A 107,215-nucleotide genomic window follows, 5' to 3' on the forward strand; every position below is an offset into this window, starting at 1 on the left:
AAATTAGAGGGAGTATTACGATTGCATACATGTATTAGTACTACTTCTGCTTGATTAACATCAGCCAACATTTCCGCAAACCGCCAAGCGCTGATGGTTTGTGGTCTTAAGTCTCCAATTGGTACCAGAATTTTTTTGATTGTTTTGGGACTACTAACTAAACGTGTTACTGCTACCGGACAGTGAGAAGACCAAAAAACGCTATCAATGACATTACCAAATAAGCGCGCCCGTAAGCCTGTAGTGCGAGACCAACCCATGACTATCAAACTAGCATTTTGTTCTCGGCTGGTGCGACTAATTGCTAAAGCTATATCATCATCAATGCGAATTGCCGTTGACACTTGCACATGAAACTCTTGACTGATTTCTCTAGCTAACTTTAATCGTTGCTGACTTTGGTTAAGTGCTATACCTAACTGGGGATCATCCATGTGAACATGGGCTTTACTAACAGCTAAAGGCACAATTTTTCCAGATTGATGATGAGCTATTAAAGCTGCTAATTCTATTAAATAAAGCTGGGTTTGGGGATTATATATTGGTACTACTACAGTAAATGAATTTTGGGTTTTTTCTAGCGGTTGACCTTCATAACTTTCCCACCAAGTTGAAAGATTTTCTGTTTCAAAATCTGTCTGGGGCATTTGTAATAAGACGGCAAATCTGGCTGTGATTAATGGCCCCAAAATAGAAGTCACTAGCATAAGCACAATTACACTATTTAAGACGCCCTCACTAATTAACCTTTCACCAGCCGGATTTAAGGTTTGATAGCCAACCAAGGCCGCTGCTAATGTCGCTGCTACTTGTGGTAGTGATAACGACCACATTGTGAGCATTTCCACATTACTGTAGCGATAAACTAGCTTGGCTAACAATGCTGCTATAAATTTGCTACCAATCAAAGCAGTTACGATGACCACTGTCAGCCAAACTGAACTGAGGGTTTGAATAAATGCCGGAATATTAATTAATAATCCCATGTCTACAAAGAAACAAGGGATAAATAACACACTACCAATAAACTCTATTTTTTCTTTAACTGGGCTGCGTCCGACAACATCGTTGACTGCTAAACCCGCTAAAAAGGCCCCAACAATTTTTTCTACTCCGACTATTTGCGCTCCTACAGATGCCAAAAATAATGCTAGCAATATGAATAAAAATTGGTTACTTTGTTCATCCCCAGAACGACGAAAAAATTCTTTACCTGCCCAGTCAAATCCAAACAGCACCAACACAGAATAAATTGCTAATCCACCTAACAAAGTTATTAAACTTATAGCTGTAAATTCTCCTTGATGAATTCCCACGCAAATTGCTAGGACTAATAAAGCGCCTGTATCAGTAAAAATTGTAGCCCCAACTGTCACTGTTACAGCTTCATTCATCACCACTCCCAGACGACTGACAATGGGGTATGCTAAGAGCGTATGGGATGCTAGCAAAGAGCCAATGAGTACCGAAGCATTCCACCCAAAATTGAAGAACCTGCCTACACAAATGCCTGTAATTAATGGAACTAAAAATGTAAAAGTTCCAAAACCAATAGATTTATTTTTAGTTTTGCGAAACTGTCCCAAGTCAATTTCTAACCCAGCGACAAACATCAGATATACTTTACCGATATCTGAGAGCAGTCTCACAGTGTCAGAGTTAGAGTCTAAAAGCTTTAGACCATTTTGCCCTAGTACTACACCCGCCACTAGTAAACCCACTAATCCAGGTATTCTAAATCGCTCGAATATAGGCGGCACAGTAAAAATTACTGTGAGGAGAATTGTAAATGCAATAATTGGACTGTCGATGAGTACGTTTGATGTCATTTTTATTCGATAGAGCTAAATGAGCAAAATGATTATGTTTAATTTATATAAACATTATTATTTATTGGTTATTAAAAGTTACTGTAATTGGAAAAACAATTTATTACTGTATTTTGCTGCTGTCAAAAATATATTCTAAAAATAGCTGTTTATTTATTTCCTAATATTCCTTTAAATAATTTTTTAACTAGGATAAATACTGCACTTACATTTTATGATTCTATCTCAAAACCCAGGTTCAACAAGCATAATGATCATAAGAAACCTTGAGGTTGCCTCATAAAGGTAAGTGAGATAGCAAAAGTTTAACTAAAATTAACCAAGATTTTCTCAGTAATTAACTGTCAGTACTTTCTGATGTTTAGCGAGTGAAAACTCCAGAATATCATTCCTTAAAGCCATAAAATAGGAGATAATCAAGTGTTATCTATAAGTAACTGCTATGGTGTGAGTAAAAGAGGAATCTCCTAAAGAAAATCTGCAAGAGTATTCTCGGCAGTTGCTATTAATGATAATTTTAAACATTGGGAACCCTTAAAAATCAAACTTTTATGAACGTAGCCGACGATAAAACCATTGTCCGTGAGTATTTTAATTCCACAGGTTTCGACCGTTGGCGGCGAATTTACGGCGATGGTGAAGTCAATAAAGTCCAGCTAGACATTCGCAACGGACACCAGCAAACCGTAGATACTGTTATTGGCTGGCTGAAAGATGATGCTAATTTAGCAGAACTTTCAATTTGTGATGCGGGTTGTGGTGTGGGTAGTCTCAGTATTCCTCTAGCGACAGATGGCGCCAAGGTCTATGCCAGCGATATTTCTGACAAAATGGTGTCAGAAGGTAAAGATAGAGCCTTAGCAGCCTTGGGAAATGCCGAAAATCCAACTTTTACTGTCCAGGATTTGGAATCTTTGAGTGGTCAATACCATACTGTAATTTGTTTGGATGTTCTTATCCACTACCCGCAAGAAAAAGCCGATGAGATGATTTCTCACCTTTGTTCTTTGGCGGAGTCACGGATGATCATCAGTTTTGCGCCCAAGACCTGTGCCTTGAGTATACTCAAGAAAATTGGCAGTTTCTTTCCTGGCCCTAGTAAAACAACTCGTGCTTATCTACACCGCGAGGCTGATGTGGTAAGAATCCTGGAAAGTAACGGTTTTGCCATTCAACGCCAAGCAATGACTAAGACTCGCTTTTATTACTCCCGGATACTGGAAGCTACGCGTAAATGAGGTTAAAATTGCGGCAATGTAATTAAATATACTCTGCCGCAAGTATGAAAATCATTAAAAAAATTTCTGCTGGTTTCATGCTTTCTTTGGGATTTTTATGTTTGCTGGTTAGCTTCAGCACGTTATCTGATTTAACCGCAGAAGATACAACTCCAGAAGAAAAAGCAGAAGCGCAAAGTGCTTTTTGGGGAGGAATAGTCTTTGGTGTACCATTAACAGCAGGCGGAGGATATATATCCTGGGGTTTGCGTCGCCAAGATCAACAAGAGGTAAGCGATCGCCTGGATGCTATTTTTTATCAAATGCTCAAAGCCAATAATGGTAAAATTACTGTTTTACAGTTGGCGATGGAAGCAAAGCTACCAGGAAAACAAGCCCAAGAATATTTAAATCAAAAATCCCAAGAATTTAACGCCACTTTTGAACCCAGTGATCAAGGTGACATTAGTTACTTGTTTCATATTTGAACTTAATTAGCCACAATCACCAGTTTTTAATGGAAGCTTTTGCCAAGTAAGGTTAAAATCACAAGCAAAGTTTAAAATCTGAAGTGAAATTATGAAGACTGCTGAAAAATTGGCTGCGGGTTGGCTTTTAACACTCGGATTTATGTTTTTGACTTTATCAGTCTCGGCAGAAGTTGAGAAAAAATCTATGCTTAAGCCCATTTCTACAGGACACAATGAGGCTTCAGTCAAGGAATTTTTTAATACACCTGCTTTTGATCACCTTGGTCATACTGCGAGAAATGGGATCATTTTTGGTATCCCGACAATGGTGCTGGGCGGTTGGATGAGCTTAGGGTTGTACCGTCAAAGCAAGAATGAAAAAAAGGTACTTCAACAACAATTAAGCGATCGCCTGCAAACTACGTTTTACAATATGCTCCAAGAAAATCAAGGGCGTGTCACTGTTTTAACCTTTGCGATGCATTCTCAACTACCAGCAGCCGATGCTAGAGAATATTTAGATTTGAAAGCTAAAGAATTCAATGCAAATTTTCAAGTTAACGAAGAAGGCGCTGTATCATATCATTTTGATATCTAAGATCAATCTTAGTGAGAAATGGCGCAAATTTTTGTCAGCATAGCTGCTGTTTTGGGCGGTTTATCGGTAGCCGCAGGTGCTTTCGCTTCTCATGCCTTGCGGGAAAAAATCAGTGAGCGATCGCTAGAAATTTTTGACACTGGCGCTCGCTACCAAATGTACCATGCTCTAGCACTTTTGTTAGTAGCTGTGTTAATTAGTCGCACTGAATCTCCTCAACCTACTTTAGTAGCTAGTGGTTGGCTATTTATCATTGGCATGGCGATTTTTTCGGGTAGCTTATATGCCTTGAGTTTAACTGGTGTGAAAATTTTAGGTGCCATTACACCTATAGGTGGTGCTGCTTTTTTGGCTGGTTGGGGTGCTTTAGCTATTGCAGCTGGAAATTTGAAGTTATAAAAAAATAGGGTGGGAACTTCCCACCCACTTCTATTTCTGGTGTTTGATTCATCAAGTATCTAACTTAAACCTTGGCCAATTCTGGTGCAGGGCGCTTACTGTTACGAATGTTGGTAATCGCTTCAGCATAGTCTTTGGCGTTAAATACAGCGGAACCAGCAACAATTGCATTAGCTCCTGCTTCCAAAACCTGCCAAGTATTATTCGCTTTTAAGCCTCCATCAACTTCAATCCAGGGGTCAAGACCGCGTTCGTCACACATTTGACGCAATTTCCGAATTTTAGGTAAGACGCCAGGAATAAAGCTTTGACCACCAAAGCCGGGGTTGACGCTCATGATTAGTACTAAGTCGCACAGTTCGAGAACGTATTCAATTAGCTCTAAAGGAGTACCAGGGTTAAGAACAACCCCAGCTTTTTTGCCTAGTTCTTTAATTTGTCCTAAAGTGCGGTGCAGGTGGGGTGAAGCGTTATGCTCGCAATGTACAGAAATAATATCAGCACCCGCTTTCGCAAAACCTTCTACATACTTTTCTGGTTCCACAATCATCAAGTGGACATCCAGTGGCTTGGTTGTCACTGGGCGAATTGCCTCCACAACCAGAGGACCTATCGTAATGTTAGGTACAAAACGACCATCCATTACATCAACGTGAATCCAATCGGCTCCAGCTGCATCTATGGCACGAATTTCGTCGCCCAGACGACTAAAGTCGGCTGATAGGATAGATGGAGCAATCACAATGGGCTTTTGAGATGAATTTTGGGTCATGGTTAGTGGGTTTTAAAGCGTTCTCGTCTGTAAACATTGTAACAAAACATTGAGCAATTGCTGATCACTTTGATCCCAACTTGTTAAGGATGCAAAGGAAATACTCCCACACAGGGAAGCAGACAAAATTATCTTGATAAACAATTACTAATAACTAATAATTAATTATTAAACAATGAGCAGAAAACTAGGCTGGATAATTTGGGGATTGAGTGCTTCTTGTTTGAGTGTGCCGGTACTTGCTTCAGCTTTGCCAAGTTCTTTAGGTACTAATGGTATTGATGCTCTCAAGCTACATCAAGCTCCTTATAATTTACTTGGTCGCAAAATTGCTATTGGTCAAGTAGAAATTGGGCGGCCGGGAATGTTTGGTTGGGATAAAGCAGTATCGAAAAATCGTGCCATATCTTTAGCAGCTGTTTTTTTACGTAATGAACCAGCTAAATCCAACAGCGGTGTTGATTCCCATGCCTACAATGTAGCTGGTGTGATGGTCAGTCAAGATAAAGCTTTTCCTGGAGTGGCCCCAGAAGCGAGACTATATTCTTCGGCTGTGGGTTCTACAAAAAATATGGGACAGCCAGAAGAGTGTTTATCAGCGCAACATATAGCTTTACAAAATGGTGGTGATGTCCGCGCTATTAACTTTAGCTTTGGTGAACCTCTCAGCCGTGATCCTCGCAAAGATGCGGTTTTGGACGGTAAGGCTTTACTGACTTTGTGTATTGACTGGTCGAGTCGCGTTCATGATGTTTTGTATGCGATCGCAGGCAATCAAGGTAAAGGTGGTATTCCCATCCCTACAGATAATTTTAATGGCATGAATGTGGCTTTTTCATCCCGCCGAGGCAATTTTTATAATAAAGTTGACGTTTCTAATTTGGCGGGGCCTAATTACGGAGCTACAGCTAGGTTAGCGGGGAAAGAGTTTAATATTGATGGTCGTCCTTCTGTCAGTTTGGTAGCACCGGGTAGCAACATTCCCATGCTCAATCCCGATGGTAAGTTGAATAAGGTCACAGGTACAAGCTTTGCGGCGCCTCAAGTGACAGCTACTGTGGCCTTGTTGCAAGAATTTGCTGACCAACAGCTACGAAAAAACCAACCAAATTGGAGTCTTGATGCTCGTCGTCAGCAAGTAATGAAGGCTGTATTGCTAAATTCAGCCGACAAAATCGCCGATAAAGGCGATGGCTTGCATTTGGGAATGACACGGACACTAATTGATAAACAAAATCAAGACTGGCTGGATTCTGATGCTTACCAAGACCCTAAAATTCCCTTAGACCCGCAAATGGGTACAGGTCATTTAAATGCTTATCGTGCTTATCAACAATTTAGCGCGGGTCAATGGAAACCATCTCAGACAGTCCCCGCTCAGGGTTGGGATTACGGCACGGTGAATGTAGGGTCAACGGTTGATTATATGTTAGCCGAACCGTTAAAACAGGGCAGTTTTGTCAGTATTACTCTCAATTGGCATCGCTTGGTAGAGCTAAATGATACCAATAAGAATCAAAAATATGATCTAGAAGAGCAATTTAGCGATCGCGGCTTCAATAATCTCGATCTCTACTTGGTTAGGTCTGATGATGATAACCCATACGTTGGGGCTGTATGCTCTTCAGTCAGTGAAATCGATAATGTTGAACACATATTCTGTCCTGTTCCTGATACTGGTAATTATAAAATCCGTGTCCAGTTTCGTGAACAGGTGAATGAAGCAACTCAAACTTACGGTTTGGCTTGGTGGAGTGTGACTCAATCTGTCTCACCTAAGTAATTTCGCCCTTGTATACATAGGTTTTTACGTTAACGAGCGGTCATAAATATAGGTATTATTTTATACTTTTATGTAATAATGCTTATCAAGAGTTTTAAATAACACAATTGGTGATGAATCATTTGTCACTAGTGTCAGTTAGTAAACTGTCATGAATAAAATGTTTCATTTGATCCTAGAAGAGATACCATTGATATAAGTGCAAGGAGTGTTACCACATCACTCAATGTTTGTTACAAGTTATTCTGGCAATGCTTCTGATTCCAGCGGTGTTGCAAATTCAGAAATGTGGCATCAGACCAGTGATTTGGTAAAATCCAATACGAAAGGGCGCTTAATATGGAACTATATTAAGTGCTTTTTTGTGTATAAAAATAAATAAAGGTTTCTTATTGGGAAGTCCCGTAATTCCCCAGCAATCGAAATAAAAAAAAGCCAGAGAGAATCCGGCTTTTCCAGATGAAGGTGATTAAAATCTCAGAAAATACATAAGTTGAGCGATGGCCTCACCAGGTAATTCCAATCTTTTTTGAAAATCCACTAAATTACGATAAGGCCCGGCTGATAACCGATTTTCCACTACTGCTTGAACAATGGAAATATCCATAAAGGGAATTGTAGCTAACTGTTCTGGTGTGGCTGTGTTGGGGTTAATTAACTGGGTAGGACGCTCTAGAGATTCGTGGTCATAATAAATAAAATTGAGTAGTGGCTTTAATGGTTCTAGTCGCTGGGGTGGTATGGCTAAAGCCGCAGCCACATCTTCAATACAGTAATATTTAACGCCTGAATGGGAAAGTTCCACAAGCGATCGCGCTTGATGAATGGATAACCCCGGTAATCGTAACCAATCATCCACAGTTGCTTGATTTGCATCAATGCGGATACCCAGTTGTGCAGCTAGCTGAATTTCGTCCCCAGATTGTAGTCTATAGTAGGGGTCGTTGAGGAGTTTGGCGCGGAGTTTTTGCAACTTGGAATTTAAAGGTAGCCAGTTCATCATTTTTGCTTGCATCAAGAAATTTGGTCTAGCAGCTGGCGGCGCTTTTGTTCAAATTCATATTCCGAAATTAGTCCATCTTGGCGGAGTGCATCTAATTCCCGCAAAGCCTCAGCAATTCCACTTACTTGATTACCCACAGGCTGGATATTTTTGACTGCTGACTTACCCATATTGAAGTGACGATCAAAAACTTCTTCATCTTGGGCTAAATACCAAACTCCTTCAATGGCACTAGCCACCTTGGGGATAGGTGTCCAGGAAAGCAAGACATATAATATACCCCACAACGGCTGTCCTAAATAAAACTTATGTAACCCGGAAATTGTCAGCGTCCCGGATAAAGCTAAAATTGCAGCCACACTTCGACTTTTGCGTTTAGTCAACATATTCCCAATTAAAATACCACTATCTCATTTCTACGATAAGACAGCGATCGCCGCAAAACATCTACAATGCTGAAAAGTTGCTTCATCTTGAGGGTGAAGCTTGACATATTCCCGTAATTCTGATTCGGTTAATTCTCGATAATTTGAATTACTCATTGTATAATTTCTTCACCGGTTTAAAATACAGTTAGCAAAGATGGGGTTTAGCTTCGAGGAGCTTAATTGATGAATTTATAAGAAATTATTAATTCTATTAACAGTTTACCCACAGAGGACCGGGACTATTTATTTGAGTTTCTGCGTCAAAAAAAGGAGGAATCTAGAGGGGAGAATTTTTGGCAAGGATTACAAAAATTTAGACAGGGAATCCAAAGTGAAGGGATTATTTTTACTAATAAGGATTTTGCTGATTTACGATATCCGAGTTGAAAATTGGTTTGTTAATAGTGGCGAAGGCTGAATTATGGGTGTGTAATGCCCCTTGGTACGAAAAATGAAGATGGACAAGGCAAAATATTAAGTTATTTGTCTCCCATAACAGCGATTTCCGCTTTAACATCCAGCGGATTAACTTTCTCAGCCTTTAAGATATCATAAGCGCGATGGCTGATGAATTTAAGGGGTTTTTGTATCAACTTTACTTGTATTTATTGGGTGGAACTTCTATCCAGAGGTTTCTTGCCTGATCGAGAATTTGGATAATTTTTATTAAGGCGATCGCCTTACCTGTTTCGGCAATTGGGGAGATGCGATCGCCTATCTCAAGGTTAATTCCGGGTACTGTCACCCACCAAGCACAAGGACAATGACCATAAAGTGCTAGAGTTAGGGCTAAAAGTGATTGGGGATCGCTTGTATGTCCATTCATGGCATCATCAGCAGCAGGTAAAAGCGACTGTATTCGCACATCAAATTTGTCTACTGGTAAATAAGCATCAACAAAAATTACTAATTCAGCATTGGCTAAATTTGTCGCCAAATCAGGGGTAAGTTGATGAACTGCTAAGGATTTCACTGTTGATAAACCCCAACCAGCTATTTCATTAGCTATTTTTTGTCCAATGCTGTCATCACTAAGTAAGTCATTGCCATAACCAATTACTAAAACAGTCTGATCCATTTTCCTCGTAGCTTTAGAACCAATAACAATTCGCAAAAAAACTAGTCTCTAGCCCCTATTTCTAATAATCCCTGCTTCCTCACTGGACTTTTCACCGCAGCATCTTGATAAATTTCGGCTTTCAAGGGGTCATAAATTAACTCGTACCAAGCATGTCCGACTTTGGCGTCAAAGCCTTCTGGATGACCGCGCATGAACATATGCAGACATTTAGCAGACTGTCCCGGTAATAATTGCCAGGAGAAACAACTGGGATTACCTTCATAGGGGTGGGCGATCGCTTCGATATGCAAATTCGTCGCCAAACCGTACGCTGCATGAGGAGGGGCTGTGGAACCAACAGCAAACCAATCGGGTACAGGAAATACTTGTTCAATATCCTGGGTTTGTCCCATGTTCATGTGAGCAAAGTAATGTAGTCCAAAGGGTAGATTAACTATTTCTGGAGTATTACCTATCCTGTCTTCTTCAGCTTTGGGTTTACCTTTAACAAATAGTTCTTCAATTAAATAGTCTGCACCAGCGTACAAACTAATTACTCGGTAAAGTTCGCATACCAAATGACGATTTTTACCTGTAACTGGGTCTGCACCCATATAATCAAAGGGTTCTGAAGCAATGGTAATACTCGCTCTCACTGGCCCTTGAGATTGAGAAACTAGCCGATAAGCATGATTGAACAAAGAAACTTGATAATAAGGTAATTTGGGATGAGAAGACCCTGGTAATTGCAGTTCACTTACCTGCATACAACGTTTTTCGGGGTCTTGACCTAACCATTCCCCTTTCGCCGCCAAAAACGGATCGAGTATTTCTTGGTGATCAAGCTGGACACTGGTGGCTGAACCAGAAAACCAGTTGCGACCATTGTCTTCGGGTGCAGGTATTAAATTAAACCAAACAATTAAACGGTTATTAACTAGTCTTACTCCTCGTTCTCGCCCATCTGAACCATAGACTACTTCTACATTCGGCTCACCCACGCTCATGTGCTGGGGCTTTCTCCGGTCTACTCGTAAAAAAGTTGAAACCAAAATATCATCTTCTGAACCTGGAGGTATAGGATTTGACAACTCTAAGACCAAAGTATCACGGGTAGGATCTTCTGGATCAATGCGGTCGATTTGTTGATTTATGGGCGTATGTGCAAGGTCACGCAAATCACTAATTACTAGTTCTTCAGGTGGAATTTGCCACTGTTGAGCAACGGCTTGCCAGGGTATATTAATACAACCAGTTCGCCAATAATTGGCAGAATTAAAAACAGCTAATAAATTAAGGGATGACATAGGTCTACCCTCCTTGGTATTTGTTATGGGACTGAAAATTTTATGATTGTGATTGGCTGAGATGGCTTTGTATTTGAAACTACGAAAAAAATTTGAGGAACTTGTGAGGAAAACGCAAAACGAGAAAAATAAATTTATATTAGTTATGTTTGTGTTGGAGACATTACCAGTTTTATGATGAATTTGTTTGCTGGTTCACTAGAGAATGCTTCTATTCATATGTTGGCGGATAGAAACCTTCTCTACAAACATCAAAAGGTATGGATTGATATATGTCTGAAGTAAATCCACAAAATATTATTAATACAGTAGCTACTCTTGTAGAGAGATACGCTGCGGGTCAACGTGATTTTAGTCGGGTGGAACTAGGTAAAGCAGATTTGTCAGGTGTCAATTTAAAAGGGTGTGATTTAAGCTACGCAGACTTAAGTGAAGCTAATCTTCAGGGTACTAATCTGCGGGGAACTGACTTGAGTTTTGCCGATTTGAGTCAAGCTAATCTCCAAGATGCTGATTTACGGGGAGCATTATTAATGTCGGCTAACCTGAGAAATGCCCATCTGCAAGGAACAAAGCTAGAAAAAGCCGACTGCGATCGCAATACCCATTTTCCCCCAGATTTTGACTTGGCTCAAGCTGGTGTACAGATACAAGAAGGGTAGGGAAGATGAGTCAGACAGATTTTGGGATGAGCCACAAATGTTAATTTTGCTATAGCTTGCTTTTGTCAGGGTTATGATGATGGCGTTAAAAATATACAGCGCGCACCCTGAGTAATTTATGACCGCAGAACATAACAATACTCCGCAGTTTTTGCGCGATTTGCCACCACAGTTTGAGCCACTGCGATCTTTGCAGAGAGGACTAAAGTCCTCACTACAAACTTAAAATAATATGCCAGTTGCGTAAGTCCTACTTTTTTTATTGCGAATTGCGAATTGTTTTTATCTGAATTAAGCTAGAAGACTCCCGTTACAATGCGCCAGCATTTAACGGGAGACGGCAGTTGCTCATGGGGGAAACCCCCAAGACCGCACTGCCTCATGAATAGCGGTTAAAAACGAAACACCCTGTTAGAAGATATTTTGTGACACGAAATGATTCTAGCAGGGTAGTTGAGTTTTTGACAAAACAATGATACTCTAATTAACAGTAACCAGACAAAAGAATGATAGTTTACGAAGCAAAAGCAGAAACAACAAAAGAGCAGTCACTTAAGGTAAATGAAGCCTTAAGGACTGCTCTTTTTGTTAGAAATTCTTCCTTGCGCTACTGGATAAATGGTCATGCAAAAACTGGTTACGACTTGAATAAATACACCAAAGTTCTAGCCGACAACCCTGACTTTCCGTGGGTTAAAAAACTCAACTCAACGGCAAGACAGGCAATGGCAGAAAGAACATGGTCAGCAATATCAAGGTTCTTTGATAATTGTAAAAAGAAGATACCAGGGAAGAAAGGATTCCCCAGGTTTAGACGATTCCAAACTAGGCTATCTGTAGAATATAAGCAAAGTGGTTGGTCACTTTCAGAGTGTCGCCAATACATTACATTCACAGATGGATTTGAAATTGGAAAACTCAAACTCAGGGGAACCCGTGATCTGAGCTACTATCAAATCAAGCAGATAAAAAGAGTAAGAATAGTGCGTCGTGTAGATGGGATATACATCCAATTCTGTATCGACCATGAGCGCAAAGAAGAATTAGTACCAACAGGTAAAACCGTTGGTATTGATTTAGGATTAACCTCTTTCTACACTGATTCTGATGGTAAAAAAATAAATAATCCCAGGTATTTACGCAAATCTGAAAGAGCATTAAAAAAGGCACAACGAAGATTATCTCGTTGTGCCAAGAAATCTAAAAATCGTGCCAAAGCACGAATTAGATTAGGAAGAAAACACCTGAAAGTACAACGTCAGCGTCAAGATTGGTGCGTGAAATTAGCCCAATGCGTAGTGAAGTCGGCAGACATCGTGGCGTATGAGAACTTGCAGGTGAAGAATATGGTGAAAAATCACAAACTAGCGAAATCTATTTCAGATGCGAGTTGGAGTATTTTCACCCAATGGCTAGAATATTTTGGCAAAGTATATGGCAGGAAAATTGTTGCTGTACCTCCACACAATACAACAATTAATTGTTCAAATTGTGGGCATCCAGTACATAAAACATTGAGTACGAGAACTCATATATGTCCTGCTTGTGGATACACGAATTGCCGCGATATTAACGCAGCCATCAACATCCTCAATCGAGGATTAGAATTAGTAAAAAATACCGTTGGGCAGACGGAAATTCCCTACGCCTCTGGAGAGTTTGATCCCTGTTTGGAGAAGGCAACTTCTGCAAATAAATCATCTCGTAGAAAGAGGAAAATCCAGCAGTGATGTTGGAATCTCCCGCTACAATGCTTGCATTTAGCGGGAGAGGATGTCAATGTCTGGTGTTTCCTTCCCGCCATACTTGATTGACAACATGGCCATCAGCGGAAATTAATTGAATATGTAAAGGCATTTGTCCAGCTGCATGAGTCGAACAACTTAAACAGGGATCAAACGCACGTATTCCAGCCTCAACACGATTGAGCATTCCTTCGAGAATTTCTGTACCCTGAATAAAGTGACGGGCAATTTGGGCAACTGTGCGGTTCATGGCCAAATTATTCTGACCTGTGGCAATAATCAAATTCACCTTTTGCATTAAGCCGTTTTCATCAACTTGATAATGATGAAATAATGTACCGCGTGGTGCTTCACTAACACCAACCCCTGCTAATTGATTAACTCCAGCTTCCGCACGCAGTCGTGTTGCAAGTAAATCTGGGTCATCTAATAAAATTTCCACTTGCTCAGTACATGCCAAAATTTCAATCAAGCGGGCGTAATGATAGCAAAATGATGATGTCACTGGATCGTGAAAGCGCTGACGAAATTCTCGTAATTCTTGATCAGCCAACGGTGTACCAATATGACTACAAATATTCAGCCTAGCTAATGGCCCTACCCGATACATTCCACTTTGTAAACGACAATGGTCATTGTGGTCAGGATAACCCAAAGGTCGATAATAGGGAGATTTTAAGTAAGAATCTGATTGTACAGCTTCGCCGATAAATTCTTGATAACGTGTGGGGTCAAGTTGATCGGCAATGATATTACCCGCACTATCAACAAAGCGAATGCGTCCGTCGTAAGTTTCCCACAAACCCTCAGGAGTAACTAACCCCATAAATAAACTAGGAAAGTTACCAAAGGTTTGGGCTTCTTGTTCATAATCTTGGAGTAAGGTTTTAAATTTAGCCAATGCATTCAACACCGTGGTGCGTGCTTCGGGAATGCGGTTGCAAATATGCGTACGATTTTCTCTTGATAAAGCTTCTCGCACTCCCCCAGGAACGGCCCAAGATGGGTGTATTTTCTGTCCTCCCAATAACTCAATAATTTCTTGACCAAACTGACGCAAGCGAATACCACCACGAGCAAATTCTGGATCGGCTGCAATTAACCCAAAGACATTACGCTTTTGGGGGTCACTGTCCATACCCAACAATAAATCTGGGGCGCTGAGGTGAAAGAAACTTAAAGCATGAGACTGGATAATTTGCCCCAAATTCATTAATCGGCGGAGTTTAGCAGCAGCCTGGGGTATAGTTACAGCCAAAATGCGATCGCCTGCTTTCGCCGAAGCCAACAAATGACTCACCGGACAAATACCACAAACCCGCGCCGTAATACCTGGCATTTCCCACAGTGGACGACCCTCACAAAACTTTTCAAATCCGCGAAATTCGGTAACATGAAACCGCGCATCACTTACTTGTCCAGCATCATCGAGGTAAATACTAATTTTGGCGTGACCTTCAATGCGGGTCACAGGGTCGATGATAATTCGTTTAGACATATTTCCCTTATTTACATGTCATAAATTCTGGCTTCTAATGCTTCTGGATACTCGTCGCAGTAATCTTCAAAGGCGGTTATATGAATTTTTTCAGATCGTTGGTGTGCCATTTCTGATTGCAGTTCTTCGATGACATCCCAGGCGGCGGCGCATTCTTCAGAATGAATCCCTTTTTGAGCGCAAACAGCACGGGCTTTTTTGATTTCGTCTTGTAGTTGTTGCTCTAATAATATTGAGTGGGGTTGTTCTAAAAAGTCACTCTGCGCCACAATATCTGTGAGTGAAATTATACCTAGTAACTCACCCTGAATCACTGGCGCTCTGTGTAAATGATGATCAGCAAATAATCTAGCTACGTATTCGACACCAAGGTCAGGATTAATGGCAATACAAGGTTTGGTCATGACTTCATATATACGGACTTTACCAGGATCTTTACCGTAGGCAATGACTTTATATACAATATCGCTCTCACTAATAATGCCGTAAGCATCTTGTGCGTGACGACGATCTACAATGAGCGATCGCCAGTCTCTAGCCCGCATTAATTTCACAGCCTCGGCTACTGTCGCTGAACTACGAATCGTGGCCACATCTTTAGTCATAATGTCAGATGCTTTCAACATAATAATCTCCCAATTTCTTATAAAGCGATTACATCCGATAAATTTGTAAAATCAAGATTGATGACTTTAATTAGTAACTAAAAATGTGAAATTTCTAGATTTTTAGGTGGTTGATTATCCCTAGTTGGCAAGCGCATCCATTGAAAAGCAGCAAGATTTAACAATAGCCCAACCAAGAATAAAACCACCATCAAGGTTATCTGATACCAGAGAAGTGGCTGGACAAATAAGTCTAAAATCACATGTAGTAAGTTCATGATGCTGTAAAACACAGTTAAACCAAAATGAATGATGCGATAACGCTTTGAATCTGTAAAAGCTGTGGCAATAATTGCTAGCATTGGTAACACAAAAAAGCCCAACATCAACCACATAATCCCAGAAATATCATTAATATTTGTAGCTGGTTGAGATTCAATTACAGGTAAACCGTGAAAAAGTGGTATGAGATTTAGTTGTGTATGAAACAGTGTTCCTAGTAGAAATACTGTCCAAAGAGCAATAATTTTTTCCCGATAATTAACTGCCATAATTGCTTCTACAATTATTTTGTGATTGCCACACCTTCAACTTAGATCAAAAATTTGAGTAACTTGTGAAGTTAACCAAACTTGATAAATTCACGTCCTTCGAGCCGTGGTATTTCGCCCTTTAACAGTGGTTCCAATGTAGCTTTAATGCGAGTGGCTGAGGGTGGACAACCGGGTAAATAAATATCAACTGGGACTACGCTATGTACGGGTGTCACGCGGTCTAGTAAGGTGGGCACAATACCTGGTTCTTGGGGAACTTGAGGATGAACATCAACTGCTTCTATGTAACAACGCTGAAGCACAGGTTCGGCACTACCTAAAGGATTACGTAAAGCGGTGACATTACCAGTTACAGCACAATCACCAAAGGAAACCAATATTTGGGAGCGTTCCCGCACAATCTGAATCATATGCAGGTGTTCTTCATTGGCGATCGCACCTTCTACTAAAACCACATCTACACCTTGGGGATATTCTTTAATATCAGCGAAGGGACTATAAACCAAATCCACCTGTGCAGCTAAATCAATTAGCCATTCGTCCAAGTCGAGAAAGGACATATGACAGCCAGAACAGCCACCTAACCATACTGTTGCTAATTTCAAACGAGCCATAATAAGCTAATGAGCATTGAAGTTGCATAAAACCAGGGCTGAAGCCCTTAATACAAGCGAATCAGTCTGGAAATCAGATTCCCCTCATCTCCCTACTCCCCATTCCCCATTACCAATTGCCATTCCTGAACTACAGATTGAGGAACTGAGATGTTGATCAAGTTTTTACCAGGTAAAGGTATACTCAGCAGTAGCGGCTCAGTTGGTAGTTGGGGTAAGATGTCTTTGACGTCATATTGACCAATGGTGGGTGCTGGTGCTTCGTCTAAGAAAACATCGTTAGCAGTTAAGACTTTACCTGTGGAAGTAGTAATTTTTAAGGGTTGGGGATGAATCAGTTCTGCATAACCGGGAAACCCCACTAGTCGCAGATTTACAGTTGTTGCTTGACCTGGGTAAACTTGCTTAAATAAAATAACCTGCCAAACATTACCTGATTGATCGTCTAATTTTGTCTGTGCGCGATAAACTAGTTCTCCGGGTGCTGGTTCTAACTTGTTGACAGCAGCAATAACTGTTTCAGATGTGAGGCTTCCTAAACCGAAGAATATATATGTAGTCAATATTGCCAGCAGTAGTAACCACCAAACTATTTTTTGGATAAATCGAATACGTCGGCGAAACATGGGGTTTATCTCCTGTTAAAAATTCCATTGTTGTTTTTCCCTGGCGGTAACTAGAAAATCGAGTGTGGCGCGATCGCGTTTCATTTCGCCGACACTGGAACCTTTGTCAAAAATTGCCCCTGTTGGACAAGCATTAACGCATTTACCGCAGGAAGTACAAGTTGAGGAAGTTCCCCAAGGCTGATTTAAATCGGTAATCACATGAGAGTTTGTCCCCCTACCCGCCATATCCCAAGTATGAGCGCCTTCGATTTCGTCACAAACCCGGACACAACGTGTACAAAGAACACAACGGTTGTGGTCAATACCAAAGCGATCGTGAGAAATATCAACTTGGCGATGGGGGAAATGGTACTCTAAACGTACATGATCCATGCCCATTTCAATAGCTAAGTCTTGCAGTTCACAATTGCCATTAGCCACACACACCGAGCAAATGTGATTACCTTCAGCAAACAGCATTTCTACAATAGTGCGCCGATACCTTTGCAGGCGATCGCTCGTTGTCTTCACTTCCATACCTTCAGTCACTTTAGTCACACAGGCTGGTTGTAGTTTATTACTACCGGCAATTTCCACCAAACACAACCGACAAGCACCCACATCCCCCACACCCTCTAAATGACACAATGTAGGAATATGAATACCAGCATCCTCCGCCGCTTCCAGTAAAGTTTCCTCTTCACGGGCGCTGATTAATTGACCATCTATTGTCAAAGTTTTTACAGTCATAAATATAGTAATTCGTAATTAAAATCATGTGAGTTCGTCAAAAGCCTATTATTTCGTACCATGTGATGAATTTTTTGTCCCTTACCCTTGTAGAGAAGGAGTTGGGGTTAGGTTTCGTCGAACTGACGTTAAAATAATCTCCAATTCCCAGTCCCTAATCCCTAATCAAAGCCAAATACTCATCTCGGAAATAGCGCAAAGTACTAAATACCGGATTGGGTGCAGACTGTCCTAAACCGCATAAACTGGTGTTTTGTACCATGTCACACAGTTCTTCTAGTAGTTCCAAGTCAGCTACTGATGCTTTACCTTCACGAATCTTGGTTAGTAGTCCATGTAACTGCACAGTGCCAACTCGGCAGGGAATACACTTACCACAGGACTCATCCATGCAAAATTCCATGAAGAACCGGGCGACATCCACCATATTGGTACTTTGATCCATAACGATCATGCCACCGGAACCCATGATAGAACCAAGGTTGCTCAAGGATTCATAATCTACAGGTGTCTCAAAAGCTGATGCGGGAATACATCCCCCAGAAGGGCCTCCTGTTTGTACGGCTTTGGTGATCCCGTCATCTGGGACACCGCCGCCCATTTCTTCGACAATCTGCCGTAAAGAAGTACCCATTGGCACTTCAATTAAACCTGTATTACGGACTTTACCAGCTAGGGCAAAAACTTTTGTACCTTTGCTTTTTTCTGTACCGATACTAGCAAACCAGTCAGCGCCTTTGCGAATAATGGGTGCAATATTGGCGAAGGTTTCCACATTGTTAATTAATGTAGGATGACCCCACAAACCAGACTCAGCCGGATAGGGGGGACGGGGATGAGGAGTACCGCGTTTTCCTTCAATAGAAGCCATGAGGGCAGTTTCTTCACCGCACACATAAGCCCCAGCACCGATGCGGATATCAATTTTAAAATCAAAGGGAGACTCAAAGATTTGACTGCCTAACATACCCAGATGTTGAGCTTGGCGAATGGCAGTTTGCAGACGATTGATCGCAATGGGATATTCTGCCCGAATATAAATATAACCTTGACTGGCACCCACAGCGTAGGCGGCGATCGCCATGCCTTCTAAAACGCGATGAGGGTCACTTTCCATGACACTCCGATCCATAAATGCACCAGGATCGCCTTCATCAGCGTTACAGATCACAAATTTACGCTCACCTTTGGCTTTAGCAACAGTCGCCCACTTCAAACCTGTGGGATAACCAGCACCGCCACGTCCTCTTAAACCACTACGGGTAATTGTATCTACCACTTCACTGGGAGTCATCTCCCGCAGCACGTGGTAAAGAGCTTGATAACCCTCAGCCGCAATATAAGCTTGAATGCGTTCTGGATCAATTTTGCCGCTATTTTCTAACACAATGGGCATCTGTCCTGCAAAAAATGGCTGCGTTAGACTTCCCTGTTGTACAGTTGCGGCTTGTCCATGCAGAGTAGCAATAATTGCAGGTGCATCCTCTGGGGTCACCTTTTCGTACAATTGAGAATCTGTAGAGAGGGATGACGAAACATTCTCTATTTTTTCCCCAGTCCCCACTTCCACCAATGGCCCTTGACAACACAAGCGCATACAACCAACACCGGAAACTTGGACTGTTTCCGCCAATTCTGCTGCTTTAACAGCTGCTTCTAGTTGTTGTTTCACTGCTTGGGAGTTAGCAGATAAGCAACCAGCCGCGATGCAGCAACGAATCTGCACAGGTTTTTGCTGGGAACCTTCTTTTTGGGCTATTTCTAGTAATTCAGTCAGTTCCATCTTTGAGCCATCCTTGGATGCGATCGCTAACTGATTCTGGGGTTTGATATCCTAAGACTGCGCCGTCAAATACTACCGCAGGCGCGCTTCCACAAGCCCCTAAGCACCTTGATGTCAGTAGTGAAAGTTGACCATTTTCCGTGGTTTCACCAGCTTTGATGTGAGTCTCTTGTTCTAGCTGGGACAAGATGGCTGTAGCACCTTTGACATAACAAGCTGTACCTGTACACACCACACAAGTATGAACTCCTGGGGGTGCGAGGGAAAATAAGTGATAGAAGGTAGCTACACCATAAACTCGACTGGGTGGTAATTTTAATTTATGGGCAATTTCCAGTAATAAATCGGTTTCTAAGTAGCCAAAGAGTTCTTGGGCTTGATGGAGAATTTCAATTAAGGCATTTTGCTGATACTGATGACGCTTGATGGTAACGTCTAGGATTTTCCAGCGTTTATCGGTTTTGGCTGGAGCATGATTTGGGGGAAGAGCCGTTTTCATCACAATCTCGCATCTCAGTTGTTTTACTCACCTGAACTGGCTAAAGTAGTAGATTTTGTGACAACTTTTTCTAAATCTTGATGCATAATTGGGCGTTGGACAATATGAACCGAACAAGGTGCGTGATGGACGACATAGCTACTCACACTACCCAGCAAAATTTCCGCTAGCCCAGAGCGACCATGACGACCCATCATAATTAAGTCAGCACTCCAATTAATTGCTAACTTACAAATTGTGCGACCAGGATCACCAAGGGGTTGAGCAAATTCTGTGGTAATTCCTACTGTATTGGCTTGGGCGCTGAAAGATTGCAGCATTTGTAAACTTTCTTGTTTCAAGCTATTCCACTGTTTTTGGTATAACTCGAAATTTTGACTGCTCAGTCGGGGATAGTAGTCTATGTTGTATAACATAGGTAAATAGGAACTACCTCCTTCTTCTGGTGCGAGAACATGTAATAGTAATAAGTGGGCTTGTGTTAATTTAGCTAAAGCTAATGCTTCCTCAAAAACTTGTTGACCCATCTGTGAGCGATCCAATGCAACGAGAATTTTTTTTAGCATATAGACCTCTAGTTTTTACTGATAATTGAGTTTTTAATTTTTAGAAATAGAATTGACACAAATTGCCAAATCTACATCTATCTTTTGGTAATTATCCTCAAAAATTTTAGTAGTTAGCTTGTATGATGTATCAAGCCTCCTCTCCCTACACTTAAGTTATAGAACAACAATTTGAGGAACTTGTGAAGACGGTAACCAATCTATAATGAGTTATTTTTTCTTACATCTATGAGTAATCGGCTGGCTATACATTTTTTGAAAATTGATAAATAATCACATTTTGTTAATTATTGTTAAATAAGTAGACACAATTAAATATAAAATAAATTTTTGTTTGTAGTGAGCGATTTATCGCTCTCTTGCCAGATTTTCCAAGGCTAGAGCCGCTGAATATGAACTTTTATTTTATTAAGCTTTTGTACGTAAATAGAGCCTGGAATATATTTATATGAGAATTTTAGTTGTTGAAGATGACGAGTTAAATTCTTATGTCCTTAGTGCCATTTTGAGCAACCAAAACTATGCAGTAGAAGTTGCTCATGATGGTGACATAGCTTGGGATTTAATTGAAACTTACGACTATGATTTAATTCTTTCAGACATAATGCTACCTAAGCTAGATGGCATTAGTCTTTGTCGTAAAATTCGCTCTAGTGGTCGGCAAATGCCTGTCCTGTTATTAACAGGGTGTAATAGTAGTCACGAAAAAGCCATTGGTCTAGATGCAGGTGCAGATGACTATGTAGTCAAACCCTTTGAACAAGAAGAGTTAGTTGCGAGAGTGCGGGCTTTATTGCGTCGCAGCGGGACGACAGTACAACCAATATTAGAGTGGGGAAATTTACAGCTTGATCCTAGTAGTTGTGAAGTCCATTATGCCGACAACTTATTATCACTAACTCCCAAAGAATATGCACTATTAGAACTATTTTTGCGAAATCATCGCCGGGTATTTAGCTGTGGCATGATTTTGGAACATTTATGGTCGTATGAAGACACACCAGGAGAAGAAGCCGTTCGCACGCATATTAAAGGATTACGGCAAAAACTCAAAGCTGTGGGAGCGCCCAGTGATTTAATTGAAACAGTATATGGAATTGGTTATCGACTCAAACAGCAGGAAGATGAAGCCCAGAAAAGCCAAGAAGTAGAACAGCCAAAAACTAAAAAATCTCAACCTCCCCAAGAACTACCGACGCCAGAACAGACATTAACTGCAATAGCCGGAATTTGGCAGAAATTTCAAGGGCGAGTAGATGAACAGGTGAGGATAATAGAGCAGGCGATCGCTTTAATTCAGACGGGTTTAAAATTGTCTGATATGCATGAAAGAGTGTCGCCAGCAATCAAAGAGGCACATACCTTAGCGGGGTCTTTAGGTACTTTTGGTTTACCTGAAGGCTCCAGGTTAGCACGTCAAATTGAGCAGTTATTGAAATCAAATCAACCCTGGCAACCCGATGACATAGCTGACTTACAAAATTGGATAAAGCTACTACGCCAAGAAATCACCGCTAAGGCAGATTCAACAACAAACTTACCAAAAACCCCAGCAGAACTGCCTGGGGATGGCACTTTAAAAAACAACTTAGCCCAAGCAGAAGCCAAAATCTTAGCTGTAGACGATGATCCGCAAATTCTCGCCTTGTTACAAACTTTACTTCCTCCTTGGGGATTGCAAGTAATTACCCTCAATGACCCACGCCAGTTTTGGGAAACCTTAACCACCGTAGCCCCAGACTTATTGATTTTAGATATAGAAATGCCTCATATCGGTGGTCTAGAACTTTGCCAGGAAGTACGTCATGATCCCAGTTGGAGTGAATTACCAATTTTATTTCTCACCGTTCACAGCGATGCCGAAATCCTCAATCAAGTTTTTAGTGTTGGTGCAGATGACTTTGTTAACAAACCCATCATCGGGCCAGAACTAGTAACTCGTATTATCAATCGCTTAGAACGAGTCAAACTGCTGCGTCGCGTCTCCCAAAAAGTGGGGAGTGAGGGACAAGGGGACAAGAACGACGATGCTTCCCCATCTCCCTCATCAGCAATTAGCCGGGAAATTACTCAGTATCAAGAAATAGAGGCAGAAATCCAGCGGGTAAATCGTACACTTCAGACTTTGAGTAGTTGCAATCAAGCAATTATTCGAGCTACCCAAGAAAATGATTTACTAAAAAAAATTTGCCAAGTTCTTGTGGAAATCGGAGGATATCGGCTGGCTTGGGTTGGTTTTGCAGAAAATGATCCTGAAAAAAATATCCTTTCAGTTGCCCAAGCAGGCTATGAAGATGGATACTTGCAATCTCTTAACCTCACTTGGTCGGATACTGTTAATGGACAAGGCCCCACAGGAACAGCTATTCGTACTAGTGAAATTTCCATTATTCAAAACATTTCGCTTCATCCCAAGTATGAGATTTGGCGCTGTCAAGCTAACCAACGAGGCTATGCAGCATCAATCGCTTTACCTCTCAAAGCTGATGGTAAAGCTTTCGGTGCTTTGAGTATTTACGCTGGCGAACCAAACGCTTTTGATGCCGATGAAGTCAAATTGTTAGACGAACTAGGAGAAAATTTATCATCCGGCATTGTCGCCTTGCGTAATCAGCGCGATTGCGAACTACTACAAAAAAATGGCCAATTAGCTGAAGCCGCACTACAGCAAGCTAATAATGAACTGGAATTAAGAGTAGCAGAGCGCACAGCCGAGTTAGTTAATGTCAATCGCCAGTTGCAATCACAGCTGAATGAACGCCAGCGCATCGAAGAAATATTACGCATATCGCAAGTGCGATTGGCACGAATTTTAGATATTGCTGATGATGCCATTATTTCTATTGATAGCAGCCAATGTATTACCTTGTTTAATCAAGGTGCCGAGAAGATTTTTGGCTACGCTGCCCATGAAATAATTGGGCAGAAGCTTGATGTGCTGTTACCTATGCGTTTTGCCGAGGCACACCGCCACCACGTAGTTGACTTTGGGCAATCACCCAGTCTAGCCCGTCGCATGGGAGAACGGCGAGAAATATTTGGTCGTCGTCAAGATGAAACTGAGTTTCCCGCGGAGGCTTCTATTTCTAAATTTCATCTAGGTGATGATTTTTTTTATACTGTGATTTTGCGAGATATCACAGAGCGCAAGCAAATTGATCGCATGAAAGATGAATTTGTCTCTGTCGTCAGTCATGAACTCCGCACACCTTTAACTTCAATTCACGGCTCTTTAGGAATGTTAGCCAGTGGCTTACTCAAGCCAGACTCACCACAGGGGCAACGCCTACTGCAAATTGCTACCGATAGTACTGAGCGTTTAGTACGTTTAATTAATGACATTCTGGATATTGAGCGCATTGAGTCAGGCAAGGTAAAAATGGCACAAACAACCTGCAATCTGGCCGAACTAATTCATTCAGCTGTCAGTCTCATGCAGCCCCTGTCCCATAAAGCACAAGTAACTTTATCTATCTCTAGCTCACCCCTCCAAATATGGGCAGATCCGGATCGCATTGTCCAAACCTTAACTAATCTACTGAGTAATGCCATTAAATTTTCCTCTGCTGGGTCTAAAGTGTCATTGACGACGCAACAGCAAGGGGATGAGATATTAGTAATCATTCAAGACACCGGACGTGGTATACCAACAGATAAACTTGAAAGTATCTTTGAGCGCTTTCAACAAGTTGATTCTTCAGATTCCCGCAACCATGATGGGACAGGTTTAGGCCTGGCAATTTGCCAAAGTATTGTGCAACAACATGGCGGGCGCATTTGGGCAGAGAGTGTGTTGGGTGAAGGTAGTACATTTTACTTGGCTTTACCTATTCTCAGTGCTGAGACTACAGCCAAATTAAAATAGATGAATGACCAATGACAACAAAGCGAATTTTAGTAGTTGATAACGAGCAATATATTCAAGAAGTGGCCAAGATTTGTCTGGAAACCGTTGCCGGCTGGGACGTGGTGACAGCAAGTTCTGGGAAAGAGGGTATAACTCAAGCTGAGACTTGCCAACCAGATGCGATTTTGCTGGATGTAATGATGCCAGATATGGATGGTATTACTACTTTTGAACGACTACAGGCAAATCCAGCTACCAAAAAAATTCCGGTAATTTTGTTAACTGCGAAAATTCAAAGTGTTGATCGTCAAAGATATGCTCAGATGGGAATAATTACAGCGATCGCTAAACCGTTCAATCCTTTAGAATTAGCTGGTGAGGTGGCTACAGCACTGGGTTGGAACTAAAAAAACTAGCGCTTGGCTAAATGCTAGACAATTTAACCCATGTGATTATTAAAACATGCATCGCGGAAGTGAAATTTCCCCAAACAAGTTAATCTAAGATCCCGTTGTGCTAATTCGTAATTCAGCAGGTCAGAGTTATCTGTAACCTGCGGGCTATATATTAGTACAATTGTATTGTCTTGTGCTGGGAGCCGTATATGTCGTTTGTGCCATTACATATTCACAGTGATTACAGCTTGCTGGATGGGGCGAGTCAGTTACCAGAGTTGGTAGATCAAGCGATCGCTCTGGGAATGAAAGCGATCGCCCTCACTGATCATGGTGTCATGTATGGTGCTGTGGAATTAATTAAAATCTGTCGGAGTAAGAATATTAAGCCAATTATTGGCAATGAAATGTATATTATTAACGGCGATATCGAAAAGCAAGAACGCCGTCCTAAATATCATCAAGTTGTTTTAGCAAAAAATACTCAAGGTTATAAACACTTAGTTAAATTAACTACTATTTCCCACCTCCAAGGTGTACAAGGTAAAGGGATTTTTTCTCGTCCTTGTATTAATAAAGATTTACTCAAACAATATCGTGAAGGTTTAATTGTCACCAGTGCTTGTTTAGGTGGAGAAATTCCCCAAGCAATTCTTAGTGGTAGACCAGATGCCGCGCGTAAAGTTGCCAAATGGTATAAAGATGTTTTTGGTGATGATTATTATTTAGAAATTCAAGACCACGGTTCCCAAGAAGACCGCATTGTTAATGTGGAAATCGTTAAAATTGCGCGAGAATTAGATATTAAAATTATTGCTACTAATGATTCTCATTTTATCTCCTGTTTTGATGTTGAAGCTCACGACGCATTATTATGTATTCAAACAGGCAAGCTAATTGTTGAAGATAATCGAATGCGTTATAGCGGCACAGAATATCTCAAATCAGCCGCCGAAATGCATCTACTATTTCGTGACCATTTAGCTGATGATGTGATTGCTGAAGCTGTAGCCACTACTGAAGAAGTAGCTGATAAAGTCGAGCCTTACAACATCATGGGTGAGCCGCAAATCCCCACACCACCCATTCCTTCGGGTCACACACCAGACACATATGCCGAAGAAGTAGCTTGGCAAGGATTATTAGAAAGATTAAATCGCAAATCTCGCAACGAAGTCGATCCAGTCTACAAAGAAAGATTGGAATATGAATTAAAAATGTTGCAAAAAATGGGGTTTTCTACATACTTTTTAGTAGTGTGGGACTACATCAAATTTGCGAGAGATAATAATATTCCCGTGGGGCCTGGTCGTGGTTCGGCTGCTGGTTCTTTAGTTGCCTATGCCATGCGAATCACCAATATTGACCCAGTACATCATGGGTTACTATTTGAGCGATTCTTGAACCCAGAACGTAAATCAATGCCGGATATTGATACAGATTTCTGCATTGAAAAACGAGATAAAGTTATTGAATATGTAACTGAGAAATACGGCAAAGATCGAGTTGCTCAAATCATTACCTTTAACCGTTTAACTTCCAAAGCTGTTTTAAAAGATGTCGCCAGAGTGTTGAATATCCCTTATGGCGAATCCGATAAAATGGCGAAATTAATTCCCGTAGTGCGGGGTAAACCCACCAAACTTAAAGTGATGGTTTCTGATGCCACCCCAGCACCAGAGTTTAAAGCAAAATATGATAATGAACCCCATGTCCGCCATTGGTTAGATATGGCAATGCGAATTGAAGGTACTAATAAAACCTTTGGTGTTCATGCAGCCGGGGTCGTGATTTCTGCTGACCCCCTCGATGAAATTGTCCCACTCCAAAGAAATAATGACGGCTCAGTGATTACCCAGTATTTCATGGAAGACTTGGAATCAATGGGTCTATTAAAAATGGATTTTCTGGGTTTGCGAAACCTGACATTAATTCAAAGAACAATTGACTTAATTGAACAAACCAGTGGCTATCGCATTGACCCAGATGAAATTACAAGTCAAGAAAGAAAATCACAAAAGATACTAGCTAAAGGTGAACATAGCACCCTACCTAAAGATGTCAAAAAATCCTATGAACTTTTAGAAGCCGGCGACTTAGAAGGAATATTTCAATTAGAATCTTCGGGAATGCGGCAAATAGTCCGAGATTTGAAACCTTCTAACATCGAAGATATTTCTTCAATTTTGGCATTGTATCGACCAGGCCCCTTGGATGCCGGACTAATTCCTAAATTTATTAACCGCAAACACGGCAGAGAAACCATAGACTATCAAAGTCCCATTCTCGAACCCGTCTTAAATGAAACCTATGGAATTATGGTTTATCAAGAGCAGATTATGAAAATTGCTCAAGATATGGCTGGATATTCTTTAGGACAAGCCGACTTGTTGCGTCGTGCAATGGGTAAAAAGAAAGTTGCAGAAATGCAAAAACAGCGAGAAAAATTTGTCGATGGTGCGGCAAAAAATGGAGTTAAAAAACAAGTAGCTGATGAATTATTTGAGCAAATGTTGAAGTTTGCCGAATATTGCTTAAGTTATGACACGGAAATATTAACAGTAGAATATGGTTTGATTCCCATTGGGGAGATTGTCGAAAAAAATATTGAATGTAGTGTGTACAGTGTTGATAGTAATGGGAATGTTTACACTCAACCCATTGCCCAATGGCATCATCGCGGACAACAAGAAGTATTTGAGTATGCTTTAGAAGATGGTTCAATAATTCGGGCGACAAAAGACCATAAATTTATGACTACTGACGGACAAATGTTGCCAATTGATGAAATATTTGCCCAAGGTTTAGATTTAATGCAAGTTCATGGCTTACCAGAGTAACCTGGCGTCAGTTCGACGGAACCTAATTATCCTGTGTTTTAAATATGGTGACAGCGAAATGAAAGAGTCACAATAAGGGGGGATGAGGGAGGGAAAAACCAGTCCCTATTCCCCACAGCCTCTAAACCCCAAACAAGGAGTTATCAGTGGTAATACAAGTACAAACCAGCACTTACGAAGCTAAAACTCAAGAAATTGCTAAACAGCTTCTAGCCGCAACTCAGGAAAATCGTTCGTTTTTAGGTTCCCTCCGCGACCAGATGCGCTGGGATGATAAATTACTCGCTTGGGCGATGAGTAATCCTGGATTGCGAGTGCAACTATTTCGCTTTATAGATACACTACCTGCTTTAGGTAGTAAGCCAGAAATTGCGGCGCATTTACAAGAATATTTAGGAGATGAGTCTGTCGAGTTACCCGCAGCCCTCAAGGGAATGCTGAACTTTGCTAACCCTGATTCTATGCCGGGACAAGTTGCGGCGACTACTGTTTCTACAGCTGTGGAAACTTTAGCGCATAAATATATTTCTGGAGAAAATATTAAACAAGTCATCAAGACAGTTGAACGGCTGCGAAAAGAAAAAATGGCGTTCACTATCGATTTGCTGGGTGAGGCGGTAATTACTGAAGCGGAAGCGCAGTCTTATTTAGAACGCTATTTAGAATTAATGCAACAATTGGTGGAAGCGTCGAAAAATTGGTCTAAAATTCCGGCTATTGATGAGGCTGATGGCGAAGCGCTACCAAAGGTTCAGGTTTCGGTGAAGTTAACGGCGTTTTATTCGCAATTTGACCCGTTAGATGCTAAGGGTAGTGAGGAAAAAGTAAGCGATCGCATTCGCATTTTGTTACGTCGTGCGAAAGAGTTAGGCGCATCTGTGCATTTTGATATGGAACAGTATGCCTACAAGGATTTAACTCTGAATATTCTACAAAAGCTGTTGTTGGAAGATGAGTTTAGGCAACGCACAGATATTGGGATGACTATTCAAGCATATCTGCGTGATAGTTATGAGGATGCTGAAAAGTTGATTGCTTGGTTGCAGCAGCGTGGTTATCCCTTGACTATTCGGTTGGTGAAGGGGGCATATTGGGATCAGGAAACTATTAAGGCTGAACAAAAGCATTGGACGCAGCCTGTTTATAACGATAAGGCGGCTACAGATGCCAATTTTGAAGCTATTACTCAGTTATTGCTAGAAAATCATCAATATGTATATGCTGCCATTGGTAGCCATAATGTGCGATCGCAAGCTGTGGCTATTGCTATTGCCCAAAGTTTGAATGTCCCCCGGCGTAATTTTGAAATGCAGGTGTTGTATGGAATGGGGGATAAGTTAGCTAAGGCTTTGGTGGATAAAGGGTATCGGGTGAGGGTTTATTGTCCTTATGGTGAGTTGTTACCGGGGATGGCTTATCTGATTCGGCGGTTGTTGGAAAATACGGCTAATAGTTCGTTTCTACGGCAAAATTTGGAGAATCGTCCGGTTGAGGAGTTGTTGGCGGCTCCGGATTTATCTCACGCAAAGGCAAGCCAGTGCGTTGGGCGGGTTCCCCGACTTGTAGCAACTGGCGCGCAAAGGCGGAAAGATGAGGAGGGGTTTTTTGGTGCGGCGGATACGGATTATGCGGAGGCGGAGGAAAGAAAGATGGCGGATGAGGCTTTTCAGGCTGTGCGTCAACAATTGGGTAAAACTTATCTTCCTTTGATTGATGGGGAGTATGTTGAAACTTCTGAGTCTGTTGATTCGTTGAATCCTTCTCGTTTTAGTGAGGTGGTGGGTAAGGTTGGTTTGATGAGTGTGGAACAGGCGGAAAGGGCGATGCAGGCGGCTAAGGCGGCTTTTCCTGGTTGGCGGAAGACTCCTGTGCCGCAACGGGCTGGGGTTCTGCGTAAGGCGGCTGATTTGATGGAACAGCGTCGGGCGGAATTGTCGGCTTGGATTGTTTTGGAGGTGGGTAAACCTGTTAAGGAGGCTGATGCTGAGGTTTCTGAGGCGATAGATTTTTGTCGCTATTATGCTGAGGAAATGGAACGGTTGGATGCTGGTGTTGTTTATGACGTGGCGGGGGAAACTAATCGTTATATTTACCAGCCGAGGGGCATTGCTGTGGTGATTTCTCCTTGGAATTTTCCGTTGGCGATCGCCTGTGGAATGACTGTTGCTGCTTTGGTTGCGGGTAATTGTACTTTGCTCAAACCTGCGGAAACTTCTTCTGTGATTACTGCTAAGTTGACGGAAATTTTAATTGAGGCTGGTATTCCTAAGGGTGTATTTCAATACGTGCCTGGTAAGGGTTCCCAAGTCGGTGCTTATTTGGTAAATCATCCTGATACTCACATTATTGCTTTTACTGGTTCTCAGGAAGTTGGTTGTCGGATTTATGCCGAAGCCGCTACTCTCAAACCGGGACAAAAGCACATGAAGCGGGTAATTGCCGAAATGGGTGGGAAGAATGCCATTATCGTGGATGAAAGTGCTGATTTAGACCAAGCTGTTGTGGGGGTAGTGCAATCGGCGTTTGGTTACAGTGGGCAAAAATGTTCTGCTTGTTCGCGGGTGATTGTAGTGCAACCAATTTATGAAGCCTTTGTGCGGCGGTTGGTTGAGGCGACAAAATCCTTAAATATTGGTGAGGCGGAGTTACCAAGTACTCAAGTGGGGCCAGTAATTGATGCCAATGCCCGCGATCGCATTCTGGAATATATTGAAAAAGGTAAGGCAGAAGCACAGTTGGCGTTGGCATTACCAGCACCAGAACACGGTTATTTTATCGGCCCAGTCATCTTTAGTGAAGTAGCACCCAATGCGATTATTGCCCAGCAAGAAATTTTTGGCCCAGTCTTAGCTGTTACTAAGGTGAAAGATTTTACCGAAGCTTTAGCTGTCGCCAACGGTACCAACTATGCTTTAACTGGGGGACTTTACTCAAGAACGCCTTCCCACATTCAACAAGCCCAGGAAGATTTTGAAATTGGTAATCTGTATATTAACCGCAATATTACAGGTGCTATAGTGGCCCGCCAACCCTTTGGAGGATTCAAACTTTCTGGTGTGGGTTCTAAAGCTGGAGGCCCTGATTATCTCTTGCAATTCCTAGAACCACGTACGATCACAGAAAATATCCAACGCCAGGGTTTTGCACCCATTGAAGGGGCGGAGTAATTAGGGAGTGGAAGGGGATAAGGGGACAAGGGGACAAGGGGACAAGGAGAAAAATACTTCCTCTTCTCCCCTGCTCCCTGCCCCCCTGCTTCTTTTACTTCCGGCTACCCAACCACTTGGCTGCTGCAATACCAATAATCCCCGCTACAACAGGATTACTGAGGAATTTCATGATTGCTGGTTGTTCTGCCATGACTTCCCGGAAAACGTCGGGATGGTTATGATAGGCGAAACCTGCTAATTTGCTGACATCATCAGCATTCATGCGGCTAGCATGGTGAGTAGAAAGATTTAATTGCTGTTCTAAGCGCTTTTCGTCTAAACCTCTAGATTTAAATTCTTTAAAAAAGGCTCTGGCGACATCATCCCGTTCATTGGGTTTGATTTGAGCGATCGCCTTTTGTAATTCCGGCTCCATTTGGCTGGCGGGAATCGGCGCTGAAGTTACTGACTTACCAAATAAATGGCGTCTTTGATCTGGTGTTGTCCGTTGAGCAAAGTCATCGAAGTTGTCATAGGAGACATCATCGAGAGATTCAGTATTACCCTGTGACAAATCATTCATGATTTGCCTTCTATATTCTTCGCTGCTTGTCACTTTACTTATCTCCTGAAATCAGGTCAAATTTTTTCGTCACTTGAAGGGTTGATTTTCATCAAATTAGCTATATTGAATTTGATTACTTGCCCTGTCATACTCAGTAGTCAAAATTAATTTTTTGTCGGGCCCGTATACCAAGACTGTTAAGTGTTGATCGGGAAAGTTTCTCTGAAAACCTTGGACTAAAGATTTTGCTAAAGTCCGCACTTCATTAGGACGAACTTGAGGAGAAATAACCACACCTAGCTTATTGTTATCGCGCACATACGCGTCTTTAATCAATCCCTTAGATGTTTGCACCACCCAATCGCCGAAACTTTGTCCGGTTGGTGTATTACCTCGCTGTAACTCTGCATAAGCTACATCACTGCCTATTTGTGGGGCAATTGTGCGGTCAGCTTGGGTAACAGTACCACTACCACACGCTGTAGTTATTGTTAGCACCAAAATCAATATTAGAGTCGTGGCAATTTTACGACTCTGCTGAAGCAGATTCATTTTTTCCCTCCCATCAAAGAATTGTTAAAGGTGATACCAATTTGTAATTCATAATTCAGAAAATTTAATTTCTCTGGTTTTTAAATTTTGTATCTGTCAAATTCTTGGTTGCAAATTGGTATAAATTGTTGAACTCATATAAATAAAATGCATCTTAAATCGGTGCTTATTTGTATTTATCTAAGTTCCTGAAGCAATTACCAACGGCTATCAGCATCTTTCGTCTATATACTGTCTTAAGTAACCCCTAAATCCCTGTTTTCATAGGGATCAAGGGGGTTTAGCCGAGTTAATTTGTTGGCTGGTTATCTTGACAAAATTGCCTTGACTATCATCACATCTTTAGCAATTTCGCCAAGTATCTAACATTTACTTAGTCCAGTTTTTTCTTTACAGAATCTTTTACGTCTTCTACACCGTGACGCACTTCGCTTTCGGCTTGTTTTGCTTTACCTTCAGCCTTATCCTCTGGATCTCCAGTAATGTTTCCTAATGCTTCTTGAGCCTTACCTTCAATATTTTTACCAGTGGCTTTGGCGCGATCTTCTATACTCATATTACGCTCCTGATTTGATATAATATTTGCTTCAAAGTTAATTTACAACTTTGAAATCTTTTGTTGTTACTTTTACAAGGTAGCTTAACGTTTGGATTAAAGCCTTCCGCCATAAGACATATTAGTTCTCTATATAAAAAGAGATAAAGCAAAAGCAAGTTAAATATTTCATTTTTTTTATTTTTTATAGTAAGAAAAATAAATAAAGTCAGGTCAAATACCCATCATCCAAAATGAGATCATTTATTTTCTGATCTCCCTATTTAAAACTTAACTAGAGCTTAAATGTAGTCTTTACTTGTTAAGCCGTATCTTTCTAAAGAATCAAATTTTAGTGAAAGTATTGATTAAAAAACCCAGTTCTGCTAAAGAACCGGGTCAATTTTAAGTTATGGTGATTACTTTTGCTACTAATCTAGAAAACCCATCATGATTTCTGAATCGTCAGTAACGTTTGATGCTACAGGGCGGTTCCCCATTACGGAGTAGCTATCAGAAACTACCAGTGAACTCGAACCAATGGGACGTATCCCAGACATGTTCATACTGTCAACCACTTCAAACGTATTAGCGCCAATGGGACGAATCCCCATGATGTTTACTGTCTCAACTACTTCCAGATTACTAATGCCAATAGGTCGGATTCCGGAAATTGTCACTGTCCCAGCAAATTGCAAATCACTGCTGCCAATGGGACGCGCTCCAGCAACTACTAGTTTACCTTGGTCTTCATGCACTGGCATATCAGTACCTTTTTCGACTTTTTTATCTGTATTCAAGCTATTATTCTTATTGTTTTCTTCCACTGTAGTTTCCCCTTTTAGCTTGGTATCCTTTTGTCGAGGACTGATTTCTTGACCAGTGCTGCTAATACTCATAAACGGACACCTCTGGTTTATTAACTAAATTTTACAATAATTAAGGAAAAATGAATTTTTATCCTCATGTATCAAAGAGTTTAACTCTAAAAAACCTGATGTGTATATAAATATTTTTTAAACTGATACATAAGTAAATATGAATAGTAAATTTTTGTAAAAAAATATTGCTGTTTATAAGTTTGCTGATGCCATCTCAACACAGGCGAGACAGTATCGCTACCATGAAATAGGGTATTTCCAATATAAGTGTATGTCTGGATTTTGTCTTCAAGCTCCTTTTATTCCTACAGGTGATCAACCACAAGCGATCGCACAGTTATCTACAAGTATCCAGTCTGGCAACCGTTACCAAACTTTACTAGGAGCCACGGGAACAGGTAAGACATTTTCCATAGCCGCAGTAATTGAAAAAATCGGTAAGCCGACATTGGTACTAGCCCATAATAAAACTTTGGCGGCCCAATTGTGTAACGAATTGCGAGAGTTCTTTCCTGAGAACGCAGTTGAATATTTTGTTAGCTACTACGACTACTATCAGCCAGAGGCATATATTGCCGTTAGCGATACTTATATTGAAAAAACAGCTTCAATCAATGATGAAATAGATATGTTGCGGCATTCAGCCACGCGATCGCTGTTTGAACGTCGTGATGTAATTGTGGTAGCTTCCATTAGCTGCATCTATGGTTTGGGGATGCCAGCAGAATATCTCAAAGCTGCCATCCCCCTTCAGATAGGTATGGAGGTAAATCAACGCCAAATTTTACGAGATTTAGCATCCGTACAGTACAACCGTAATGATATAGAAATGGGTCGGGGACGTTTTCGCGTCCGGGGTGATGTCTTAGAAATTGGCCCCGCCTACGAAGACCGAATTATTCGGGTAGAATTTTTTGGCGATGAAATCGACGCAATTCGCTATATTGATCCAGTAACAGGGGAAATTATCCGCAGTCTGGAAGCCGTGAATATTTACCCAGCGCGTCACTTTGTCACCCCAGAGGAACGTTTAGAAATAGCTTGTGATGATATTGCTAGGGAATTAAAGCAGCGAAAAGCCGAATTAGAGGAAACCGGGAAATTATTAGAAGCACAACGCATAGACCAGCGGACACGCTATGACTTGGAAATGTTGCGTGAAGTTGGTTACTGTAACGGCGTCGAAAACTATTCCCGTCACTTAGCAGGAAGACAAGCGGGAGAACCACCAGAATGTTTAATTGATTATTTTCCCAAAGATTGGCTACTAGTTATAGACGAATCTCACGTTACCGTACCGCAAATTCGCGGCATGTATAACGGCGACCAAGCCAGAAAAAAAGTGTTAATTGATCATGGATTTCGCCTTCCTAGTGCTGCTGATAACCGTCCTTTACAAGCAACAGAATTTTGGCAAAAAGTGAATCAATGTATTTTTGTTTCCGCCACCCCAGGAACTTGGGAATTAGAAATATCTGAAGGACATATAGCCGAGCAAGTAATTCGACCTACTGGCGTAGTTGATCCAGAAATTTTTGTGCGTCCCACAGACGGACAAGTTGATGATTTATTAGGCGAAATTAGAGACAGAGTTGACCGCCAAGAACGAGTGTTAATTACCACATTAACCAAGCGGATGGCGGAGGATTTAACTGAGTATTTACAAGACCACAGTGTGCGGGTGCGCTATTTACATTCCGAGATTAATTCCATTGAACGCATTGAAATTTTACAAGATTTGCGTGGAGGGAAATTTGATGTTTTGGTGGGAGTAAACTTGCTACGGGAAGGTTTAGATTTACCAGAAGTTTCCCTAGTAGCAATTATGGATGCAGATAAAGAAGGCTTTTTACGCGCCGAACGTTCCTTAATTCAAACCATCGGTAGAGCAGCACGTCACATCAGGGGACAAGCAATTTTGTACGCTGATAATATGACAAATAGCATGATTAAAGCTATTGAGGAAACAGACAGAAGGCGTGGTATTCAGATTGCTCATAACCGGATGCACGGGATTACACCCCAACCCATTGTCAAGAAATCAAGTAATGCCATTTTATCGTTCTTGGATGTTTCCCGGCGATTAAATGCCAGTGATTTGAAAGTGGTCGATGAACATATAGATGAATTGCCACTAGAACACATTCCAGAGTTGATTGGCAAGTTAGAAGAACAGATGAAAGCCGCAGCGAAAAATTTAGAATTTGAGGAAGCCGCAAAATTGCGCGATCGCATTAAGCATCTGCGAGATAAAATGCTGGGACGTTAGCTTGAACCTTATGCTCACCAATATTCGTCTAATTAGCGTTCAAGAATATCATCAAATGGCGGAAACAGGAATTTTTCATCCTGAAGAACGCTTAGAATTAATAGCGGGACAAATCATCAGAATGTCAGCAAAAGGAACTGCTCACGAGTCAGCCATTACCCGCACAGAAAGATTATTACGTCAACGCTTGGGGGACAAAGTTTTATTAAGAATACAGTCACCAGTGCAACTTGACGATTACTCGGAACCAGAACCAGATATTGCAGTCGTGAAGCTCAATCCCTTAGATTATGATGATCACCATCCCGACGCTTCCGAAGTATTTTTACTAATTGAAATCGCTGATTCCAGTCTCAAGTACGATCGAGAAGTCAAAGCGATCGCCTATGCTAAATCAGGTATTATTGATTACTGGATTTTAGATGTCAATGGGCGCAAGTTGTATATGTATCGTCTTCCCACTCTAGACGGCTATCACAGTGAGAGCATACTTGCCGAAGATGTGACCATTTCACCTTTAGCCTTTCCTGATTGTGCCATCACTATTCGGGAATTATTGCGGCAAGTTTAAGAGAAATTAGTGTAGCATTCCATAGGCGATCGCATTAAGCATCTGCGAGATAAAATGCTGGGAAGATAAACAATTTGAACAGGTGCAGAATCATAGATATATGATTTTTGCTCACTCCCTAAAGCTCCGAATAACAGACAGATTATACTGAGGACAGTTCATCACTGTTAAAAATCATGCTCCAGGAACTCGAAGCTATATTTGATGGTACAGCCCTGCAACTGGAATCCCCTTTAAACTTAGCCGCAGGTACAAGGGTAAAGATTATAATTGAAAGTGTGGTAATTAACGAACATAAACAATCCACAACGTTTTTGCAAACGGCTCAATCCTTACAATTACAGGGTGAGCCAGATTGGTCAGAGAAAATTGACCAGTATTTGTATGGAGAAAACACTTCTGTAAATGATTGAAGTCTTTTTAGATACTTCTTTTGCGATCGCCCTTTCTTCCATTACAGATCAAAATCATGTACGATCTGTTGAGTTTGCCCATCAGCTTGAGGCTAATAAAACTCGTTTAGTAACAACTCAGGCAATATTATTAGAAATTGGTAATGCACTTTCTAAACAAAGATAACGGGAGTCCTCTTGCTCCATTAAAATAGAGGAATTACTGACGCACTTACCGCTGACACCCATTTTGATCAGGCAGGGTTTCGAGCATTATTAAAAAATTAATCTACAGTATCTCTTGAAAAATCGATTTGGATACGAAAAGGGCGATCGCATTAAGTATTTGCGAGATAAAATACTGGAAGTTAGTGCTTTCGTTAAGCTAGAAATCAAGAAAACGAGCTTTTTCGCTATTCTAGGACTGTCGCCTCACAATATTTTGAGCATAGGTTATGAAAATCAAGGCTTTGATTTGGCAGGAAGATGGTGTTTGGTGTGGTTCTGTACCTGCTCTACCAGGTTGTCACACTTGGGGAGACAGCTACGAACATCTGTTGGAAATGCTACAAGATGCTGTTCAAGGTTGGTTAGATGTTGCCAGTGAGCGAGAAAGAGGATAGCCATCAAGAGAACCCCTATTTTCGCTATCCTATAAAAGTAAATCATTCCTTAATCGCCCCAATGGTTGCTTTACCCGATCGCCTGTTGATGAGTGCAGAGGAATATCTGAATTGGGAAGCCACCCAAGAACAACGCTATGAGTATTGGGATGGCGAAGTAGTGGCCATGAGCGGTGGTACACGCAACCATAATCGGGTTTCGGGAAATTTCTTTAGGCTCTTAGATGATGCCCTAGCCCATCGCTCCTGTGAAGTCTACATTGTTGATGTGAAGGTGGAGGTGGAACCGGGACAAAAGTATTTTTATCCTGATGTGGTGGTTACTTGCGATCCGCGTGACATTGATCCACAATGGGTGAAATTCCCCTGCTTAATTATCGAAGTGCTATCACCGTCAACAGAAGCAGCCGATAGGGGGAAGAAGTTTGCCAAATATCGCCAATCTCCCACCTTGCAAGAATATGTCTTAGTACAAGTAGCCCAACCAGGTGTAGAAGTGTTTCGGCGTAACGAACAAGGGAAATGGGTGCTGTCGGAGTATAATTTGGGCGATAGATTGCGACTGGAATCGGTGGATGTAGAAATAGCGATCGCTGATTTGTACCGACAAGTGCAGTTTGAAGCCGAAGCCAGCAACGAGGATGCATAGACGCGCAGCAACATATTGTCAGCTGCTGGTGGTGTTGTATGAATGGGTAGGCGATACGCGTAGCGTCAAGTCTTCGGCTTATCGCCACAAAGCCCTAACGCGGAAAACAGTATCTATTTTGATATAGGGCAAGTGCTATTATTTCCACTGCATAGTAAATGAAAAAGCTGTAGGGGCGCACAGTGTTGTGTCTGTACAGAGATAACTGATAGCTATTTATGCCTAGTACTACCTGGAATCGTCATCACGTTCTTTCCCTAGCCGACTTCACAACCGCCGAATATGATACTGTTTTGCAAACTGCTGCTAGTTTTCAGGAAGTGCTATCACGACGGACAAAGAAAGTCCCAAGCTTACAGGGACAGGTGGTGGCGAATTTATTTTTTGAACCATCTACACGCACCAGAAGCAGTTTTGAACTTGCTGCTAAACGACTCAGTGCAGATACCCTCAACTTCGCCGCTGCATCTTCTTCCATGACTAAGGGAGAGACTATTCTCGACACAGCCAAGACTTATTTGGCTATGGGAACAGATATTATGGTGATTCGCCATAAAGAAGCAGGGGTACCCAATGCGATCGCTCAAGAAATGGATCGTCTAGGTGTCCGAGTCAGCGTCCTCAATGCTGGTGATGGACAACACGAACATCCTTCCCAAGCACTACTGGATTTATTTACAATCTGTACTTTGATTGATCCAGCTAATCCGCGACTGGAACTATTAAAAGATAAAAAAATTGCGATCGTTGGCGATATCTTACATTCTCGCGTAGCCAGATCTAATATCTGGAGTTTAACCGCCAGTGGTGCCGAAGTGCATTTAGCCGCACCACCCACCCTTTTACCCAAATTATTTACCGAGTATGTTTTTGATGAGGAGTCAGAAAGCCTAGAACAGAAACATCCTTCCTCATCTCCTATTCTCCCTTCGCCTCATCGCCAACTATCCTTACACTGGGAGCTAGAACCCGCTTTACAAGATGCTGATTTTGTCATGACTTTGCGCCTGCAAAAAGAACGAATGACTGCTCACTTACTGCCAAGTTTGCGAGAATATCATCAAACGTTTGGCATTACACGCACGAAGTTGCAACTGTGCAAACCTCATGTCAAAGTTTTACATCCAGGCCCAGTCAACCGTGGTGTAGAAATTAGCTCAGATTTAATGGATGATCCAGAATTTAGCCTGATTCAGTCACAAGTTACCAGTGGTATCGCCATTCGTATGGCACTTTTGTATTTATTAGGTAGTAGCAAAGTTTAAATCCACGTCAGGAAGCAATCTCATAATCTTGACTGCACACTCAAGTTCTCAAAGTAGACAAGGTTTATTTCTTCTGCTTCCCCTGCTCCCTATGCTCATCAAAGCGTAAAGCCCTAAAGGGCATAGCTGCGCTTACCGCGTAGCGTCCCGCAGGGATTTGATTATTTTTTATTTATCAGTCCCTGATAGGCATAGTTTTTCATAAATATCTTCAAACTCTAACTCAAGTAGTATATTCACATTCTTGATTATTCACCAATTTAAATAGCTAATTCGTCCGATCGCCAGAGGACATAATATCTATAATCTGGCAATATTAAACAATACAAGACATTCAGATCAATACTTTAAAAGGCATTGTAATCCGCAATTCAAGACATATGAAATCTATTTTTCTGACAGCCGCAGCATTATTCAGTACCTTATCTCTAGCTGCTCCTGTTTCTGCTACAACTGAAAAAATAAATCCCGTCCAGCATTTGCTAGAAACTAGAGAATGTTATGGTTGTGATTTAACAAATGCAAATCTTCAAGGCGCTCACTTAATAGGCGTTGACTTGAGAAAAGCTAATTTACAAGGTGCAAATTTGGAAGAAGCCAACTTAGAAGGCGCAGATTTGACTGGTGCTAATTTGATATCTGCTGACCTTACAGGTGCTTTTGCTAATGGTACTACATTTGATAACGCTAATTTGACTAATGCCGACTTAAGCGATACTAACTTATACAATGCTCAAGTCGATGGTGCAGTAATGATTGGTACTGATATCAGCGGGGCTGATGGTTTTGATATCAATCTGGGTATAGGCGGTGAAGAATAAGAGCTAAGAGTTAACAACTAACTCCTAACTCCTAGCCTATCCTATAAGTCTTTTGACTTCACGACGGTACTAGTACTCCAGGGCATAAATGTGGATACCCTTTTAAAAGGTTCAAAAAACCAAGATAAAAGCTTTTTGACTTTTGAATTTTGATTTTTGACTTCCGCGCAGCGGTACTAGTCACCAGTAATTGATAGTTCATCAACCCAGATTTTAGGGCAAACTCCACCAGGAGTAAGTTCTACTTCTTTCTCCACATAAACAATGGACTTTAGGAGTTCCAAAAAATCGCCAGCAACAGTTGCTGATTCAATGCTCGTTTTTTCACCTTTGTTTACCAACCAACCATCAAAAGGTAGAGAAAACGAACCTTGTAAAGATTTCACTCCGGCATGGAGAGCTTGTAAATCATCAATTAAAATTACATTTTCCGCAGTGTCTAGACTTAATTTCTGCTCAGGAAATGTCGCTGCGAAAACATGATAAAAGTTAGGACTGACGCTGACCTTAGCACCAATACTTGCATTACCCGTTGGTTGAGTATTCATGCGTTTAGCGGTTCCAGCGCTGTGGAGAAATCCTTTTAAAACGCCATTTTCAATGAGTGAAATCTGACGAGTCGGAGTTCCTTCCCCATCGAAACTTTCAGCACCAAAGTTAGCTGGGTGCAAAGCATCATCATAAACTGAAAGTAGCGGCGCAGCAATTTGCTTACCTAAATCATCAGGGTTAGAGAGGCTTTGCTTATCCAAAATACTTTGAGCATTAAATAAGTTGGAAAAAGCACCCAACAAACTTAAAAATGCATCAGGAGAGAAAATAACGCGGTATTTACCAGACTTGATTTTTTCATAATTCAAGTGACTGATGGTTTTCTCTGCGGTTTCTTTGATGCATCCATTAATATCTAAATTATTTATACTCCTATTGATTCTAAAAGCGCTACCACTGCGCGGTTTTTTGCCTTCTTCCTCGGTTTTGCTATAAAGATAAATTGATGCCAAAGAATGAGATTCATTTCTAGTAGCGCCATCACTATTCAGGTAGAACCTGTCAATATCCCTTTGCGCTAAACCATTATAAGGCACACCTTTAATAGCTTGATGAGTTGCCAGCAGTTCTTTTTCAGCGACAAGTAGGCTATTTATCAATTCAGCAACAGGTGCTTGGGGTGTTTTGTCTTGAGATGGATGAGAAATAGGAGCAGTAGACTCTGGACTAAAATCAGGGACATTTTCTTTGACACCAAAAAAACTTGCTTCGTAGGCAGTTTTTAAAGCTAATTCTAGCCCTTTGGGATCTACATCTGTGGTGCTAGTAACACCCATTGTATTATCTTCATTCCAAACCCGAACAGTCACCCCAGAGCGATTTGAAGATTTGACTTGTTTTGGCTCACCTTGGTCTACTTGGACGCTAGTTTCATCTATTGTGGCGCCATAAATGTCAAATTTTTTGATACCAAGTTTACTAGCATTTTTCTTGGCATTATTGGCAATTTCTGTGATATTTGGCATAGTCACTTTTGGATTCTAGATTTTGGATTCTGAATTTTAATTAAGTAGAAGGTTTAAATTAAACGTAGCATGGGTTAGCGTAGCGTAACCCATGCTGTCCAAGGGTTTGATGCCTGATTGAGAGAATTACAAATCTGACAAACAATTACTCCTTGCTACTTAATTACATAAGCGAAGTTAAATTTTAGAGTTGAAGATTTGGGGATTTTACTCGAAAATTCTTATCTTCCACCCACAGTAATAGAATCAACTTTAATGTGAGGTTGTCCTACTGTGGTGTAGATACTGCCACTGACTGAACCGCAGAACCCTGGTGCTAGTTCCAAATCTTGAGAACACATGGAAATCTTATTCATGATTTCCTTAGCTTCACCAATGAGAATTGCGCCTTTTAAGGGTTTAGTGATTTTGCCATTTTCAATCAAATAAGCTTCATCTACACCAAAGTTAAATTGACCTGTAGCCCCAACGCTACCGCCACCCATTTTTTTACAGTAAATGCCTTTGTCAACTGAGTTAAATAAATCTTCTGTGGTGTATTCGCCCGGAGCAATATAAGTATTTCGCATCCGGCTAGCTGCGGCAAAAGTGTAATTTTGGCGGCGGCCACTGCCGGTTCTGGGGTGTCCCGTGCGGGAAGACCCGGTTCTGTCTGCTAAGAAGTTTTTGAGAACACCTTTTTCAATTAACAAAGTTCTTTGAGCAGGCATTCCTTCGTCGTCCATGTCAATTGTGCCGAAGGCATTTTCAGAGCGTCCCTCATCCCAAGCTGTGAGGCTTTCGTGGGCAATTTTTTCACCTTTTTTATCGGCAAAGGGAGTAGTTTTGCGTTCAATTTGCGTGGTTTCTAATAGGTGTCCGCAAGCTTCGTGGAAAATTACCCCACCAAAGTGATTGGCCATAATAATGGGGTAAGTGCCTGATTCTACATAATCTGCATACAGCATTTTTCCAGCAGATTCTGCTATGTGTTCCGCCGCTTGTTGATAGTCCCACGTTCTCAGGAAGTTAGGATCACTGGTGTTACCAGCGCGATCGCCAATGGAAGTACGATTGGCACCATCAGCACACAACAAGTTAAATCCTACCGATTGAGTGAGGCGAATGTCACGGGCAAAAGTGCCATCACTGGAGGCAACTAAGACTTCTTGCCAATCCCGGAAATAGGAAGCACGGCGTGATTGTACATGGTTGGCCTTGCGTTGGAGTTGAGCCGTTCCATCTAGGAGGACTTCTCCCATTTCGCGGATGGAACTACACAAAGGTAGCCAGCCATCTTTGCCTCTTTTGGTGGCGTAGTCTCTGAGTAATTCTAGATTGATTTCGGGGATGAAAGCATTATTAACAGGTAGTTCTAGTCCGAGAATAGAAAGCCCTTTTTCTAAGGCTGCTTTCAAGCCAGAAAACGAAAGGTCATTGGTGCTGACATAGCAGTCGGCTTTACCGCGAAATACTCTGACTCCGGCACCTGTAGCTAAACTGGGTGAAATACTGGTAATAGCGTCTTCTTCAGCAAGACAACTAATGTAGTTGCGACGTTCTAAATATAATTCAATGAAGTCAGCGCCCGCGGCGCGGCCTAATCCTAGGAGGGTAGCCAAAGGGGCTTCCCAGGTTTCATCGAATCGCTCTGGTGTGGAGGAGTACTGTAGAGTAGGGATTTGGTTCGAGAGAAGTAGCGTACTTGTAAGCATGGATAGCCTCGTCTGCTGGCGTTATCAGAGATTTGACTGAAAAATCCTGGTTTGTTAACTCTAGCAAAATTCTGGGAGAGGGGAGTGGATAGATGGGGCTACCGTGTACATACAAATCATTTGATCCCCCTAAATCCACGCCACTTGCTACAAGTCGGGAAACCCGCCCAAAGCAGTGGCTCCCCTTGAGAAGCAGGGCTGATTCATTCTACAAAGCAAAGGTGCATCGCCAAAGGGGTTTAGGGAGGATCGAAACACTATTAGGCAACTTGATAAGACTTGTGCGTACAAGGTAGCTGCCCAGAGTGGCTTCCCAACCTACACCTAAAATAAAGGTTTTAGATTTTTCTCTCGCAATAGTGTTCAAGTGGGTTAATGTCCAAATGGACAATCCCCTGGAAGTTATAAGTTAGGTTGACAGTATTTTCATAACTTGTATACCTATTTATATAGGTTAATGATTGATTTATTTATTTGTTATTTAAATTTTGTATAGAACAATTATAGATAAGCCACAAACAACCTGATATCGGATTTATTTAAAAAGTCGAAAATCTAAGAGTTTTGCTATAGAAAAATTAAATATAATTGCTACAAGTATTTACAAAAAATAAATTAATTGTCCAAGGTTGCTGATACAAGTTTGCCAGATATTCTATAATTTAAAAAAAGTAAATTTTGTATTCATTATGGCTTTTGGCATTTGATTTAGCTTTTCTTTTCTATTTTCCACTGTGTTCCCCAGCAAAAAAGTTATGATTAGTCATGTGATAATGAAATAAAAAGGTTGACTTGATCGGCTTTTGTTCCCTCTATATACTTTCAAATAGTTCTCACCAAAACTTGATTATGAATTTCTCGTCAGCACGATTACATTTTTATCAGGAGATTCAGCAGCCTGACGAGCATATCGACTTAGCAAAGGCAGCTTTGTATATTGCACAGGAAGAATATCCTGATCTCGATATTGCGGAATATCTGAATGCTCTGGACACAATGGCAGGTGAGGTTAAAGAATGCTTACCTGACTCACGATATCCTCTGCGCCTAATTCAAACCCTTAATCAATATCTCTACATTGATTTGGGATTTGCTGGTAATCAAACTGACTACTATGACCCATGTAATAGTTTTTTAAATGATGTCATTGACAGACGAATGGGGATTCCTATTACTTTGGCGCTGGTTTATTTGGAGATTGCTCGCAGGATTGACTTTCCTATGGTGGGTGTGGGGATGCCAGGACATTTTTTAATTCGCCCAGATATTCCCGATATGGAAATTTTTGTTGACGCCTTTAATCGTGGTGAGGTGATGTTTGCACAAGATTGTGTAGACCAATTAACTCAAATGTTTCAGCAACCTGTGAGTTTACAACCAGAGTTTTTAGCCCCGGTAACTAATCGGCAATTTTTGAAACGGATGCTGACTAATTTGAAATATATTTACCTGAAACAGCAAAAGTTAGCGAAAACTCTAGCTGCGGTTGAACGCATTGTGGTGCTTTCTCCTGGGGAAATTTTAGAAGTGCGCGATCGCGGGTTGCTATACTATCAGCTTGGCCAATACCCCCAAGCGGCTGAAGACTTGCAACTGTATCTGGAAAAGGTTCCTGATGCTGAGGATGCAGTTGTGATTCGGCGGTTACTTGCTGAGATGGGGGGATAAGTATTGGCGAATCCTAAATCTAAAGTTGTTCAGCAACTCGTTTGAGGCGGCGGAGTTGGGCTTGCATATCTTCTTGAGTCCAAGAGGCGGCAAAATTCTTGAATCCCCAACTGATGAGGGGATTGGGAATATCGAACTCGAAGCGGTTGAGTAAGAGTGTTCCTTGTTCTAATGGCTGACATTCCCAGCGATCGCGCCCTTGGAAAAATCCCTGAAATTCCCAAATAACTAACCCTGGCTGTCTTTCTACGACGGTGCTGTTCAAGGTGGGTTTCAGTAAGGGAATTTGAATCACAAAGCGACTTTGGCTACCAACTTCAGTACTCCAGACTTCACCTACAGGTTCGCAACGTAAGGCGGGGTTAAGCCAGCGGTGCATGAGTGCTAAATCGGTAATGCAGCGTTCTACCACTGTCGCTGTGGCATTAATTTTCATTGATTGTTCAAAAGCTTGTGACATTCCACATTCTTGATGCTGTTGCTGAATTTACAGTAGCGCAAAATCTCAACTGTAGTTTTAAAAAAATGAATGTATATAATAATACTAAAAAATTAGGAAATATTTATTTTTGGTGTAGTTTATTGATAAAACGAGAAAATAATTGACAAAGTAAAAAAAATATCTCCAATATCAACTGCTGATATTTAGTTCACTGCCAATTTACTGGTAAATTGTTAGGAAAAACATGAGTGAACTTACTGGGGTGCCGGATTATTTCATATCCAGGCTCACCATAAGTGTGGCTGTAGTTTTTGGCACACTTATAACCTTAAATACGGAAAACCATGAACACAACTTGGCAAGGTGTAACCCAGTTGATAGACATTGGTTTATCGATGAGGGTACAGCATTTTTTCGCACAATTTCCCATCTCGCCACTAGATCAACAAAGAGTTAATACAGGTGTCGCTGGAGTCCAAGAAATTGTTGCACAATTGATTGCGTTTGTTCCCCGGTTATTGGGAGCAGCAGCATTGTTGTTGATTGGTTGGCTAATTGCCGCGATCGCAGCAGCCATAACACGCAGTATTCTCAATCGTACTGATTTAGATAACCGAATTGCCTCAGGTGTGACGGGTCGTCAAGATGTTCCCAACGTTGAGAAATTCATCTCCGGCTTAGTCTTTTGGGGTATTATCCTCCTGACGGTTGTCGCTGTTTTACAAACTCTGGAACTAGAGGTAGTCTCTCGACCACTAAATAACTTTCTTGACCAAGTTATTGGCTTTTTGCCGAAATTGATTGGTGCAGGCATTCTGTTGGTAGTCGCTTGGTTATTAGCAACGATTGTCAAAATTATTACGGTACGAGGATTACAAGCGTTAAGGCTCGATGAGCGTTTGCATCAAGAAACCCAAGATGATACAACCAACCTCAACCAAGTCTCTTTGAGTGAGACCATTGGTAATGCTCTGTATTGGTTTATTTTCTTACTGTTTCTTGTCCCCGTCTTAGATACTTTGGCCCTCAGACAAGCCTTACTGCCAGTACAAGCCGTAATTACCGAAATTTTGTCAATTCTGCCCAATATTATAGGAGCAGGGTTAATTGCTGCTATCGGCTGGTTTGTTGCTAATGTAGTGCGGCGGATTGTCACCAACTTGCTAGCAAGCACTGGTATCAATCACTTAGGCAGTCGTATGGGACTTTCCTCAGGGGTAGGAACGCAATCTTTATCGAGCATTATCGGCACCATTGTCTATGTTTTGATTTTGATTCCTGTAGCGATCGCCGCACTCAATGCTTTGAGAATTGATGCCATTTCAGTACCAGCGATCGCCATGTTACAGCTGGTTCTCAATACCTTACCTGCCATCTTTACAGCAGTAGCAATTTTACTTGTTTCCTTTTTCGTCGGGAAGTTTATCGCCGATCTAGTTACAAGTATTTTGACTAGTTTAGGCTTTAACAACATTTTCACAGTTCTCGGTTTACCATCACTTACTAGAGCCACAGCGGTTTCTCCCGAAGAACAAGCCGCATCACCCAGATCGGCAGTCCGCACCCCATCAGAATTTGCAGGTGTGATTGTCCTAGTTGGGATCATGCTGTTTGCCACAGTAGCCGCAGTGAATATCCTCAATATTGTGGCCTTGACAGCATTGGTAACTGGTATTTTAGTCATCCTGGGGCGAATTTTGGCAGGATTGATTGTCTTTGCCATTGGTTTGTTCTTCGCAAATTTAGCGTTTCACCTCATTTCCAGTTCCGGCGACCGCCAAGCTAGAATTTTGGGACAGGTAGCGCGGATTGCCATCATCACCTTAGTTTCCGCAATGGCGTTGCAACAGATTGGTGTTGCTAGTGACATTGTAAATTTGGCCTTTGGTCTGTTACTAGGTGCGATCGCTGTTGCTATTGCTCTATCATTTGGTCTTGGTAGCCGCGATATTGCCCGTGAACAAGTTCAAAATTGGCTGGATTCGTTTAAAAGAAGCTCTTAGGTTAGAGGTTAGAGACGCTGAGGCTAGAGACTAGATATTAAAAAGCGTGTTTCCCACCTCATAGAGGCTACACAAATCAAGTCTTGATTAGCAGGCTCAAGTGCAAACGCACTGATTATGTGTCAATGGTAAAGTAGTTGTTTGCTAGAGTCTGACAACTACTTTGCCACAATTTTTACCACTAAGTAAGTGTTCGACAGCATCAGGGATGGACTCTAGACCGAGGAATGGCGTTGAATCAACACAAACTTTCAGCTTACCTGTGTAGAAGAGATTTAACAGGCGATCGCGTGCATCTGGCATATATGCTTGATAATGAGGCATGAGAAAGCCACGTATAGAAGCAGCCTTCCAAAATAATTGATGATAAAGGCGGGGTTGGGTAACTTGTTCTTGATTTTTGGCATATTCTGAGACAAAACCCACCACCACCAAACGTCCGCCCACGGCTAAATTAGCCACACAGGTATCAAAAACTTGTTTACCGACACACTCAAAAACCAAATTAATGCCCTGGGGGTACTCTTGTTTGAGGACTTGATCGAGGTTTTCTGTGCGATAGTTGATGATGCGATCGCAGCCTAATTCCTTTAATAACTGCACCTTCGTCTGGGAACCACAAATACCAATTACATGGTTACCCGCTAGCTTCGCCAACTGCACCGCAATATGTCCAGTTCCCCCAGCTGCTGCTGTCACTAAAACCACTTCATTACTTTTCATTTCTCCCACTTGTTCCAGTGCCACCAAAGCCGATACACCTGTAGGCATGAGAGTAAGAATCTCTGGCGTTGCTTCCCGCACTTTCAAAGCCAGATTTGCATCTATCACCTGATATTCACCATAGCCACCACCACGGACTGTAGTTACTACAGCATCACCTATGTGAAAATTTTGCACATTTTCACCCATAGCGACAACTTCTCCCACAGCTTCCACACCCAAATCAAAGGGAGGAATTAAATTAACATAGGGAACTTTACCTTGACAAAGTAAGGTATCAAATCCACCGTTAATGCCAGCGAATTTGTTTTTAATTAAAACTTGACCACCAGCAGGTTGAGTAAGAGGAATTTCGACAATTTCAGCAGCAGATTTAAAATCTTGATTCAGTTGTTTTGCTATCAGTTTTTTGTAGGTTTTGCTATTCATTTTTTAATATTTTGAAAACATAGCTTTATAAAGCTTTATCCCACTCTAACTGATGAGCTAAACCATACTTAATAAAATCTTCTGTTTGCACTTGATCACTTTTTCCAAAAACACCTAAGCTAAAAGGATTATCTTGCATACGTTGTCTAACTTGCTCTTGTTCAAAAGCTATTACTTCCTCTCTAGACTTATCCGGTTTAAAAAAGTCTACAACTAAAACAGTCCGGTCATAATTAGTGTAGTTGTGTGGACAATGTGGATAGCTATGATCTAAAACCATGAATTGTCCTTCATGCCAATAAAGCTGTTCATGACATATTTTCATAGCCACATCTCCCTCCGGCACAATTAGTCCCAAATAGCCACGATTCATGTGAGGGTTATCATTCACATGTAGCTTAATATCTAAACCTGGATGAAACGTACCAAAATACACATTTCTGATAATATTATCATTGCCCAAGTTAACATCTGCTATTACTTGAGCCAAATTAGCAAAATATTTATTTCTTAAAGCCAATGCTTTCTCTGAAGCCGTATCTGTTCCATAATCAGGATATTGTATTTGATGGCATCGAATATATTCTTCAATAAATAAACCTTGAAATAAAATTCCCCAAGCACTGTACTTAGACTTCCCCTTAGTTTTAATTGTCTTACTTTTAGGCCCTAAAACATTATAAGTAAAACCTAACTCCTCAGTAGATGCCTGATTAATAAAACTTGTAAACTCATCTCTAATCACTTGCCAGTTATCTTGAAATTTGTTAAGAAAAGTAAACTGCATCGGATTCAGATGATAGTCATTAAATATTGCCATTATGGTTTTCCTCAAGATGATTAAATAAATATTTTTAATGTATTAGCGTAGATATTGCTATCTAAAATTGTAAAATAATCAAATTGTTTTTCAAGTATTAAAAATTTGTGTTTTCTCGTCACAAATTTACCGTTTAACCTCTTGACTCTGTGGTTTAAAACTAAGTTAAGTAGAACGACTTGAAAAAAACAACCTATGTAAAGTAATGTAAATTTACCTAAAATCAGTTCGTAGTCAGGACTTTAGTCCTGATTTGAGAACTAAAGTTCTCACCCTACGGGTGATGCCGACCGATGCCGCAGGCTGTACGTTAGTCGCTCATGGGGGAAACCCCCCGCCGTTCGCCTTTGGCGTCTCCCCTTGGGAGAAGGATGCCCGTTCGCGTAGCGTCTCCTTTAGGAGAAGGGCTGTAGACCGCGCTAACTCACTACAAACCTTTAATTATTTACCCTGTTCTACTTCTGTACTCATTTTAGTGTGAGGTCTACCATGTCCGAAGCCCCCTTTTTAGATAAAATCATCAAAAACGTCAGAGTAGTTCGTCCCCATCAAGATACAGCCGAACTACTTGACTTGGGAATACAAGATGGAAAATTTGCCCAAATTGTGTCTCATATTAGCCCAGACCAAGGCAAAGAAATAATTGATGCCAAAAACCTCTTAGGTTTTCCAGGTGTCGTAGATGCCCATATGCACATAGGTATTTATCAACCCCTCGACCAAGATGCAATTACCGAAAGCAAAGCAGCCGCAATGGGGGGAGTTACGACTAGCCTCAACTACATTCGTACAGGACAGTATTATTTAAACAAAGGCGGTTCCTACAGAGATTTTTTCCCAGAAGTATTAGCATTATCCGCAGGTAATTTTTTTGTTGACTACGGCTATCACGTTGCACCCATAGCCAGCCAACATCTTGATGAAATCCCGCTACTATTTACAGAACATGGAGTATCTTCTTTTAAAATCTTCATGTTTTATGGTGGTTATGGTTTGCATGGTTTATCAGACCAGCAAAACCTGTTTTTGATGATTAATAAAGAGGACCGATACGACTTTGCTCACTTTGAATTTATCATGCGCCGTCTTACTGCCTTAATGGCAGAACATCCAGAAGCGCGAGATACTATTAGCTTAAGTTTGCACTGTGAAATTGCCGAAATTCTCAACGCCTACACCAAAATAGTTGAAAATGATTCTAGCTTGAGTGGACTCCACGCTTATAGTGCAGCACGTCCCCCTCATTCCGAAGGACTAGCTATTTGTATTGCTTCTTATTTGGCACATGAAACCAACTGTGCAAACATCAACTTATTACATCTAAGTTCCCGTAAAGCAATGGAAGCAGCTTTGACAATGCAAACTGCTTTTCCTCACATTAACTTTCGGCGAGAGGTAACCGTGGGACATTTGCTATTAGATGTCGATACACCCACGTCTACTTGGGCAAAAGTCAACCCCCCTATTCGTCCCCGTGCCGATGTAGAATACTTATGGCAAGCAGTACTCAATCATCAAGTAGATTGGATAGTTAGTGACCATGCTTGCTGTTCTGCTGAACAAAAAAGAAATGCTAAACACCCAAATAATATTTGGTTAGCCAAGTCTGGTTTTGGTGGTACAGAATATTTACTCTCTGGTGTATTTAGTGAAGGTAGCAAGAGGGGAATGTCTTACAACCACATGGCTAAGTTGCTATCTTGGAACCCATCACGAAGGTTTGGTGTACTCACAAAAGGCGATATAGCTATTGGCTTCGATGCTGATTTAGTATTATTAGATCCTAATGAGACTTTTGTGGTACATGCTGCTGAGTCGCAATCACAACAAGGGTACACACCATTTGAAGGAATGGAGTTAACTGGACGGGTGAAAAGTACCTTTTTGCGGGGAAATTTGATTTATAACAACGGACAAGTTTTAGGTTCGCCTAGTGGACATTATTTAAAAAGAAGTTAAATTAATCGTCATTCTCATAAGACAACACTGTAGCAATTTTTGATAAATCTCTATCAACTCGAACAAAGAATAAACACCCATCATGGGTTATATGTCTAGGAAGAGTATTAAAGCTAGGACAATAACAAAAATGGTGTTGTAAAAAGCGGTAATTTCCTATGTCGCAATATCCCGCTAGACAAAACCCCTCCTCATTATATGCTTGTATCATTTGATGTCCACCGTCATAATGTGGCAAGATTGCCAGTAGCCAAACGCCACCACCGTTAGCATCTTTTCGTAAATACTTCTTTTTTGCTACTTCAAATTGAACTGTGTCTGTTTTGCCCCAAGGTATTAATTTACTATCCAAAACTGGTATAAATTCATTTAACCTAGCATCTGGATGATTATTTTCTAGATTATTGTAATGTGCATCACCATTTTCCATCCACAGGATTTCTACATCTTCATCACCTAGTACTTGCCAATTTCCTACTTTCACTCCTGCGGGAATAAAAGAATAGCAATGCTTACTAAGTTTCCATTCACCTATTTGAATCACACCTTTTAACACAAAAAGTTCTAAATCAGCAGTAAATATACCTGATGGCGCTGCAAAATTGAATGGTAGCATAACTCTGGATGTAGAAGCACCGCAATCATGCCAAGTTAGTAATCTACGACTTCCAGATTTTACATAATCTGGCATCCCTTTGATGCGCCAACCTTGTTCATTTGGTACATTATTTGTATCAAAAAACTGGTATTTACGAGGTACATATTCTGGAGAAATGGCAGTACGCCTTCCTGATAAATTCATACGTCCTTTACCATCTCCACCCCAGTCTTCTTTGACAGATGCTATATTCAGAAAATCACCATTTTCTTCATTAGGGTGAGAATTGTCATTTTTCATATATAGTATTTTTTCGTCTCAATATTGAGGACAAATCCAAGTGTATAATAATCAATCAGAACCACCAAGGACTAAACTTCTTTTAGGTACAAAGAGAGGATTAGATGAACTTAAAACTCTTTTAGCAGCATCTGAACCAACAAATTCTCCATTCATCAGAAAAATTGTAATTTCTGTACCTGAAGGTCTACCAGAATTGTATTATCTTTCACAAGCTAGTTTGACAGCAATCGCAGAATTTTTTCTAATTGCTGATGTTAAATCGTTAAACCTTCCTAACTGTAATCCCAATAATGAGCCAATTCTAGAAAGCCCCGAAGGACAGAAAGCAATGTTACCCAATGGTGGAACAGTTAGGTTAAAAACTCGTAAAATTATAGAAAATGGTAATCAGAAATCGATTGGAGAGCTACATATAAAAGACCATGAAATTTCAGATTACCAACAAACACAACAAATAGATTTTGTGACGGAATAGCAAAGATTCAATTTATTATTTCAACTACCATTAATAGTTATTCTTTTTTTAATTTCTTCCGCCAATTTTTCTAGTGATACCTCTACTTGTTCACCTGATTGCAAATCCTTCAAAGAAGACTTTTGTGCTGCTGCTTCTTCTGAACCAATAATGACACAGAATTGAATGCCTTGTTTATCAGCTAATTGGAATTGTTTACCCAAGCCTTTTTTATCAAAGTTAGTTACAACATTAAGTCCAGCTTTACGCAGTTGTTGAGAAACTTGTAAATAAATGGGCATTAAATCTTCTTGCATATTGACTACCATAACCTGGGCTGGCGTAGCAGGTAAGGTACTAAGAATACCAGCTTTAAGTAAGCGACTAATTAAACGAGTCAAGCCAATAGAAATGCCCACACCAGGCATTTTCTCGCCTAAGAACATCCCCACCAATTCCTCATATCTGCCCCCAGAACAGATACTTCCTAAAGCCTCATGTCCTAATAAGGTTGTTTCGTAAACTGTGCCAGTATAATAGTTCAAACCACGGGCAATTGATAAATCAATACAGAAACGTTTTTCGGAAACTCCTAAATTCCTGACACCTGTAATTACTGTTTCTAATTCATTTACTCCCAATATAAACTGCTCTGCTTCTGGAAAATTTTCAGCTAAGTGATTTAGTTTATCTAAGACTTCATCTACGGTGCCATCAATTTTAATAAAATCAATTATTTTTTGAGTTTGCTCGGTAGAAATACCCTCTTTTTCTAATTGCTGTTTAACTTTAGCCTCACCAACTTTTTCTAGGTTATCAATAATACCAATACAAGTTTTAATTTGGTCTTCTGCAACTCCTACTGATGTAAAAAATCCCGTGAGAATTTTGCGATTATTGATGCGAATGAGAAAATCGCCAATATTTACTGCTTCAAATATTTCAGTGATAATTGCTGGCATTTGAGCATCATAAAGTAAGCTGAGTTCTCGCCGCGCCACGACATCTATATCACACTGGCGGAACTGGCGAAAACGCCCATCTTTGGCTCGTTCACCCCGAAAGACGACATCCATTTGGTAACGCGCAAAGGGAAAGGTTAACTCGTTCAGGTGACGGGCAATATAAGCGGCTAATGGTACTGTTTGGTCAAACTTTAAAGCTCTTGCTTCTGAACCAGTTTCCCCGGCTTTTTCTTTTTCGGCTTGGCGATTTGGTGGCAATATGGGGTCAATGCCATAAATGATATTATCGCCTTGGTTACCTTTAGCTTGCAGTACTTCTAAACGTTCCACTGCGGGAGTTTCTATAGGTGTAAATCCATAGCTTTCAAATACTCTACGGATGATATCTAGTAAATATACTTCTAGTCTTTTTTCGCTGGGAAGAAATTCGGGAAAACCGCTAGGAGTGGAAAAGTTGAGTTTGTCGCTTTTTGCCATGCTTGTATCTGAAATATATTAATTGCTTGTAGTGAGTGCTTTAGCGCTCATTTTATAAATTTGCTGGGCTGAAAACCCAACCACAAACTTACTACTTAATTCTTTCTTCTTGAATCAATGTGCGTTGATAAATTTGATGATTTTTGAACCAGTGCCAAGTCCGGGAACGATGGTTATTATCGGGACTAATTTGGATCATTTCATATAAATGCATTGCGGGTACTGTCTTATAAGAAAACCATAAAATAATTGTAGAATCATCAACTTCCCAGGCTTTTCCTTGAATACGTTCAGTGTCAAACCAGAGGATTTTATCCCGATATGTTCCGGGAAATGTATGTTCTTCTTTTTTCCCATTAGACCATGTATAACGATTAATTTGGTAATAGGAATATTGGTCATTTTCAGGAAACTGGCAAGTTAAATGAGATTGATGTTGATCAAGAATATTGCCTGTGATGTCTACCAGTGTATATGTTCCTACCCAATCTCCTGCGTGACGGGCAAGCACGGGCATTTCTTCTCTGATGTTAGACATTACACAATTCCTCTATCTAAGCTGTTAGGCTTCAGTTTTCGGTCTTTCAAATAGTACCTGAATATTACTGATTATCAAACCACCAGGGGTCGCTATTAAAGTCAGTTTTAATCAAAAATGCTTTTTTTCGCAGGAATCGTTTGATTGATGCTGGCCCCATGCGTGAACCACCCAAACCGGAGAATTTGAAGGCATTTTTCTCTCCTTCATGCATCATAGCAGTCAGTCCAGCATCGTTAATACTAATGGCTCCCGCATCAATGTACTGAGCTACGGCTAAGGCTTCGGCTTCTGACTCGGCAAATACTGCGGCGCTGAGTCCATAGACAGAATCATTTGCTAAATATACTGCTTCTTCAACTGAGGGAAATGGCATCACTGGCATAATAGGGCCAAAAGTCTCCTCGGTCATCACTTTCATGGAATGATTGACTTGGGTGATAACTGTGGGGCGACACCACCAACCTCCGCCTAATTCTTCTACCTTACCGCCACAATGAATTAATGCGCCTTTTTCCACTGCATCTAGTAAATGGTCGTTAATAATTGCGGCTTGTCTTTCGGAAATAATGGGGCCAATTTCTCCACTATCAATTTTGGGATAAGCTAACTCTAGGCTATGGGCCTTGACTATGAGTTGATGGTAAAACTCATCAAAGATGGATTCAGCAACGTAAATGCGCTCAATGGAAAGACAAGACTGTCCGGCGTTGACGACTGAACCCCATAAAATTGCTGAGGTTGCTAATTCTATATTGGCTGATTCTAAAACGATCGCCGGGTCTTTTCCGCCTAATTCTAAAAAAGCGGGAATAAATCTTTGGGCTGCGACTGCTGCAACTTGTCTTCCTGTGGCTACACTACCTGTAAAGCAGATTAAGTCTACACATTCAATCAAAGTAGCACCAATTTCACCTGCTCCCTCGACAAAACATAAGACATCATGTAAATCTGGCGCAGCATGAAGGGCTGCTATTAATGGTGCCACGAAGCGGGGTGCAATTTCACTGGGTTTGACAACGACAGCACAACCGGCTAATAATGCCGGAATTGTATCAATTGTTGATAGTAATAAGGGAAAATTCCACGGGCTAATTACCCCTACTAATGGGTAAGGGACTGATGTTTGTTGTAAGGCAATAAATGGGATAGTTGTATTTTTGGCTGTGTCTTGCAGTATTTCTGGTGCTAACCCACACCAACGGTCAATGCTGGTTAAAAAGGAATCTATTTCTAGGACAGAAGTTGATAATCTTCCTGTATCGTTTACCAATGCTTCTGTTAATTGTTCTCTTCTGGAGATGATGGCTTGTTTCCATTGCTGTAAGGCGGAAATTCTACCTTCTAGACCTATTTTCTGCCAGCGAATTTGTGCCCGACGAGCGCGGTTACATTGGTTTACCAACAACCTGGGGGGTGGTGGGAGAATTACATAGTCAAATTTGCCAGTCCGGGGGTTGCGGACTTCTATGGTTTTAGTCATTGGTCGTTGGTCGTTGGTCATTGGTCATTGGTAAGAGCCTAATAATTAAGTATTTTTTTACATTTATCTCTCCGTAATCTCGGCGTTTCTGTGGTTAGCAGAAATCCTTAAACGTTAAATTATTCCCAATTTGGCTAGGCGTTCGATGGTGGCTTGCTGCGTTTGTGTGAAGTGTTTGCGGTCTACTTCTCCCTCCAGCATAGTATTTGCCGGGTAAAAATTTGACTGACTGTAACTCTGGGCGTATAGTTCAAAACGCTGGCGCGAAAGTAAATTATTTAACCCTGGACGACGGCGATCGCGGCGTAAGGCAGCCAAGTCAATTTCTGCAAATGCCGCCATACTCTCGCCTGTATTTGTTTGTGCTATTACCATTCCCCGATAATCAATAATTTTGGAACCACCATCAGCAGAGGCAACGGGGATGGGATTATTAACTATGCCTGCTGTATTAGCAGAGACTACGTAAGTCATATTTTCTACAGCCCGGGTAATTTTTGCTGCATCTTTAGGTGATGAGTTCTGACCATGACCATACACTTCTGATGTGGAGTGTAAAAAAATTTCTGCCCCGCGCATTGCTAAACAACGGGCGACTTCTGGATATAAAATTTCTTCTGATGCCAATGCTGCTAAATTACCAATGGCTGTCTGAGCCACCGGAAACACTCCTGCCAAACCATAACAATCAAGATATTTATCCCAGACATCGTGGGGAGTAGGGGCAAACATGGAATTGAGCCGTCGATACCGCAAGACCACTGAACCAGAAGAATCAATTACAAAGCAGGTTTGGAAGTATAAATCTGGAAAATTTGGGTCAAGTTCGTAGGCGTTACCCGCTAAAAATATTTGATGTTTTTGGGCAATTTTACCCAGTGCTTCATACTCAGCACCCGCCATTTCCCAACAAGCTTTTTCTCTCCAGAGAGCGAAAGACTCGCCTAGAGGGAACCCTGTGAGGAAGTATTCTGGGAGGACAATTAAGCGGCAATCTGGGCCAATAAAAGCAATACTAGCAGCAATTTGTTGCCCCAAGCGCTTGATAGAGTTTTGCATCAACAATCGGGCTTCTTGGCGATCGCCTGCCTGATTGACAGCGTGACAAGTCACTTGTAGTGCTAAGGCCCGAAAGGAATCTATTTTATGAGTTTTATCTATCATGCTGGATAGGAATTTTAGTGTTAAAGATATTTAATTACCCAAGCGATCGCACTACTTAGGGACTTCCAAGTAAAAAAGTATGACAAAATTCTTTGTAGAGCAGGCATCTTGCCTGGCTTATATTAAGGGCGAGCAGGATGCCCACCCTACAAGATGGGATCATTTAATTTTGGGATTTCCCTTAACTAAACCGCAGTGACAGCAGCATCTTGGCGCAGTTGTTCGACTAATTGATGCAAATTACCTGTGTTGAGACGATAACTTAAGGGATGAGCAATCAACCGTGCCGTACTTTCATATAAGGTAGTAATTTCGACTAAACCATTTTCGCGCAAAGTCCGTCCTGTGGAAACTAAATCTACGATCGCTTCCGACATGCCGGTGATGGGGCCTAATTCTACAGAACCATACAAAGGCACAATTTCTACAGGTAAATCCAGACTATGGAAATATTCACGGGCGCAATTCACATACTTAGAAGCAACCCGACCGTGAGGTGGTAAATCTAAAGGTGATTTATAAGAACTAGATGCTTTTACTGCCACTGACATCCGACAATGACCAAATTGCAAATCTACCAAATGTGCAACTTGCGGCTTTTTCTCCCGCAACACATCGTAACCAATTATTCCCAACTGTGCTTGACCGTATTCAACATATACAGGCACATCTTGACCACGCACCAATAGTCCTTTTGCTTGCCCACTAGCATCAGGAATTTGCAGTTGGCGAGTTCCAGAATCTAAAAAAGCACTGAAATCTAATCCTACAGATTTCAGCAAGCGGATACTATTTTTGAGGAGTTCCCCTTTCGGCAATGCAACAGTTAACATTTTCTTTTTGGCGGTTCATTTATATTATTGAGAATATCTCTATATGCTTACCACAAGCAGCATGAGAATTTTATTAGTTGATGATGAAGTTGAATTGACTGACCCTTTGAGTCGTGTATTAACACGCGAAGGTTACAGTGTAGACATGGCTTATGATGGTACCACTGGTAGCGAATTTGCTACTGGGGGTAGTTATGATTTACTAATTTTAGATTGGATGCTTCCAGGCAAAACAGGTTTGGAAATTTGTCAGGAGTTGCGCCGTCAAGGAAAGTCTACACCTGTATTATTTCTTACTGCTAAAGATACTTTAGATGACCGCGTGGAAGGTTTAGATGCTGGTGCGGATGATTATTTAGTGAAGCCGTTTGAATTACGGGAGTTATTGGCAAGAGTTAGGGCGTTGTTACGTCGTTCGAGTTCTCCCAGTTATGAAACTACTACAGGACGGCTGACTGTAGCTGATTTAGAACTCGATTACGAAAATCAAGTAGCTTATCGTCAAGGAAGAATTATTGAGTTATCCCAAAAGGAAAGTCAGCTGTTGCAATATTTTATGGAAAATACAGGGCAGTTGTTAACTCACGCCCAAATTCTCCAAAATTTATGGCAGCAAGATCAAGAACAACCAAACAGTAATGTGATAGCAGCGTTAATTCGTCTGTTACGGCGAAAAATTGAGGTAGGGAAAGAAACTCCTTTGATTCACACTGTGTATGGTAAGGGTTATCGTTTTGGGACTCCGGCTGTAGAGTCTTGAGCAGGGGCTACCGTGTACACACAAGCAACCCACCCTGCCTTAAGATTTACCACAAAAAATCCCCCACCTTACGGCAGGGGATTTTATTACTCATCTACAAAACTAGTAGCCGAATTAACCGAACTTACCAGCAGTGGAGGCAATCAAGAACGCCGCATAGGTGAGGACATAGCCAACGGTGAAGTGAGCTAGACCAACCAAACGACCTTGAACGATGGACATAGCAACGGGCTTATCTTTCCAGCGAACTAAGTTAGCTAGAGGAGTCCGCTCGTGTGCCCAAACAAGGGTTTCAATCAACTCTTGCCAGTATCCTCTCCAAGAGATGAGGAACATGAAACCAGTTGCCCAAACTAGGTGTCCAAATAGGAACATCCAAGCCCAAACAGACAGGTTATTAACACCGTAAGGGTTGTAACCGTTAATTAACTGAGCAGAGTTAGCCCAGAGGTAATCACGGAACCAGCCCATGAGGTAAGTAGAGTTTTCGTTGAACTGAGCAACGTTACCTTGCCAAATACCTAGATGTTTCCAGTGCCAGTAGAAGGTGACCCAACCAATGGTGTTTAACATCCAGAACATAGCTAGGTAGAATGCGTCCCAAGCGGAGATGTCGCAAGTACCGCCACGGCCTGGACCGTCGCAAGGGAAGGCATAGCCGAAGTCCTTTTTATCGGGCATCAGCTTAGAACCACGAGCATCCAAAGCACCTTTAACAAGTACTAAGGTGGTGGTGTGAATAGCCAAAGCGAATGCGTGGTGTACCAGGAAGTCGCCAGGGCCAATTGTTAAGAACAGGGAGTTGGTGCCAGAGTTGATGGCATCTAACCAGCCACCTAACCAAACGTTGCCGTAGTTAGGATAAGCTGTGTAGGCAATGCTGTCGGGGTTAGACAACAAGGTATCTAAGCCGTACAGTACTTTACCGTGAGCAGCTTGAATGAATTGTGCGAACACAGGTTCAATCAAGATTTGCTTTTCAGGAGTACCGAAAGCAACTACTACGTCGTTGTGTACATACAAACCGAGGGTGTGGAAGCCCAAGAATAGCGATACCCAACTGAGGTGAGAGATAATCGCTTCTTTGTGCTGTAGCACACGGTCAAGTACGTTGCCTTTGTTTTGTTCGGGGTCGTAGTCACGTACCCAGAAGATGGCGGCGTGGGCAAAAGCACCAACCATCAAGAAGCCAGCAATATACTGGTGGTGGGTGTACAGCGCTGCCTGAGTTGTGTAGTCCTTAGCAATGAATGCGTAAGGAGGCAGGGAGTACATGTGCTGCGCTACCAACGATGTGATAGTTCCCAGTGCCGCTAAAGCTAGAGACAATTGGAAGTGCAGCGAGTTGTTAATGGTGTCGTAAAGACCTTGGTGAGGCAGGTTGAATTGACCTTCACTCTTGCTACCAGGTACTAAACCGGATTTGGAGTTCAGCATTTCTTTAATGCTGTGACCAATGCCGAAGTTAGTCCGGTACATGTGACCAGCAACAATGAATAGTACTGCGATCGCCAAGTGGTGGTGAGCCATGTCGGTCAGCCACAAAGATTCTGTCTGAGGATGGAATCCACCTAAGAATGTCAGAATCGCTGTACCTGAACCTTGGGATGTACCAAAAAGATGGCTGGCAGTGTCAGGGTTCTGAGCGTAAACGCCCCAGTTACCTGTGAAGAAGGGTGTCAAACCTGCTGGGTGGGGCAATGTGGTTAAGAAGTTATCCCAACCAACGTGCTGTCCGCGAGATTCGGGGATAGCAACGTGAATCAAGTGTCCAGCCCAAGCCAAGGAACTGACACCGAACAAACCTGCCAAGTGGTGGTTCAGGCGGGGTTCAGCACTCTTAAACCAAGAGAGGCTAGGACGGAACTTGGGTTGCAAGTGCAACCAACCAGCAAATAAGAATAATGCTGCCAACAACAGGAGGAACACAGAACCGGTGTACAGTTCACTGTTCGTCCGCATCCCGATGGTATACCACCAGTGATAAACACCAGAGTAAGCAATGTTTACCGGATTGCTAGCACCCGCTTGGGTAAATGCTTCGATAGCAGGTTTACCAAAGTGGGGGTCCCAAATCGCATGGGCGATTGGGCGGACATGAAGGGGATCTTTAATCCACTGTTCAAAGTTACCTTGCCAGGCCACGTGGAACAGGAGGCTGGACGCCCACAAGAAAATGATTGCCAAGTGACCGAAGTGAGTGGCGAAAATCTTTTGGTAAAGATTTTCTTCCGTCATGCCATCGTGGCTTTCAAAGTCGTTGCCTGTGGCGATCGCATACCATATCCGACGAGTAGTCGGGTCCTGTGCGAGATCCTGGCTAAATTTTGGAAATTTTGTTGCCATAGGTTTGATAAATCCTCTGACCTTTAGCCATCAGGTGTCAGCTTTGCGGGGAGTTAGGAGTTAAAAGTTTTGTCTGTCAGATTTCTTTGTAAATCAACATTCATCACTCTTAACCCTTAACTCAAAAAACTGAATTGCTACCCTACTGAAAGGATGTGTGCATGGAAGAATGCCCAGGTTGTAGCAATTCCTCCTAGGAGGTAGTGAGCTACACCTACAGCTCGTCCCTGAATGATGCTCAGAGCGCGAGGCTGAATTGCTGGAGCTACTTTCAGTTTATTATGTGCCCAAACAATGGACTCAATTAGTTCTTGCCAGTAGCCGCGACCACTGAACAGGAACATTAAACTGAATGCCCAGACAAAGTGAGCGCCTAAGAATAGTAGACCATAGGCAGATAATGCACTGCCGTAGGAGTTGATTACTTGTGAAGCTTGCGCCCACAAGAAGTCACGCAACCAGCCGTTAATGGTGATGGCACTTTGGGCAAAGTTACCACCAGTAATGTGAGACACATTACCCGCTGCATCTACTGTTCCCCAGACATCTGATTGCATCTTCCAACTAAAGTGGAAAATCACAATCGATATGGAGTTGTACATCCAGAATAATCCGAGGAACACGTGGTCCCAACCAGATACTTGACATGTACCGCCACGACCTGGCCCGTCGCAAGGGAAGCGGAAGCCTAAGTTCGCTTTGTCTGGAATCAGACGAGAACTACGGGCAAACAACACACCCTTGAGCAGAATCAAGACTGTAACGTGAATGGTGAAGGCGTGGATATGGTGGATTAAGAAATCTGCTGTACCCAAAGCAATGGGCATCATTGCCACTTTGCCGCCTACAGCCAAGATACCGCCGCCAAAAGCATAACTAACTGGTTCTAAGGCATTAGGAGCAGTACCACCAGGTGCCAAAGTATGGATATTTTGTACCCACTGAGCAAATACTGGCTGCAACTGAATTGCCGTGTCGGAGAACATGTCTTGGGGTCTTCCCAAGGCACGCATTGTGTCGTTGTGGATGTACAGTCCAAAGCTGTGGAAGCCTAGGAAAATACACACCCAGTTCAGGTGAGAGATGATAGCATCCCGGTGACGAATCACCCGATCCAGTACGTTGTTTTGGTTAACCACGGGATCGTAATCACGCACCATGAAAATGGCAGCGTGAGCAGCACCACCGACAATCAAGAAGCCACCGATCCACATGTGGTGGGTGAATATACACAATTGCGTTGCGTAGTCCGTTGCCAAGTACGGATACGGGGGCATTGCGTACATGTGGTGAGCAATGATGATGGTTAGTGAACCCAAGAAAGCAAGGTTAGTTGCCAACTGAGCGTGCCACGATGTGGTCATGTTTTCGTACAGACCTTTGTGACCTTCACCAGTGAAAGGACCCTTATGGTTTTCCAGGATCTCTTTAATGCTGTGACCGATACCCCAGTTGGTACGGTACATGTGACCAGCAACGATGAACAGGACTGCGATCGCCAAGTGGTGATGAGCAATATCACCCATCCACAAGCCGCCTGTTACTGGGTTTAAACCGCCCTTGAAGGTCAGGAAGTCAGCGTACTGACCCCAATTCAAGGTGAAGAATGGTGTTAACCCATTAGCAAAGCTGGGATACAGCTCGATCAACAAGTCTTTGTTCAGGATGAACTCATGGGGCAAGGGTATGTCTTTAGCAGCAATACCTGCATCCAAAAGCTTATTTGTTGGTGCCGACACGTGAATTAAGTGTCCAGCCCATCCCAAGGAACCACAACCTAGCAATACAGCCAAGTGGTGATTCAGCATGGACTCCACATTCTGGAACCATTCCAGTTTGGGAGCGCGCTTGTGGTAATGGAACCAACCAGCAAACAAGAACAAGCCTGCTAATACCAAGCCGCCAATGGCCGTTACGTAAAGCTGGAATGAGCTGGTAATACCCCAGCCACGCCATACTTGGAACAAGCCTGAGGTGATTTGAATACCGTGGAATCCTCCACCGACATCACCATTTAAAATGTCTTGTCCAACGATGGGCCAAACGACTTGAGCACTAGGACTCACATTTAAGGGGTCGTTTAACCAGGCTTCGTAATTCGAGAACTTAGCGCCGTGGAAGATCATTCCGCTTAACCAAATCGTCACTACGGCAAGGTGCCCAAAGTGCGCGGCAAAGATTTTGCGGGAAATGTCTTCTAAATCGCTTGTATGTGTATCAAAATCATGGGCGAGTGCATGAAGGTTCCAAATCCATGTGGTGGTTTTGGGCCCTCTGGCTAAGGTTCTGTCGAAGTGTCCTGGCTTTGCCCATCTTTCAAATGAGGTAGGAACCGGGTCTTTATCGACTATTACTCTTGCCTTTTTCTCCTCTCGCTCCGGAGGACTAATCGTCATTCGACCTCCTCTCTTGATAAGGAATGAGGAATCATGAATACCACAAAGTTAACCTTGGTCGCAAACTACAGAAATTTCCTGAAGCAGTGATGAGACTCTATGTGGAAGTTTGTTTCTGTTGAATTATAGGGTCAAGACCAGTACATTGTTAGACACATTTTAACAATAATTCAAATTCGCTGAAATAATTGCCTTATATGCTTTTTAACTTCAAACATCTTGGCCAAAAGTCAAGAGTTTCTTCATTTAATTTACAAAGGATAACAATTCGTAAAAATTATAGATTGAACTAAATTCATCTATCGCTCTTATTTTTGCTACCCTGTGTTCCAGCAAATTTTTTCTATGTTTTCTTTGCTACTGAAAAAGTTATCAAAAATATTACTTATTTTGAAGTGACCAGAGAAAGTAAAAAAATGTTGTGAGGTGTGAATATCGATTTCACCTTTTAGGCTATGGTGTGCGATGCACACTTTAAGCCAAAATAATCTGTCAGTTGCTGACGACTATTACTAGGGTGAAAGGCATGAACTCATGGCAGAAAGCAGTTTTATACAAGCTCCTCTCTAGGAGATTTACTATTTTTAAATGGCTCATCACCTTTGTACTGGTCTTGAGTTTAACCAGTTGCGTCGAAAAAGCTGGTAGTCAGGAAGCGTCTGTTAGCTATGGAGAAAAACCTCCCCAAACTTCTCAAATTTCTCAGCAATTTTCCGAAGTTTCTCCACCAGCAGTTATTCAAGATTTACGCCAAACCTTGGAAGTTTATCGGCCACAGGTCACAATAGTTACCCCCCAACCTGATGAAGTTCTCCCAGAGAACACAGTTTCAGTCAAGTTTCAGGTAAAAGATCTACCTATATTTAAAAATGCCCAATGGGATTTGGGGCCTCATCTCCACGTAATTCTAGATAACCAACCTTACATAGCGGTTTATGACCTGAATCAGCCTCTAGTTTTACCAGACTTATCTCCAGGTACCCATACTCTGCGCGTTTTTGCTTCTCGTCCGTGGCACGAAAGCTTCAAAAATGAAGGTGCTTACGCCCAGACAACATTTCACGTTTTTACGAAGACTGACGATAACAACCCCGATGCTGCACTCCCAGTGCTAACCTACAGCCGTCCTAAAGGCGACTATGGGGCAGAACCAATTCTATTAGATTTTTACTTAACTAATGCCCCTCTGCACCTGGCATCTGAGTCAGACCCCAATAATCCTATTAATGATTGGCGCATTCGTTGCACAATTAATGGTGAAAGCTTCATTTTGGATCGCTGGCAAGCAGTTTACCTCAAGGGCTTCCAACCTGGGCAAAACTGGGTAAAGCTAGAATTTCTGGATAATCAGGGAAATCCTGTAAAAAATGCCTTCAACACTACAGCCAGACTAATTAATTACCAGCCCAAGGGTAAAGATACACTTTCCAGAATTGTCAGAGGGGATGTGAAAGCTGACGAGGTGCGTAGCATTGTAGATCCAAATTACACTGCAAAGAAATCAATTACTGAACCGACGCCCACCCCTACTAAAATTCCTACTGTTGAAACAATACCCAAACCAATACCTTTACCACTTCCGGAAACTACTGAGATTCCAGAGATACCCCCAACTGAGTTAAAACAACCAGAAGTAAAACCCACACCTAGCGTCTCGCCGACATTACCTGAAATAATTGAGTCGCCAACACCAGAACCACAACCAGAAACTACACCCCAAGCTACCGAAGAACCAGAAACAGTAGTACCTGAGATAAAAAAAACCAGATTTGGTAAATTTTTCCAGCGTCGTTCACGTCCGACAGTTGAACCAACACCTAGCGTCTCGCCAACAGTACCTGAAATAATTGAGTCGCCAACACCAGAACCACAACCAGAAATTACACCTGCGCCTCAAGTAGAAATATCTCCAGAACCACAGCCAGAAATACCTGAAAAGGAGGTTACTGAATCACCAACATCGAGATTCAGTAAATACTTCCAGCGTCGTCCGAGTCCAACTTCTACGCCTGCGCCTAATGTATCTCCAACACCAGAGATACCAGAAAATCCCATAGTGGAACCTCAGGAGGAATAGAAACACTTCCAGAAAACCCTTATCTACAAGTAAAAAGCCCACCTTGTGTGGGCTAAAATTTTTGTTTTAATTACCTGTAAATATTGTTGCAGATTATTTTTTAGGCATAGAAATAATGTCATCGTTAAATAAATGCATCCATTCTTGGTTACAGACATTTTCTGTTTGCGGTTTTGGTTGAGTGGGATCACCTTTAATCCAATGTTTGACTACGATGATGTTCATAATTGAAAATCAAAAATTACGACCATACACATAACGCATTTCAAATCTGCTTTCTTCCCAAAGAGGTAGTAAAGCTTGTTTTGTAGCATTTAATTGTGATTGAGAAAAACGAATTTTTCCATGTTCGATAATCCAGATAAATATCCGCGTCATTAAATCTGCTTTCCAACTATTCTCATGTGTGGAATTATTGATTCTAGCTACTTGTCGAGATAAAGAATGCATAGCCTCTTTGAAAGTTAGATGTTCCCCATCTATTAAATCACTAGCAATATCATCTTTATTATTGACCCATTCTATTTTCCGCAAATTACCTGTAATATAATCTATACCTATGATTGCTGAATCAGTGTTAAGTACCAAGTCTGTAAATGATTGATAATATTTTTGCAATATTACAGCAGGAATATTTTCAACATAAATATTTAGCCAAGACTGAATATCTCGTAGATAAGGAATTAATTCTTTAATCTCATTAATTTTGGATATTGAAGTAATATGAACTGGGTCATTACCTATATTTTTACTTAATTCAAATTCCCATAATTGACATTTTTGTGAATAATAATCAATAACGTAAGGAATATATTTTTCTAATAACCACTGTTGAGTATATTTAGCTGTCCAAGTCCCTTGGGGCCCAATGTCTTGCTGCCATGAAGTTATTTTACCTCTTTCTAAAGATTGTAAATGCACTTCATTAATTTCATACACAATATTAATTTTTTCTACTTTTGAGCAATGATTGTCAATCTTTGGCAATATAAACGCATGGTCACGAATACCTCGACTGATTCTAATTGATGTTGCTTCTTGATGAAAAATATGCCATTCAGATTTACCTTGAGCATAATTAAATTCTTGAGCAAATTTTCGCATTAATTCCCAGATTTTTGTATCTACAGAGAAAAGCTGAAACCCTCGAATACCTGCAATATCTATTAATGGAAACTCCCAGGTTTCTAAAATGTTTTCCAATCCGATAACTAATTTTTTATAATCTTGGCAAATGGCATCAATACATAAACATAAATCTGCTGTTTCTATGGCAGATAAAATCACTGTTGTTTGTCCTAAGTACACCTCAAAAGTATGATTATCTAATTGGTGTAAAAAACGACGACAGCCCCAACGTGCTTGAGTATGTAATCCTGTCATTAATTGGCTTAAAATATCTTGATGATTTAAATTAATTTTTAGACCTCTTAAAGTTAAATTGCTAAACTGTATTTGACAATTACCTTCAGAAAAAGCTTTTGGTAAATTACATTCAACTAAAACTTTAGGTCTGACAATAATCAGGCGATCGCCTTCTCGAATCTTGGTAGGCTCAAAGTCAGATTTTGATATAATTTCTTGTAAATTTGAATGCTGTTCTAGAGATTTTTCAATGGCAAAATATTTAATATATGAAAAATTTTGATTTTTATCAATGCTTTTAATATACTCAAAATGTAGTTGGTTATAAAACTTAGAGGCTAAATTAATGTTAATCAATAAATCTGTATTAATATCAAAAATAATTTCTTCTTGGCGGTAATTCAGACATTTAAATACATTAATCTCATATCCATTGGTAACTATAAAAAACAACAACTTGAGATGATTACTATAAAATTTACCTTGGGCAATAGCATCTGCAAAGTTAGTAATATTTGGCTCTAAGCAGATAACAATAAACAAGGAGGTTTCTGCATTTTGATGAACCATATCATCAGTAGAAAAATAAATATGAAATGGCTTGAGATTTTTTGCTTGATGTTCATAGTTATGGGTTTTTAGAGGATATTTACTTTGTCTAAATATTTCTGAATAGCCGAGATATTGAAACATCGGTAAAACTAATTTTCTTTCTACATCGGTTTCGTTTTGCAAAGTCCGACTATCAAAGGTTTGTATCCATTGAATAAACTGCTTAATTGTATTAGGAATAAACATTAGGCAATCTACCTGCTTGTATTAATGAAATTTTTAAACCGCCAAGGCGCGAAGTACGCCCAGGAAATGAAAAATTTTGAAGTATTCAATTTTGACAAAAATGCTTAAATAATTCTATTCGCAGCTATACAAAAAATTAAAGGGCACAGCATTGCTGTACCCCTACTTTGTTGACTATGAAAGGCGCGGGCGTAAAACTCTACGCTAACGCGGCTATTTCCTCTAGTAAGCCCTGAAATATCCTCAACCCATCACTACATCCCAATGAGGCATCTGATGCCCTTTCTGGGTGAGGCATCATGCCTAAAACGTTGCCTTGACGATTGCAAATGCCGGCAATGTTATTTAGTGAACCGTTGGGATTTTCTCCTGCATAACGGAAAACTACTTGCCCATTATCTTCAATCGCTGATAAGGTTGCTTGATCGGCATAAAATCGCCCTTCACCGTGGGCAATAGGTAGGGTGATAATTTCCCCAGTGGTGTAGGTTTGCGTCCAATTGGTATTAGTTCGCTCAATTTTCAGGGGAACGCGATCGCAGATAAAATGCAAATCTTGATTCCTCGTTAATACTCCAGGTAACAGCCCCGCTTCAGTTAATACCTGAAAACCGTTGCAAATACCGAGAACGAATTTACCTTGTTGGGCATGGGTAATCACCTGCTGCATCACAGGCGAGAACCGGGCGATCGCACCACAGCGCAAATAGTCACCGTAACTAAAGCCACCAGGAACGATGACGACATCCAAGTCACTAATATCGGTTTCTTGATGCCAAACCATGCGAGTTGGTTGTCCCAGCAAGTCTCTGGTGACATAAGCCACATCACGATCGCAATTAGAACCCGGAAAAACCAAAACCCCAAATTTCATCTGTTTAATTGTTTAGTCAATAGGGACTGGGGCTGGGGACTGGTGACTAGGGATTGGGGACTGGTGACTGGAAAAATTTTTCCCAATACCCAATACCCAATCCCCCATACTCAATCCCCAATACCCGTTAAATGACTCCCGTCTGTGTTTCCACCTCTATCAAATCAAAGCGATAATTTTCAATCACTGGATTTGCTAGCATTTGGTCACAGATATTTTCCATATCTTGACGCGCTTTTTTCTCTTCGGTCGAAGTGATGGTTAGTTCAATGTACTTACCAATCCGCACCTGTTCCACGTTGTCGTAGCCCAGTTGCTGAAGACCGGATTGTACAGCCACACCAGCAGGGTCTAAGACTGAAGGACGAAGCGTCACGAAAATTTTAGCTAGATACTTCCTTTGCACAGGCTTTTTGCTGAATGCTGCGATCGCTATACTATAACTTTCTGCCCCAACTGAGTGAAAATAAGATTACGGAGCAGTTACAGTTAATTAATTAGTTAGCCAGTATAACAGCTTCTATTACAGTGGCGAATTTCCATAATTGTCTATGAGAGCCATCCGCACCCGCAGTCAAGAACGTATTTTGAACCTCCTAAAAACTATCAAACAAGGTATTTCTGCCCAGGATATTTACGTAGAATTACGTAATCGTAATCAAAGCATGGGTTTAGCAACCGTTTACCGTTCCTTGGAATCTTTAAAACTAGAAGGTATGGTGCAGGTACGGACTTTGGCTAACGGCGAAGCCCTCTATAACCTGGCCCAACAAGATAAACACCACCTTACTTGTTTGCAATGTGGTGTCTCAATTCCTATTCATCAATGCCCCGTCCATAACCTAGAAGACGAACTAGAGTCCAGCCACAAGTTTAAAATTTTTTACCACACCCTGGAATTTTTTGGTTTGTGTAGTCAATGCCAGATGAGTCAAGCTACTGGCATTGCTACTGATTAATAAATCTGATGATTCAAAAGGGTTTTATTCAGAAATTCTCACTTCTAATTCCTGATTTCTCAGTTGGGACGATTATTGTTTACACCTGGCATTTCACTGGCAAATAAGGGGTTAGCAGAGGCGTCGGCAACAATGGAACGCATCCCCTCTAAAGTGGCAGGAATACTGCGGGGGTCCATAAACATTACCTTGCTGCTGTCGCTGCTACCAATCTTCATACCCATTTCTAAATAATTTTGGGCAAGTAAAAACTGTAATGCTTCTTGTGCCTTGGGTTCTGTATTCAGGGTTTTGGTGATAATTTGCAGTGCTTCTGCTGTTGCTTGGGCCTTGAGAACTTGCTGTTGGCGTTCAGCTTGGGCTTGCAAGACAATGGATTTTTGTTGAGCTTCTGCGTGGAGAATTGTGGATTTTTGCCGAGCTTCCGCATCCAAAACTTGCGCTTCTGCTTTACCTCTAGCAGTATTCACAGCAGATTCGCGTTCACCTTCAGAAGTGAGAATGGCTGCCCTTCTGCGCCGTTCTGCCGACATTTGTAATTCCATTGATTCCCTGACGGTTTGAGATGGGCTAATATCACGCAGTTCTACCCGCGTAACTTTCACCCCCCAAGGATCAGTAGCTTCATCTAAATCACGCAGTAAAGTTTCACTAATTTGAGCGCGGGCGGTAAAGGTTTTATCTAACTCCAACTTACCCATTTCCCCACGAATTTGAGTTAGCACCAAGTTAGTCATGGCCGCTTGGAGATTTTCCACCTTGTACCAGGCTTTTTCCATATCCAAGATGCGCCAGTAAACCACTGCGTCTACTTCAATACCCACGTTATCCCCAGTAATACATTTTTGGGGAGGAATATCTAAGACTTTTTCCCGGATGGTTTGTTGGTAGACGATTTTATCCAAAAAGGGAATGACAAAATTTAGCCCTGGTTCCAGTTTTTTGTTGTAGCTACCCAATCTTTCTACCAAAGCTTCATTACCTTGATTGACGACTCTGACAGATCCTGCAACCGCAGAACCACCAAGGGCCAAAAAGACTAGCAAAAAGAAATTTTCTAGCATTATTTATTCTCCTAATTTCTGAGTCGTCAGCATCTACTGTCAGGTTTTTGCTTAGTACTCAGCACATTTATCGCAATAGGTATTCTGGCATCACAATCAAGGTGTTGCCTTCTCTGCGGACTACATACACTTTTTGATGGGGTGCTAAGGTGAGCTTTTCGTCTTCACATTGTGCCCGCCAAGAATTTCCCTCGTATAGCACCCGTCCTAATTGTCCGGCGGGGATTTCTGTTAAAGTTTCGGCTAAAACCGCATTCTGAATTTTTGATTGGCGTCGTCGCGGTTGCAAATACCGTCGGGAAAGCACAATCAGGGCTGTGGAAAGCAGTAACCAAACCACAACTTGCAGCCATAAACTCGTCAAACCCACAAAAGATAGTAGCGCCACTATTAAGGCACTAATCCCCATCATGAATTCCACAAAAGCCGATGGTAAGAACAATTCCATTAAACATAGAACTGCTCCACCTAGAAGCCAGATTAATGTATAACTTGGCATATAACTTGGCATAGCGCCATCCTAGACACTACATTTACGTAGATGCATTTCTCAGATAAATACACCCTGATACAAACTGTTTACAGAAATCCAGGTTTGGTATTTGTACCATTAATCAATGTTTAATTAATTTCAGTAACAACTTGTAGTCAGGCGTACACAAATCCAGTCTATTCTAGCGTTCAAGTCTTTGACACTTAAATTTAACCGAAATTCACGAGTTAATTTATTCTTGAAATTTATACTTACATGATTTCTACTTCCCAGATAATTTATTGTATAAATCCAGACTGTAGTGATCCCATTAATTTTGTGAGCGATCACTTTTGTGCAAATTGCCAAACACCCTTAGTTCATCGCTATCTCTGGGCTATTGGCTCATGGACAGCAGAAGTATCACCAGGAACTAAAGTAAAAAACAGATATGAGGTAATTACGCAACAAATTTGGTTGGATACTCAACCTGGACTACCGCCAGAGGTTCCTGAAGAGTTACCAAAAATAGTGATTCCTTACCTCAAGTTATGTCAAGAACGCTTACACCTACCCGCACCCTATGGATTTGTTGATTCCCCAACCAAAGATGCTGAAAATATCCTATTGCTGGAAAATGTGCCCGTAGATGAAACAGGACAAATTTACCCAAGCATTGCTGAAGCCTGGGAGCAAGTAACGTCCGTCAGACAAGTTTACTGGCTATGGCAAATTCTCCAACTGTGGACTCACTTATTAGAATTAGGAGTTGCCCAAAGTTTGCTGATACCAGAAAATTTGCGTGTCCAAGGTTGGTGTGTCCGATTGTTGGAACTGCACCAAACAGCACCCGACCAAAAATTGAGTTTACAGGACTTAGCTCAAACTTGGCAGCCTTGGATAGCATCTGTAAATACCCCAGTAGCCCTAGAGTTAGAACGTATCATTCAACAAATGTGTAGCACTGAGGTAGAGTTAGAAATTATTACGACTCAACTCAATACTTTATTGCTAGCATCAGCGGCAGAATTGCCCTTAAGTCTGAAGGTGGTAGGAGCAACGGATATTGGCCCGGAACTGAGACAAAATGAAGATAATTGCTATCCTATTGCTTCTACTGATCCAGATGAGCCAATACTTCCCCGTTTATCGATTGTTTGTGATGGTATTGGTGGACATCAAGGCGGTGAGGTGGCCAGCCAATTGGCTGTACAGTCCTTGAAATTACAAGTTCGTGCCTTGTTAACTGAGGTAGCAGAACAAAATGAACCCGTATCACCAAAGTTATTACAAGAACAAATAGAAGCCAGCTTACGGGTAGTGAATAATGTGATTTGCTCCCGCAATGATGAACAGAAACGCCAAGGCCGAGAACGCATGGCCACAACCCTCGTGATGGCGGTGCAAGTGCCACAACGAGTGAAAACAATTTCTGGATGGCATTCAGACAATGCTCATGAACTGTATTTAGCAAATATCGGTGATAGTCGTGCCTATTGGATAACTCACAACTACTGCCAGTTATTAACAGTAGATGATGTTGTCGCCACAAGAGAAGTTCGCTTTGCTCGCAGTTTGTATCATCCAGCCCTTGAGAGAATGGATGCAACTGCCCTTACCCAAGCCTTAGGCACAAAAGACGCCGAATCTCTACATTTTGTATTGAAGCGTTTCATTTTAGAAGAAGATGGCATATTACTGCTGTGTTCTGATGGCTTAAGTGACAATAATTGGGTAGAAAACTCCTGGCGAGATTATGCAGTTCCCGTTTTAACAGGACAGCTAGCCGTTGAAGATGCTATCAGCAATTGGATTAATCTAGCCAACGAGAAAAATGGTCATGATAATACTTCTGTGGTGATGACTGTTTGTCGAGTATCACGACAATATCTAGTCCCAGTTAGTCAATCGCAGTCGTCAGGAGAAATTATCAAAGTCCCAGAACCAGAAGCACCAGAAAAAACAGAACAATTAGTCAGACTAGAGCAAGAATCACCACCAATAGAAGCAGCCTTTTCTCTAGCAGACAGTTCTCAAGCATTACTAGATTTAGATTTGACACCAGAACCAATCCCCGCAACTCCAGTAACCCCAGTCAAACCAACAAAAAAACGTCAGCCTCTGCTACTGGTTGGGGGATTATTAGCTTTATTGGTAGGGGGTACAAGTTTAGGATTATTAGCTTGGTGGCAACTTAATCCTCTAGAATTTCAACAAATGTGCAGACAACTTCCCCAAGGAGTGCAAACACTTTGTCCCAAACCTAGAGAATGAGGGAGGTGGGAACTGGTTATTCGCTTTAGTAAGCAGGGGGAAAATAAATCTGATATTCGTATTGGATACAGGAATGGACGATTTCTATCGTCATCTCGGTGGTAAAATGATTTTTAGCGGTAAAGCGCATAATAAGGTGTTTCTTTGCCAGTGAAAGCTGGATTTCTTCACTCAAGATAGCTGGTTAATTCCCTCTGAGACGTACCGACGGACAAAGCCTACCCAGTTAAGTAAGAAAAGATAATTTTTTCGGTTGTAGAACACCAGATGACGGAAAACCCATCCACCGTACTGGCTAAATGATCTACATTGCGGTCTGGCAGTCCGTGAATGCTTGTGGAGGGCTAGACTACGACCTAGAAGTCGGAAAACTCAAGTCCCCTGTGAAGCAAGAATCCCCCGGCTTTTTGTCAAAATGAGCCTAGCGAAGTTTTTGCAGCCGTGGGAGTGTCAAGGATGACAATTTAAGCCTGCGTGGGCAGGCTTTGTTTGTGTAGCAGTTACAGAGGTGTGAAACACAGCTTTTGCCTGAATGGGAGGTTACAAATTACTGTTATCAACAGTCTATTTTTTAAGAAAGCAGTTCAGTAAGGAATGCCTGTAGAGATGCTTGTGGAACAGCAAAAGCTAGGTGTAAATGTTGTTATGAAAGTTGGCGATCGCGTCCGTGTTAAAGAGTCGGTAGTAGTCTATCATCATCCTGAGCATCGAGGCCAGGCTTGTGACATCAAAGGTACAGAAGGTGAAGTCATCGGGATAGCTACTGAATGGCAAGGTAGGCCTGTCAGTGCTAACCTGCCGATTTTAGTCAAGTTTAGTAAAAAATTTAAAGCTCATTTACGTGAAAATGAATTAGAAATCATCTAACTCACTCACGAGCGGCGAAACCACTGCAAAATATTCAGTTCGCCGCGCATTTTTTTCAAGTCTTGTCGGTGCTGTTCAGCAGTTGCGTAATACCATTGACGATGACGCTGCAACTCTGAGCGTGTATGCACTTCCTGGTAGAACTGGTAGGTTATTTGGTAATTAGTAAAGCCTTCCTGTACTTCAGATTGAGGGGCTGGAATAATATAAGGTAAATTTTTAGACATAAGTATAGGGCTAGTACCGCTGCGCGGAAGTCAAAATTCAAAATTCAAAAAGCTTTTATTTTTAACCTTGAGAAAAGGTATCCATAATTTACGCCTTTCTTTACTAGAGTCCAGAAAATACATATATTTTCCAATATAGCAATCTTATTAGAGCCAACCGCGCAAGCGATAGACAAAATTCCCAATGTATTCTTTAAGGGCGCTAGTAAATTGGTGAAGATTATTGGTATCAGGTAACAAATTGAGGATAGCCGCTTTGGGTGTGCTAGTAATTTCTTGCATTTCACCTTGACTGACTAGAAAATCAGTAGGTGCAGCAATAGCATTAATACCTTGGCGTTGGAAAATTTTCAGCGATCGCGGCATATGCATTGCCGATGTGACTAATAATACTTGGCTAATGTTACGATCCTCTAAAATTTTCTTGACATTTGTAGCGTTTTGATATGTATTCAGAGATTCTGGTTCTTGGATAATAACGTCAGACGGAATACCAATAGAAGTGAGAACATCAGCCATATCCGCCGATTCTGGGGAACCACCGCCACGCCAATCAATGCGTCCCCCACTCAAAATAATCAGAGGCGCTTTGTTTTGGCGATATAGTTGAGCCGCATAAATCACGCGATCGCCTGCTTCACTTAAATCAACTGTTGGTCTAGGAGGATAAGCTGATTTAGTCGCCCCACCCAACACTACAATGGCTTCAGCAGTAGGCATAGGGTCAGGTGGAAGATGTTGCCATTCGAGCGATCGCACCAAAGATTTAGATACCCAAGCATTACCACACAAGAATAATAAACCCAAAGCCAGAGAGATAGCGATCGCCGCTACACGTGGTCTTTTCCATAAAGTAATTAATGCCACTATCAAACTCACACTAGCTAATCCTAGTGGATAAAAAAATAGTGGCAGCAGCTTAGAAAGGTATAAAAACATATTCAAGAAGTTCCCCAGTCCCCAATCCCTTACCTTTCCCAAAACCTAAAATTGACACTACCAGAGGGACGACGATAACGCCGAGTAGTTCTTCTTTTCTGCTGTCTGGTGATTCTATCTCTGGAGTTTTCATCTGTGACTACTTCTAAAGTTTCAACTGGTAACTGAGTTCTCGCTACCTCATTGCTTCCCCACCAAGCGGTAATCCAGCCACCGCCAATAGCCGCTATTCCTCCCAGCAAGATACTCATAGGTGGAGAATATCCCAAAAATACAAAGCCTAAGAGAAAAAATAACCAGTATTTAAGTCCAGCATCAATGCCATCAGAAGAAGCTACAGTTGTCGGCTGGGGACTATGTTTACTGGCATTGGTAAACCAACCTAAGATGAACCCAGCAATAATTCCCAGGAAGATGCTCAGGGCTAATGTAAACCCTGCCATCGATAGGATGAAGATGAGGAATCCACCAAAAATCAGTTGAGACAGGAATGCAGGTGATATGGGGGGTAAACCGTTATTTTTTTGTGCCATAAGATAAAAACACTATTGGCGAATTACTTGATCTAATTGTGCTGGTTGTGGTTTAGTTGTATCCCAAATTTGCACGTAGGGTTTTTCAGATGGGGTGAATGGTTCGGCTTGCTGGAGTTGTGATGTTAATAAATCTACTGTGGCATCAGCAATATCACCACTACGATTGACAAGACGTTCTTGTACCACTTCTAAAGGTGCTGTGCAGTAAATAATTTGTAGAGGGATTCGGTGGGTTTTGGCTTGAGCGATCGCTTCTTGTCGCAATTGTTCTTTGTCATATTTGGCATCCAAAATTACATTAAAACCTTGATTAGCCAGTATAATTCCCAAATTCAGCAACCGCGCATAAGTTTTTTGGGTCATCTCAGGTGTATATAAATTATCCCCACCGCGTTCCCGCAGAGAAACTCCTCCCAAATGTTTCCGCACTGCATCTGAGCGAATCTGAATTGCACCCAATTGACGGGCTAAATATTTTGCTGTTGTGGACTTACCAGAACCCGACAAACCAGACATCAAGAAAAGTTTTCCTTGTTGGGGTTTAGTGTACTCCCAAGACTGCTTGTAATAGTCGGCTGCTGTTTTTGTCGCTTCTTCTTTGGCCGCTGCTGGTACGTTGGGGTCATCTAACAAAAATGAAGTCACCTTAGCGCGGACATAGGCTTGGCGGCTTAAATACAAAGGTAGTACCTGTAAGCCTTCCCAATCCCCAGTTTCCTCGACATAGGCATTTAAAAACGCATTACCTAAGTCTTGGCGTTGTCGTGCTTCTAAATCCATGACTGTAAACGCCACGTCATACATGACATCGACAAAGCGAAACGGCTCGTTAAATTCAATACAGTCAAACAGGGTAATCTTATCTTGCCACAGGGCAATATTTCTTAAATGTAAATCACCGTGACATTCACGAATATAGTTATTTTGAATTCTGCTGGTAAATAATTCTGGACGTTCTATAAAAAACTTATCTGTATATTGCTTTGTTTCCTTAAACTGTGGTTTTGTTTGGGGGCCACCTATGTATTTTTCAGTTTGCTGGTAGTTCTCATCAAATGCCGCCCGCACTTGCAGGATTTCTCCAAAACTTCGAATATAATCATTAATTGCAGCCTGGGCATGGTATTGAGCCACTACACGACCCAATTCTTCCATGTGGTCTTCAGTTAATTTACCTTGCTCAAATAATGTGGTAAACAAAAATTCTTGGGGAAATTGACGCATTTTTAAGGCATATTCCACCGCCTTTCCTGTTCCGCCCAGATGATATTGCTCATCATTTACTGTCACAGGTAGCACTTCTAAATAAAGTTCAGCTGCACTGCGTTGATTTAAACGCAACTCTTCGTGACAAAAGTGCTGGCGTTTTTCTAAAGTGGAAAAATCCAGAAAGCCAAAATTTACGGGTTTTTTCAGCTTATAAGCATAATCTCCCGTCAGTAGCACATAAGAAACATGAGTTTGAATAAGTTGAATTGGTTCTGTTACTGGATGGGGGTAAAATCCAGGTTGCAACATCTGCTGAATTAAAGCTGGAAGATTGACTTCTGTCATAAAAATTTGGGGATCAGGCTTTTTTCGATGTTTCTTAATTACGAATTAGTATCATCCCATGCTTTCAAGCTGTATGACTAGCAGGCTGATAGCTTAACAAAAAACCAGGGTTTAACCCCTGGTTTAATCAGCAATTATTACAAACTTTGAAGTAGTAATAAAGACACAATATATTTCTGCGTTAGCCTTCAGCGGAGGCAAAAAAGCTGATATGGTATGTTGTCCCCTTGGCTGGATGACTTTGGACTTCTCGCAGTACTGTTGTACCACTCCATTCAAGCTCAGGAATATTCAGTTCAATTTTTGTTTTGTTAACAGTAGCTTGTTTGAGCAAGCGCTCAACGGTTTTCGCTTCCACTACCAAAGAAATTGATTCGGTACCTTTGTGACCGTACAAATTTGCAGGGATCAGGCCAGAACGGCGTAAAGCATTTGGTTTGCTACCTTCTGGGCGCTTTTGAGATTCGACTGTAATAGCCATACAAGTTGTTAGTTATCAGTTATGAGTTGTGGTTTGTCAGTTGTCGTTTAATGACCAACTAAGCACTTAGTAGAGAGGCGGGTGTCCCGTCAGGGTGCAATAAAGCACGTTTTGGCCCGTGAATTGGGTCTTCTACGATGATAGTTTGATCGCGGCTAGCTCCTAAAGATACGATCGCAATGGGAACTTCCATTAATTCTGCTAAGAATTTCAGGTAGTCTAGTGCTTGCGGTGGTAAGTCTTCTAGGGTACGACACTCACTTGTTGACACCTGCCATCCTGGTAAGGTTTTGTAGATGGGGCGACATTGAGCAAAGGTTCGTGAACTAGTGGGGAAGTGTTCGCAGCGATCGCCATCTATTTCGTAAGCAACACAAACTTTGATTTCCTCTAATGTGTCAAGGACATCTAGTTTAGTAATTGCCATACAATCCATACCGTTTATTCGTACAGCATAACGTCCGATGACAGCATCAAACCAGCCGCAGCGCCGTTTGCGTCCTGTAGTTGTGCCAAATTCCGCGCCGCGATCGCACAGTAGTTCTCCTACTTCTCCATCCAATTCGGTGGGAAAAGGCCCTTCCCCCACTCGCGTAGTATACGCTTTTGACACTCCAATTACCCGATCAATCATCGTCGGGCCTACCCCTGTACCAACGCAAGCCCCACCAGCTACGGGGTTAGAAGAGGTAACATAAGGATAAGTACCATGATCTAGGTCGAGGAGCGTACCTTGTGCCCCTTCAAACAAAATATTGCGCCGTCGCTGAATTGAATCATATATTTTTAATGATGTATCAACCACGTAAGGCCGCAAGCGATCGGCGTACCCTATATACTCTTGAATTACCTCTTGAGGATCTAGGGGCGGTAAATTGTAAATTTTTTCTAAAATAACGTTTTTATAATTAATCGTCCATTCCAACTGTTCGCGCAGTGCTTCCAGGTTCATCAAGTCTAAAACCCTGATGCCTGTACGCTCTGACTTATCAGCATAAGTCGGGCCGATACCCCGTCCGGTGGTGCCGATTTTATAATTTCCTCGTCGCTCCTCTGATGCCTGGTCAATCAATCGATGATAGGGCATCGTTACATGGGCTGTCTCAGATATCAACAGCTTGGCAGTAGAAATTTTTAATTCTTCTAGTTGATCGAGTTCTTTAATCAAGACCTGCGGATCAATGACTGTTCCACAACCGATAATACACTCGGTATTCGGATACAAAATACCGGAGGGAATCAAGTGTAGTTTAAAGGTTTGACCCTTTACTACAATAGTGTGTCCAGCATTGACACCACCTTGATAACGGACAACGACATCTGCGGAGCGGCTAAGTAAATCTGTTATTTTACCTTTTCCTTCATCGCCCCACTGGGCACCTATGACAATAACGTTAGCCAAGAGTTTATATTATGAGGTAAAGTTTCCACAAATTACAATTATCAACACGTTTCGAGAATTTTGTCAAGCAATTTGGTAATAATTGATATCTATAAGGGATGATGGCAAATTATAGGGATGCGATGGGCGTACAGCCTGCGGCATCCGGAGGCTCTAGCCATGCCCTACGGGTTTATCGCCTCTGCTCTGGAATTGCGCTCCGCCTACAATTGTTGATTCCTCAGACAAAATAGCTGATCAATATTTAGGAAAATCAGGCAATATTCAATTATAAGTCAAATGCATTGCTGACATTCTATCTATAGGAGTTCAGGAGTTAATAATCATTATGATAGCTGTTAAAAATCGAGCAGATAGAGTTGTACTTTACAACATTAGCTGGCAACAATTTGAAAATCTTTTGCAAGATTTGGGAGAAAGTCGTGCAGCCAGAATAGCTTATGATTACGGAACTTTGGAAATCATAACACCTTTACCAGAACACGAATATTATAAAAAAACTATCAGCATTGCTATAGAAGACATAGCTTTAGAATTAGATTTAAAATATGAAAGTTATGGTTCAACTACCTGGAAGAGAGAAAGCCGCATGGCTGGTTTAGAACCAGATGATTGTTTTTATTTCCAAAATGAAGCAGTGATTAGGGGTAGACTAGATTTAGATTTGCGCCAAGACCCGCCTCCAGACTTAGCATTAGAAATTGATGTTACTAGTAAATCTTTAAATCGGTTTCCTATTTATGCGCGGTTGGGTGTTCCTGAACTGTGGTGTTATGACTCTGGAGAATTAAAGATTTATCTGTTGCAAAATGGTGAATACATGGAGTCTGAAACAAGTTTAGTTTTTCCTAGTTTACCAATTGGGGAATTACCAATTTTAATTGAGAAAAATAGAACTGAGGGGAGGAGAGCTATTAGAAAAGCGGTGAAAGAATGGGTGAAGAGTGCTTGAGAAAGTTTTAATAATCAAGTGATTTCTACATAAAGTTCTGATATTTTCATACTTCTATATTTAATAATTTCTTGTTTCCATTTCGTTAGACTTTTCATTAGTATTACTAAATTGATTATCTAAAAAGTCTATAAAAACTAGAGATTTTTGATACATTTGATATATTTCTTCTGCCGTTTTCTCAAGTGGATAATTGGCAAAATTAAGATGAACTAGCTTGTTTCGTGTTTCACCTAATTCCAGAAAGGCTTTAACAGATGTTTTTAAAGCATCATTATCATCTATTTGTCCTTGTAATTTAATTTTAAATTCTTCACCAAAGAGTGAGAAAAACTGATTTGCATTATTACCATTCCATTGAAAATATGTATGGTATTGCCTTTCAATAGCTTTTTTTTTGACAAGAGAAACTATATATTTATCATTTTGAGTTGTTCGTTTAACAAATTCCTGAAGCATATTACAAATTTTTTCCTCAAAATAACTAGCTGCTGATAATAAAAGAGTTTTTTTAAAAATTATATCTAATCGAGCTTTTAGAGATATCTCCTTGCTTTTATCAAGAAAATCTAGTATTTCTTGATTATCTTGATAAATTTTATCAACAATAGTAATAGGTTGTTCTATCATATTATTTATTCTGTTTCTTCAGCCAATATGGACATAGCTCTATATAGCCTTGCTTTTACGTTTGCGGTACTAGCAGTTTGGTTCTGTGTAGCAGTTATGAATTCTGTATCACTTTTTAACCTTTCAATTTGTGTATATTCTAATTTTTTTGTTACAAAACCTTTTTGCTTAAAAGCTGTTGTACAATGAGCAACAAATATGGCTTCAAATATAGATAGATTAAATTTATTTGTAGTTTTTCCATAAAAAGTTTTATCAGGTAATTTTGAACAACTAGACAAAAAAGAAGAGAATAATTTTTCTAGATATTGTATTTGTTCATCTTCCATTTTTTTACAATCGCTTGAGAATTCATTAAGAAACTTCGCCATAGATGATTTATATTGTGGGCCTTTCACCAGCATGGCAAATCCTCTAAGAAGTATCTCTATGTCTTTCATATGTAAATCTGGTTCAACGCCTACTATTTTACGCCACTCAGGAAGTGAATTGAGTCGATATAGCATAGTATAAAAATTGGAATGATAAAGACTTGCTCTAATTTCTTGTGGTTTTAAATTCATTCCGCCAGAATTTAGTCTACTGAATATTTCATATATACATGAATTATCATTTTGAGGAAAATTTTGTTTGATTATTATGTTTCTAATAGTTCTTAGATCGAATGTGATTTTATACTCATCTAACGTAGAATAATTAAGGTTATGCAATTTATTTTGTTGATTTGGCAGCCTTGCTGGTAGTTGCAGGCTAAATTTTGTAAAATACTTATCGTTGTGAATTATATCATCCGGTATTTTACCGTGTTCATCAAATATATGTCGTAGTTCAATTCTTTTTTCATATCTAGGAAACTGTTGTTTTATAAAGTAGTATATAGACATAAGACGCTGCTGCCCATCTATGACGAGAAATCTATTTCTTCCTTCTTCATAAAGAAATATTTGTGGTACGGGAAGTCCAATGATTATTGATTCAATTAACTTGGATGCTCTCTTTATATCCCAAACATAATTTCGCTGAAAACCTGGAATTTTAACTGCCCCTGATTCAATAAAGTCAAACATGGTCTTAATATTGAAATCATTAGGTGATGTAGTTATATCATATTCCTTAATATTAAATAAATCTTCATCTTGACAGTCTTCCTCAAACCAGATTTCACCATTTACTATATTTTTCATTTTATTATCTGTTTGCTAATTTGAAAACATATGATTAATTTAGTATTTATTGTGTAAATTCACAATAAATATAAAAATCAAGATTAGACACGGTAAATTTAACAATTCTCAACTATTGTTAAAATACAGTTACTGAGCATAAATTGTAATACACATGAATCTAATGGCTGTTGCTGCTTATAGACAGGTGAATGACACAATTTTCCTAAGATTCCTTTCTCTATATTCATCTCAGTTTTTTCGTCGGTGATAATCAAATGTATTATGCCCATATCCCATATCAGGGATAACATTGCTGTCCCTTTTTGTAGATCTAAATTTTTTATTTAAAAGTTTTGTTACAATTAATGAAATTTATATTTACAAAATACCATTATGGCATTATATGCTGAGTTACATAGACATCTGGGGGGTTCCGTTGTTCCTCGTGTGTTGTGGCGATACTTTGAGCGCCATGCTACGGATTTAATTACTCGTTTTGCTGAATATTCAGAATTTGAGGACTTTTATACCCGTCCCCGCAATACTTTAGATGAGTATTTAGAATTACACACCTTAGTAGAAAGCGTCCAAACTGTAGAAACCTTACCCTACTTTATTTATCGCTTGTTGAGGGGAGCATATATCTTTGAAAATCTGGCTTACTTGGAACTGCGTTATACGCCTTATTTACGGACACCTGAGCATCTGAGTCAAAGTGAAAGAATTGACAAGATGGCAGAAATTATCGATGTGGTGGGTAAAGCCAGTCACTTGCCAGAATATCCTATTGTTACTAGTCAAATTCTCTGTATGCACTCACGCTTACCTTATGAAGTGAATAAGGCCATTATTGACTTGGCAGCGCAAAATAAACAGTATGTTTGTGGCATAGATGTAGCTGGGGGCGATCGCTACTATGATGAACGATTAGAAGAATGGATCAGCTTGTATGAGTATGGGCGATCGCTTGGCATTAACACAACGGGACACCTTTACGAAACCACAGACGGTTGTTACCCCAAACTGTTACCTTACCTGATGCGGATTGGTCACGGTATTCAAATTCCGCTGTTATCTCCAGAATTACTTCCAGAAGTCGCTAGGCGAGGACAATGCTTGGAAGTTTGTCCCACAACTTACCTAAAAACAGGGACTTTACAAGATATCCGTCAATTGAAATTGGTTTTTGACCGTTGTTTTGAAGCTGGTGTAGATATTGCCATTTGTACTGATAACGCTGGCTTGCATAATATGCGTCTACCGTTTGAGTATGAAAATTTGTTGACTTACGACATTATTAATTTTGCCCAGTTACAAGCTTGTCAAAATGCAGCTTTTCGTCATGCTTTTGCTTGGCCTCACAATCAACCTCCAGCATCTTTATTGAACAAGTTACTTAAACCCGAACTACCTAAGGTTTTGGCAATGACAGATTAGTTTGCAAAAATTAAAGTTTTATTTTGTGGGGTGGGAATGCCTATCCCACAATGGAATTTTAGATATTTTATTATTGATGAAAAAGTTTAGAAAGTGCAACAGATAAACTCACTTTTACCATCACTAAATCAAAAATTATAAGTTGTCACAAGTGATGTTGTTAACGCAAAGTAAGCACGGAATCACGCAGAGGTTGTCAAGAAATCGGAAAATATCACGCAGCTACGCCTTCTATTGCACCACCAACTGTTTTCCACGCTGTCAGTCCACCTTTGATTTCAGTGGCGTTAGTAAAGCCTGCTTCGCGTAACTTTTGGGCGGCGTGGGTTGCTTGTGCATCGTTGTCGCCATAGACATAGATATGGCGTTCGGTATGTAGGGAAAATTTAGCGCGTTGTACGAGTTCATTTAAAGGGATTTGGATTGACCCAGTGATGCGACTGTGATTGTAAGTGTGGCGATCGCGCACATCTATGATTGTAAACGCTGGTTGTCCCCATTCCAGACGAGATTTTAGATCATGAACTTCGGTGACTAGATCATTACTCATAAACTTTTCTCGCTCTTTACCTCACAAGCAATCTATCAAGAATATGCTGATGATCTGGCTTTCTTTACAATTAATCAAAATTTCTGTGGAAGTGTAAATAAAAATGCTTATTCTATTTCAGTGATTGGCTACTGGCCTAAACTTTAATTTATGGCATCTACTATTCAAGCTTTACCAACAGAAGTTGTATATCTCATTACAGCTGGAGAGGTTATTGACTCCTTCGCGTCTGTGGTGCGGGAATTGGTAGAAAATTCCCTAGATGCGGGTGCAACCAGGATTATTGTTTCACTTTGGCCGCAGCAGTGGCGTATTCGCGTTGCAGATAACGGTTGCGGAATGGACGAAGATGATTTGCAACAAGCCGCCACCGCCCACAGCACCAGTAAAATTCGCTCTAGTGATGATTTGTGGAAAATTAACAGTTTGGGGTTTCGTGGTGAGGCGTTACACAGTTTAACAACCCTAGCTGAGTTGGAAATTTTGAGTCGTCCACCGGGAGGGAATGTTGGCTGGCGGGTTGTCTATGGTGATAGTGGCCAAGTTTTACAAGTTGAAGCAACTGCGATCGCACCTGGTACAGTGGTCACAGTCTCAAATCTCTTCGGTAATTGTGAACTGCGTCGTCAGGGTTTACCCACAGCCGCACAGCAAATGAGAGGCGTACAATTAGCAATTCAACAAATCGCTTTATGTCATCCTCATGTAACTTGGCAAGTTTGGCAAAATGACCGCCAATGGTTTACCATCTCCCCCGCGGCGACAACAGGACAACTTCTACCGCAAATTCTCACCCAAGTGCGACAAGGCGACTTACAAGAAGTCAAACTAGAACTTCCAAATCCCACTCCCCACTCCCAAATTAATTTAGTCGTCGGTTTACCTGACCGCTGTCACCGCCGTCGTCCTGATTGGGTAAGGGTTGCAATTAACGGACGCATGGTGAAAGTGCCAGAATTAGAGCAAACAATCTTAGCAGCATTTCACAGAACATTACCACGCGATCGCTACCCTGTTTGTTTATTGCATCTTGCCATTTCCCCTGACCAAATCAACTGGAATCGTCATCCCGCCAAAAGCGAAATTTATCTAAATGAAATTGGTTATTGGCAAGAACAAATTACCACAGCTATTGACCAAGCACTTCGTATTAATTCCGTCAATTTTAAAGAATCTGTCCACACAACGCGAGTGAGTAAATTACTCAAAGCCGCAGAAGCCAAAGGCGGTTACAACGTTAATCCTAAAAATTCACCTGAAGATAATAACACTCAGCTATCTCTAAAAGCGATCGCTCAACTTAGCAAAACGTATATAGTAGCTGAACATCCCAGTGGTATGTGGTTAGTAGAACAGCACATTGCCCATGAGCGAGTTTTATATGAGCAAATATGTGATAATTGGCAACTGGTGACTATTGAACCGCCGATCATTCTTTATCAGTTATCATCAGCCCAGGTTTCACAATTACAAACAATTGGTTTAGATATAGAACCATTTGGTGAACAACTTTGGGCAATTCGCACAATACCCGCACCTTTAAAGCAGCGAGATGATTGTGCAGACGCAATTTTAGAACTAAGTTGGGGCGGAGATTTACAAGTAGCCCAAGTAGCCGTTGCTTGTCGCAGTGCCATTCGTAATGGTACACCCATGAACCTAGAAGAAATGCAGACACTTTTAGATCAATGGCAACGGACACGTAATCCCCGCACTTGTCCCCACGGTCGCCCAATTTATTTATCTTTAGAAGAGACATCCTTAGCAAGATTTTTCCGCCGTAATTGGGTAATTGGTAAAAGTCACGGAATTTGATAAATAACCAAAAATTCCCTGAAATCTCCGCATTCTTTTGCGTTTAAAAAAGATGCCTAATAGAACTCACAACCTGCATTATTCTTTAACTAAAAACTCAAATAAACCTTTAATCCTTTTCTTGCACGGCTTCATGGGTAATATTCATGAATTTGACGAAGCCATAGAACTACTAACTGACAAATTTTCTTTTCTCACCCTTGACCTCCCCGGACACGGAAAAACTCAAGTTTTGGGAAATGATGAATATTACACAATGGAAAACACTGCTAATGCTGTAATTAACTTATTAGATGAATTAAAAATCACCCAATGCTACTTAATTGGTTATTCAATGGGTGGAAGATTAGCCTTATATCTGACCTTACATTTTCCCGAACGTTTTACTAAAGTTGTTTTAGAATCAGCTTCCCCAGGTTTAGCAACGGAAATAGAAAGATTAGAAAGACTAAAATGTGATACTCAAATAGCAAGAAAGCTGACAAGAAGTACGACGAAAGAAGATTTCGCAGCGTTTTTAATCAACTGGTATCAGCAGCCAATTTTTGGCACAATTAAAAATCATCCTAAATTTGCAATTATGCTAGAAGGCCGCTTGCAAAATCAGCCCCGTGAATTGGCTAAGTCACTACAATTTATGGGTACTGGTAATCAACCTTCTTTATGGACAAAACTCAAGGAAAATAACCGTCCTTTGTTATTATTAGCTGGGGAATACGACGAAAAATTTATAGTTATTAATCAAGAAATAAATAAAATATGTAAGCTAGCCCAACTAAAAGTAATTAATTATGCTGGGCATAATATTCACTTGGAAAAGACTCAAGAATTTGTGCAAGCTGTGAAGGAGTTTTTGATTCATTAAGTAGCCATCATCAACTGCTAAGGAACTGGCGCCGCATATGCAGAACCTGGATGACTAGCTGCTTTTAATTCTTCTGCCAACATTTTTTCATAAACCTTTGGCAAAGAACTACTAATAGTATTAGTTTCTATCCCGTATCCTAGACTTGTCCAAGTAGGAGACAGCCGCCGTAAAACATCATCTATTTTCCCCTTTTGCAACAGTTGAGAAATATCAGTTCCCCAAACTTTAGTATCACTCAACCAACGGTAAACTACTGCATCTTGATATTGTGCTTCAAAACTATAAGCAGCCCAAAACATCATTGACATGGGAGGATTGGGATGATAGCGAGGTGCTATTTCAAACCAAGTATTATTGATGATTTGATATCTACCAGCGGCTGTAGAACAATTACCCTTGTTTGGCCCTGTGACAATTGTGACGCATATTTCAGGATGACGACTGAGGTCATTTACCTGTTGACCACCATACAACAAAGAATATGGACGATTACCATTGGCCTCACTAGCTGAGATGGTTCGCATCAAAGCACGGATATGAGGATCACCCCCTTGCATCACCAAAGGCGGCTGTTGAACTTTAAATACAGGATCATTAGGCGATCGCAGTGAACCATAAATATACCACTGCAATAAACAGATAAAGCCGATCAGTGCAGCTATGGGGCCAATCAGATTTTCTACGCCCTTGAGTCTAAAGCTTTTCAGAATCAAACTCCTTTAAATTCGCTCTTGACTAACAACAATATTTGACGCACTTATTTCGGCAAAGTTCGCAAAAGTCGTATATTCCCACTCCCTCTTTTCAAGCGACGTTAGCAAATAACTCCCCAAAACTTTTAGCCGGCGCTTCTGGTTTAGCAACAATTTCCACAATTTTATTCCTTGCGGCTGGCTCAAACAGTGACTCTACGCAAACCTGGGCAACTTTTTGGCGAGGAATACTACCATCGAATAATGTATCAGCACCCTGCATGACGATAGAATCGGTATTGTTTTCATTCTTTAAACCACCAGGACGCACTATCGTATAAGTTAAACCACTCTTTTGAATGTATTCTTCTGCTTGCTTTTTCCACACCAAAATCAGCCAAAACAAATTCAAAGGATGGAATAACTGGGAAGTACACAAAGAAGACACTAAGACAAAATGCTCAATACCTTTAGCCTTCGATGCTTCCACTAAATTTTTAGTACCTTCAAAATCTACCTTATAGGGGCCAGTTGGGTCGAAGCTAGGTTTTGCACCTGTAGCGCATAAAACGACAGTACTATCACCTAAAGCAATATTAAGACTTTCTGTTTGTAACACATCGCCCATGACTAACTCAGCTTCAGGAGGTAGAATGGCTCTGGCTTTTTCTACATCCCGCACTAATGCACGCACGGGAATATTCCGTGCTACTAGCTCTTGTACTATGCGGCGACCTGTTTCACCTGTTGCTCCTGCTACAAATGCTTTCATGAAAAACGTTATCCTGGGAAACTAATATGTAATTATTCGGTTCTTTAATTTTAGTGATTTTATGAAGTTCGTGACAGATTTGTGAGGTTTCGGCCAAAATGGCAGTTTATTGCGAAACAACTCCGTCAACCTGGGAATTATTAATTTATAGACAAACGCCAATTTATAGGGGAATGTGTTGATGCTTTCAACAAACGGCGAATATCAATCTTTGGATATAAAAGAAACAGTTTTGCCTGTAGCGTCAAATGTCACAGCAGCCGAAGACACACAGATAGAAGTAACTGTAGGGTCACCAAATAGGTTTTACGGTCGATATAGTGACTCAATGGAAATGTATGCTCCAGCAAACTCAGTTGCTGAGTACCTTGACGCTCACACTTCATGGTTTTCGCGTTGTGCTGAACCGATGAAGGTAGAACCGTTAAATGAAAATGGTTATGCTTTAATAATTGGTCGTTTTGGCTCTTTTGGTTATGATGTGGAACCAAAGATTGGTCTAGAACTTTTACCCCCAGATGAAGGGATTTACCGCATTCGGACTATCCCCATTCCTGATTACCATGCGCCTGGTTATGACGTAGATTATCAGGCTTCCCTACAGTTAATCGAAAATGTGGTCAATGAATCTTCCGCCTGTGGGGGTGAGATAACAGTAGTTGAGTGGGAATTGGATTTGAGTGTTGATATTCACTTTCCTAAATTTATTCAGCGATTACCCAAGTCTTTAATTCAATCTACAGGCGATCGCTTACTTAACCAAATCGTTCGTCAAGTCTCTCGTCGCTTAACTCGCAAAGTCCAAGACGATTTTCATCAATCTTTAGGAATATCCTTTCCTGGTAATTCTAAGAGAAAATGGTAAATCAACAGTCATTAGCCATTAACTAGTACAGCTTGGCTAATGACCAATGACTAATAACTAAGCATTAGTGAGTATTCTTTGGACAATTTGCACACCAGTAATAGCTTGCCAAGTAAAAAGCCCTAAAATGACGAAATTTACGAGAATGTGAGTGGCACGCGCCCAATTTGCTCCTTTTTGCATGAAAGGAGATAAAGCAGCAGAAAATGCAATCAAACCAGTCATCCCCAGTCCGGCTAGCAGATGTGGCCCCACAAATAATTTACCGTTATTGATGTAAGTGACAGCCATCCCACCAATTGCACCTGTCACCATCAAAGCTAACAGTACAGATCCAATTTGGTAGTGTTTGACGTTATATCTACCTTTAATCAATTCTTTTTTTTCTTCCCCTTGAGCGCCTCTGGTACGCTGTACTTGTAGCCCCAAATAGGCAGCGTAAAGTGAGAGTGCTAACAGTCCCCACATAGTCAGTGGGTGAAAAAAGTTCAGCCAATATTTAACTTCAGGTGACAGTTCCAAACTCATTGTGTTCTCGCCCAATTCTTAAATCTTCATAAAAGGTAGTATAACTTTAAGTTCTGTGCTTAAAGTTGCCAGAGGTGAAAGAGGTGGGGAAGAATCAAATCTGGTCTTCTTAATTACGAATTAGTTTCCCCTCTTGCCAAAGTGGTTAAACAATTTCAGACTAAATTTTGGGAATAAACGAACAAAACCTGCTGGTGCGGGACTAATTCATGGCTGAAAATAACGATATCTTGCTGCTGAATGCTGCGAAAAACGGGGATATGAAACGGCTTTGTGGGCTACTAGCTGCTGGTGCTGAGGTAGATTTTGGCGATGGCGATGGTACTACAGCTTTAATGTTTGCGGCTAATTTAGGTTATACCGAAATTGTGCGATCGCTCTTGGATGCTGGCGCAAATATTAATCTACCGAGAAAGCGCTATGGTTTGACGGCTTTAATGTTGGCTGCTAGCGCTAACCAACTTGATATTGTGCAGATGTTAGTATCCAGAGGTGCTGATGTGAATGCCATTAATGAAGATGGTAGTACGGCTTTAATGGCTGCGGCACTGAAAGGTTATGTAGAAGTAGTAAAAGTCTTACTGGCTGCTGGCGCTCAAGTAAATATCCAAGATAACGATGATGATACTGCTTTACAGCTGGCTATTCAACAAGGACATGCAGCAATTGTAGAATTATTACTACAAAATAACGCAGATGTCAATGCCCAAGATGACGAAGGTGAGACGCTGTTGATGATTGCGGCTGACTTGGGAAATTTGGATGTTGTACAGGCATTGCTCACAGCTGGGGCTGACGTGAATCGGAAAAATGATGATGGAAGTACTGCGCTTTCGGCAGCTGTTGCAGCTGGACACAGGGCGATCTCATCTGCTTTACTCGATTACGGTGCGGAAATTAATCTTCAAGACAAAGATGGTGAAACTGCCTTACACTTGGCTGTTGTCGAAGGTTACATAGATATTGTGCAATTGTTACTTGAGCGGGGTGCAAATCCGCAAATTAGCAATCATTTAGGTGATACACCAATACTTGTAGCTGCATTACAGGGACATAGCGAAATCGTGGAAGCACTGCTGCGATGTAGTGACAAGATTCATAGGGGAAGCCTGACTATACCTTTGATATTGGCAATATCCCAGGGATGCATCCAGATAGTTAAAGTATTACTAGACTACGGTGTTGATGCCAATAGTTTAGGCGATGATGGTAAAACAGTTTTAATTAAAGCCGTAGAACGCAATTACACAGGGATTATCCGGTTGTTGTTGGAAAAAGGTGCAAATGTGAATTTTCAGGACGTAGCAGGGGCGACAGCGTTAATGTGGGCAGCTTCTGGAGGCTATAACGCGGCTGTACAGATATTGTTGCAAGCTGGAGCAGATGTCAATGCGAAAAATCGGGGTGGTTATACTGCTTTGATGATTGCAGAATTTAATGGATATAAAGACATAGTGCAAAGACTACAAAAAGCTGGGGCCCAGGAATAAATACTTATGGGCATGGGGCATATTAAAAATTTTCTAAAAACACCTTGACAAGCAATTGAATTAAAGGTATTTACTTAAATACAAAGGAGGTATGCAACACCTAGCCCACAATATGAAGAAAACAAAACTCCGTCGCAACTGTTGTTAGCTGGCTGCGCCGGAGCAAGGAGAAATAGAAACACAAAGGTAGAGCCAGCAAAATTTTTTTGCCTCAAGGATACCAAGACAGCAAAATTCAAGAAGTAAATTTAGCTTTTACTTTTTATCTAGTCTCTACCTCAGCGTTTCCTACTGTGCTAGATGGGTTAAATATATAGTTTTTAGTTTTGGGGAACAGTATTCTAAAGAGCAGTTTCCAGGTATCATCGTGAACGGCTAAGGCAAAAGCCTTAACTAAGCTGGAATTACTAGGGTTTATAGGAAATTTTTACGCTATTTACTAAGTAAAAGACTCAAGGCACGACGAATATATATTTCCCAAGATTCAGTTTTGGGTGGGAAAATTAGTGCATAAAGCATAATCCCACTAATTGCATCAAAAACTAATCCGGGGTCTAAATCTTTGTGAATTTCGTTTCTCGCTTTTGCCCGTTCTAAGACCACAGCGAAAGCTTGTTTTCGGGGTTGTAGGTATTTTTTCCAGTAAATTTGTGCAAACTGAGAACTGTATGATGCACTGCTGATAATCATAGCAACAGTCTGTCTTCCCAAGGGATTAAGCGTGATTTGTGCCGCATTCTCAATTAACGTCTCAATATCACTCCAGAGATTACCTGTATCAGCAATGACAACTTCTTGTCTAATACTTTCAATAGCATCAGCAACAAGTTCCTCTTTGCTGCTGTAGCGTCGATATATAGTTGTTTTACCGACTTTAGCACGAACAGCGATCGCCTCAATACTCATCGCCTCAAAACCAACTTCTGCGAGTAGTTCTAAGGTCGCTTCTAGCATAGCTTGGTGAGACTGAGTACTCCGAGGTCTTCCTGGGGACTTTTTATTGCTGTTATTCATGGGTGATATTATAATTTACGAAACAGTATCGTATCGAAATAAAAATAATGCGCCGATATCCTCACCCTCGCTACATTGATAAAAACAGTAGCCAGACTCTCCGACAAGGATTGGAAGAATACTATACCGTGAATCCACACATCACTGATCCAAGAGAACTGTTACCAGAATTTGCCAAAATTTTATCAGCTCATGATGTGTCACACGTTATTTATGGTTGTGATACAGGAATGTACGACGAACTAAAACTATTACCCCTGAGTTTTTGGACAAGTGACTTTAAATTCAGCGATTACATACAAACAAACAGAGATCCTAAAATCAAGCCAGCGATAGACATCATGTACAAAGACTTGATTAAGCAGCGTGGAGTTTTGTGGTTATACAGTTCTATTGCTTGGGTATTACCTCAACTGCTACCGGAATTAATTATGATATGGGTGAAAACTCGTAGCTCTCGAAATTATTATCCATTTCTTAACTATGAGCATCTTTTGGACGTTTCTCTCTTAGAACTTCGTCAAAAATTTGACCTTTTACCCTTCATTCGATGATTTATGCAGAAACCCAATTTATGGGTAGGAATTGGCTGTCAACAAGGTAGTTCACGGCAATTAATCGCTACAGCCATTGAGGAAGTTTTTCAAGCCAACCAACTTGCAGAAAGTGCGATCGCAGGTATTGCTACTATTGATCAAAAAGCTAGGGAAGTTGGTTTAATCGAACTTTGTCAGTGGCAAAATTGGCCTTTAAAAACCTTTACAGCCGAAATGCTCTCTACAGTTTCCGTACCCAACCCTAGCAAAATCGCTGAACAAGCAGTAGGAACACCGAGCGTGGCTGAGGCTGCGGCTATGCTTGCAGTCTTACAAATTAACAAGCAAGAGTTAAAAATGAGCCTTTCACAGACCCATTTTGCACTACCACAACCCTTATTACCTAAATTATTAGTTACTAAACAAATTTTCCGCTTACCTGGAGAACTAAAAGCAGTGACTTTAGCTGTGGCTTGTTCTACAAAATTGTTCTGAGAAAATAGCTAATTAGGCTAGAAACAATTGTTAATACAATTGAACCGATTAAAGCAGGTAAAAAACCTTGAATTTCAAAACCGTAACCAGGAGTGAGGTTACTTGCTAGCCAAAGAGTTAAAGCATTGATGACAAATGTAAATAAACCAAAGGTAATTAATGTAATGGGAAACGCTAAAATACTTAAAATTGGTCGAATAAAAGCATTGACTAAACCAATAATTGCTACAGCTACTAACGCGGCGATAAAGTTCCGAACAAAGAACCCAGGTACAATGTTGGCAGTTATCAGCAACGCCACCGCAGTCGCCAGCCAAGTTAATAAAAAGTGTTTCATAGTTACTTGAGAAATTAAAAGTTTAAATTACTTGTGACTAATAACAATTAATCATACATAAGCCTATCGTTGACCAGGCGATCGCCGCAAGAGAGCTTCCCAAGTAGCACCACCAGCTACGCCGTCCGGCTCCAAATTATAGCGCTGTTGAGCCGCTTTCACCGCTGCCTCGGTTGAAGGGCCAAAATCACCATCTACACCACCAGTTAAAAAGCCTAGTTGTTGTAGCCGTTCTTGCAGTTTCCTCACTTCCGAGTTACGCATTCCTAAACGTAAAATTGGCCATCCTTGGGCGGTGTACTGCACACCAGGGATTTGTGTAACAGGTGCAGCCGCTGGGCGGGGAGTCGGGGATGCTGCTCGCGTCGCCGTTGCAGTCCTGGGCTGGGGGCTAGGACTTGGTGTGGGAGTAGGAGTAGGTCTAGGAGGGCTGGTTTGGGTCGGTACAGGAAAATTAGCTAAGTTAGGTGCTGGATTTGCTGAAGAGATAGTTGGTGTCACTATTGGTTCCTTGGGGAATAGTCTTTGCCAAGTATCAGCATCAACAATGCCATCTGGATTTAAGCTAACTGCGCGTTTAAATACAGAAACAGCGCTAGCTGTATTTTCGTTGTAAACGCCATTTACTTCACCGGTGTAAAAGCCCAAAAGTTTTAAAGCCGCCTGAAGTTCGGAAACCCTTTCTCCTTGACTACCAAGTTGCAAGGTGGGACGGTTAATCATACCTCCAGGAATTGCTTGGACAATTTTTTGGGGTGGTGTAGTAGCAATTACAGCAGATAAACCAATCAGCACAGACAAAGAAGAAAGCAAGAGTAACCAATACAACTTACCTGCTTGCAAGAATTGAAATGCTTTTGGTGACTTGAAGTAGTTCCAAATACTTGGTCTCAGGCTGCCTTTCATGGAATTTATTCCCAGAATCCTCTGATGCTAATATTACAACTACTTATGTCCAAAAGACAGCTACTGCGATCGCAATTTTACATAGTTTACACAGTTCACTTTACACAAGGGCATTATTAATTGCGGTTTCTTGCCCCACCAACGAAATATAAGGTTCCTGTAAATACTTACAAGCAGCAGCCATCGCATCTTGGACATTTACCGAAGCAATCAATTCTTGAAACACCTGATCAAAATCAATTCCTAAACCCAAAGTTTCATACCAACCGTATATTTGAGCAATTTGTCCGTTAGTTTGTTTACCTAAGGCATACTGTCCCAATATCTTGTTTTTGGCTGCTTGCAGGGCGGTTGCTGATACTTCTGTAGTGCAGAGTAAATCTACTTCTGTACGCAATCCTTCTAGGGCTATGGTGGTGTTTTCTGGTGCAGTACCCATATACACGACAAATGATCCCGGATACTGTCTTGTGGGATAAAATGACGATACTTCGTACGCCAAGCCCCGCTTTTCGCGTAATTCTACAAACAAGCGACTAGACAGCCCATTGCCCAAGTAAGTAGACAGCAATTTCAATGGGGCATATTCTGGAGAACTTACTGATGACCCTAAATAACCCAGCATAACGATAGATTGCTGTGTCTGTATAGGTTTTAGCCGATGCTGTGGTTCCACGCGAATCTCTGGCAACTCTAATAATGGCAAGGCTTGTGAGGGAACTTGCCAATGGCCAAATACTTGTTCTACCAGCGCTATTGCATCTGTTTGGGTGACTCGACCGGCAATACTAATGACTATATTATCTGGACGAAAATAAGTCTGGTGATACTGTATTAAGTCCTCACGAGATAAGCCATTCATCGTGGCTTCATCTCCCAACACTGAAGTTGCATAAGGATGGTTTTGATAAATTACCTCTCGCATTTGGCTAAAAGCAAGGGTAAACGGTTGCTCTTGTTGGGAACGAATATCTTGTAGTGCCAAACGCCGTTCTAATTCTACTTGGAGTTCGGGAAATGTAGGCGATCGCAACATCAGCCCTGCCAATGTTAAAATTTCTGGAAAGTCTGATGTGACTGTCTTCAAGGACATGAGAAAATAATCAGTGGTAGCATCTGTACTCAAACTGGCACCTACCGATTCCACTTGTTCGGCAATTTCTAAGCTCGAAAGTCCCTCACATCCCTTCGTCATTACCGATGACAGCAAATGGGCTAATCCTGCTTTGTCACGTTGTTCATGACAACTACCAGCACGGACAAAAATTCGCGCCGCAATAATATCCGCAACCGGATTTTCTGCTACCAACACAACAATGCCATTATTTAAGACAGTGCGATGTATGGAGGAGTGAGATAAAGAAGGTTTTACAGTTTGAGTCATGAGCGCTCTGATATCGGTTATTAGTTATGGAGTGGTCAGTTAATCAATAACCACTGACACTAACAGGGTTTAAGTATCGTCACTGCATAATTTTGCGGTGAAAGATATTGTTTTGCTAATTGTTGCAGTTCTGGGGTTTGAAACGATTGAATCTGCTGCGGATATGCCACCGCTAATTCAGCATGAGCGATAGTGTTGTAGTACCCATACAACCCTGTAAGTTGATTTGGTGTCTCGGTAGAAAATGCATACTCATTACACAACAGTCTTTGTGTCCGAGCTAGTTCCTGGGCGCTAATTTCTTGGTTTTGTAAATCATCCAAATGTTGACGAATCAAGTTCTCTACTGTATCCAGGTTTTCTGGCTCCAACCAAGCAGTAATTGTAAATAAACTCGATTCTTGTTGCAGAGAAAAATTACTACAAATTCCCTGTACTAATTGCGATTCTTCTCTTAACTCACGCACCAAGCGAGAAGTTCGCCCTTCTGCCAATAATACTGATAATAAATCTAAACCATAGGCGGTGCGGAGTTGCTTGACTCCGGGGACAACCCACGCCATGAGTAATCTAGCTTGTTCTACCCGTGGTAAGCATAGTTCTTGGCGATGAATGCCGGCAATGACTGGTTCTACTATGGTTTCCGACTGCGGACAATGCAAGGGTTCAGCAAAATCAACAAATGACTGATTAACAAGTTCCCTGGCTGGTTCTTGAGCAATTCCCCCGACAATCACTACTGTCATGTTATCTGGTTGGTAGTGAGCGCGATGAAAACAACGCATGGCTTGGGGCGACTGCTGCATCAGTTCTTGTTCAGTACCCAGCACCGAACGCCCGTAAGGATGGTTTTGATAAATGCTTTGATTGAGGGCTTGAAATCCTATCCAGTCGGGATCATCGCTGCAAGCGCGGATTTCTTCTAAGACTACATCGCGTTCGCGGATAAATTCATCGTCGGGAATTGCCGCCTGAGTTAACAGTTCTCCCAAATGGGGTAAAGTATCCCCTAGGTAAGAGGCAGCTGTAGTCAGGGTGTAATGAGCATAATCATGGCTGGTAGCCGCATTACTAACACCGCCCCGGTTTTCAATCTGATGATCAAACATTCCCGGTGCTAGTGTTGCTGTACCCTTAAAAATCATATGTTCTAAAAAATGAGCAATCCCAAACCAGGGTTTTGGCTCACGGGTTGCTCCAGCACGCACCCAAACATCAGCTACAACTACGGGTGTAGTGGAAATCTCTTGATGGATCAGTGTTAAGCCATTATCTAGTCGGGTAACCGAAGCTGGAAATACGGTATGAGGTAGTTGTTGTGACAATTTTTTGTAGCTTGAACCACAATTTAATACAATTTTTGTTATCTTAACTCTGAATGATCACTAAATTAGAATCAACGTATACAGAATTAATTTTCTTGTGTAGGCACAGATAAATCATCAAATTCACTGGAACTGAATTTATTTAAGGGAAATCAGTGAAATGCTGACCCTGCCTCTTAGTAAATTTATTTATATTTTTAGATAATTAAAGCTCCCAAGTCTTTGCTAACTTTAGGAGCTAATTATTTTGAGTTCACCGCGACGCCGTTTTACCTAAGTTTATGACCTGGTTAAACCAGGTGGGTGCCGACTTTCTTCGTTTTAAGTTTCCGGGTACATGCCCGGTCTACTGCCACGAGAATTGTTAGCTTCCCTTTTCTTTAAAGACATAGATCAAAAAACTTTATGGCAGTCACCAACGTCGTAGTGCAACTAACTCATTATAGCTTTCAACAATCGGTTGTGTGTTCAGTAGGGCAATTTTCTGGGAAATTTAATTGCCATACCAGATAGATTCTATATTCTGAGCAACGATATTGGCTGCATCTCGGTTCTGATGATCTAGTAAAACTGTGACGTGTCCTAGTTTACGACCAGGACGAGATTCTGTTTTGTTGTACCAATGAACAAAAGCTTGGGGAATCTCGGCTAATTTTTGACGCTGGCTGTGGTAGTCGCTACTGGAAGTTTCATACCCCAGGAGGTTGACCATAATTGCACTAGCACAATGTAATGCAGGGTTTCCCAAAGGTAAACCACAAACCGCTCTCAAGTGCTGTTCAAATTGGGATGTTTCGCAGGCATCTAGGGAAAAATGCCCAGAATTATGGGTGCGTGGGGCTATTTCATTTACCAAGACTGTGCCAGTGGCGGTGAGAAATAGTTCAATGCCAAACACCCCAACTACTTGCAAACTATTTAATAGAGTATGAGCGATCGCTTCAATTTCTGCTGCTTGATTAGGTGTAATATTAGCTGGTGCAATTACTCGCCGACATACTTGTTGTTCTTGTTGGGTTTCCACCACTGGATAAGTGACCACTTCACCTTCTACAGAACGAACAGCAATTATTGCTAGTTCTCTTTCAAAGGGGATAAATTCTTCTATTAAAAATAGAGATTGATTTAAACTTGAATCTAGCTGTTGTTGCCAACTAGCTAAATCGGGAATAATAAAAGTACCTTGTCCGTCATAACCATGCCGTCGGGATTTTAAAACAACTGGAAAACCTAATTTTTCTATTTTAGATGTAATATCTTCCTGTTGTTCAAGGGCAAAAAATTGGGGAACAGGTAATCTCAAATCTCTTAAATAGCAACGCTGATGATATTTATCTAAAAGCGGAGTTAAAGCTTCTAGCCTGGGTCGAAAGCAAATACCTTGATGTTCGATTAAAGATAAGGCATCTAAATTTACAAATTCATTTTCAAAGGTGATAACATCAGTTTTTGCTGCTAAAGCTGCGGTAGCAATAGCATCATCGACGGACGCCAAAACGATATCTTGGGCAATAGACACAGCGGGATCATTTTTGCTAGGAGTTTGTACTATCAATTCCACTCCTAACTTCTTCGCTGCATTCCCCATCATCCAGGCTAGTTGCCCACCACCAATTACACCAACACGCTTCATCGACATCCTAAAGAATAACGAGTTTCTACACCAGTTTTAGAATTTACACCACTGGCTTTATTGCAAAGTTCTTTAACTTGTGCCCCATCCAAAATTGCATCTGTAAAGTCGGCGCTGTCTATATTCACATCAGTAAAAACAGAACGCAGCAACAGAGCTTCTTTGAAAACGGCATCGCTCAAATCAGCCCCGGTAAACTTTACCTGATCCACCATAGCATTAGTTAAATCCGCTCCATGTAGATTTGCTTGCGTCATTACCGAAGCACTCATGACCGCTCCCCGCAAGTCTGCATCTTCAAAGTTAGCCAATTCCATATTGGCGTTAGAGAACTCAGCGGCTTGTAAACTTTGACCAGAAAAATCACGTCTGGCTAACTCTGCATTACTAAATGACATCGGATGAGTCCAATCTGCCAAGGCAGGGGAAGCTTGGAAAAATAATACAATCCCCAAAATCAATGCTAATCCTTGCTTCCAAAACATAAGCTACTGTAATTTTTCATCACTTCTTTCAGCTTACCGTATTTAGATCAGTTACCAATTAAGCATTTTTGTGATTTATTATACATTTAATTCAAATGCTAACCGAGTGGCGATCGCACTACTGTATCCATACCAAAATTCATTCGCAAGGTACAGTTTTTTATATTTAACTTTAGATAAATTCAATAATCAAACAATAATTGCTCACTTAAATATTTACAATTCTTGATTTTATAAAATCAATTTTGCGATATAAAAAGTTTTATTAGTTAACAGGCGATCGCGCAGTTATTTACAATTCTTGACATCAAAATTTTTAAGTAAAGTTTATTGTATTTCCAGTTAAACAGTCATTATGGGCTGTTATTCTGTTAGTTATGGTGAGCGATTAAGCAATAATTGTATATCTGAAATGCTGATAACGCTTTACAAGAGGAGCATTGCCTGTAGGGCATAATGATTGGTTAACTATTCAGGAATCTCCCACAAATTATTTTCACCAACTATAGAAATTCCGCAAGCCGAAATTACCAACACCGTTATGACACATTACTCTCTTGATTGGATAGAAGCATGGTGCCAAGAAAATGGCTGGACTGAATTATTTGTCGAGCGGCGTAACAACTATTGGGCTTTTCCACCAGGAGGAGTCATGCCAGAACCAATCCCCAATCATGTCCTCAACTTGATTAAATCTGAAAAAGGATTCACTGTTGAGGAAAGAGTCTGGTCAGCATCGGCGGTGATTGGCACAATTGTGGCGATCGTTTCGGCAGTTATATTTAAGTGCCCTATGCCTTTAGTGTTTGCGTTTGCCTTTAACGCTGTGACGGTAGCGCAATTTGAAATAGAAGATGCCTAAATCGGATCTAGGCATTTCAACTGAAAACTGCTCTTGACTGTAACTTCAGTATGAGCAGTTTTTAATTAAATCTGTCAACCAAAATCTTATTTCAAAATTTTATAGATATTGTTTATTTTGATTAGCCCGAACCAAAATTAATTAATAACAATCGAGACGCATTTCTTTTAGATTAATTTGATCATAAACAATAAATATCCAAAAATTAAGTTTTCATTAACTCTTTCTTTGCACAGAATTAATCTCTAACTAGTAGGTTTAATTTGGCAAAGTGACATCTGATACATAAAAATTACTGGATAAATTTGTCAATTCCCGCCTGATTTTTGGCAAGAAAATTTAGTTGTGGAGTTTGCCTATGATTATCCCGTTTTCCTGTAATCACATGTTTCTCTGCTGAAATTCACCTGTTAGTCAGGAGCATGACAATGGCAGATTACTTGAATTTTGAGCGGTTTTTGCGTAATCGAATCAAACGACGTAATTTAATTCTTGGGGCGGGAGCATTAACTGGGTTTGCAGTCACCAGCCAATTTTCCCATCAACGAGCGATCGCCACAGGCCGATTTTCTGACTATCCTTTTAAACTCGGTGTGGCATCGGGTGAACCATATGCTACTAGCGTCGTCCTTTGGACTCGCCTAGCTCCTGAACCTCTAAATGGAGGAGGAATGCCACCTTATAATGTGCCTGTGCGCTGGCGAGTGGCAACTGATCCTAAGATGAGAAGGATTGTAGCCAGAGGTAGCGAGTTTGCAACACCAGAACTGGCGCATTCAATTCGGGTTGTAGTTGAAGGACTCGAACCTAATACTTGGTACTGGTATCAATTTATTGTCGGCAGAGAGACTAGCCCCATTGGTCGCACTCGTACAGCTCCTTTACCGGGAAGCTACTTGAATCAATTTAACTTTGCCGTGGTATCTTGCCAAAACTATCAGCAAGGATACTATACCGCCTATAAATATCTAGCTCAGGATGACCTCAGCTTAGTGGTACATACTGGTGACTATATCTATGAAGGAGGAATTGGCAACAATACCGTCAGACCACATAATAGTCCCAAAATTGTGACTTTAGAGGATTATCGCAACCGTCACGCCCTCTATAAAACTGATGCTGATTTGCAAGCAGCTCATGCAGCCTTACCTTGGATTGTCACTTGGGACGACCACGAAGTGGAAAACAACTACGCCAATGACATTTCACAACTGGATAATGAGCCAGATGCAGATCCAGCAATTTTCTTGGAACGGCGAGCAGTTGCTTATCAGGCTTACTATGAACACATGCCATTGCGTCCTTTTTCACGACCCACTGGCCCTGATATGCAACTTTTCCGTCGGCTTTCTTTTGGTAATTTGGCAACATTCCATGTTTTAGATACCCGCCAGTATCGTACTGACCAACCTTGTGGTGATGGTAGCAAAGAACGTTGCCCAGAGGTTTTTGATCCACAGGCAACAATTCTAGGACAAGAACAAGAAAGTTGGTTGTATCAAGGTCTAGATAGCTCACAAGCTAAATGGAATGTTTTAGCGCAGCAAGTACCTATTGCTCAAAGAGACTTTTTGCCAGGTGAAGGCCAAATTTTTAGCATGGATAAGTGGGACGCTTATGTGGCTTCTCGCGATCGCCTGATGAATTTCCTCCAACAGCGTCAGCCCTCCAATCCAGTATCATTGGCAGGTGATGTGCATTCCCATTGGGCAATGAATCTGAAGGTTAATTTTGATCAGCCAGAATCCGCTACAGTTGGTAGTGAATTTGTCTGTACTTCAATTAGCTCTGGTGGAGATGGGGTAGATATGAATCCCACAGTAGCCGCTTATTTACCTGACAACCCGCACATTAAGTTCTACAACGGTCAACGGGGATATGTTCGCTGTTCATTGACTCCCACAAACTGGAAAACAGATTATCTAGTTATGTCTAATGTCACAACTCCTTTTGGGACGTTGAGTAAGCGTGCTTCATTTGTAGTTGAAGACGGTAATCCAGAAATACAACCAGCTTAATTGTTTTTACTGACCAGAAACCCGGACTGATAAATCTAGATGGTATTAATCAGCAAAAGAGGCTACTGACATTTTCCATTGCATGACTGCTTGTAGCCTCTTTATTTATGCTGCTGCAAATAGTAATCAAACCGTTTCCTTAGTTGTTCAATAGTCAAATTCTGAGTCCAATACTCTACTAAAGCATGACCAAAAGCCCAGGCGTTGCGGTCAGGTGAGGCAGAGTTTTCTAGTAGCAATGGCCACAGAGATAATAAATCAAATTTCAGCGGGTTAACATTACTTGTATTCAACAGGGAAAACAAATCATAGGCCATCTGAAGTTTACCAATCACAATTGGCAACTGTTCCACGGGGATTTGTTCTGCCAGCAAATACGCCAGTGTCGGAGAACCCGTTGATAAGGTAGAGATAAACTGAAGTACAGGACTTTTAAGCAGTGCAGTTAGTCCCTGAGTCGTTGCCATCTGGAAAGTATAGTGATCGATGATTTTGGCAGTGGCCACAGTCCGGGCTTCTAAGTTACGCAAAAAGCGCGCTAGCCGCAGTTGTTTGGCAGGAGCGATCGCTTGTAATAATGATAAAGATAGTCCCTCTACTCCCCAGGCCATTCGACCTGTTTTCACATCACTGGTAACAATGGGTAAAACCAGATTACAGAATTTATCCAAAAGTTGAGCGCGGTACTGGGTAGCTTCCCGAATGGCAATTTCCTTGGGCTTATCACCCCATTCCCAATCATAAGGCGGTTGCCACTCGCGGATGGGACGCAGACGATCTACTTGGGTGACAACTGCGATCGCTGGTAAGTCTGCAACTGCCGTCTGCATATCTTGGAGAAAATCCACATCCATTTGTAAGGCGGGATCAAGGGCAGGAGTAACTAACAGTAGTAAATCTGCGTTTGTAGCATAATCAAGCACCAAGTTTCGCAGATCCCCACCATTTACTTGTTCATAACCTGGAGTATCCCACAGGTTTAAAGTTTCCCCACTTGCAGACTGCCATTGGTAATTATCTATTTGATCAGTGCTGGGCAAAATATCCACGGCTGCCAAATCAGCTTGAAATAACGTGTTAATCAAACTGCTTTTGCCAGAACCAGTACGGCCTACAAGTAAAATGTTGACTGGTTTTTGGGCGACTACCTCTGGTGGTTCTGCTTGGGTGAGTATTTCTCGCAGATTTTGAGTTTTCGCTTTGGGTAGTGCTGGTGTAGAAATGGCGGATGCTGACATTGGCAGTTTACCACCACTATAAAGAGCGATCGCCTGACGGCATAAATTCCTCAGCGCATTTTCCCGCAAAAGTTGGCCCAAATTGACCAATAGCTGCTGAGTTGCCTGGTTACTATAACCTTGTGTAGCTTGTTTTGCCACTGCTGCCACAGGATTCAATAACCACTGTGCCCAATTCCAGGCTTGCCAAAGTTTACGAGCCGATGGCTCTAGTTTGCGGTAGACTTCATACGCTTGATAAGCTTGTGCAACTGTGACTTGATTCAGAGCCGGGGATAACTTTTGCATCCACTGATCTAAATCATCCATTGTTCCCCGAATCAAACCGTAAGCCTGGGGTATGTAGATATTTAATAGAGGATATTGAACTTGAGGATAGTAGATATGAGCGATCGCTGTGACTAAATCTTGGCATCGTGTCCAAAAAGTTTGCCAATCTTCCCAAATCGGGCGATCGTTTTGTGCTACTTTCAAAATCTCCTGGAGTGCCATTTCCGCCTGCTTTGTGGTGTCACTTCCTGCTGTATCTTCTGCGGCTGATTTTAGTTCTTCTTGAACTTCTGTCATTACCGCTTCGAGCTGTTTGATTGCAGGTTGAGTCCATCTCACTAGCAGCCAACGCCAACCCACAAATACCAGAGTAAATACACCCCAAATCCAATTAATACCCCAAGCATGAATCTGCAACCCAGCGGATACCAATAAAAAGGTGATGATAATAACGATGGGAATTGCTAATACGCCCCATTGCCACGTTTTTAATCGCACCATGTCTCATACCTGCCTTGGTTTGACTCCCAATATGCAGCACTCTAGCACTAATGCTAATATGCCAAAAAATTTATTTATATAAGAAAATTCACAGTATTTATTGAAATAGGAATCATGCCTGATGACAATACTTTTCTAACTTTTGACTATGATAGTAAAAGCTTTGAAGCTGATTAAATTACCGAAACCTCTAGTATCTCACTTTATTTAAAACCCGTTCCTGTTTTTTTCTTTCCCTTACCCTTAGGCTTAGATTTTTGCACTTCGGCAATAGCTTCTTGAAATAAATTGTGCAAATGTATGGGTACACTAGCAATTTCTGGTAAATCTGGCTCTAAAGGCTTATCAAATTCTTGTAAAACTGTATCCAAGTCTTTAGTTAAGTTAAACTCTGGACGTTGCAGAAAATCTTGTAATAACTTTTCTAATTGAGTGGGATACTTCTCGGCTAGACGATGCCAAATAAATACATTAATACTTTTGTCTTCTAGGTAATAGCGGATGAGTTTCTCGTTTTCTGTGCGATTTTGCTCATCATCAGAAGATAAAATATCTTGCATTTGACTGTATGTTTTAACAAACATTTGTCCCCAACGCGGATGGGAAAGTGCCGTTACTTGTTCTGCTTTTTTCAAGTCAGCAGGTAAATCCACTTTTGGCATGACCATTTTGGTTTTACCATTGTTATTATCACCTTTAAAAAGCTGAGAAACTGCTTTTGAGTCTGCACCAACTTCCTTTGCAGCTGTTTTTATTTCTTCTTCACTTACACCAGCTTCTTCTGCCATTTCTGCTAGAGATTTAGAAGAATCAATGCCCGCAGCAGCTAAAGTTTGCTCAGTCAGTATTTCTTGAAATTCAGCTATTTTTTTATTTAGTTGATATCCAGGCAATGTAATTTCATCACTACCAAAAAAGTCAACAAACTGATGATGATATTTTTCTACTGATTTCCAAGCTTCCTCTAGTAACTCAGGAGCATCACTATAAAGATTATTTTTATAGTTTTCTTTAAAATTACCAATTGCTACGGCGAGTTTTGGCTTACCCAATTTACCCATGAGTGTATGAGGGCCAGAAAACATCCAGTAGCTATCATTAACAGGTGAAATGCGAGTGAGTAATATTTCTCCTTCTTTCAACCTTGATAATGTTTGTAATGTTTGCGCCTTAGTAGGCTTGACAATATAGCGTTTATTTGTAAGCCAATTTCTTAACTCAAAGCCATCGGGTAAGATGCTGGTGATGGCAAATAAACCAATAAAACTATGATGCCAATTATTGATTAAATTGCGATCGCTCTCTGATAAATCTTGATGGCTGGCGATAAACAACTCTAGCGGAGAATGGTCATTAACTTGCCCTTGGGTGAGAAAGCTGTCAATAATTAAGTCTTGCTGCGTATTATCTCCACTACCACGGCGTAACTGTTCTGCTGCATAGGTTTCCAGTGCTTGCGCTAGTTCCCCTTCTGCATCCAGAACAAAATCAACTAAAGCTTGTTTGAGTTCGTGCGATCGTTCTAATATGGCATCCACAAGTATATCTTTCGGCTCAACAGTTGTTAAGTTACAACTCTAGACAGGTTTTGAGCATCTGGCAATAGCTAGATTTTTGAATGCCGATTACTTTGGTATCTGCGATCGTATCCTGAGTTTGGTCAATCTCAACGGTTTCAATTCAATTTACCCAAATGTAGTCGTCAACTTAGGCGATGTACCTTCCGCTACAAGTCCTGGTACACCAAGCGATTCTTATGGATTTATCCGGTTTTGGGCAAAAATTAAATAATCATCTTCATGTATTGGCAGTGAATTATTCAGATATCCGCAATTCTTTGCTACCTTAAAAACATCCCTATTCCACATCCTGCTGAGGGCGAAGCTATGGTATCGCAAATCCCACCGCAGACTCAACCAGAGGTCATTTATCCAGATAGTGACGGAAAACCAGTGGCGAATAATACGATTCAGTTTCGCTGGATTGTCGAAATTAAACAAAATCTCGATTGGCTATTTGCTGATGACCCAAACGTATTTGTGGCTGGAGATTTATTTTGGTATCCAGTAGAAGGTCGTAATAATATTGTCAACGCCCCAGATGTCATGGTAGTTATAGGTAGACCGAAAGGAGATCGCTTATCTTATCTACAATGGAAAGAAGGCAAAATTTCACCACAAGTAGTCTTTGAGATTCTCTCTCCTAGTAATACCAAAGTAGAGATGGAGAAGAAATTACTTTTCTATGACCGCTATGGTGTAGAGGAGTATTACATTTATGATCCTGACAGCAATAGTCTACAGGGTTGGCTACGAGGTGAAGATGGTTTAGATGTCATCCCTCAAATGGCAGATTGGGTAAGTCCGAGACTACAAATTCGTTTCGTACCATCAGAGACTGGTTTGCAGCTTTATCGTCCAGATGGTGAACGTTTTTTAAGTTATGCAGAGATTTCCCAACGCGCTGAACAAGAACACCAACGTGCTGAACAAGCTGAACAAGCCAGAAGAAACGCTGTACCTCAATTGTTGCAAATGGGATTGAGTGTAGAACAAATTGCCCAAGCATTGACTTTATCCGTGGACGAAGTGCGATCGCTTGTTCCAGAATAAGGTTTTGATTTTAGGGAAAAATGGTCTGAAAACCTGATATAACAAAACAATCACAATGGGAATAATAATAGGGATAAATACAATCAGTGCTGATTTGTCAAAGCGAACCGCTTGACCTTCCGACTTGACAAGAGCAATTACCGCCACAACTCCCATGAGTATCCAAATAAAGCCGAAGATCATAAAGATAGTAAATACTGAATCTGGCATTTTCTCTATCTTAATGGAGCAAGAGGACTCCCGTTAAAGTCGCCAGACTTAACGGGATG

At 41.2% G+C, this 107,215-nt stretch carries 102 protein-coding genes and 1 other RNA gene (1 of these 103 running past the window's edge); 41 read left to right on the forward strand and 62 right to left on the reverse strand.

Features of this window, described 5'->3' with window-relative positions; genetic code table 11:
• A protein-coding gene (locus tag ACM0OT_RS16135; RefSeq protein ID WP_414565382.1) for a cation:proton antiporter crosses the window boundary here: on the reverse strand, positions 1-1,829 show its 5' portion. Its footprint begins 253 nt before the window's first position; only the first 1,829 of its 2,082 coding nucleotides appear in the window; the start codon lies at positions 1,827-1,829; its stop codon lies beyond the left edge, outside the window.
• A 551-nt stretch (positions 1,830-2,380) separates the two neighbouring features.
• Here ACM0OT_RS16135 and bchM point away from each other — a divergent pair.
• The 4 genes from bchM to ACM0OT_RS16155 all read left to right on the forward strand — a co-directional run bounded on the left by bchM (position 2,381) and on the right by ACM0OT_RS16155 (position 4,513).
• Entirely contained in the window at positions 2,381-3,067 is a 687-nt protein-coding gene (gene bchM, locus ACM0OT_RS16140) for a magnesium protoporphyrin IX methyltransferase (protein WP_414565383.1), read from the forward strand.
• Positions 3,068-3,111: 44 nt separating this feature from the next.
• Positions 3,112-3,534, forward strand: coding sequence for a hypothetical protein (locus tag ACM0OT_RS16145; protein WP_414565384.1), 423 nt, complete (start codon positions 3,112-3,114; stop codon positions 3,532-3,534).
• A gap of 91 nt (positions 3,535-3,625) precedes the next feature.
• The gene (locus ACM0OT_RS16150) at positions 3,626-4,114 is read left to right on the forward strand and encodes a hypothetical protein (RefSeq protein ID WP_414565385.1); all 489 of its coding nucleotides are present in this window, start codon (positions 3,626-3,628) and stop codon (positions 4,112-4,114) included.
• Positions 4,115-4,132: 18 nt separating this feature from the next.
• The gene (locus ACM0OT_RS16155) at positions 4,133-4,513 is read left to right on the forward strand and encodes a DUF423 domain-containing protein (protein ID WP_414565386.1); all 381 of its coding nucleotides are present in this window, start codon (positions 4,133-4,135) and stop codon (positions 4,511-4,513) included.
• Positions 4,514-4,577: 64 nt separating this feature from the next.
• Here ACM0OT_RS16155 and rpe read toward each other — a convergent pair whose 3' ends face one another.
• Entirely contained in the window at positions 4,578-5,285 is a 708-nt protein-coding gene (gene rpe / locus ACM0OT_RS16160; RefSeq protein WP_414565387.1) for a ribulose-phosphate 3-epimerase, read from the reverse strand.
• A 175-nt stretch (positions 5,286-5,460) separates the two neighbouring features.
• Between rpe and ACM0OT_RS16165 the strand changes: the two genes are divergently transcribed.
• The gene (locus tag ACM0OT_RS16165) at positions 5,461-7,068 is read left to right on the forward strand and encodes a S8 family serine peptidase (RefSeq protein ID WP_414565388.1); all 1,608 of its coding nucleotides are present in this window, start codon (positions 5,461-5,463) and stop codon (positions 7,066-7,068) included.
• Positions 7,069-7,537: 469 nt separating this feature from the next.
• On the opposite strand, the gene ACM0OT_RS16170 is transcribed toward ACM0OT_RS16165, so the two are convergent.
• From ACM0OT_RS16170 to ACM0OT_RS16190, 5 genes are all read right to left on the reverse strand, one after another.
• Positions 7,538-8,071, reverse strand: coding sequence for a helix-hairpin-helix domain-containing protein (locus ACM0OT_RS16170; protein ID WP_414565390.1), 534 nt, complete (start codon positions 8,069-8,071; stop codon positions 7,538-7,540).
• A gap of 11 nt (positions 8,072-8,082) precedes the next feature.
• Positions 8,083-8,457: an NINE protein gene (locus tag ACM0OT_RS16175; protein WP_414565392.1), complete on the reverse strand. Its 375-nt coding sequence runs from the start codon at positions 8,455-8,457 to the stop codon at positions 8,083-8,085.
• A gap of 30 nt (positions 8,458-8,487) precedes the next feature.
• Complete coding sequence (locus tag ACM0OT_RS16180) at positions 8,488-8,613, reverse strand: DUF6887 family protein (RefSeq protein WP_414565393.1); 126 nt, start codon at positions 8,611-8,613, stop codon at positions 8,488-8,490.
• Positions 8,614-9,094: 481 nt separating this feature from the next.
• Positions 9,095-9,577 (reverse strand): hydrogenase maturation protease, encoded by a 483-nt coding sequence (locus ACM0OT_RS16185; protein ID WP_414565394.1) that lies wholly within the window; start codon positions 9,575-9,577, stop codon positions 9,095-9,097.
• Positions 9,578-9,618: 41 nt separating this feature from the next.
• Complete coding sequence (locus ACM0OT_RS16190; protein ID WP_414565395.1) at positions 9,619-10,866, reverse strand: hypothetical protein; 1,248 nt, start codon at positions 10,864-10,866, stop codon at positions 9,619-9,621.
• Positions 10,867-11,138: 272 nt separating this feature from the next.
• Between ACM0OT_RS16190 and ACM0OT_RS16195 the strand changes: the two genes are divergently transcribed.
• Both ACM0OT_RS16195 and ACM0OT_RS16200 read left to right on the forward strand, forming a co-directional pair.
• Complete coding sequence (locus ACM0OT_RS16195) at positions 11,139-11,528, forward strand: pentapeptide repeat-containing protein (RefSeq protein ID WP_414565396.1); 390 nt, start codon at positions 11,139-11,141, stop codon at positions 11,526-11,528.
• 506 nt (positions 11,529-12,034) lie between these two features.
• Positions 12,035-13,258 (forward strand): RNA-guided endonuclease InsQ/TnpB family protein, encoded by a 1,224-nt coding sequence (locus ACM0OT_RS16200; RefSeq protein WP_414565398.1) that lies wholly within the window; start codon positions 12,035-12,037, stop codon positions 13,256-13,258.
• A gap of 46 nt (positions 13,259-13,304) precedes the next feature.
• Here ACM0OT_RS16200 and ACM0OT_RS16205 read toward each other — a convergent pair whose 3' ends face one another.
• The 9 genes from ACM0OT_RS16205 to ACM0OT_RS16245 all read right to left on the reverse strand — a co-directional run bounded on the left by ACM0OT_RS16205 (position 13,305) and on the right by ACM0OT_RS16245 (position 20,750).
• A complete protein-coding gene (locus ACM0OT_RS16205; RefSeq protein ID WP_414565399.1) occupies positions 13,305-14,771 on the reverse strand; it encodes a Ni/Fe hydrogenase subunit alpha in 1,467 nt (488 codons plus the stop codon).
• Between the two features lie 11 nt (positions 14,772-14,782).
• Positions 14,783-15,397: a CP12 domain-containing protein gene (locus tag ACM0OT_RS16210; RefSeq protein ID WP_414565400.1), complete on the reverse strand. Its 615-nt coding sequence runs from the start codon at positions 15,395-15,397 to the stop codon at positions 14,783-14,785.
• 77 nt (positions 15,398-15,474) lie between these two features.
• Complete coding sequence (locus tag ACM0OT_RS16215) at positions 15,475-15,927, reverse strand: hypothetical protein (protein ID WP_414565401.1); 453 nt, start codon at positions 15,925-15,927, stop codon at positions 15,475-15,477.
• Positions 15,928-15,998: 71 nt separating this feature from the next.
• Positions 15,999-16,544 carry an oxidoreductase gene (locus tag ACM0OT_RS16220; protein WP_414565402.1) on the reverse strand — a complete coding sequence of 182 codons (546 nt, stop codon included), beginning with the start codon at positions 16,542-16,544 and terminating at the stop codon, positions 15,999-16,001.
• Positions 16,545-16,636: 92 nt separating this feature from the next.
• Positions 16,637-17,170: a DUF3122 domain-containing protein gene (locus ACM0OT_RS16225; protein ID WP_414565403.1), complete on the reverse strand. Its 534-nt coding sequence runs from the start codon at positions 17,168-17,170 to the stop codon at positions 16,637-16,639.
• A gap of 15 nt (positions 17,171-17,185) precedes the next feature.
• Positions 17,186-17,902 carry a bidirectional hydrogenase complex protein HoxU gene (gene hoxU / locus ACM0OT_RS16230; protein ID WP_414565404.1) on the reverse strand — a complete coding sequence of 239 codons (717 nt, stop codon included), beginning with the start codon at positions 17,900-17,902 and terminating at the stop codon, positions 17,186-17,188.
• 154 nt (positions 17,903-18,056) lie between these two features.
• Complete coding sequence (locus tag ACM0OT_RS16235) at positions 18,057-19,685, reverse strand: NADH-ubiquinone oxidoreductase-F iron-sulfur binding region domain-containing protein (protein WP_414565405.1); 1,629 nt, start codon at positions 19,683-19,685, stop codon at positions 18,057-18,059.
• Complete coding sequence (gene hoxE, locus ACM0OT_RS16240; RefSeq protein ID WP_414565406.1) at positions 19,672-20,184, reverse strand: bidirectional hydrogenase complex protein HoxE; 513 nt, start codon at positions 20,182-20,184, stop codon at positions 19,672-19,674. The genes ACM0OT_RS16235 and hoxE overlap by 14 nt, the downstream gene beginning before the upstream one ends.
• A gap of 23 nt (positions 20,185-20,207) precedes the next feature.
• Positions 20,208-20,750, reverse strand: coding sequence for a universal stress protein (locus ACM0OT_RS16245; RefSeq protein ID WP_414565407.1), 543 nt, complete (start codon positions 20,748-20,750; stop codon positions 20,208-20,210).
• Positions 20,751-21,198: 448 nt separating this feature from the next.
• Between ACM0OT_RS16245 and ACM0OT_RS16250 the strand changes: the two genes are divergently transcribed.
• From ACM0OT_RS16250 to pruA, 4 genes are all read left to right on the forward strand, one after another.
• Positions 21,199-24,615 (forward strand): response regulator, encoded by a 3,417-nt coding sequence (locus ACM0OT_RS16250; RefSeq protein WP_414565408.1) that lies wholly within the window; start codon positions 21,199-21,201, stop codon positions 24,613-24,615.
• A gap of 11 nt (positions 24,616-24,626) precedes the next feature.
• Positions 24,627-25,004: a response regulator gene (locus ACM0OT_RS16255; RefSeq protein ID WP_414565409.1), complete on the forward strand. Its 378-nt coding sequence runs from the start codon at positions 24,627-24,629 to the stop codon at positions 25,002-25,004.
• Positions 25,005-25,201: 197 nt separating this feature from the next.
• Entirely contained in the window at positions 25,202-27,832 is a 2,631-nt protein-coding gene (locus ACM0OT_RS16260; RefSeq protein WP_414565410.1) for a DNA polymerase III subunit alpha, read from the forward strand.
• A gap of 146 nt (positions 27,833-27,978) precedes the next feature.
• Positions 27,979-30,999 (forward strand): L-glutamate gamma-semialdehyde dehydrogenase, encoded by a 3,021-nt coding sequence (gene pruA / locus ACM0OT_RS16265; RefSeq protein ID WP_414565411.1) that lies wholly within the window; start codon positions 27,979-27,981, stop codon positions 30,997-30,999.
• Positions 31,000-31,093: 94 nt separating this feature from the next.
• Here the strand turns inward: pruA and ACM0OT_RS16270 are convergent, their stop codons facing one another.
• The 4 genes from ACM0OT_RS16270 to ACM0OT_RS16285 all read right to left on the reverse strand — a co-directional run bounded on the left by ACM0OT_RS16270 (position 31,094) and on the right by ACM0OT_RS16285 (position 33,532).
• Positions 31,094-31,597, reverse strand: a complete 504-nt coding sequence (locus tag ACM0OT_RS16270) for a hypothetical protein (protein ID WP_414565412.1) — start codon at positions 31,595-31,597, stop codon at positions 31,094-31,096.
• Between the two features lie 63 nt (positions 31,598-31,660).
• Positions 31,661-32,098 carry a hypothetical protein gene (locus ACM0OT_RS16275; protein ID WP_414565413.1) on the reverse strand — a complete coding sequence of 146 codons (438 nt, stop codon included), beginning with the start codon at positions 32,096-32,098 and terminating at the stop codon, positions 31,661-31,663.
• Positions 32,099-32,471: 373 nt separating this feature from the next.
• The gene (locus ACM0OT_RS16280) at positions 32,472-32,654 is read right to left on the reverse strand and encodes a CsbD family protein (protein WP_414565414.1); all 183 of its coding nucleotides are present in this window, start codon (positions 32,652-32,654) and stop codon (positions 32,472-32,474) included.
• Between the two features lie 410 nt (positions 32,655-33,064).
• Complete coding sequence (locus ACM0OT_RS16285; RefSeq protein ID WP_414565415.1) at positions 33,065-33,532, reverse strand: hypothetical protein; 468 nt, start codon at positions 33,530-33,532, stop codon at positions 33,065-33,067.
• A gap of 253 nt (positions 33,533-33,785) precedes the next feature.
• On the opposite strand from ACM0OT_RS16285, the gene uvrB reads away from it, so the two are divergent.
• From uvrB to ACM0OT_RS16330, 9 genes are all read left to right on the forward strand, one after another.
• Positions 33,786-35,783, forward strand: coding sequence for an excinuclease ABC subunit UvrB (gene uvrB / locus ACM0OT_RS16290; RefSeq protein WP_414565416.1), 1,998 nt, complete (start codon positions 33,786-33,788; stop codon positions 35,781-35,783).
• A 10-nt stretch (positions 35,784-35,793) separates the two neighbouring features.
• Positions 35,794-36,354: a Uma2 family endonuclease gene (locus tag ACM0OT_RS16295; protein ID WP_414565418.1), complete on the forward strand. Its 561-nt coding sequence runs from the start codon at positions 35,794-35,796 to the stop codon at positions 36,352-36,354.
• A gap of 176 nt (positions 36,355-36,530) precedes the next feature.
• Complete coding sequence (locus ACM0OT_RS16300) at positions 36,531-36,767, forward strand: hypothetical protein (protein ID WP_414565419.1); 237 nt, start codon at positions 36,531-36,533, stop codon at positions 36,765-36,767.
• Positions 36,760-36,933 (forward strand): hypothetical protein, encoded by a 174-nt coding sequence (locus ACM0OT_RS16305; protein WP_414565420.1) that lies wholly within the window; start codon positions 36,760-36,762, stop codon positions 36,931-36,933. The genes ACM0OT_RS16300 and ACM0OT_RS16305 overlap by 8 nt, the downstream gene beginning before the upstream one ends.
• Before the next feature lie 268 nt (positions 36,934-37,201).
• Positions 37,202-37,369, forward strand: a complete 168-nt coding sequence (locus ACM0OT_RS16310) for a type II toxin-antitoxin system HicB family antitoxin (RefSeq protein WP_414565422.1) — start codon at positions 37,202-37,204, stop codon at positions 37,367-37,369.
• Between the two features lie 61 nt (positions 37,370-37,430).
• Entirely contained in the window at positions 37,431-38,018 is a 588-nt protein-coding gene (locus ACM0OT_RS16315; protein ID WP_414565522.1) for a Uma2 family endonuclease, read from the forward strand.
• Positions 38,011-38,145, forward strand: coding sequence for a hypothetical protein (locus ACM0OT_RS16320; RefSeq protein WP_414565423.1), 135 nt, complete (start codon positions 38,011-38,013; stop codon positions 38,143-38,145). Before ACM0OT_RS16315 ends, ACM0OT_RS16320 begins: the two co-directional genes overlap by 8 nt.
• Positions 38,146-38,236: 91 nt before the next feature.
• Positions 38,237-39,283, forward strand: a complete 1,047-nt coding sequence (locus tag ACM0OT_RS16325; protein ID WP_414565424.1) for an aspartate carbamoyltransferase catalytic subunit — start codon at positions 38,237-38,239, stop codon at positions 39,281-39,283.
• Positions 39,284-39,663: 380 nt separating this feature from the next.
• Positions 39,664-40,104: a pentapeptide repeat-containing protein gene (locus tag ACM0OT_RS16330; RefSeq protein ID WP_414565425.1), complete on the forward strand. Its 441-nt coding sequence runs from the start codon at positions 39,664-39,666 to the stop codon at positions 40,102-40,104.
• Between the two features lie 176 nt (positions 40,105-40,280).
• Here ACM0OT_RS16330 and ACM0OT_RS16335 read toward each other — a convergent pair whose 3' ends face one another.
• The gene (locus tag ACM0OT_RS16335; RefSeq protein WP_414565427.1) at positions 40,281-41,621 is read right to left on the reverse strand and encodes a TldD/PmbA family protein; all 1,341 of its coding nucleotides are present in this window, start codon (positions 41,619-41,621) and stop codon (positions 40,281-40,283) included.
• A gap of 221 nt (positions 41,622-41,842) precedes the next feature.
• On the reverse strand, positions 41,843-43,315 hold the full coding sequence (locus ACM0OT_RS16340) for a TldD/PmbA family protein (RefSeq protein ID WP_414565428.1): 1,473 nt from the start codon (positions 43,313-43,315) through the stop codon (positions 41,843-41,845).
• Between the two features lie 849 nt (positions 43,316-44,164).
• Between ACM0OT_RS16340 and ACM0OT_RS16345 the strand changes: the two genes are divergently transcribed.
• Positions 44,165-44,983 (forward strand): SirB1 family protein, encoded by an 819-nt coding sequence (locus ACM0OT_RS16345; RefSeq protein ID WP_414565429.1) that lies wholly within the window; start codon positions 44,165-44,167, stop codon positions 44,981-44,983.
• Positions 44,984-45,002: 19 nt separating this feature from the next.
• Here ACM0OT_RS16345 and ACM0OT_RS16350 read toward each other — a convergent pair whose 3' ends face one another.
• Positions 45,003-45,443 (reverse strand): SRPBCC family protein, encoded by a 441-nt coding sequence (locus tag ACM0OT_RS16350; protein WP_414565430.1) that lies wholly within the window; start codon positions 45,441-45,443, stop codon positions 45,003-45,005.
• 326 nt (positions 45,444-45,769) lie between these two features.
• Here ACM0OT_RS16350 and ACM0OT_RS16355 point away from each other — a divergent pair, with 326 nt between their 5' ends.
• Complete coding sequence (locus ACM0OT_RS16355; RefSeq protein WP_414565431.1) at positions 45,770-47,428, forward strand: mechanosensitive ion channel; 1,659 nt, start codon at positions 45,770-45,772, stop codon at positions 47,426-47,428.
• A gap of 144 nt (positions 47,429-47,572) precedes the next feature.
• Here the strand turns inward: ACM0OT_RS16355 and ACM0OT_RS16360 are convergent, their stop codons facing one another.
• Together ACM0OT_RS16360 and ACM0OT_RS16365 are read right to left on the reverse strand one after the other, a co-directional pair.
• Complete coding sequence (locus ACM0OT_RS16360; RefSeq protein WP_414565432.1) at positions 47,573-48,580, reverse strand: zinc-binding dehydrogenase; 1,008 nt, start codon at positions 48,578-48,580, stop codon at positions 47,573-47,575.
• A 25-nt stretch (positions 48,581-48,605) separates the two neighbouring features.
• Entirely contained in the window at positions 48,606-49,400 is a 795-nt protein-coding gene (locus ACM0OT_RS16365) for an aspartyl/asparaginyl beta-hydroxylase domain-containing protein (RefSeq protein WP_414565433.1), read from the reverse strand.
• A 489-nt stretch (positions 49,401-49,889) separates the two neighbouring features.
• Between ACM0OT_RS16365 and ACM0OT_RS16370 the strand changes: the two genes are divergently transcribed.
• The gene (locus ACM0OT_RS16370; protein WP_414565435.1) at positions 49,890-51,359 is read left to right on the forward strand and encodes an amidohydrolase family protein; all 1,470 of its coding nucleotides are present in this window, start codon (positions 49,890-49,892) and stop codon (positions 51,357-51,359) included.
• 1 nt (position 51,360) lies between these two features.
• Here ACM0OT_RS16370 and ACM0OT_RS16375 read toward each other — a convergent pair whose 3' ends face one another.
• Positions 51,361-52,257, reverse strand: coding sequence for a DUF4437 domain-containing protein (locus ACM0OT_RS16375; RefSeq protein WP_414565436.1), 897 nt, complete (start codon positions 52,255-52,257; stop codon positions 51,361-51,363).
• A 40-nt stretch (positions 52,258-52,297) separates the two neighbouring features.
• Here ACM0OT_RS16375 and ACM0OT_RS16380 point away from each other — a divergent pair, with 40 nt between their 5' ends.
• Complete coding sequence (locus ACM0OT_RS16380; RefSeq protein ID WP_414565438.1) at positions 52,298-52,735, forward strand: hypothetical protein; 438 nt, start codon at positions 52,298-52,300, stop codon at positions 52,733-52,735.
• A 20-nt stretch (positions 52,736-52,755) separates the two neighbouring features.
• Here the strand turns inward: ACM0OT_RS16380 and hisS are convergent, their stop codons facing one another.
• The 5 genes from hisS to hisG form a co-directional block, all read right to left on the reverse strand.
• Complete coding sequence (gene hisS, locus ACM0OT_RS16385; RefSeq protein WP_414565439.1) at positions 52,756-54,156, reverse strand: histidine--tRNA ligase; 1,401 nt, start codon at positions 54,154-54,156, stop codon at positions 52,756-52,758.
• 91 nt (positions 54,157-54,247) lie between these two features.
• The gene (locus ACM0OT_RS16390; protein WP_414565440.1) at positions 54,248-54,694 is read right to left on the reverse strand and encodes a DUF3598 family protein; all 447 of its coding nucleotides are present in this window, start codon (positions 54,692-54,694) and stop codon (positions 54,248-54,250) included.
• A gap of 64 nt (positions 54,695-54,758) precedes the next feature.
• Complete coding sequence (locus ACM0OT_RS16395) at positions 54,759-56,177, reverse strand: aldehyde dehydrogenase family protein (protein ID WP_414565524.1); 1,419 nt, start codon at positions 56,175-56,177, stop codon at positions 54,759-54,761.
• Between the two features lie 114 nt (positions 56,178-56,291).
• On the reverse strand, positions 56,292-57,341 hold the full coding sequence (locus ACM0OT_RS16400; protein ID WP_414565442.1) for a nitrilase-related carbon-nitrogen hydrolase: 1,050 nt from the start codon (positions 57,339-57,341) through the stop codon (positions 56,292-56,294).
• A gap of 185 nt (positions 57,342-57,526) precedes the next feature.
• Positions 57,527-58,174: an ATP phosphoribosyltransferase gene (gene hisG / locus ACM0OT_RS16405; RefSeq protein WP_414565444.1), complete on the reverse strand. Its 648-nt coding sequence runs from the start codon at positions 58,172-58,174 to the stop codon at positions 57,527-57,529.
• Between the two features lie 61 nt (positions 58,175-58,235).
• Between hisG and rppA the strand changes: the two genes are divergently transcribed.
• Positions 58,236-58,934 (forward strand): two-component system response regulator RppA, encoded by a 699-nt coding sequence (rppA, locus tag ACM0OT_RS16410; RefSeq protein ID WP_414565526.1) that lies wholly within the window; start codon positions 58,236-58,238, stop codon positions 58,932-58,934.
• Positions 58,935-59,048: 114 nt separating this feature from the next.
• On the opposite strand, the gene psaB is transcribed toward rppA, so the two are convergent.
• Positions 59,049-61,280 carry a photosystem I core protein PsaB gene (gene psaB / locus ACM0OT_RS16415; RefSeq protein ID WP_414565445.1) on the reverse strand — a complete coding sequence of 744 codons (2,232 nt, stop codon included), beginning with the start codon at positions 61,278-61,280 and terminating at the stop codon, positions 59,049-59,051.
• A 137-nt stretch (positions 61,281-61,417) separates the two neighbouring features.
• The gene (gene psaA, locus ACM0OT_RS16420) at positions 61,418-63,676 is read right to left on the reverse strand and encodes a photosystem I core protein PsaA (protein ID WP_414565447.1); all 2,259 of its coding nucleotides are present in this window, start codon (positions 63,674-63,676) and stop codon (positions 61,418-61,420) included.
• Between the two features lie 526 nt (positions 63,677-64,202).
• On the opposite strand from psaA, the gene ACM0OT_RS16425 reads away from it, so the two are divergent.
• On the forward strand, positions 64,203-65,753 hold the full coding sequence (locus tag ACM0OT_RS16425) for a hypothetical protein (protein WP_414565448.1): 1,551 nt from the start codon (positions 64,203-64,205) through the stop codon (positions 65,751-65,753).
• 93 nt (positions 65,754-65,846) lie between these two features.
• Here ACM0OT_RS16425 and ACM0OT_RS16430 read toward each other — a convergent pair whose 3' ends face one another.
• From ACM0OT_RS16430 to purS, 4 genes are all read right to left on the reverse strand, one after another.
• Positions 65,847-65,978 (reverse strand): hypothetical protein, encoded by a 132-nt coding sequence (locus tag ACM0OT_RS16430; protein ID WP_414565449.1) that lies wholly within the window; start codon positions 65,976-65,978, stop codon positions 65,847-65,849.
• A gap of 9 nt (positions 65,979-65,987) precedes the next feature.
• A complete protein-coding gene (locus tag ACM0OT_RS16435; protein ID WP_414565450.1) occupies positions 65,988-67,916 on the reverse strand; it encodes a type I restriction enzyme HsdR N-terminal domain-containing protein in 1,929 nt (642 codons plus the stop codon).
• Between the two features lie 199 nt (positions 67,917-68,115).
• Positions 68,116-68,790, reverse strand: coding sequence for a phosphoribosylformylglycinamidine synthase subunit PurQ (gene purQ / locus ACM0OT_RS16440; RefSeq protein ID WP_414565451.1), 675 nt, complete (start codon positions 68,788-68,790; stop codon positions 68,116-68,118).
• A 127-nt stretch (positions 68,791-68,917) separates the two neighbouring features.
• Positions 68,918-69,196 (reverse strand): phosphoribosylformylglycinamidine synthase subunit PurS, encoded by a 279-nt coding sequence (purS, locus tag ACM0OT_RS16445; protein ID WP_414565453.1) that lies wholly within the window; start codon positions 69,194-69,196, stop codon positions 68,918-68,920.
• Between the two features lie 145 nt (positions 69,197-69,341).
• Here purS and ACM0OT_RS16450 point away from each other — a divergent pair, with 145 nt between their 5' ends.
• Positions 69,342-69,749, forward strand: coding sequence for a Fur family transcriptional regulator (locus ACM0OT_RS16450; RefSeq protein ID WP_414565454.1), 408 nt, complete (start codon positions 69,342-69,344; stop codon positions 69,747-69,749).
• Positions 69,750-69,808: 59 nt separating this feature from the next.
• Here the strand turns inward: ACM0OT_RS16450 and ACM0OT_RS16455 are convergent, their stop codons facing one another.
• Both ACM0OT_RS16455 and ACM0OT_RS16460 read right to left on the reverse strand, forming a co-directional pair.
• Complete coding sequence (locus tag ACM0OT_RS16455; protein ID WP_414565456.1) at positions 69,809-70,813, reverse strand: SPFH domain-containing protein; 1,005 nt, start codon at positions 70,811-70,813, stop codon at positions 69,809-69,811.
• Between the two features lie 67 nt (positions 70,814-70,880).
• The gene (locus ACM0OT_RS16460; protein ID WP_414565457.1) at positions 70,881-71,312 is read right to left on the reverse strand and encodes an NfeD family protein; all 432 of its coding nucleotides are present in this window, start codon (positions 71,310-71,312) and stop codon (positions 70,881-70,883) included.
• A 249-nt stretch (positions 71,313-71,561) separates the two neighbouring features.
• Here ACM0OT_RS16460 and ACM0OT_RS16465 point away from each other — a divergent pair, with 249 nt between their 5' ends.
• Together ACM0OT_RS16465 and ACM0OT_RS16470 are read left to right on the forward strand one after the other, a co-directional pair.
• Entirely contained in the window at positions 71,562-73,559 is a 1,998-nt protein-coding gene (locus ACM0OT_RS16465; protein ID WP_414565459.1) for a protein phosphatase 2C domain-containing protein, read from the forward strand.
• Between the two features lie 594 nt (positions 73,560-74,153).
• Entirely contained in the window at positions 74,154-74,426 is a 273-nt protein-coding gene (locus tag ACM0OT_RS16470) for a ferredoxin-thioredoxin reductase variable chain (protein WP_414565461.1), read from the forward strand.
• Positions 74,427-74,431: 5 nt separating this feature from the next.
• Here ACM0OT_RS16470 and ACM0OT_RS16475 read toward each other — a convergent pair whose 3' ends face one another.
• From ACM0OT_RS16475 to ACM0OT_RS16500, 6 genes are all read right to left on the reverse strand, one after another.
• Complete coding sequence (locus ACM0OT_RS16475; RefSeq protein ID WP_414565463.1) at positions 74,432-74,653, reverse strand: hypothetical protein; 222 nt, start codon at positions 74,651-74,653, stop codon at positions 74,432-74,434.
• Positions 74,654-74,800: 147 nt separating this feature from the next.
• Complete coding sequence (locus ACM0OT_RS16480; protein ID WP_414565465.1) at positions 74,801-75,592, reverse strand: YdcF family protein; 792 nt, start codon at positions 75,590-75,592, stop codon at positions 74,801-74,803.
• Between the two features lie 29 nt (positions 75,593-75,621).
• On the reverse strand, positions 75,622-76,125 hold the full coding sequence (locus ACM0OT_RS16485; RefSeq protein WP_414565467.1) for a hypothetical protein: 504 nt from the start codon (positions 76,123-76,125) through the stop codon (positions 75,622-75,624).
• A gap of 12 nt (positions 76,126-76,137) precedes the next feature.
• Positions 76,138-77,682 (reverse strand): AAA family ATPase, encoded by a 1,545-nt coding sequence (locus tag ACM0OT_RS16490; RefSeq protein WP_414565468.1) that lies wholly within the window; start codon positions 77,680-77,682, stop codon positions 76,138-76,140.
• Positions 77,683-77,863: 181 nt separating this feature from the next.
• Positions 77,864-78,163 carry a 50S ribosomal protein L25 gene (rplY, locus tag ACM0OT_RS16495; RefSeq protein ID WP_414565469.1) on the reverse strand — a complete coding sequence of 100 codons (300 nt, stop codon included), beginning with the start codon at positions 78,161-78,163 and terminating at the stop codon, positions 77,864-77,866.
• 58 nt (positions 78,164-78,221) lie between these two features.
• Positions 78,222-79,565: an adenylosuccinate synthase gene (locus tag ACM0OT_RS16500; protein ID WP_414565471.1), complete on the reverse strand. Its 1,344-nt coding sequence runs from the start codon at positions 79,563-79,565 to the stop codon at positions 78,222-78,224.
• Between the two features lie 328 nt (positions 79,566-79,893).
• On the opposite strand from ACM0OT_RS16500, the gene ACM0OT_RS16505 reads away from it, so the two are divergent.
• The gene (locus ACM0OT_RS16505) at positions 79,894-80,517 is read left to right on the forward strand and encodes a Uma2 family endonuclease (protein WP_414565473.1); all 624 of its coding nucleotides are present in this window, start codon (positions 79,894-79,896) and stop codon (positions 80,515-80,517) included.
• Positions 80,518-80,577: 60 nt separating this feature from the next.
• Here ACM0OT_RS16505 and ACM0OT_RS16510 read toward each other — a convergent pair whose 3' ends face one another.
• Positions 80,578-81,147 (reverse strand): HEPN domain-containing protein, encoded by a 570-nt coding sequence (locus tag ACM0OT_RS16510; RefSeq protein WP_414565474.1) that lies wholly within the window; start codon positions 81,145-81,147, stop codon positions 80,578-80,580.
• A gap of 5 nt (positions 81,148-81,152) precedes the next feature.
• The gene (locus ACM0OT_RS16515; protein ID WP_414565476.1) at positions 81,153-82,331 is read right to left on the reverse strand and encodes a DUF262 domain-containing protein; all 1,179 of its coding nucleotides are present in this window, start codon (positions 82,329-82,331) and stop codon (positions 81,153-81,155) included.
• A 375-nt stretch (positions 82,332-82,706) separates the two neighbouring features.
• Here ACM0OT_RS16515 and ACM0OT_RS16520 point away from each other — a divergent pair, with 375 nt between their 5' ends.
• Positions 82,707-83,750 (forward strand): adenosine deaminase, encoded by a 1,044-nt coding sequence (locus tag ACM0OT_RS16520; RefSeq protein WP_414565478.1) that lies wholly within the window; start codon positions 82,707-82,709, stop codon positions 83,748-83,750.
• A gap of 214 nt (positions 83,751-83,964) precedes the next feature.
• Here the strand turns inward: ACM0OT_RS16520 and ACM0OT_RS16525 are convergent, their stop codons facing one another.
• Positions 83,965-84,300 carry a rhodanese-like domain-containing protein gene (locus ACM0OT_RS16525; protein WP_414542713.1) on the reverse strand — a complete coding sequence of 112 codons (336 nt, stop codon included), beginning with the start codon at positions 84,298-84,300 and terminating at the stop codon, positions 83,965-83,967.
• A gap of 150 nt (positions 84,301-84,450) precedes the next feature.
• Between ACM0OT_RS16525 and mutL the strand changes: the two genes are divergently transcribed.
• Both mutL and menH read left to right on the forward strand, forming a co-directional pair.
• Positions 84,451-86,115 (forward strand): DNA mismatch repair endonuclease MutL, encoded by a 1,665-nt coding sequence (gene mutL / locus ACM0OT_RS16530; protein ID WP_414565480.1) that lies wholly within the window; start codon positions 84,451-84,453, stop codon positions 86,113-86,115.
• A gap of 52 nt (positions 86,116-86,167) precedes the next feature.
• Positions 86,168-86,980 (forward strand): 2-succinyl-6-hydroxy-2,4-cyclohexadiene-1-carboxylate synthase, encoded by an 813-nt coding sequence (gene menH, locus ACM0OT_RS16535; protein WP_414565481.1) that lies wholly within the window; start codon positions 86,168-86,170, stop codon positions 86,978-86,980.
• Between the two features lie 17 nt (positions 86,981-86,997).
• On the opposite strand, the gene ACM0OT_RS16540 is transcribed toward menH, so the two are convergent.
• Positions 86,998-87,696 (reverse strand): glycoside hydrolase, encoded by a 699-nt coding sequence (locus ACM0OT_RS16540; protein WP_414565482.1) that lies wholly within the window; start codon positions 87,694-87,696, stop codon positions 86,998-87,000.
• A 91-nt stretch (positions 87,697-87,787) separates the two neighbouring features.
• Positions 87,788-88,447: an NAD(P)H-binding protein gene (locus ACM0OT_RS16545; RefSeq protein WP_414565484.1), complete on the reverse strand. Its 660-nt coding sequence runs from the start codon at positions 88,445-88,447 to the stop codon at positions 87,788-87,790.
• Between the two features lie 181 nt (positions 88,448-88,628).
• On the opposite strand from ACM0OT_RS16545, the gene ACM0OT_RS16550 reads away from it, so the two are divergent.
• Complete coding sequence (locus ACM0OT_RS16550) at positions 88,629-89,312, forward strand: DUF1997 domain-containing protein (protein ID WP_414565486.1); 684 nt, start codon at positions 88,629-88,631, stop codon at positions 89,310-89,312.
• A 57-nt stretch (positions 89,313-89,369) separates the two neighbouring features.
• Here the strand turns inward: ACM0OT_RS16550 and ACM0OT_RS16555 are convergent, their stop codons facing one another.
• Complete coding sequence (locus tag ACM0OT_RS16555; RefSeq protein ID WP_414542706.1) at positions 89,370-89,840, reverse strand: DUF4079 domain-containing protein; 471 nt, start codon at positions 89,838-89,840, stop codon at positions 89,370-89,372.
• A 209-nt stretch (positions 89,841-90,049) separates the two neighbouring features.
• Here ACM0OT_RS16555 and ACM0OT_RS16560 point away from each other — a divergent pair, with 209 nt between their 5' ends.
• Entirely contained in the window at positions 90,050-91,330 is a 1,281-nt protein-coding gene (locus tag ACM0OT_RS16560; RefSeq protein WP_414565488.1) for an ankyrin repeat domain-containing protein, read from the forward strand.
• A gap of 432 nt (positions 91,331-91,762) precedes the next feature.
• On the opposite strand, the gene ACM0OT_RS16565 is transcribed toward ACM0OT_RS16560, so the two are convergent.
• Entirely contained in the window at positions 91,763-92,344 is a 582-nt protein-coding gene (locus tag ACM0OT_RS16565; RefSeq protein ID WP_414565490.1) for a TetR/AcrR family transcriptional regulator, read from the reverse strand.
• A 47-nt stretch (positions 92,345-92,391) separates the two neighbouring features.
• Between ACM0OT_RS16565 and ACM0OT_RS16570 the strand changes: the two genes are divergently transcribed.
• Together ACM0OT_RS16570 and ACM0OT_RS16575 are read left to right on the forward strand one after the other, a co-directional pair.
• Positions 92,392-92,898 (forward strand): hypothetical protein, encoded by a 507-nt coding sequence (locus ACM0OT_RS16570; RefSeq protein ID WP_414565492.1) that lies wholly within the window; start codon positions 92,392-92,394, stop codon positions 92,896-92,898.
• A gap of 3 nt (positions 92,899-92,901) precedes the next feature.
• Positions 92,902-93,375 (forward strand): cobalamin biosynthesis protein, encoded by a 474-nt coding sequence (locus ACM0OT_RS16575; RefSeq protein ID WP_414565494.1) that lies wholly within the window; start codon positions 92,902-92,904, stop codon positions 93,373-93,375.
• On the opposite strand, the gene ACM0OT_RS16580 is transcribed toward ACM0OT_RS16575, so the two are convergent.
• The 7 genes from ACM0OT_RS16580 to ACM0OT_RS16610 form a co-directional block, all read right to left on the reverse strand.
• Positions 93,359-93,712: a phage holin family protein gene (locus ACM0OT_RS16580; protein ID WP_414565496.1), complete on the reverse strand. Its 354-nt coding sequence runs from the start codon at positions 93,710-93,712 to the stop codon at positions 93,359-93,361. The genes ACM0OT_RS16575 and ACM0OT_RS16580 overlap by 17 nt on opposite strands.
• Positions 93,713-93,775: 63 nt before the next feature.
• On the reverse strand, positions 93,776-94,618 hold the full coding sequence (locus tag ACM0OT_RS16585; protein WP_414565498.1) for a peptidoglycan-binding domain-containing protein: 843 nt from the start codon (positions 94,616-94,618) through the stop codon (positions 93,776-93,778).
• 100 nt (positions 94,619-94,718) lie between these two features.
• On the reverse strand, positions 94,719-96,002 hold the full coding sequence (locus tag ACM0OT_RS16590; RefSeq protein ID WP_414565500.1) for a M16 family metallopeptidase: 1,284 nt from the start codon (positions 96,000-96,002) through the stop codon (positions 94,719-94,721).
• A 59-nt stretch (positions 96,003-96,061) separates the two neighbouring features.
• Entirely contained in the window at positions 96,062-97,327 is a 1,266-nt protein-coding gene (locus tag ACM0OT_RS16595; protein WP_414565502.1) for a M16 family metallopeptidase, read from the reverse strand.
• Between the two features lie 249 nt (positions 97,328-97,576).
• Positions 97,577-97,760, reverse strand: a non-coding RNA gene (ssrS, locus tag ACM0OT_RS16600) — 6S RNA.
• Positions 97,761-97,820: 60 nt separating this feature from the next.
• Positions 97,821-98,960, reverse strand: coding sequence for a 5-(carboxyamino)imidazole ribonucleotide synthase (locus ACM0OT_RS16605; RefSeq protein WP_414565528.1), 1,140 nt, complete (start codon positions 98,958-98,960; stop codon positions 97,821-97,823).
• On the reverse strand, positions 98,957-99,445 hold the full coding sequence (locus ACM0OT_RS16610) for a pentapeptide repeat-containing protein (protein WP_414565504.1): 489 nt from the start codon (positions 99,443-99,445) through the stop codon (positions 98,957-98,959). The genes ACM0OT_RS16605 and ACM0OT_RS16610 overlap by 4 nt, the downstream gene beginning before the upstream one ends.
• A gap of 541 nt (positions 99,446-99,986) precedes the next feature.
• Between ACM0OT_RS16610 and ACM0OT_RS16615 the strand changes: the two genes are divergently transcribed.
• Both ACM0OT_RS16615 and ACM0OT_RS16620 read left to right on the forward strand, forming a co-directional pair.
• Positions 99,987-100,307: a hypothetical protein gene (locus ACM0OT_RS16615; protein WP_414565530.1), complete on the forward strand. Its 321-nt coding sequence runs from the start codon at positions 99,987-99,989 to the stop codon at positions 100,305-100,307.
• 428 nt (positions 100,308-100,735) lie between these two features.
• Positions 100,736-102,325: an alkaline phosphatase D family protein gene (locus ACM0OT_RS16620; protein ID WP_414565506.1), complete on the forward strand. Its 1,590-nt coding sequence runs from the start codon at positions 100,736-100,738 to the stop codon at positions 102,323-102,325.
• Between the two features lie 101 nt (positions 102,326-102,426).
• Here the strand turns inward: ACM0OT_RS16620 and ACM0OT_RS16625 are convergent, their stop codons facing one another.
• Positions 102,427-104,334 carry a GTPase family protein gene (locus tag ACM0OT_RS16625; RefSeq protein WP_414565508.1) on the reverse strand — a complete coding sequence of 636 codons (1,908 nt, stop codon included), beginning with the start codon at positions 104,332-104,334 and terminating at the stop codon, positions 102,427-102,429.
• 203 nt (positions 104,335-104,537) lie between these two features.
• Positions 104,538-105,872 (reverse strand): hypothetical protein, encoded by a 1,335-nt coding sequence (locus tag ACM0OT_RS16630; protein WP_414565510.1) that lies wholly within the window; start codon positions 105,870-105,872, stop codon positions 104,538-104,540.
• A gap of 76 nt (positions 105,873-105,948) precedes the next feature.
• Between ACM0OT_RS16630 and ACM0OT_RS16635 the strand changes: the two genes are divergently transcribed.
• Together ACM0OT_RS16635 and ACM0OT_RS16640 are read left to right on the forward strand one after the other, a co-directional pair.
• Complete coding sequence (locus ACM0OT_RS16635; protein ID WP_414565512.1) at positions 105,949-106,125, forward strand: hypothetical protein; 177 nt, start codon at positions 105,949-105,951, stop codon at positions 106,123-106,125.
• A gap of 95 nt (positions 106,126-106,220) precedes the next feature.
• Positions 106,221-106,946 (forward strand): Uma2 family endonuclease, encoded by a 726-nt coding sequence (locus ACM0OT_RS16640; RefSeq protein WP_414565514.1) that lies wholly within the window; start codon positions 106,221-106,223, stop codon positions 106,944-106,946.
• Here the strand turns inward: ACM0OT_RS16640 and ACM0OT_RS16645 are convergent.
• Positions 106,908-107,156 carry a hypothetical protein gene (locus ACM0OT_RS16645; RefSeq protein ID WP_414565516.1) on the reverse strand — a complete coding sequence of 83 codons (249 nt, stop codon included), beginning with the start codon at positions 107,154-107,156 and terminating at the stop codon, positions 106,908-106,910. The two genes, ACM0OT_RS16640 and ACM0OT_RS16645, sit on opposite strands and share 39 nt — an antisense overlap.
• Positions 107,157-107,215 lie beyond the last annotated feature (59 nt).

This window comes from Anabaena sp. CCY 9613 (assembly GCF_963920895.1).
Classification (GTDB): Bacteria; Cyanobacteriota; Cyanobacteriia; order Cyanobacteriales; family Nostocaceae; genus Cyanocohniella.

Bases quoted from the DNA above. Each gene is read 5' to 3' on its own strand.
- bchM (WP_414565383.1), top strand. From the start codon at position 2,381: ATGAACGTAGCCGACGATAAAACCATTGTCCGTGAGTATTTTAATTCC.
- ACM0OT_RS16145 (WP_414565384.1), top strand. From the start codon at position 3,112: ATGAAAATCATTAAAAAAATTTCTGCTGGTTTCATGCTTTCTTTGGGA.
- ACM0OT_RS16150 (WP_414565385.1), top strand. From the start codon at position 3,626: ATGAAGACTGCTGAAAAATTGGCTGCGGGTTGGCTTTTAACACTCGGA.
- ACM0OT_RS16155 (WP_414565386.1), top strand. From the start codon at position 4,133: ATGGCGCAAATTTTTGTCAGCATAGCTGCTGTTTTGGGCGGTTTATCG.
- rpe (WP_414565387.1), bottom strand. From the start codon at position 5,285: ATGACCCAAAATTCATCTCAAAAGCCCATTGTGATTGCTCCATCTATC.
- ACM0OT_RS16165 (WP_414565388.1), top strand. From the start codon at position 5,461: ATGAGCAGAAAACTAGGCTGGATAATTTGGGGATTGAGTGCTTCTTGT.
- ACM0OT_RS16170 (WP_414565390.1), bottom strand. From the start codon at position 8,071: ATGATGAACTGGCTACCTTTAAATTCCAAGTTGCAAAAACTCCGCGCC.
- ACM0OT_RS16175 (WP_414565392.1), bottom strand. From the start codon at position 8,457: ATGTTGACTAAACGCAAAAGTCGAAGTGTGGCTGCAATTTTAGCTTTA.
- ACM0OT_RS16180 (WP_414565393.1), bottom strand. From the start codon at position 8,613: ATGAGTAATTCAAATTATCGAGAATTAACCGAATCAGAATTACGGGAA.
- ACM0OT_RS16185 (WP_414565394.1), bottom strand. From the start codon at position 9,577: ATGGATCAGACTGTTTTAGTAATTGGTTATGGCAATGACTTACTTAGT.
- ACM0OT_RS16190 (WP_414565395.1), bottom strand. From the start codon at position 10,866: ATGTCATCCCTTAATTTATTAGCTGTTTTTAATTCTGCCAATTATTGG.
- ACM0OT_RS16195 (WP_414565396.1), top strand. From the start codon at position 11,139: ATGTCTGAAGTAAATCCACAAAATATTATTAATACAGTAGCTACTCTT.
- ACM0OT_RS16200 (WP_414565398.1), top strand. From the start codon at position 12,035: ATGATAGTTTACGAAGCAAAAGCAGAAACAACAAAAGAGCAGTCACTT.
- ACM0OT_RS16205 (WP_414565399.1), bottom strand. From the start codon at position 14,771: ATGTCTAAACGAATTATCATCGACCCTGTGACCCGCATTGAAGGTCAC.
- ACM0OT_RS16210 (WP_414565400.1), bottom strand. From the start codon at position 15,397: ATGTTGAAAGCATCTGACATTATGACTAAAGATGTGGCCACGATTCGT.
- ACM0OT_RS16215 (WP_414565401.1), bottom strand. From the start codon at position 15,927: ATGGCAGTTAATTATCGGGAAAAAATTATTGCTCTTTGGACAGTATTT.
- ACM0OT_RS16220 (WP_414565402.1), bottom strand. From the start codon at position 16,544: ATGGCTCGTTTGAAATTAGCAACAGTATGGTTAGGTGGCTGTTCTGGC.
- ACM0OT_RS16225 (WP_414565403.1), bottom strand. From the start codon at position 17,170: ATGTTTCGCCGACGTATTCGATTTATCCAAAAAATAGTTTGGTGGTTA.
- hoxU (WP_414565404.1), bottom strand. From the start codon at position 17,902: ATGACTGTAAAAACTTTGACAATAGATGGTCAATTAATCAGCGCCCGT.
- ACM0OT_RS16235 (WP_414565405.1), bottom strand. From the start codon at position 19,685: ATGGAACTGACTGAATTACTAGAAATAGCCCAAAAAGAAGGTTCCCAG.
- hoxE (WP_414565406.1), bottom strand. From the start codon at position 20,184: ATGAAAACGGCTCTTCCCCCAAATCATGCTCCAGCCAAAACCGATAAA.
- ACM0OT_RS16245 (WP_414565407.1), bottom strand. From the start codon at position 20,750: ATGCTAAAAAAAATTCTCGTTGCATTGGATCGCTCACAGATGGGTCAA.
- ACM0OT_RS16250 (WP_414565408.1), top strand. From the start codon at position 21,199: ATGAGAATTTTAGTTGTTGAAGATGACGAGTTAAATTCTTATGTCCTT.
- ACM0OT_RS16255 (WP_414565409.1), top strand. From the start codon at position 24,627: ATGACAACAAAGCGAATTTTAGTAGTTGATAACGAGCAATATATTCAA.
- ACM0OT_RS16260 (WP_414565410.1), top strand. From the start codon at position 25,202: ATGTCGTTTGTGCCATTACATATTCACAGTGATTACAGCTTGCTGGAT.
- ACM0OT_RS16275 (WP_414565413.1), bottom strand. From the start codon at position 32,098: ATGAATCTGCTTCAGCAGAGTCGTAAAATTGCCACGACTCTAATATTG.
- ACM0OT_RS16280 (WP_414565414.1), bottom strand. From the start codon at position 32,654: ATGAGTATAGAAGATCGCGCCAAAGCCACTGGTAAAAATATTGAAGGT.
- ACM0OT_RS16285 (WP_414565415.1), bottom strand. From the start codon at position 33,532: ATGAGTATTAGCAGCACTGGTCAAGAAATCAGTCCTCGACAAAAGGAT.
- uvrB (WP_414565416.1), top strand. From the start codon at position 33,786: ATGTCTGGATTTTGTCTTCAAGCTCCTTTTATTCCTACAGGTGATCAA.
- ACM0OT_RS16295 (WP_414565418.1), top strand. From the start codon at position 35,794: ATGCTCACCAATATTCGTCTAATTAGCGTTCAAGAATATCATCAAATG.
- ACM0OT_RS16300 (WP_414565419.1), top strand. From the start codon at position 36,531: ATGCTCCAGGAACTCGAAGCTATATTTGATGGTACAGCCCTGCAACTG.
- ACM0OT_RS16305 (WP_414565420.1), top strand. From the start codon at position 36,760: ATGATTGAAGTCTTTTTAGATACTTCTTTTGCGATCGCCCTTTCTTCC.
- ACM0OT_RS16310 (WP_414565422.1), top strand. From the start codon at position 37,202: ATGAAAATCAAGGCTTTGATTTGGCAGGAAGATGGTGTTTGGTGTGGT.
- ACM0OT_RS16315 (WP_414565522.1), top strand. From the start codon at position 37,431: ATGGTTGCTTTACCCGATCGCCTGTTGATGAGTGCAGAGGAATATCTG.
- ACM0OT_RS16320 (WP_414565423.1), top strand. From the start codon at position 38,011: ATGCATAGACGCGCAGCAACATATTGTCAGCTGCTGGTGGTGTTGTAT.
- ACM0OT_RS16325 (WP_414565424.1), top strand. From the start codon at position 38,237: ATGCCTAGTACTACCTGGAATCGTCATCACGTTCTTTCCCTAGCCGAC.
- ACM0OT_RS16330 (WP_414565425.1), top strand. From the start codon at position 39,664: ATGAAATCTATTTTTCTGACAGCCGCAGCATTATTCAGTACCTTATCT.
- ACM0OT_RS16335 (WP_414565427.1), bottom strand. From the start codon at position 41,621: ATGCCAAATATCACAGAAATTGCCAATAATGCCAAGAAAAATGCTAGT.
- ACM0OT_RS16340 (WP_414565428.1), bottom strand. From the start codon at position 43,315: ATGCTTACAAGTACGCTACTTCTCTCGAACCAAATCCCTACTCTACAG.
- ACM0OT_RS16345 (WP_414565429.1), top strand. From the start codon at position 44,165: ATGAATTTCTCGTCAGCACGATTACATTTTTATCAGGAGATTCAGCAG.
- ACM0OT_RS16350 (WP_414565430.1), bottom strand. From the start codon at position 45,443: ATGTCACAAGCTTTTGAACAATCAATGAAAATTAATGCCACAGCGACA.
- ACM0OT_RS16355 (WP_414565431.1), top strand. From the start codon at position 45,770: ATGAACACAACTTGGCAAGGTGTAACCCAGTTGATAGACATTGGTTTA.
- ACM0OT_RS16360 (WP_414565432.1), bottom strand. From the start codon at position 48,580: ATGAATAGCAAAACCTACAAAAAACTGATAGCAAAACAACTGAATCAA.
- ACM0OT_RS16365 (WP_414565433.1), bottom strand. From the start codon at position 49,400: ATGGCAATATTTAATGACTATCATCTGAATCCGATGCAGTTTACTTTT.
- ACM0OT_RS16370 (WP_414565435.1), top strand. From the start codon at position 49,890: ATGTCCGAAGCCCCCTTTTTAGATAAAATCATCAAAAACGTCAGAGTA.
- ACM0OT_RS16375 (WP_414565436.1), bottom strand. From the start codon at position 52,257: ATGAAAAATGACAATTCTCACCCTAATGAAGAAAATGGTGATTTTCTG.
- hisS (WP_414565439.1), bottom strand. From the start codon at position 54,156: ATGGCAAAAAGCGACAAACTCAACTTTTCCACTCCTAGCGGTTTTCCC.
- ACM0OT_RS16390 (WP_414565440.1), bottom strand. From the start codon at position 54,694: ATGTCTAACATCAGAGAAGAAATGCCCGTGCTTGCCCGTCACGCAGGA.
- ACM0OT_RS16395 (WP_414565524.1), bottom strand. From the start codon at position 56,177: ATGACTAAAACCATAGAAGTCCGCAACCCCCGGACTGGCAAATTTGAC.
- ACM0OT_RS16400 (WP_414565442.1), bottom strand. From the start codon at position 57,341: ATGATAGATAAAACTCATAAAATAGATTCCTTTCGGGCCTTAGCACTA.
- hisG (WP_414565444.1), bottom strand. From the start codon at position 58,174: ATGTTAACTGTTGCATTGCCGAAAGGGGAACTCCTCAAAAATAGTATC.
- rppA (WP_414565526.1), top strand. From the start codon at position 58,236: ATGAGAATTTTATTAGTTGATGATGAAGTTGAATTGACTGACCCTTTG.
- psaB (WP_414565445.1), bottom strand. From the start codon at position 61,280: ATGGCAACAAAATTTCCAAAATTTAGCCAGGATCTCGCACAGGACCCG.
- psaA (WP_414565447.1), bottom strand. From the start codon at position 63,676: ATGACGATTAGTCCTCCGGAGCGAGAGGAGAAAAAGGCAAGAGTAATA.
- ACM0OT_RS16425 (WP_414565448.1), top strand. From the start codon at position 64,203: ATGAACTCATGGCAGAAAGCAGTTTTATACAAGCTCCTCTCTAGGAGA.
- ACM0OT_RS16430 (WP_414565449.1), bottom strand. From the start codon at position 65,978: ATGAACATCATCGTAGTCAAACATTGGATTAAAGGTGATCCCACTCAA.
- ACM0OT_RS16435 (WP_414565450.1), bottom strand. From the start codon at position 67,916: ATGTTTATTCCTAATACAATTAAGCAGTTTATTCAATGGATACAAACC.
- purQ (WP_414565451.1), bottom strand. From the start codon at position 68,790: ATGAAATTTGGGGTTTTGGTTTTTCCGGGTTCTAATTGCGATCGTGAT.
- ACM0OT_RS16450 (WP_414565454.1), top strand. From the start codon at position 69,342: ATGAGAGCCATCCGCACCCGCAGTCAAGAACGTATTTTGAACCTCCTA.
- ACM0OT_RS16455 (WP_414565456.1), bottom strand. From the start codon at position 70,813: ATGCTAGAAAATTTCTTTTTGCTAGTCTTTTTGGCCCTTGGTGGTTCT.
- ACM0OT_RS16460 (WP_414565457.1), bottom strand. From the start codon at position 71,312: ATGCCAAGTTATACATTAATCTGGCTTCTAGGTGGAGCAGTTCTATGT.
- ACM0OT_RS16465 (WP_414565459.1), top strand. From the start codon at position 71,562: ATGATTTCTACTTCCCAGATAATTTATTGTATAAATCCAGACTGTAGT.
- ACM0OT_RS16470 (WP_414565461.1), top strand. From the start codon at position 74,154: ATGCCTGTAGAGATGCTTGTGGAACAGCAAAAGCTAGGTGTAAATGTT.
- ACM0OT_RS16475 (WP_414565463.1), bottom strand. From the start codon at position 74,653: ATGTCTAAAAATTTACCTTATATTATTCCAGCCCCTCAATCTGAAGTA.
- ACM0OT_RS16480 (WP_414565465.1), bottom strand. From the start codon at position 75,592: ATGTTTTTATACCTTTCTAAGCTGCTGCCACTATTTTTTTATCCACTA.
- ACM0OT_RS16485 (WP_414565467.1), bottom strand. From the start codon at position 76,125: ATGGCACAAAAAAATAACGGTTTACCCCCCATATCACCTGCATTCCTG.
- ACM0OT_RS16490 (WP_414565468.1), bottom strand. From the start codon at position 77,682: ATGACAGAAGTCAATCTTCCAGCTTTAATTCAGCAGATGTTGCAACCT.
- rplY (WP_414565469.1), bottom strand. From the start codon at position 78,163: ATGGCTATTACAGTCGAATCTCAAAAGCGCCCAGAAGGTAGCAAACCA.
- ACM0OT_RS16505 (WP_414565473.1), top strand. From the start codon at position 79,894: ATGATAGCTGTTAAAAATCGAGCAGATAGAGTTGTACTTTACAACATT.
- ACM0OT_RS16510 (WP_414565474.1), bottom strand. From the start codon at position 81,147: ATGATAGAACAACCTATTACTATTGTTGATAAAATTTATCAAGATAAT.
- ACM0OT_RS16515 (WP_414565476.1), bottom strand. From the start codon at position 82,331: ATGAAAAATATAGTAAATGGTGAAATCTGGTTTGAGGAAGACTGTCAA.
- ACM0OT_RS16520 (WP_414565478.1), top strand. From the start codon at position 82,707: ATGGCATTATATGCTGAGTTACATAGACATCTGGGGGGTTCCGTTGTT.
- ACM0OT_RS16525 (WP_414542713.1), bottom strand. From the start codon at position 84,300: ATGAGTAATGATCTAGTCACCGAAGTTCATGATCTAAAATCTCGTCTG.
- mutL (WP_414565480.1), top strand. From the start codon at position 84,451: ATGGCATCTACTATTCAAGCTTTACCAACAGAAGTTGTATATCTCATT.
- menH (WP_414565481.1), top strand. From the start codon at position 86,168: ATGCCTAATAGAACTCACAACCTGCATTATTCTTTAACTAAAAACTCA.
- ACM0OT_RS16545 (WP_414565484.1), bottom strand. From the start codon at position 88,447: ATGAAAGCATTTGTAGCAGGAGCAACAGGTGAAACAGGTCGCCGCATA.
- ACM0OT_RS16550 (WP_414565486.1), top strand. From the start codon at position 88,629: ATGCTTTCAACAAACGGCGAATATCAATCTTTGGATATAAAAGAAACA.
- ACM0OT_RS16555 (WP_414542706.1), bottom strand. From the start codon at position 89,840: ATGAGTTTGGAACTGTCACCTGAAGTTAAATATTGGCTGAACTTTTTT.
- ACM0OT_RS16560 (WP_414565488.1), top strand. From the start codon at position 90,050: ATGGCTGAAAATAACGATATCTTGCTGCTGAATGCTGCGAAAAACGGG.
- ACM0OT_RS16565 (WP_414565490.1), bottom strand. From the start codon at position 92,344: ATGAATAACAGCAATAAAAAGTCCCCAGGAAGACCTCGGAGTACTCAG.
- ACM0OT_RS16570 (WP_414565492.1), top strand. From the start codon at position 92,392: ATGCGCCGATATCCTCACCCTCGCTACATTGATAAAAACAGTAGCCAG.
- ACM0OT_RS16575 (WP_414565494.1), top strand. From the start codon at position 92,902: ATGCAGAAACCCAATTTATGGGTAGGAATTGGCTGTCAACAAGGTAGT.
- ACM0OT_RS16580 (WP_414565496.1), bottom strand. From the start codon at position 93,712: ATGAAACACTTTTTATTAACTTGGCTGGCGACTGCGGTGGCGTTGCTG.
- ACM0OT_RS16585 (WP_414565498.1), bottom strand. From the start codon at position 94,618: ATGAAAGGCAGCCTGAGACCAAGTATTTGGAACTACTTCAAGTCACCA.
- ACM0OT_RS16590 (WP_414565500.1), bottom strand. From the start codon at position 96,002: ATGACTCAAACTGTAAAACCTTCTTTATCTCACTCCTCCATACATCGC.
- ACM0OT_RS16605 (WP_414565528.1), bottom strand. From the start codon at position 98,960: ATGAAGCGTGTTGGTGTAATTGGTGGTGGGCAACTAGCCTGGATGATG.
- ACM0OT_RS16610 (WP_414565504.1), bottom strand. From the start codon at position 99,445: ATGTTTTGGAAGCAAGGATTAGCATTGATTTTGGGGATTGTATTATTT.
- ACM0OT_RS16615 (WP_414565530.1), top strand. From the start codon at position 99,987: ATGACACATTACTCTCTTGATTGGATAGAAGCATGGTGCCAAGAAAAT.
- ACM0OT_RS16620 (WP_414565506.1), top strand. From the start codon at position 100,736: ATGGCAGATTACTTGAATTTTGAGCGGTTTTTGCGTAATCGAATCAAA.
- ACM0OT_RS16625 (WP_414565508.1), bottom strand. From the start codon at position 104,334: ATGGTGCGATTAAAAACGTGGCAATGGGGCGTATTAGCAATTCCCATC.
- ACM0OT_RS16640 (WP_414565514.1), top strand. From the start codon at position 106,221: ATGGTATCGCAAATCCCACCGCAGACTCAACCAGAGGTCATTTATCCA.
- ACM0OT_RS16645 (WP_414565516.1), bottom strand. From the start codon at position 107,156: ATGCCAGATTCAGTATTTACTATCTTTATGATCTTCGGCTTTATTTGG.